Origin of the sequence: Halobiforma lacisalsi AJ5 (assembly GCF_000226975.2) — an archaeon.
GTDB lineage: Archaea > Halobacteriota > Halobacteria > Halobacteriales > Natrialbaceae > Natronobacterium > Natronobacterium lacisalsi.
In genome coordinates this window covers 2,772,029-2,879,728 of sequence record NZ_CP019285.1, presented here as the reverse complement: position 1 = coordinate 2,879,728, position 107,700 = coordinate 2,772,029, and the positions used below count along the sequence as shown (strand labels likewise).

The following is a 107,700-nucleotide window of genomic DNA, read 5'->3' as shown; positions in this document are numbered from 1 at the left end:
TGGACCTCGAGGTACTCCTCGCGCGTGATCTCCGGTGCGCCGGTGGCGTCGACGGCCTCCCGCAGGATCGTCTCGCGATCCCGGGTCGGTACCGCGAGCGTGTAATCGAGGTCGAAGACGACCGCCCGTATCATAGGGAGGACGGAGGGCTCGAGGCGGTTGAAGTTATCCCTTCGGATCGGCTCCGGCGGCGGAGCGAACCGGGACGACAACCCGAGTCCCACTCAGTCGTCGCTCGGCTGGGCCGTCGTCTCGCGGCGGGCCTCGAGGCGGGGCACGACGACGGACTCGATCCGGCCCGAGTACTGCATGAGCGTCGTCCCGAGGATGCTCATGACGAGCACGTAGCCGACGGTGAAGGCGTACAGCGCCTCGGCAGTCCCCTCGGCGAGGCCGATGCCGGCCCCGCCGATCGCGATGCTTGCGATGATCAGGGAGAACTCGCCGCGGGTCGTCATCCCGAGCCCGACCCGGAGCGAGCGGCGTTCGCTCAGCTCGTAGATCCGGCCGCCGAGGTAGCCGCTCACGAGCTTCGACGGGGCCGTCAGCACGACTGCGGCGGCGATCGCGGCCAGGACGAACGCGTCGAGAAACACTCCGGGGTCGGTGAGCAGTCCGATCCAGAAGAAAAACACCGCGGCGAAGGTGTCCCGGACCGGCTCGAGTAAGTTCTCGAGGTCGTGGACGTGGCCGGTCGAGGAAAACGCCATCCCGACGAAGAAGGCCGCGACAGCTTCGCTAACGCCCAGGGCGAGTGCGGCACCCGAGATCAGCGTCGTGATCCCGAGCGCCCGCAGGACGAGGAATTCGTGGGTGTCCGTTTCCAGGCTGCGCTGGAACCACGCGGTGCCGAAAGAGACGAGAGCGAGCAATACGAGGATGAATCCGACTGCGACGCCGATCTGTCCCAGCGCCTCGCCGACGTCGCCGCCGCCCATGACGAGTGCCGTGGCGATCGCCAGATAGACCGCGATGAACAGGTCCTCGTAGACGAGCGTCCCGAGCATCGGGTCGGCCTCGTTGTTGGCGATCCAGCCCAGATCGATCAGTGACTTCGTAATGATCGCACTCGAGGAGATGTAGACGACGCCGGCGGTGAGAAAGGCGGGCAGGAACGCGCGAAACAGCAGCCACCCGAGGACCAGTCCGACGCCGAAGTTGACTGCGAGGTCGACGGTGCCGGCCTTGCCGATCCGCTCTCTGGCCGCGATCAGTCGATCGAGGTTGAACTCCAGGCCGAGGAAGAAAAGCAGGAGGACGATCCCGAGTTCGGCGCCGAGGTGAATGAAGTCAGTTTCGGTCAACGCGATGGCGCCTGCCGCCTCGAGGAGGTCGTAGCCGAAGACCGAGGGATCGAATCCCTGCCCGACGGCGTTCGCGACGACCGACGGCAGTTCTCCCAGGACGTACGGGTTCAGGGCCATTCCCGCGAAGATGTAAAACGGGATCACCGACTGATTGATCCGGTTCGCGATCACGCCTGCGAAGCCGACTGCAGCGAAGAGGACGCCAACGTCGATCAGTGCGGTCGATTCAGCAGCCACTATCGATCCCCTCCAACGAGAGCCATCATCGGTCGCTTAGACCTCGGATTCGCGGAGCAGTCGTTCGAACTCCTGACAGTCCTCCCGGTCGCCGATGACGACGACGGTGTCGTCGGGTTCGATGACGGTCTCCGGCGTGGGCGGGGTGATCAGTTCGTCATCGCGCTGGATCGCGATGACCGAGACGCCGGTCCGCTCCCGGACCTCCGCGTCCCCGATCGAGACGCCCGCCAGCTGGGCGTCGTCGTCGACCCCGTACCACTCGATGAACGTCTCGTCCGACAGCATCGTCTCGACTCGGTCGGTCCGGACCGGCTGGAAGTACGCCCCCTCGAGGATCGTCCCGATCTTGCGCGCGAGCCGATCCGACGCCTCGAACACCTTCTCGCTGTCGGCGTCCTCGTCGGCTTTCGTGAAGACCTCCCGTTTCCCCGTATTGTGGGTCACGATGACCAGTCGTTCCCCGTTTTCGAGTTCGACCTCGTATTTCTTCCCGACGCCGGGGAGGTCGCTCTCGTAGATGGTCATGGTGATACGAGGTGGTGCCACGATCATAAAAGACGCGACGGAACCGACTGCGGGCTTGGGCGGGATCCCTGGCCGGCCACTGCCCGGGGCCGCTCACTCGGCGAGCCCCTCGACGAGGTACTCGGCAGACGCGAGGTTGGTCGCGAGCGGGGTCTCGTGGACGTCACAGATCCGCAACAGCGCGGAGATATCCGGCTCGTGGGGCTGGGCCTGGAGCGGGTCCCGGAGGAAGACGATACCATCGAGGATACCCTCGGCGACCTCCGCGCCGATCATCAGGTCGCCGCCGAGCGGTCCGGACGCCTTGCGCTCGATGTCGAGGTCCGTCTCCTCGAGCAGCCGCTTTCCGGTGGTACCGGTCGCGATCAGTTCGCACTCGTCGAGCAGGTCCTCGTTGTCCTGGACGAACTCGATCAGATCCGGTTTCTTCTCGTCGTGGGCGATGAGAGCCACGCGGGGCATACCGGACGGTCGTACGCCAGGGAGATAACGGTACGGACCGGAGCGAACGCCCCGGCTGACTCGGACCCGCGGACTCGAGGGGGAGGTATCGGGGACGAACGCGGGCCCGGAGTCGAACGTTTTTCGTAGCTACTCGCCCCACGATCGGGCATGGCACGCCAGGCCCCTGCCGCCCACCACGTCGGTATCACCGTCAGTGACCTCGAGACCGTCCTCCCGTTCTACCGCGATACGCTCGGTCTCGAGGTCGTCGACCGGTTCGAGGTCGCGGGCGAGGAGTTCTCCGTGGCCGTCGACGTCGAGGACGCGAGCGCCCGGTTCGCCCACCTCGCGGCCGACGGCTCCCGGATCGAACTCGTCGAGTACGACCCCGAGGCCCGCGGTTCGCCGGCCGCCGGTCTCAACCAGCCCGGCGCGGTCCACGTCGGCCTCTCGGTCGACGACCTCGAGTCGTTCTACCGCGAGTTGCCCGACGACGTCCGAACGATCAGCGAACCCCGGACGACCGAGAGCGGGACGACGATCTGTTTCCTCCGTGATCCGGAGGACAACCTGATCGAACTGCTCGAGGCCTGATACTGTCGGACAGAAGTCAATACGAAGTCGATCGTGAATTCGGCGTCGTCGCCACCGGTGACGACTTCAGGGGAACGATCGGCTTCACGTAGTTCTGTCCAACAGTATGAGTCTGCACCGATCGGTAGCTCGCGCGGCCGCCGGCGTTGGACCTCCGGCAGGATAGCAACCTTTTCGACGGTTGGGGCTCCACTCGAGTCCAACATCGCATGAACTTCTTCGATCGCCTCCACGACCGGATCCGGACGGTCGACAGCGTCGTCAGCGTCGGCCTCGACCCCGACCTCGACCGGATTCCGGACCACCTCCACGAGTACGACCTGCCCCGCTGGGCGTTCAACCGACGGATCATCGACGCCACCCACGAACACGCCGCCGTCTTCAAGCCAAACGCCGCGTTCTACGAGGATCCGGACGGCTGGGCCGCCCTGGAGGAGACCGTCGCGTACGCACACGGGAAAGGTGTCCCAGTCCTGCTCGACGCCAAACGCGCCGACATCGGGAACACGACCCGCCAGTACGCACGGATCCTCGAGACGGTCGACGCGATCACGGTCAATCCCTACATGGGCCGGGACTCGCTGCAGCCGTTCCTGGCCGACGAGGAGGCCGGCGTCTTCGTCCTCTGTCGGACCTCGAACCCCGGCGGCGAGGACCTCCAGGACCTGGAACTCGAGACCGGCGAACCGGTCTACGAACGGGTCGCCGCGCTCGCCGACCTGTGGAACGAAAACGACAACGTCGGGCTCGTGGTGGGCGCGACCAAACCCGAGGAACTCGAGGAACTGCGCGAGCAGGTGCCCGACCTCCCGTTCCTCGTGCCGGGCATCGGCGCACAGGGCGGCGACGCCGAGGCGGCCGTCGAGTACGGCCTCGCGGGCGGCGTCGGGTTGGTCAACTCCTCGCGGGGGATCATTTTCGCCGGGGAGGATCGGGGCGAGGAGTTCGCGAAGGCGAGCGAACGGGCTGCAAAACGGCTCAAGAAGCGGTTGAACCGGCACCGGTAGCAGCGATCAGGACCCGTCGGCCGTATCGACGATCCGCCCCACGACGCGGCCGTCGACGATCCGTTCCTGGATTTCGACGTCGACTTCGCCACCGGTCTCGAGCGGTTCATCTGCGGACTGTGCTGCCAGTCGCTCCCCGTCTTCGACGACGATGTCGAGCGGGCTCTCCTCCCGCGGGTGGTCGGCCACCAGCCGACCGTCCCGCTCCTCGAGGACGACCCGGAGGGTCTCGCCGACGCCGAGCGACTCCGCGAGATGGTCACGTATCGACGTCACGTTAGAACCGATGGACGTCGACGTCGTCCCGGTCCTGGCCGGGTCCGGGATCCGCCCGGGCCGCACAGTCGGCACACAGCCCTTTCTCCGGTTCGAAGTGGGGATCGCAGGCGAGCGTCCCGCAGTTATCGCACCGGTGTTCGGCGGGTCGCGACTCGCAGATCTGGCAGAGGCCGCTGACGCTCATGGCCGTGATAGGTTCTCGAGCGTCTTGAAACCGGGCCCGGAACGATCCGTGCCAGGCCGCCGAGTGGACTCGTCTCCCCCTGTGTCCCCATCTCTCGAGATCGAAACTGGCTGATACACGGCGTTAGTGTGACATTAGGTACCAATGGACGGGAAGGCTTTTGCCGTGTGGGCCGTTACCGGCCCCTATGAGCCGTGACCGGGCCCTCCTCGAGCGGGCCCTGGAACGTGGCGAACAGGACGGTGGCAGCGTCGAATTCAAGGAACGACTCTCACGGGACGTCCACCTCGAGGGTGGACGACGGGAAAGTCTGGCGGCGCAGTTGCGACACCGACTGCTCTCCGGCGACGGCGAGGCGACCTACGTCGTCGGCGTCACCGACGACGGCGGCCTGGCCGGGGTCGATCCGGATACCTTCTCGGAGACGATGGACGTCCTCTCCTTGCTCGCCGAGGAGGCCGACGCCCACATCGACGACGTCCAGACGTGGGGAATCGAGGACGGACTGGTCGGGGTCGCACTGATCCAGGAAGGCGGCGTCCTCGAGACCGACGACGAACACGTCGTGATCGGCACCGCAGGCCACGTCGACCACGGGAAGAGCACGCTCGTCGGCTCGCTCGTAACGGGGAAGCCGGACGACGGCGACGGCGCGACGCGAGCGTACCTCGACGTCCAGCCCCACGAGGTCGAACGCGGACTGTCGGCCGACCTCTCGTACGCGGTCTACGGCTTCGACGACGACGGGCCAGTCCGGGTCCGCAACCCCAACCGCAAGTCCGATCGTGCGGCAGTCGTCGAGGAGGCCGACCGCCTGGTCTCGTTCGTCGACACCGTCGGCCACGAGCCCTGGCTCCGGACGACGATCCGCGGGCTCGTCGGGCAGAAACTCGACTACGGGCTGTTGGTCGTCGCCGCCGACGACGGTCCTACGCGGACCACGCGGGAACACCTCGGCGTCCTGCTCGCGACCGACCTCCCGACCATCGTCGCGATCACCAAGACCGACGCCGTCTCCGACGAGCGCGTCGAGGAGGTCGAACGCGAGGTCGAGAGCCTGCTTCGGGACGTCGAGAAGTCGCCCCTGCGGGTCTCGCGCCACGGCGTCGACGCCGCCGTCGAGGAAATCAGCGAGCGCGTCGTCCCCATCGTCGAGACCAGCGCGATCACGATGGACGGCCTCGAGACGCTCGACGAACTGTTCGATCGGCTGCCCAAGACCGCCCACGACGACGGCGAGTTCCGGATGTACGTCGACCGCAGCTACTCCGTCACGGGGGTCGGTGCGGTCGCCTCGGGGACGGTGATGTCCGGCGAGGTCGAGGCCGGCGACGAACTACTGATCGGGCCGATGTCCGACGGCCGGTTCCATGAAGTCGAGGTGCGCTCCATCGAGATGCACTACCACCGCGTCGATGAGGCCCAGGCGGGCCGCATCGTCGGCATCGCGCTGAAAGGGATCAAGGAGAGCGCCATCGAGCGGGGGATGGTCCTGCTCCCGCGCGAGGCCGACCCCGACCCCGTCCGCGAGTTCGAGGCCGAGGTGATGGTGCTCAACCACCCGACCCGGATCGGGGACGGCTACGAACCGGTCGTCCACCTCGAGACGATCGGCGAAGCGGCGGCCTTCTACCCGGAGAACGGCCGCCTGCTCCCCGGCGACACCGGCGAGACCACCGTCCGGTTCAAGTTCCGTCCGTATCTCGTCGAGGAGGGACAGAAGTTCGTCTTCCGGGAGGGTCGGAGCAAGGGCGTCGGAACGGTGACCGACGTCCACCCGATGGAGTGAGGCCGACCCCTTATAGCCGACACTCGCGCCCGATCTCCCCTTCGTAGGCCGACCTGATCCGCTCGAACAGCCGCTCGCCGAACGTCGTCTGCAATCGCGGCGCCGCCGTCGCGAAGAACTCGTCCAGGTCGTCGTACTCGTCGAAGTGCTCGTTGTCCTCGTCGGCGTCGTAACGCCCCTCGCGTTCGTACGTGAGCGCCTGCAGACAGTTCTCGATGAGGTCCATTTCCTTGACGAACCGGGCGGTCGGCGTCTCCCGCCGCTCGTACTCCTCCCAGAGGTGAAAGAGGTCCGTCCCCGCGTTTTCGCTCGCGGGGTTGGCCCCATCGTCCTCGAGTTCGAGTCCGAACGGGGCGAGCATTGCGGTCATCGCCTCCCGTTCCGCCCGTTCCTTCTCGGTGTCGGAGATCCGTTCCCGCCCCTGCTCGGCGCGAGTCGGAACATCGCCGGTGCGCGCCTCCGCGAGGTCGTGAACCAGTGCCATCTCTACCGCTCGGCTGCGGTCTACGTCGTCGTCGACCGCCTCGTGGTCGGCGTACAGCAGACAGAGCGTCGCCGTCCCCCAGGTGTGGGCCGCCACCGACTCCGGCTCCTCGACGCCCCGGAGCACCCAGCCGGTGCGGCGCTCGTCTTTGAGCTCCAGGAACTCGAGCAGGGACGACAACTCGCCGTCGACCGCGTCGCCTCGATCGAACTCGACCATCGCGACTACAGACCGAACGACTCCACCAGCACGTCCTCGCTCGTCTCGCCGTAGACGTAGGTCGGGCCGCCGATCACGTCGACCGTCACCTTCGCGGGGGCGAACAGGTCGGAGGGAACCTCGTCGAACTCCCACTCGAGGTCGTCGAAGACCTCCTCGAACGGGCGGCCGTGGTCCTCGGCTGCCGTCGACGGGATCGAGTCGAAGACGTCGGCGTCCTCCCGGACGGTGAGGTGGGCGACCCCGCCGTAGGCGATCGCGTCGTTCGTGCGCGCGATGGCCGTCGCCTCGTCGTCGGCCACGGGCGCGACGGGCGCGCGGCCGGTCGCGGAGACGATATCTAGCGGGTCGTATCCGAGTTCGGACAGCCGGAAGGTCGCGAGTTCGGCCGCCCGAGCGGCGTTGGTGATGCTCCCGACGGTGCTGGCGGTCGGATAGGCGAGCAGGAAGACGCTGCTTTCCTCGACCTCCGCGAGGTCCGCGACCTGCGCGGCGGCCGATTCGGTCGGCAACTCGTCGGTTTCGACGGCCAGCGCCGTCAGGTCGAACGCGTCGGTGTAGCCGATCCGGCGGAACTCGTCCTCCTCGGCGACCAGCGCTCGCGCGGGGCCGCTGCCCAGCCCCTCGAAGTCCTCGGTGGTCAGCTCCCAGCCGGCCTTCTGGGAACACAGCAGCGAGAGGGCTGGCTGGTCGGTCGTCAGTTCCACGTACGGGATCGGCGCGCCACCGAGTTCGTCGAGTTCGTGGCTCGGCGTCGCCATCCCGGCCGTCTGGATCTCGGTCAACAGCAGTCCGGCCTCGACGCCGCCGTCGAACTCGATCCCGAAGTCCAGTACGGTCGCTTCGTTCTCGAGGTCGTAGCCGCCGACGTTCAGCTCCTCGGCGTACTCGAGGGCCTCGTCGACGAGTTCGATCGCCATCCGGTTCAGACTCTCCATGGCCGTCCTTCAGCCTCCGGCGTAAAACAGTTTGTCAGTTCTCGCGAGGGCCCTATCGCTCGACACTCGTCCCCGTTCTCGTTCCCGTTCTCTCGTCGGCAGCGCGCCCTCGTCTCAAACTGCGGGCTCGTACCCCGCGTCCTCGATCGTGTTGCCGATCGTCGCCTCGTCGACCGCGTCGCCGTCGTGTTCGACCCGTACCTCGCCGGCTTCGTGGTCGGCCGTCGCGGAGGAGACCCCCGACAGCGCCTCGAGCGCGTCGACGACGTTCTCCTCGCAGCCGCTACAGGACATTCCGCTGACGTCGATGGTGGTACGTTCCATACGCGAGAGCAGGGCCGGCCGGGAGTTGAGTGTTTTCCCTCCGGCGGGTTCGTCCGCTGAAACCACCCTAGCTGCCCTCCCCGTCCCTGTTCGTCGGCGGCCGGCCGAGCGCCTCCTCGACCGCGTCGACCTTCTCGGACGCGGTAGTCCCGCGGTCGCGCTTGTCGTCGATCTTCAACACGGTACTGACCCGGTCGGCGTCGACCGCCTCGTGGGCCGCCTGGGCCGCCGCGAACAGTTCCCCGACGTCGTCGGCCTCGATCACCGTCCCCATCGGGTTCGTCTCGTACTCGACGTCGTATCCCTCGAGGGCCGCGACGGCGTCCGCGACGTCGTCGGCCATGCTCTCCTCGATCACCGGGGCGACGCTCAACAGTGCGATGACGGTCATACGTCCACGAAGGACCGCCACGGTTCTAAATGGGCGGGGAGGGGCAATGCGACTCACGCGGACACGTGGAACGATGAAGATGGAAGAAAGGACCGCCCTCAGTTCGATGGCGGATAGATAATCACGTCGCCGTTCGCGTAGACGTAGACCTCGTGATCGAGCGCCGTGAACGCGACGTGGCCGCTCGTACGCTCGGTGCCGTCGGCCTTGGGTCGGAACAGGCGGTCGAGCGCGTCGGGATCGATGCTGTCGTAGAGGGAAAACTCACCCTGGGAGACGTCGGTCTCGGTGATCGACGTCAGGGCGTGGACGATCGTCGTCGTGATCGTCGCGGGGCCGTCGGTGTCGTGGTGGAAGACGTACCTGTCGTTGCGCTGGTCGTACTGCAGGTCGTCCGCGTCATCGGGGAGTGGGGTTTCAGTCTGCATTGCTATCTGGTGGTCAATCGTCTATTGATCCATAGTTAGCTCTGGCATAAAAGCCAACCGCCTGCTACATTAGTACTCATTCGTGAACTACTCGGCCGGCTAGGAGTCGGTGGCGCCGGCCGGACGAACGGTGGGAACAGCAGGCACAGTCGGGTGCTCGAACCCTGTCCCACCCTCGAGTCGGCCGAGCGGTCTTCTGATAGGACTCGAGACACGGTCTTCGCTCGCGACTACGGAGGATCATCTCACTCCGTTCGGCGCTGCGACCGCTCCCGTTCAACTCCAAGAGTGATTTCCGGTGTTCGGGTTCGGGCGTACTCGCGACACGCTATCGCGATCGCTCGTGAGTTTGAATGCAGAGAAATGCGCTGGCTGGGATTTGAACCACAGTCAGACGCTTGCCTCGCTTCGCTCGTCACTGCGACTGACCTGATTCAAATCCAGGACGATTTTTGGGTGAACGGACTCCTCGCTTCGCTCGTCGTCGTTGTTCTCCCAAAAATGCGCTGGCTGGGATTTGAACCCAGGTTGTGACCATGGCAAGGTCACGTGATACCACTACACTACCAGCGCCCTGCTGCACTTACACCTACTGTCGGAGGGATGTATAAGGGTTGCGAATCGATCGGAGTTAGACACAGTGGAACACGATACCGTGGGGCGGTTAGGGGACGAGAGCGATGGCCGGAGCGCGGGCATACTGCGGTCTTTTCACTTGCGACACTTCCCCCGCAGTCAGAGTCAATACTGGATAGAGACAGCGGATGTCGGTCGACCGTGATCGAGACCGTCGACCGTTGCTGAGCCGGGTGGACTCCTCGATCCGTGATCTTGCTCTCGCAAGCACAAGCGAAACACGTGTTTAGGAAATTGACAACAGAGTGTTACTTCGGGGCCCCGGATCGAAATTCGGTGTTTCCGTGACAACGAAAATGGTAGTTTATTCCGGTTGCCGGGCGACCCCAAGCAAGCCATGGTAAAACATACCAATGGCGATAACGGGAGCGTACGAGAGGTATATCGGCGGCGGTTCATGCAGACGGCAGCCAGTGCGGGAGCCGCGATGGGTGTAAGCGGGACAGCGTTCGGGCAGGACGGCGAGATTCGCCTCGGCGGGGAAACGAGCGGCTGGGTCGGGCGAGCGCCGGCCGAGATCGAGGGCGAAACGAACCCGACGCTCGTGCTCGAGCCGGGTGCGGAGTACACCCTCACGTGGACGAACGTCGACGGCGTCGCGCACAATTTCGCCATCGAGGACGAGGCCGGCAACGACCTCGTCGGTCCGACCGACCTCGTCTCGACTGAAGAGGAGAGTCAGACGGTCGAGTTCGTCGCGAGCGAGGAGATGAGCGAGTACTACTGCGAGCCACACAGCCAATCGATGCGGGGACGGATCGATGTGGCCGGCGACGAGACCGAGGCGGAAAGCGGCGGAACGGAGTCGCTCGACGCTCGGCGGCTGTCGGTACGGGACCTCGACAACTCGAACTACGAGATGCTGTACACCTACCGTAAGCGACGGGCGCTCGAGGTCCTGCTGTCCGACCCGGACGTAAACGAGGTCGTCGGGAACTTCCTGTCGGGGTTCGAAGCCTACGACGCGCTCACGGAACGGCTCGACGCGATCAGCGTGCAGGGGAGCCCGGCCGTCGAGATCGAGGGCGGAATCGATGAAGGGGCGTTCGACGTCACCGTCCGCGATCGGCAGGTCGCCTACGGGCTCGTCGATCGGGAACGGGACGAACTCGTCGGGGCGACGGTGACCGAACCGCACGACGTCTCCTGGACGGCCTGGGAGGCCGACGAGCTCGGCGAAGCGCGCCTGCGGACGGCGCTCGAGGATTCGCGGGTCCGCGACCAGATCGAGGGCAACGACTGGTATCCGCTGTTCAAGGTCGCCGAAGAGATCACGTCCGCACGCGGGATCGAACACGCGGGGGTCAGCCCCATCGTCCTGTTCGTCGTCGGGGACGACGGACTCACAGCAGTTGCGGCCTACCTCGACGTTCGCGACGACGAGGCCGGCGAAGTGGTCGACGTCGTCCGGATGGATCGGTTCGTCGAGTACCCGCCGAACGAACTGGCCGACCGCGTCGCCACGGCGGATCGATCGGTCGTCGGGGAGCTCCCCGACGTTCCGTTCGAGCAGCGGCCGTGGTACACTGCAAACGACGGTTTCCACCGGATCGAGGAACCCGAAGACTCGTTCGACCGAGCGGGGTGGAACATCGACTGGGAACCGCCCGGGGTTCACGGGATCGAAGTGACGGCCTCCTACCGCGGTCGGCCGGTGTTCGAGACCCTGGATACCCCGGTGACCTACACCGGGTACATGCTTCCGCCGCGGGGGGACGAAAACACGCGCGAGTGGTTCTTCCCGGACGACGAACCCGTCTTCAACGGCGATCTGCTGTTCTGGGACATCCACAGCGTCGACTTCGGCGGCCCAGGCCCGATCGGCGTCATCGAGTACCCCGAGGAGCCGGGTCGCCCCGCCGGCTTCCGGTTCCGGTCGCACTATCACACGGGCGCGCACGGGCGCTCGAGTCAGGACTTCCACTCCGGTCACCGCTTCGGCCCCTACAACTACGACATCTCCTACGACTTCTACGACGACGGCGTCTTCATGCCGGTCTGGCGTCGACAGGGACCCGGCTTCGTCACCGAATACGTCGGGGAGGACGACGACAGCGTCGTCCAGCACTACATCTCCTGTATCGCGATGGACGTAACGCCGGGGACGACGGAGGGAGTCGACGTCCAGGTCTTCGACGGCGACGAGTGGGTCAGACCGGACGGGGAGTTCTACGTCGAGGGCGAACCCGGCATGATCGCGCGATTCACGAACCCGAACGGCTCGGAGACGATCGACGTTCCCCTCGATCACGACAAGGAACTCGTCGTGGTCAGGCGCAAGGAAGGCGAAATCGGCGTCGAACAGCGTATCGACGACATGGACGTCGAATCGTCGTTCTACCACCCGGCACAGTACGTCGACGGCGACCCGATCCAGGGCGAACGCGTGATCGCGTGGCTGCTGATGGAAGCCGCGACCGACCAGTTGCCCCATCCGGCGGGCACCACGTCGTTCGTCACCTTCGGCGAGGTGACCCTGTCCGGGTACGAGACGTGAACTGACCTCGAGCGAGCGAAACGCGGCTGTCCGGCCGCGAGACGCGGCCGCTCCTCGAGCCGCCTCGGGGAGTTCCGGCGGCCCCGAAACGGTTCGCCGGAACCCGGCTTTCTTTCCGTGACTGGTATGTGTCCGTTCCCCACGAATTCAGGCCTGTGAGGAGTTCACAGCCGTATTCGAATCCGCTATCCTTTTAAGACCCTATCCGCAATACATCGCTACAGTCTAGTGACGCGGCGCCGAAGCGTCACGGCATGACCGTCAGCGTACTCGTGCCGTCGTCGCTCACCCGGGAAGCCGAGGACAAACGCGAGGCAACTCGCAAGCTCGGATACGTCGCCCGCGCGGCGACGATCTACCGGGTCGATCGCCTGATCGTCTATCCCGATCGGGATGGCGAAACAGGGCGGTTCGGCGACGGGTTCGTCAGTACCGTCCTGCGGTACGCCGCAACGCCCCCCTACCTCCGAAACGAGGCCTGGGGGATGCGAGACGAACTGGAGTACGTCGGCGTCTTGCCGCCGCTCCGCGCCGTGTCACGGACCGGCTCCGAATCGAACGATTCGGGGTCGTTAAGACAAGGGATCGTGACCGAGGTCGGACCTGAAGGGCGCGTCCGGGTCAATTGCGGAATGCAACACCCGATCTCCCTCAACACCCCTCCTGACATGGAGGTCGAAGAGGGGGAGCGCGTGACCGTCAGGATCTCTTCGCGACGACCGGTCCGGGCGAAGCTCGTCGATCGCCCCCTTCCGGGGCTTTCAGTCGAGCGGACGGACCTATCGGCAGCACTCGGCCGTGAGGACGCCGGCGTCCGCATCGCCGCCTCCCGACACGGTGAGGAACTCACCGTGGGGCGGCTCGAGACGCTGGCCGGACGCATCGAGGACGACGGTCTGACCGTCGCCTTCGGCGCGCCCGAGAGAGGGCTGCCGGATATCCTCGGAATCGAGGCGTCCGCCGTCGCCGTCGATCCGGATCCATCGGATCGAGGGGATTCCGACGCGGACGACGGAGTCGAACCCACACCGGCCGATCCGGGGTTCGACCTCTGGCTAAACACGGTTCCGGATCAGGGAAGCGACGTGGTGCGCACCGAAGAAGCGGTGTTCGCCACGCTCGCTCCCCTCTCACTGAGAGAGTGATAGAATGCCACAATCAAACGCACCACGGAAAGGCTCACTCGGGTTCGGCCCACGGAAGCGCGCCTCCTCGGAGGTTCCGCGCTTTAACTCGTGGCCGGACACTGACGGACAGCCGACGCTCCAGGGCTTCGCGGGCTACAAGGCCGGCATGACCCACGTCGTCATGGTCGACGATAAAGCGAACTCGCCGACCGAGGGGATGGAACAGACCGTCCCCGTGACGATCGTGGAGACGCCGCCGATGCGCGCCGTCGCCCTGCGTGCGTACGAAGACACGCCGTACGGAATGAACCCCGTAACCGAGGTCTGGACCGACGAGTTCGCACCCGAACTCGATCGCGTCCTGGACCTCCCCGGCGACGACTACGACAGCGACGCCGCCGCAGACGAGCTTCGCGGACTGCTCGAGAACGGGCGCGTCGACGACGTTCGTGCCATCACGCACACGGTACCGAGCGAGGTACCGTCCGTGCCCAAGAAGAAGCCGGACGTCATGGAGACCCGCATCGGCGGGGGCTCCGTCGACGAACGCGTCGACTTCGGCCTCGAGCTGCTCGGGGACGGTGGCGAACACGTCATGAACGACGTGTTCCGCGCCGGCGAGTACGTCGACGCAAGCGGCGTCACGAAAGGGAAAGGGACCCAGGGTCCCGTCAAGCGCTGGGGCGTCCAGAAGCGCAAGGGCAAACACGCCCGGCAGGGATGGCGCCGCCGCATCGGGAACCTCGGTCCCTGGAATCCGTCCCGCGTCCGGTCGACGGTCCCACAGCAGGGCCAGACCGGCTACCACCAGCGGACGGAACTCAACAAGCGCCTCGTCGACATGGGCGAGGGCGCAGACGCGACGGTCGACGGCGGCTTCGTCAACTACGGCGAAGTCGACGGGCCGCACGCGTTGATCAAGGGCTCGCTCCCCGGGCCGGAGAAGCGTCTCGTACGCTTCCGCCCGGCGATCCGACCCGGAGACCAGCCGCGCCTCGATCCCGAGGTCCGGTACGTCTCCACCGCATCCAACCAGGGATAACATATGGAAGCAACAGTATACGACCTGGACGGCTCGGACGCGGATTCGGTCGATCTTCCGGCGGTCTTCGAGACGCAGTACCGCCCGGACCTGATCGCCCGCGCCGTACAGGCCGCCCAGGCCAACCGGAAACAGGACTACGGTGCCGACGAGTTCGCCGGCCTCCGAACGCCGGCCGAATCGTTCGGCAGCGGCCGAGGGATGGCCCACGTCCCACGACAGGACGGACGCGCCCGACGCGTTCCCCAGTCCGTCAAGGGACGCAAGGCCCACCCGCCGAAGGCCGAGAAGGACTGGACCGAATCGATGAACACCAAAGAGCGGAAGTTGGCCGTCCGCAGCGCGATCGCTGCGACGACCGACGCCGAACTCGTCGCCGAGCGCGGCCACGAGTTCGACGAGGACCTCGAGTTGCCCGTCGTCGTCGACGACGAGTTCGAGGACCTCGTGAAAACCCGCGAAGTCGTCGAGTTCCTCGAGGCCGCCGGTCTCGAGGCCGACATCGAACGCGCCGACGAGGGTCGGGGCGTCCGTTCCGGACGTGGGAAGACCCGCGGACGGAAGTACCAGGAGCCCACGTCGATCCTCTTCGTCACCTCGAGCGAGACGGGTCCGTCCCGTGCCGCTCGAAACCTGGCCGGCGCCGACGTCGCGACGGCTGCGGAGGTCAACGCCGAGGACCTCGCGCCCGGCGCACAGCCGGGTCGACTGACGGTCTGGACCGAAAGCGCTCTCGAGGAGGTGGCAGAACGATGAGTACGGTCATCGAGCACCCGCTCGTCACGGAGAAGGCGATGAACGACATGGACTTCGAGAACAAGCTCCAGTTCGTCGTCTCTCCCGACGCCGCCAAGCCCGAAATTCGGGACGAAGTCGAGGAGCGCTTCGAGGTCTCCGTCGACGACATCAACACCCAGGTAACGATGAACGGCAAGAAGAAAGCGACAGTTCGACTCTCCGAGGACGACGACGCACAGGAAGTCGCCTCGCGAATCGGGGTGTTCTGACGATGGGACGACGCATTCTCGGACAACGACGCGGTCGCGGTACCTCCACGTTCCGTGCCCCGTCGCACCGATACAAGGCAAAGCTCGATCACAAGAAAGAGGAAGACGACGACCTCGTCCGCGGGACGGTCGTCGACATCGAACACGACCCCGCCCGCTCGGCGCCGGTTGCGGCCGTCGAGTTCGAGGACGGCGATCAGCGTCTGATCCTCGTCCCGGAAGGCATCAGCGTCGGCGAGGAGATCCAGGTCGGCGTCTCCGCGGAGATCAAGCCGGGCAACACGCTCCCGCTCGCGGAGATTCCGGAAGGGGTCCCCGTCTGTAACGTCGAGGCGAACCAGGGCGACGGCGGCAAGTTCGCCCGCGCCTCGGGTGTCAACGCGGACCTGATCACCCACGACCGCAACGCCGCGGTCGTCCAGCTGCCAAGCGGCGAGGTCAAGCGCCTCGATCCGCAGTGCCGAGCCACCATCGGCGTCGTCGCCGGTGGGGGTCGCACGGAGAAGCCGATGGTCAAGGCAGGGAACAAGTACCACAAGATGAAAGCGCGAGGCACGAAGTGGCCCCGCGTCCGCGGTGTCGCGATGAACGCCGTCGACCACCCGTTCGGTGGCGGCGGTCGCCAGCACCCCGGGAAACCGAAGTCCGTCTCGCGGGACGCCCCGCCGGGACGGAAGGTCGGTGACATCTCCTCGCGCCGTACCGGTCGAGGTGGAAACAAATGAGCCAGGAGTACCGAACCGGCCGTGAAGGTGAGTTCACCTACCGCGGTCACACGCTCGACGAGCTGCAGGACATGGAGCTCGAGGAAGTCGCGGAACTGCTACCCGCACGAAAGCGGCGAAGTATCGAACGCGGTCTCTCCGTCGAGAAGCAGAAGCTTCTCGAGGAGGCCCGCGAGAAAGGCGAGGAGGAGACCGCCAACGCGCCGATCCGAACTCATCTGCGGGACATGCCGATCCTGCCGGAGTTCGTCGGACTGACCTTCGAAGTCCACAACGGCCAGTCCTTCGAGCGCGTTTACGTCGAACCCGAGATGATCGGACACTATCTCGGCGAGTTCCAGCTGACCCGCACGTCCGTCGAACACGGACAGGCCGGGATCGGCGCGACTCGCTCCTCGAAGTTCGTCCCACTGAAGTGATCATCGTATGGGAATCAACTACTCAGTCGACGCGGATCCGGACGCGACCGCGAAAGCGATGCTCCGGGAGCGTCACATGAGCCACAAGCACAGCAAGGAGGTCGCCCGCGAAATCAAGGGCCGAACCGTCGGCGAGGCCCGGGCCTACCTCCAGGACGTGATCGACGAGGAACAGTCGGTCCCGTTCAAGTCCCACAACGCCGGTGCCGGACACCGTTCCGACATCGACGGGTGGGACGCAGGCAAGTACCCCGAGAAGGTCTCGAACGAGTTCCTCGACCTGCTCGAGAACGTCGAGGCCAACGCCGACCACCAGGGCTTCGACGGCGAGTCGATGGAAATCGTCCACGTCGCCGCCCACAAGGTCGGCGAGTCGGTCGGCCGCAAGCCCCGCGCGATGGGGCGTGCCTCCGCGTGGAACACGCCGGAGGTCGACGTCGAGATCGTCGTCGAAGAGGCCGACACCGACACCGAATCCGAGGACGAGGAGGGTGACAACTAATGGCTGACGAACAACAGTTCATCGAAAACGGCCTGCAGCGGTCCCAGATCGACGAGTTCTTCCAGGAAGAACTCGGCCGCGCGGGCTACGGTGGCATGGACGTCGCCAAGACGCCGATGGGAACCCAGATCGTCCTCAAGGCCGAGAAGCCGGGGATGGTCATCGGCAAAGGCGGCGAGAACATCCGAAAGGTCACGACCGCCCTCGAGGAGAAGTTCGACCTCGAGGATCCCCAGGTCGACGTACAGGAGGTCGACGAACCCGACCTGAACGCACGGATCGTCGCCGACCGCCTGGCCAACGCCCTAGAGCGTGGCTGGTACTTCCGGAAGGCCGGTCACACGACGATCGACCGGATCATGGAAGCCGGTGCCCTGGGTGCCGAGATCGTCCTCTCCGGGAAGGTCACGGGTGCCCGCTCGCGCGTCGAGAAGTTCAACCGCGGCTACATCAAGCACAACGGCCAGCCCGCCGAGGAGATCGTCGACGAAGGGCAGGCGACGGCCGTCATGAAGCTGGGCACGATCGGCGTCACGGTGAAGATCATCCCGCCGGACGCGCAGTTGCCCGACGACTTCGAGATCCACGAGGACCTCGATCCCGAGGAAGTCGTTCCCGAAGCCGTCGAGGCCAACGAGGCCGAAGGCGTCGAGGAACTCCTCGAGGGTGAGCCCGAAGGGGCCGAGGCCGCGGAGGCCGACTCCGGGGCCGAAGCCGAACCCGAGGCGCCGGCCGACGAGGCCGACCTCGACGAAGAGGTCGTCGAGGAAGTCATCGAAGAGGAAGTCGACGCCGACGACGCCGACGAGGAGTTCGAAGAGGTCGAAGTCCCCGGCGGCGACGAGGACGTCGAGGAAGAACTCGAGGAACTCGAGGAAGACGTCGAAGCCGAAGCCGAGGAACTCGTCGCCGAGATGGAGGACGAGGAAGACGAGTCCGAGGGAGGTGACGACTAATGGCGATCCTGCACGTCGAAGAGATCCGCGACATGACGCCTGCCGAACGGCAGGAAGAACTCGAGGAGCTCGAGACCGAACTGCTCAACCAGAAATCCGTTCTCGCGGCCGGTGGGGCCCCGGAAAACCCGGGCCGCATCGGCGAGCTTCGCCGGACCATCGCGCGGATCAAGACGATCCAGACCGAGGAAGGCGACCTCGAGGACGAAGACGAAGACGAACAGTAATACACAAATGGCACTGACACCCGAGACCCTGCCACAACACGAACTCAACGGGCTCCCCGTCCGCGTCGTCGAGAGCGACGACGAGTCGCGGGTCGGCCTCGAGGGGCGGGTCGTCATCGAGACGACCAACACCCTCTCGATCGAGGTTTGCGTTCCGCCGGAGGCGGAACGGTGGAAAGGCGGCATCGCCGCCGATCGTGACGATGGCGAGTCTCGGGTAGTGATGGTGCCGAAATCGGGCTCGACGTTCGAGTTCGCGATCACAGATGACGCCGCCGACCTCGAGAAGGGGTTGGGGACCGCGTCCAAACTGGCCGACACTCAACCTGCGGCGACCGTGCGATCGGACACCGCAGACCGAGCTGACGGCGATGCCGCCAGCTGCCGCGGCGACGGTTCGACGAACCGCCGCCGCGGTGCCGGCGAGGGCGTGGCCTACGTTACGGTCGATGGATCGCGCTTGCTCTCACGACCCGCCCGACGCACGGAAACGAATGGTGATTCACCATGGCAATAGGACTAGACGTTGAAACCCCTCCGGAACCCGAAAACCCGGAGGAATACGACTACGAGAAGTGTCCGTTCTACGGCGAGCTGTCCGTTCGAGGTCAGATCCTCGAGGGGCAGGTCGTCTCGACGGACATGGACAAGACCGTGGTCGTCGAGCGAGAGTACGACGTAGCGGTTCCGAAATACGACCGCTACATGAAGCGACGCTCGCGCATCCCGGCCCATGTGCCGGGCGTGCTCGAGCCGCTCTCGGTCGGTGACACGGTCAAGATCGCAGAGACCCGACCACTGTCGAAGACCAAATCGCACGTGGTCGTCGAAGTAACTGAAGAAGCGACCGCCGAGGACGTCGCGGAGCTGACCGGCGAGACCGAACCCGAGCCGGGCCTCTCCGACGAGGACCTCGCTGCGGGCGAAACGGGTGATCAGTGATGGAGGCGATGAAAGCCGACGTCACGCAGGGCCTGAAGAAGGGCTCGCTGGTCACCTGTGCCGACAACACCGGCGCACGCGAACTGAAAGTCGTCAGCGTCTCGGGCTACCACGGCACCAAGAACCGCCAGCCGAAGGCGGGGATCGGTGACAAGGTCACGGTCTCCGTGACCAAGGGTACCCCCGAGATGCGCCGCCAGGTCCTCGAGGCCGTCATCGTCCGCCAGCGGAAGTCGATCCGCCGGCCCGATGGCACCCGACTCAAGTTCGAGGACAACGCGGCGGTCATCATCGACGAGAACGAGGAGCCCCGCGGGACGGAGATCAAGGGGCCGATCGCTCGAGAAGTCGCCGAACGCTTCGGCGCGATCGCCTCCACCGCGACGATGATCGTATAGAACCATGACGGAGCAACCCCACAAACAGCGAACGCAGACCGAGCGTGCACCGCTGCACAAGCGACAGAAGCAGCTGCACGCGACGCTCTCCGACGAGCTCCGCGAGGAGTACGACACTCGACGCACCCGCGTCAACGCGGGCGATATGGTCGAGGTCATGCGCGGCGACCACGCCGGCGATGAAGGCGAAGTCGTCCGTGCGATCCTCGAGGACGGCGTCATCCACGTCGAAGACGTCACCGTCGAGACGGCGGACGGCGAGGAAGTGCCGCGACCGCTGGACCCGTCGAACGTCCGTATCACGGAGCTCGACCTCGAAGACGAGCGTCGCGAAGCACGCCTCGAAGGCGAAACCGAAGGTGATAGCGAATGACGAAACACCAGAAACGACTGTCGGTCCCGAAGACCTGGCCGGTCGAGCGGAAGACCGACGTGTTCACGGTCAAGGCCGGTGCCGGTCCCCATGGCGAGGAGGGCGTGCCGCTCGTCGTCCTCCTGCGGGACGTGCTCGGCTACGTGGACTCGACGAAGGAAGCACGGTACGCCCTCTCCGAGGACTCGATCCTCGTCAACGGGGAGCCGATCAACGACGAGCAGCGTCCGATCGGCATCTTCGACATCATCGCGTTCCCCGGTCGAGAGGAGTATTACCGCGTCTTCCCCGACGAGGGCGGTCGGCTCGCGCTGACCGAAATCGACGCGGACGCCGCCGAGAGCCGTCTCGGCAAGATCGAGGGCAAACAGCAGGTGTCGGGCGGCGACACCCAGCTGACGCTGCACGACGGGACGAACGTCCTCGTCGAGGGCGACGGCGGCGAGTACAGCACCAAGGACTCGATCGTCGTCGACAACGAGGACAAGTCGATCGTCGCGCACTTCCCGTACGAGGAGGGCGCCCTCGTGACGGCCGTTCGTGGCAACCACGGCGGCAAGATCGGCGAGATCGAGGACATCGACGTGACCCTCGGTAGCGGCTCGAACACCGTCACCGTCTCGACGGACGAGGGCGGGTTCGAGACCGTCGAGGAGTACGTCGTCGTCATCGACGAGAACTTCACGGGCGAGGACTCGTCCTCTGAAAACGCGAACGGTGAAACCGTGAGCACGGGTGATGACGAATGAGCGAAGCCGACACCGGATTCCACGAGATGCGCGAGCCACGCGTCGAGAAGGTCGTCGTCCACATGGGCGTCGGTCAGGGTGGCCGTGAACTCGGCAAAGCCGAGGACATCATCGAGGAGATCACGGGTCAGGAGAGCGTCCGCACCCAGGCGAAAGAGACCGAACCCGACTTCGGCATTCGCCAGGGCGACCCGATCGGTACGAAGGTCACCCTTCGTGGCGAGGACGCTCACGAGTTCCTCGAGAAGGCTCTGCCGCTCGCGGAGATCTCCGAGTCGCAGTTCGACGACACGGGCAACTTCAGCTTCGGGATCGAGGAACATACCGAGTTCCCGAGCCAGGAGTACGACCCGAACGTCGGGATCTACGGGCTGGACGTGACCGTCAACCTGGTCCGTCCGGGTTACCGCATCGCCAAGCGCGACAAGGCGACCCGCTCGATCCCGTCGAGTCACCGACTCACGACCGAGGACGCGGTCGCGTTCCTCGAGTCGACTTTCGACGCAACCGTGGAGGAGTCCGCAGATGAGTGAAAGCGAATCAGAACCAGAGACGGAATCCGAACCGGAAGCCGACGCGGCCGACCGGACCGGCGAGCACGCCGCAAAGCGTACCGGCCAGATCGAGGAGTGCCAGCGCTGTGGCCGCAAGCAGGGTCTGGTCGGCAAGTACGACATCAACCTGTGCCGCCAGTGCTTCCGAGAAATCGCCCGCGACATGGGATTCAGGAAGTACCGATAATATGACAGGCAACGACCCACTCAGCAACGCGCTCTCGGGGCTCGACAACGCCGAGAGCGTGGGGCATCTCACGCACGAGGTAACGCCCGCCTCGAACGAGATCGGCAGCGTGCTCGAGGTCTTCTACGACCGCGGGTACATCGACGGCTTCGAGTACGTCGACGACGGCAAAGCCGGTCAGTTCGAGGTCGAACTGAAAGGAGCGATCAACGAGTGTGGCCCCGTCAAGCCCCGCTATAGTGTCGGCGCCGACGAGTTCGAGAAGTGGGAGAAGCGATACCTCCCCGCTCGGGACTTCGGCGCGCTCGTCGTTACGACGAGCAACGGCATCATGAGCCACTACGAGGCTCGCCAGCAGGGCATTGGGGGCCAGGTGATCGCATACGTCTACTAATCATGCGAGTCGAACTGGAAATCCCCGACAACGTAACCGTCGAGAAAGACCACCTCGACGTGACCGTCGACGGACCGGAGGGCAGCGTTACGCGACGCCTCTGGTACCCCGACGTGAGCGTCGACGTGGAAGACGACAGCGTGGTAATCGAAAGCGACGCCGAGGACGCGAAGACGAACGCGACCGTCGGCACCTTCGAGAGCCACATCGAGAACGCGTTCCACGGCGTGACCGAGGGCTGGGAGTACGAGATGGAAGTCTTCTACTCCCACTTCCCGATGCAGGTCCGCGTGGAGGGCGACGACGTCGTCATCGAGAACTTCCTCGGCGAAAAGGCACCGCGACGCACGACTATTCACGGTGACACCGAGGTCACCGTCGACGACGAGCAGCTCGTCCTCTCGGGCCCCGACAAGGAAGACGTCGGCCAGACCGCGGCCGACATCGAGCAGCTGACGCGTGTCAGCGGCAAGGACACGCGTGTCTTCCAGGATGGGGTCTACATCACCCAGAAACCCGCGAAGGGGGGTGTCTAATAGATGGCAGACGAACAATCGGAACCGGACGCTGAAGCCGAAGACGAACCGCAGGAACTCGAGGACATCAGCGGCGTCGGCGAGAGCAAGGCCGAGGCCCTGCGCGAGGCCGGCTACGAGTCCATCGAGGACGTCAAGGAGGCCGACCAGGACGACCTGGCCGAGGCCGACGGGATCGGCAACGCGCTGGCGGCCCGTATCAAGGCCGACGTCGGCGACCTCGAGGTCTCCGAAGAGACCGAAGCCGAGATCGAAGACGAGGCTCCCGAGGAAGAGGAAGCGGAGGCCGCCGAAGACGTCGAGACCGAACTGCAGCCCCGCGGGCTCGTCGACAAGACGCCCGACCTCTCCGAAGAGGAGGAACGGCTCCTCGAGCGGCGCAAAAGCGAGGGCAAGCCGCAGTTCAACCGTCAGGACTACCACATGAAAAAGCGGACGCCCGAATCCTGGCGTCGACCCCGCGGTCAGCTCTCGAAGCAGCGCCGCGGCGTCAAGGGCAAGGGCCCGACGGTCGAAGCCGGCTTCCGTACGCCCGAAGCCGTTCGTGGCAAACACCCAAGCGGCTTCGAAGAAGTGTACGTCGAAAACCTCGACGACCTCGAGGGAGTCGACGGCTCCCGCGAGGCAGTCCGGATCGCCTCCTCGGTCGGTGCTCGCAAACGCGAGCGCATCGAAGAACAGGCCGAGGAACAGGGCGTCCGCGTTCTGAACCCGACCTACGAAGAAGTGGAAGTGGAGGTGGAAACGGATGACTGATCTCTCCGCACAGAAGCGACTCGCAGCCGACGTCTTGGACGTCGGCGAGAACCGCGTCTGGTTCGACCCCGACGCCCAGGCCGACATCGCCGAAGCGATCACCCGCGACGAGATCCGCGAACTCGTCGAGGACGGTCGCATCCAGGCCGAAGACGCCACGGGCAACTCCCGCGGTCGCGCCCGAGAGCGCAACGAGAAGCGTGCCTACGGCCACCAGAAGGGCCCGGGCAAGCGCAAGGGCAAGAAGGGCGCACGCCAGAACGAGAAAGAGGAGTGGCAGAACAAGATCCGCGCACAGCGCCGGAAACTGCGTGAACTCCGCGACAAGGGCGAGATCACGCCCACGCAGTACCGCGAGCTCTACAAGAAGGCTGGCGGTGGGGAGTTCCGTAGCGTCCGGTACCTGTTGAACTACATCGACGAAAACTACGGTGACCAATAATGGCGACAGGACCACGATACAACGTTCCGATGCGGCGTCGCCGTGAGGTCCGGACGGACTACCATCAGAGGTTGCGCCTGCTGAAGTCGGGTAAGCCCCGCCTCGTCGCTCGAAAGAGCAACAAGCACACCACGGCGCAGCTGATCGTCCCCGGACCACAGGGCGACGAGACGCTCGCGAGCGCACACTCGAGCGATCTCGAGGAGTACGGCTGGGACGCACCCACGAGTAACATTTCTGCGGCGTACCTGACCGGTCTGCTGGCCGGTACGCGCGCCGTCGAAGCGGGCCTCGAGGAAGCAGTCCTCGACATCGGCCTCAACACGGCGACGCCCGGCAACAAGGTGTTCGCCGTCCAGGAAGGTGCGATCGACGCTGGCCTCGAGATCCCGCACAACGACGAGGTGCTCGCGGACTGGTCGCGTACCCGCGGCGAACATATCGCCGAGTACGCCGAACAGCTCGACGAGCCGCTGTACAGCGGCGAGTTCGACGCAACCGAACTCCCTGAACACTTCGACGAGGTACGAGAGGCGATCCTAGAATGAGCGCAAACGACTACAACGACGACGGTTGGCAGCCCGTCACCCGTCTCGGCCGGAAGGTCCAGGAGGGCGACATCGACACGATGGAGGCCGCCCTCAACTCGGGCCTGCCGCTGAAAGAGCCCGAACTCGTCGACCAGCTCCTCCCGGGGCTGGAAGACGAGGTGCTGGACATCAACATGGTCCAGCGCATGACCGACTCCGGGCGCCGCGTCAAGTTCCGCTGCGTCGTCGTCGTGGGTAACCGCGACGGCTACGTCGGCTACGCGGAGGGCCGGGACGATCAGGTCGGCTCTGCCATCCAGAAGGCGATCGGTATCGCGAAGCTGAACATGATCAAGGTTCCGCGCGGCTCCGGTTCCTGGGAGGACCGCTCGGACCGGCCCCACTCGCTGACCCGACGCACGAAGGGGAAAGCCGGCTCCGTCGAGGTCGAGGTCATCCCCGCCCCCGAAGGGCTGGGGCTTGCCGCCAGCGACACCGTCCGACACGTCCTCGAGCTGGCCGGCATCGAGAACGCCTGGACCAAGAGCCACGGCAACACCCGCACCACGGTGAACCTCGCGAAAGCGACGTTCAACGCCCTGGAGAACGCGTCCCAGTCGCGTCACCCGGGCGGTCTCCGTGAGGGGAGCGAGCGAGCCGAATCCGACATGGAAGCCGAGGTGAGCGAACAATGAAGGCAGTCGTGCAGGTTCGTGGCGAAGTGAACCGTCAGCAGAAGGTCCAGGACACCCTGGAGATGCTGAACATTCACGGCGTCAACCACTGCGCGCTCGTCCCCGAGACGGACACGTACGAGGGGATGGTGACGAAGGTCAACGACTACGTCGCCCACGGCGAACCGAGCGCCGACGTGCTCGCGACGCTGCTCGAGCGCCGCTCCGAGCCTCTCGAGGGTCGGCAGGCCGACGTCGACGAGGAGTGGCTCGCCGAGAACACGGAGTACGACGACTTCGATGCGCTCGCCGAGGCACTGCTCGCCGAGGAGACGACGCTTCGTGACGAGGGGCTGTCGCCGACGCTGCGACTGCACCCGCCGCGTGGCGGCCACGACGGGATCAAGAAGCCGACCGTCGAGGGCGGCCAACTCGGAAAGCATACAACCGAGGAAATCAACGACCTCTTAGAATCGATGCGATAACCATGACGAGCAAAAAACGACGCCAGCGCGGATCGCGCACGCACAGTGGTGGCTCCCACAAGAACCGACGCGGAGCGGGCCACCGCGGTGGCCGCGGTCGCGCCGGCCGTAGCAAACACGAGTTCCACAACTACGAACCGAAGGGCAAACACGGCTTCAAGCGCCCCCAGGGCATCCGCGAAGACGTCGCGGAGATCGACGTCCAGAAGCTCGACGAGGACGCGATCCTCTACGCTGCCGAGGGGCAGGCCGAAGAGCTCGACGACGGTGGCTACCGTCTCGACGCTCGTGACATCGTCGAGGACGGCCACGAGGTCGACGTCGTGAAGGTCCTCGGTTCCGGACAGGTCCGCAACCAGCTCGAGGTCACGGCAGACGCGTTCTCCGCGGCCGCACAGGAGAAACTCGAGGAGGCCGGCGGTGACGCCGTCCTCTCCGAGCGCGGAAAGCAACGCGCCGAGGAGCAAGCGGCCGACGCCGAAGACGACGAAGACGAACAGAACGAGGACTAACGTATGGGATGGAAGGAAGCCGCTGAACCGGTCCTGACGCGGATGCCCGCAGTGAAGCGTCCCGAAGGGCACGTTCCCTTCAAGCGCAAGCTGGCGTGGACGGCGGGGATCCTCGTGTTGTACTTCTTCCTGACGAACATCGACATCCTCGGCGCGGCCGGGGGTCAAGACCTCTTCGGCGAGTTCCGTGCGATCCTTGCAGGTGAGCAGGGCTCGCTGTTGCAGGTCGGTATCGGACCGATCGTCACGGCAAGCATCGTCATGCAGTTGCTCGGGGGCGCAAACCTGCTCGGGCTCGACACCGACGACCCCCGGGACCAGGTCCTCTACCAGGGCCTCCAGAAGCTGCTGGTCGTCGTCATGACGGCGCTGACCGCCCTTCCGATGGTGTTCGCCGGCGGCTTCCTGCCAGCCCAGGATCAGTTAGTCCTCGGTGGGCTCGAGTTCGTCGGCTCGCAGGTCCAGGTGCTGATGTTCCTCCAGATCTTCGCTGGCGGTATCCTCCTCCTGTACATGGACGAGGTCGTCAGCAAGTGGGGGGTCGGCAGCGGTATCGGCCTGTTCATCGTCGCCGGCGTGAGCCAGCGGCTCGTCTCAGGCCTGATCTCTCCGACGGCGGAGGGGTTCTTCTACAGCTGGTACCAGATCCTCTTCACCGACGAAGTCGCCGTCGGGTCGGTGCTCACCGGTGATGGACTGTTCGTGCTGCTCTCGCAGGACGGCGGACAGCTCCTCGCGCTGTTCACGACGGTCCTGATCTTCGGGATCGTCGTCTACGCGGAGTCGGTCCGCGTCGAGATCCCGCTCAGCCACGCCAGGGTCAAGGGTGCCCGCGGTCGCTTCCCCGTGAAGCTCATCTACGCGAGCGTCCTGCCGATGATCCTCGTTCGCGCGCTGCAGGCGAACGTCCAGTTCATCGGACAGATCCTGTTCACCCTCGGTCCGGACCGCCAGGCGGGCCCGATCATCCTGTTCGGCCAGGAACTGTCGTGGCTCGGGGTCTACGACCAGAGCCAGCCCGTCAGTGGGCTGTTCTACTACGTCTCCCCGATCTACAGCCCCGACGACTGGATGTGGTGGACCGGCGAGATCACGGCCGAGGTCTGGATGGTGCTGATCCGCGTCGCCGTCGACCTGACGTTCATGATCGTCGGTGGCGCGGTCTTCGCCATCTTCTGGGTCGAGACGACGGACATGGGTCCGGAAGCGACAGCAAAGCAGATCCAGAACTCCGGGATGCAGATCCCCGGCTTCCGACAGAACGTCGGCGTCATCGAGAAGGTCATGGAGCGGTACATCCCGCAGGTGACCGTTATCGGCGGCGCACTGGTCGGCCTGCTGGCCGTCATGGCGAACATGCTCGGCACCATCGGCTCGGTCACCGGGACCGGGCTCCTGCTGGCAGTCTCCATCACCTACAAGCTCTACGAGGAGATCGCGGAAGAGCAGATGATGGAGATGCATCCGATGATGCGCCAGATGTTCGGCAAGGAGTAACCGCGCCGACCGTCTCGGTTCGGTTCCCGTCGTTTTCTTCTCGTTCTCTTCGTCTTTCACGCCCGGAACGGAATCACAGCCGTGACCGGTGGATCGTTCAACGTTCTGTATCGTTTCCGTCCGGCAACCATGCCATATCGTGGTCGAGAACGTCGGATTAGCTGCTGAAACGGTTTCCGTCCGGCGGTCGAACTCGTGATTGTTTCGCGTCGTTCGATCGACTGTTTCGGTGTACAGCGTTCTTGAGTCGGTTTCGCTCGAGATAGTGTCCGATTTTCGCACGTTAATACCCGAGTTGCGTTTGCAACGATAATTCGATTATACTTCCCTCGTTGGTGGTAGTCGTTCTCGAGGGGTATCCGTTCCCCGGGGAGAGGACCCCTCTCAGAGCCGATTGCGACAGGAGTGATAACTATGACAAAGGATTCATCCACGGTATCACGGCGTAGCGTATTGAAAGCAAGCGCGGCGACAGTCGTTGGAGGGGGTGCGTTTGCGACGACCGCTGCCGCCCAACAGCAAGGAAATTTAATAGCCATAAAACAGGAGAATATTTGTTCTGATGGCACATTTCAGGTCTGCCGTGTGGATGATGAAGAACCAGCAGTTTTTATAGACGTCTCAGTCTCTCCATCTGTTGGAGTTTCTAAGTCTAGACCTAATCTTCCGACTCCTCCCAATCTTCCCGGTCCAAGTTGTCTCACTGTTTCTCTTACCGGGATTGAGAGTGATCAGAAGTATACCGTTGAGGTCAACGCAGAGCGGGTAGGAAATAATAGCACAGAGGAAACCCTCGAATTTGACATCCAGTGTGAAGCACCGCCCAATGGTGGCGGACAAAAACCGCCAGAAGACCCGGTAGCTAGGGATCAACTCGACATCAACGTCGAGGTCGGCGACCAGGACCTCGAGTCCGGTGACGCCACCACGTCGACAGATATCAACCAGTCGAACACGAACGTCCAGCAGGGGACGACGATAAGCAGTGCGGACAGCGGCGACAGTGGAGCCGATAGCTCGGGAGGCCTGTTCTCGTTTGACTTCTAACGGGAACCGCTGATTTTTCTCTCCCGTTCGTCGCTTCGGCCCGCGCCGGTCGCGCTTAGGCGATGTCCCGACTCGTGTCGATGGCCACTTCCTCGGTCAACTCGAGTTTGATCGACTCGACGGGTTGCCCGCCGTGGCGGAACTTCGGGATTGTGAGGTGGTTCTCGATCTCGGTTCCCGAGAGGTCGGTCTGCAAATCGAACACGGCGTCGGCGGCGTGGTACGTGTGCGACCGGTTGTCGGGGGTGTCCCGTTCCTGCAGGCAGTGTAACATCGCGATGCTGCCCGTCTCGGTCATCTTCTCTTTGAGTTCGTTGAGGAAGGTGACGTACTCCTCGCGGTCGCTTCGCTCGAGGACGTTCATCGTGTCGACGACGAGATTCGCCCCGTCCGGGAGCGCGTCGACGAGGCGCGTCGCCTCCTCGAGCGGGGCGTCGCTCGAGACGTGTCTGACCGTCGGGCTTCCGACGGCAGACGGCGAGCACTCGAGCGTGTGGCGGACGACGCCGTCGGAACGCTCGGTGGTCAGGTAGAGGGTCCCGCGGGCGGCCGTCAGTTCGTACAGGAGCAGTTCCGACTGGCTCGCCGGGTCGGCAGTGTACGCGACGATATACCCCGGGGGCAACCCGCCGTCGAGTTTCCGATCCAACACGTCGATCCCGGTTTCCAGCCGATCCACCATACGATTGTGACTGTTTGCTGGACTGTCTGCATAATTCTTTGCCTTCGGTTCGGCGCCCAATTATCGCAGTCACCGCGGTGGGGAGGTCACCGCGTCCGACCGGTCGCTGCGGTCTCTCGAGTGTGGATCGGATCGGGGATTCGGAAACGGAGAACGAGGGGATTCAAGAATCGAGGTGCTCGAGGACGGCGTGCGCTGTGTGTACTGCGGAACCATCGTTCGTGACGAGATTGCATCGCTGATCGACGCGACCTGACGCGGGGGAGGGCCCCTGGCGACACCGTGGACGTTCTCGTCCTGAGAACTATCCAGAATAGCTAAGTACGTCTCGACCGTTCGTTCACACGTACATGTCACGTACTATCAAAATCCTGCTCGCCCTGGTCGCCGTCGTCGTCCTCTGGAAAGTCGTCTTCAGCGGCTCGGACGCCGACGTCGAGGAGATCGAGTACGAACCGACCGAATAGTTCACGAACCGTCGTTCCGCTCTGATCGGTCCCCCGTCCGGCCCCGACCCGCTTCGCTTGGACCACCGGGGCCGGACTCGGGATTCCGAACCCGAACGGCTTACGGCGACCGCGCCGTACTCTGAGCTATGTACGGCGTCGTCACCCGCAACGCTGAGGAGGTCCGGTGGCCGGAGTTCGACCGCGGCTTCTACGAAGTCAAAGACGTGACCGGTAGGTCCGCCGAACCGATCGAGGACGGGGTCAACATGGTCTCCTGTTTCGGGGACAACGCGGCGTCCGACGCGGACCCTTCGCTGGTACCCGTCGACGATCTGGGCCGGCCCGCGACACGGGATCGGACGTACTTCGACTGGGACTACATTTGCCCCTCGAGGGAGGACTACCGGGACGGGCTGTTCGACGTCATCGACGATTGCGTCGACGCGAACGAGGACGTCCGCCTCGACGACGTCGGCTTCCCGCGGGCGGAGTACTGCCGGTGTGGCGTCTGCGAGCAGCGGTTCGAGGAGAGCGACCACGACGACCGCTTCGACTGGCGGGCCGAGGTCATCACGGAGTTCGTCGAAGCGGCCGCCGACAGGATTCCCGGCCGGGTCTACCTGACGCTGTACCCCGACCCGTATCCGGGCCACCTCTACGAACGGGCCGGTCTCGACCTCGAGGCCCTGGAGGAGTACGTCGACGAGTTCGTCGTCCCGCTGTACGATACTGCCTACGAGACGACCTACTGGCTCGAGACGATCGCGCGCGGCTTCGACAGCGCCCTCGAGACGCCGTTCAGCATCGAACTGTACGCAGTCAACGTCGACGTCGATAACCTGATCCACGCCCTCGAGGTCGCCGAGGAGTACGGGGAGAGCGTCCTGTTCGGGTACGAGGCTTCGAACGCGCGGGCGGCGCTGCGTCGACGCCGGGCCGACCAGCGGGAGGGTGAGTCGTTCGGCGAACCGGGATCGACGGAGTGAACGGTGGGTGACGGCTCGCCTCGGACACTGGCCGCCGCGATAGCCGTAATCGCGTCTTTCCGGACGGGTGGCTCCGACGCCGACGGGTAGTATCGCGTATTACTCCGGCTGGCGGGGTCGAAACGGCCCGCTCCTGTCACCGTGTTTTTCCGTTGATCCGCTCGAGTCGTCGTATACCTCGTTCTAAAGCGGTCGCTCGAGGGAGAAGTCGGGCTCCCGTACTGGGTCCGTGGTCGCGACCGGCGACTATCGGGACGAGGAGTAGAGGGTCGGGAGCGAACGGAGCGACTCGAGGGTGACGTGGAGCGACACGTGACCCACTGACGATTCAGATAGTGTCGTCGTCGCGGGTCCGGTCGTCGTCGTCGCTCATTAGCCCGTCGTCGTCATCATCGTCGCCGATGAGGTCGTCGTCATCGTCATCGCTCATTAGCCCGTCATCGTCGTCGTCGCCGATGAGTTCGTCGTCGTCATCATCGCGAATCATGCCTTCGTTATCGTCGTCGCCGATGAGGTCGTCGTCATCGTCCCGGATCATGCCTTCGTTATCGTCATCGCCGATGAGGTCGTCGTCATCGTCGTCCATCAGGCCCTGGTCGTCGCCGACGTCGGTCCCTCGATCGGTACCCATGTCTCGCCCCGAGCCGGTTCCCGGGGTCCCGGATCCGGTTCCGGTGTCGGTCCCCGTCCCGGCTCCCGTCGTTTCCCGGCCGCTCGTTCCTGTTCCAGTCCCCGAGAGATCGCTCTCGAGGTGGACCGCGTCCGACGTCACCTGTGACACCGCCTGCTCCTGGAGCGGGTAGGCGTGCTCGTCGGTCCCGCCCCAGCCGAGTTTCGCCTTGATCGTGTCCGTGATCCCCGGATCAGGTTCCACGTGTGCTGTCCCGTGCTCGACGTCCGCGACGATACCGACCTCGTCTCCGTTCGCGTTGACGACGGTCTTGCCGATGTCGTCGTCAGTGAACTGTGGTGACATTGCGCTCCCACTAACGGCAACCGCGCCAAAGACGGTGGTGCTTGCTGTGGCTGGCGGTTCCGCCGCGTGTTTCGGGCTCAGCCGACTTTCGGGTAAAGCGAACTATCGCCGGCCCCTCCGTTCGAGCGTCTCCACTCGCGGTTCGAGTCCCGGGCGGCCGACACTCGCGCCCGCTCCCATACGGATTGCTGTCCCGATGCACCGGCGCACCCACCTCCCGGGTCGCGGGTACGCCGGAACCGACGAACAGTAACCCGTATCAGTCGTCGTACTCGTTGAACGCCGGCTCCCTCCCCTCGAGGAACGCGGCCACACCCTCCTCGTGGGACTCCGTCGCCCGCGCCTGGACCTGCAGCATGTTCTCGTAGTCGAGCGCCTCGTCCCAGCGTCGCCCCAGGTTCTCGTGCATCGCCTGTTTCATCATGCCGATCACGTCAGTGGGGCGGCGGCCGAGTCGATCGACAGTCTCGGTTACCCGCTTCTCGAGTTCGTCGGCCGGGACTGCCTCGTTGACGAGGTCGAGGTCTGCCGCACGCTCGGCGTCGAAGAACTCCCCGGTGAACGCGAGTTTCTTTGCCGTCCGCAGGCCGACGATCTCGGGGAGCATGAAGGTCCCGCCGGTGTCGGGAATCAACCCGACCTTGACGAAGGCACAGGAGAAGGTCGCGTCCTCGGCGGCGTAGGCGATGTCCGACAGCGCGACGATCGCCAGTCCCGCTCCAACGGCGTCGCCGTTTACCTTCGCGACGATCGGCACGGGACACTCGAGCATCGCCTCGACGACGCGACCGAAGGTTTCCTCGACCTCCTCGTATTCCGCCCGGGGCGCGACGGGTTCTTCGGCCATCGCTTCGACGTCGCCGCCAGCGCTGAATGCGTCGCCCTCTCCCGAGAGGACGATCGCGTGATACTCCTCGGGCGAGGCATCTTCGATCGTCTCCGCGAGGGTAACGGCGGTCTCGCGCGTGATCGCGTTGAGGACCCCCGGTCGATCGAACGTGATCTCGAGTACGCCGTCGTCCGTGTCGACGTGCATGCCTCGAGGGTCGCATGGACGGCTCTTAATTGTAGGTGTCGCACGGGTGACGATCGGCGAAAACGGTGCGCGTCGGCGGACAAACGGTCGAGGCCGGGGGTGGGGAAGGGCGGGTAGCCCCGTCGACGCCGGACTGCGGCTGGATCGGCATTAGAACCCGGATTCGGCTGCCGGGTCGATCAGTCCGAGTTCATCGAGGCCATCGGCGGCGGATTTGCCTCCTCTTCGGTGACGTTGAGTTCCGAGGTGACGAGCGCCCGGTAGGCACGGCGGAGTCGCTCGGACAGCGCCTGATGCGAGATGTCGAGCTCGTCCGAGAGTTCCTGCATCGAGACCTCGCGCGGGATCTCGAAGTAGCCGTGGTCGATCGCCGCGACGAGCGTCTCGTACTGGCGGGCGGTGAGTCCACACTGGGAGTGGGTCTCTTCCTCCAGGTCGTACAGACGGACGATCGTCGGAGAAACGTCGTGATCGACGAAGCGGTCGTACAGTGAACTCACGTGTTCGCGCTCGACGACGCGGATGCTCAGCAGCCAGGTCCCGTTGGACGCGGACGCACTGAGGACCGTCCCGTTCTCCTCGAGGACGGCCTCGAACGGGTCGACGGTATCCGGATCGAACTCGATGTCGTACAGCCAGCGGTCGTCCTCGCCGTTGATGAGCGAGTAACCGCTGATCGCCGACACCTCGGAGAGTGCGCCCTCGACCTCCTCGCGGGAGGGGCCGGAGAGCCAGAGTCCGTGGCCGCTCGAGGCGATCACGCGCTCCATTTCACAGGTTAGCGACGGTACCGCCTCGAACAGCTCCGCCAGTCCGGTCCCCTCGGCCGGAAGCTCGATGTCTGCGATGGATGTCATATGTCTCACTCACCGATACGACGGGGACCGCATTAACCTCACTTCCAAAGAAATTAGCACCGATAGACCTGATAGTCCACGTTTTGGGATATTTGGCCGCCGCAAAATGACGGGAAATATGATCGGAACGATCGGATACGTTTCGGGATTCGAATAGGTATCTGTACGGCGCGACCCGATGGGAACGACCGTCTCGAATCACGGGTCGACGTCGTCGAAGCCGACCGTCGCGGTGACGAGAACCAGCGCAGCGACGACCGTCAGGGTGAGGACGACACCGAGGCGGCTATCCGTCAATGGCCCGCCTGCGGCGGGCGCAGCCGACCCGAGAGGGATGAATCGCCCGAGGACAAGCAGCAACACCGCGCCGGCGGCCGAGACGAACTCCCGACGCGGTCGCCCACAGCAGCAGGGATGGTAGCGCTTGGGGCTGGGTCCTGTGATTTCTCTCGGTTACGGTGTCGGAGTGGAAGCACGGTTTCCCCTTCCAAACCCGCACGTCACTGCGTTTTCGGAATGCAGGGATTACTCCCGGCGGTCGGTGTTCGCCGACGGGCCTGCGTCGTCGCTATCGTGGTCGGACCCCTCTCCCTCGGTGCGAAACGAAATCGGCTCGAGCGATCCGATCGTCTCGACGAGCGCCGCCGGGTCGTCGTCCCCGTGACCGATGATCTCGCCGGTCACGGCGTCTGGCTCCCGGTTGCCGACGAGGACCGTCGGGAGCGGCGCGGCCGAAAACCCCTCGACCAGGACGACGTCGTACCCACGCCGCTCGAGGCGGGCGAGGGTGCTGGCGAGGGCCAGACGCTCGCGACGGTCGCGGTCGGCTCTATCGTCGCTGTCGCCCGCCTCGAGCGGGCCGGGGCTCGACCCCGCGGGTAGCTCCGGCGGCTCCCGCTTTCCTCGAGCGGTGATATCGAAGGTGAGTTCGGGCGTAATGCCGACGACGGTCTCGGCGCCGGCGGTTCGATGCCGGTGGGTGTCCGCGCCCGGGGTGTCGATCTCGATATCGTGGTGGATCGATTTGATCGTCGCGACGCGGTCACCGCGATCGGCAAGTCGCGGGACCAGCTGCTCGACGAGGGTGGTCTTCCCCGAGTCGCTCGGTCCGGCGAGACAGACGACGCGGATCCCGCTCGGTGTCGGATTCGACGAGGCTCCCATAGCCGTCGTCTTTCGTCCGGAACACCAAGATCGGTTCGACCGGCACCTCTCGAACCGTCGACCGATAGCCGGATCGGCGTCGGTTACAACCGCGCCGAAAAGAACCCCCAGTGCTCCTCGTGGTCCGCGAACTGCATGTCGATGCCGCGCTCGTCGGTGATCGTAAAGCCCGCGTTTCGCAACTGCTTCCGGGTCCGTTCCGCGCCCGCGATGTGCCACTGCATCTCGACGTCTGTCTCGAGCCAGTCCGGGTTCGTCCCGCTCCACTCCTCTGCCCCCTCGGAGACGAGCAGTCGGCCGCCCGGGCGCAGCACGCGCGCGAACTCGTCGATAACGGTCTGGTGGTCCTCGAGCGGGACGTGGATTAGCGAGTGAAACGCCGCGACGCCGTCGCAGGTCCCGTCGGCTATCGGTAACCGCGTCATGTCCCCCTGTACGCGGTCTGCCCCCGGTGCGTTCTCCCCGGCGAGGCCGAGCTGTTCGCGGGAGAAGTCGACGCCGAGTCCGTTCAGACCGGCTTCGTCGGCCCGTCGGAGAACCGGCGTTCCCTGGCCACATCCGGCGTCCAGGATCCGCGCCGAGTCACCCAGCTCCGCCAGGAACCTCTCGAGCATCTCCACCCCGTGGTCCGAGACGACACGCTCCGACGCGTAGACGTCGGCGATCTCGTCGTACCCTCGACGGACGACGTCTTTCTCGACCATTGGGTCGAATGAACGGCGGCGGTCACATAAAACGTCAGGAGAGCTGTCACGATCGTCGGCGGGGCTCTCGAGGGTAACGACTCGAGGGAGCCGTCGCTTACCGAATCGTCGTCGCAAAAGCGGGCCGGGCGCGATTGTGAACTACGCCGAGACGTTCCAGTTCGCTCGCTGCGCTCGTTCACGGGCTGGGACTCGTCTCGTTCAAATCCCGCCGGATCCGTTACCTGTCGCTCACGAATTTGCTCGCGGCAAGAAGCGGGCCGGGCGCGATTTGAACACGCGACCGTCTGATTAAGAGTCAGACGCTCTGCCGGACTGAGCTACCGGCCCTACACCTCCGAGTTTTCGTCGGGCATTAAAATACGTTTCCCTTGGAAGGCGTCGTGACAGTCAAGGACACGCGACCGGTCCCGCCGTCGGCCCCTGACGGCGGCTCGAGACGGTCCCCGGGAGACCCGCACTTCCGCGCTCGGCCGGCACGAGTCGCAAAACGTACCAATCTTCGGGAGGGTTAAGTGCGGTCGGTCCGACCACACGCTCAATGAGTACGGGGGTTACGATCTCGTCGATCTCTGACTACGCTATCTTGGGCTGTGGGAGCGTCGGCTACGCCGTCGCCGAGGAACTGGTCGAACAGGGGAAAGACGTCCTCATCATCGACCGCGACGAGAGTCGCGTCGAGTCGCTGCGCGACCAGGACCTCGACGCGCGAACCGCCGACATCCGCGAACCCGAGGCCGCGGACCTCGTCGCCGAGCGCGACGTCGTCCTCATCCTGGCATCGGACGTCGAGTCCAACAAACGGGCCGTCGAACATATCCGCGAGCAAAACGACGGCCAGTTCGTCGTCGCGCGAGCAAGCGACCCGGTCTCGGGCGACGAACTCGAGGAACTCGGCGCGGACGTCGTCATCAACCCGTCCTCGGTGATCGCCGAGTCGGCCCTGCGGGCGCTCGAATCGGGCGAACTCGAGTACAACGCCAGCAAACTCGCCGACCTGATCGAGGAGACCGACGAACGGCTCGCGATCATCACCCAGGACAGCCCGGATCCGGACTCGATCGCGTCCGCGGCGGCAATGCAGGCGGTCGCCGACCACCTCGGCGTCGACTCCGACATCATCTACCTCGGAGACGTCGGCCACCAGGAGAACCGCGCGTTCGTCAACCTGCTCGGGATCGACCTCGTTCAGTGGGACGAGATCGAGGACTACTCGGTCTACGACACGGTGACGCTGGTCGATTCCGCGACCTCGGAGGAGTTGGACCTCGAGGTCGACATCCTCATCGACCACCACGAACCCGAGCAGGAGTACGAACCCGAGTTCGTCGACATCCGCCCGAACATGTCCTCGTCTTCGACGATCATGACGAAGTACATCCAGGAATTCGACATGAACGTCTCCGAGGAGGTCGCCACCGCCTTGCTCTACGGCATCCGCGCGGAGACCCTTGATTTCAAACGCGACACTACCCCCGCCGACCTCACCGCGGCAGCCTACCTCTACCCGTTCGCGAACCACGACACCCTGGAGCAGGTCGAGTCGCCGTCGATGTCCCCCGAAACGCTCGACGTCCTCGCGGAGGCGATCGCCAACCGCGACGTCCAGGGAAGCCACCTGGTCTCGAACGCGGGGTTCGTCCGCGACCGCGAGGCCCTCGCTCAAGCGGCAAGCCACCTGCTGAACCTCGAGGGGGTCACGACGACGGCCGTCTTCGGCATCGCCGACGAGACGATCTTCCTCGCCGGCCGCTCGAAGGACATCCGCATCAACATCGGCAAGGTGTTAGACGACGCCTACGGCGAGATCGGCGAGACCGCAGGCCACTCGACGCAGGCCAGCGCGGAGATCCCGCTGGGCATTTTCACCGGGATCGAGATCTCGGAGGACACGCGCGAGACGCTGCTCGAGTTGACCGAGGAGGCGGTCAAGCGAACGCTGTTCGATGCGATGGGCGTGGAAGGAACGGAAGGTTCGAACGGGAACTAGGTATCGGTTCGCGCCTGAACTGTCGTGTCGAATCCGGCGGTGCGGTTCGTTTCGGCTCCGCAGTCGACGCTTGAAACGGTACTGAGAACTCAGGCGACCAGCTCGCTTTCCTGCTCGTCCGGATCCCGGACGCGCTCGACGACGTCGTTGACGAGAATAACGTCACCGACGGCCCGAACCCACCGGTAGGGCACGATGACGCCCTGCCCAGTTTCGGCTTCCGCCTGGAACAGTTCGGCGTTCAGGCTGCCGAGCGCGAGCCCGGTGACGGCTTCGCCGTCGACGTTTAGCTGCAGATCCTCGACTTCCCCGACGAAGACGCCGCTGTTCGAGTACACTTCGCGGCCGACGAGGGAGGTGATCTCCTGTGGAGTGTCGTCCAGCTCTACCATGTCTGGCTCCATGTGTGGCTGGCTCTTAACTCTTGGTCACGGGACAGTCAGGAACCGCGACACGTGGTGTCCGAAGCGAACGAAGAACAGTGGGAACGATGACAGCTGGTACCGGGAACCGAGAACCATGAACCGAGAACCAGGAACCGAGAACCAAAAGCCAGGAACCGGGGATGACTCAGTCGCCGCCCTGGCTCTCGCCCTCGAGGATCGCGTCGACGGCCGCGTGGTCGGTCAGCAACTCGCCCATCCGTTCGACCGTCTCGAGGTCACGGGTCCGCCCGGTGCGGACGACGTCCTCGGCGCGTTCGACGGTCGTTAGCGTATCCGTCTGTACCGAGAGGATCGGGACGCCCTTCTCGGCGGCCTGACCCAGGATCGCACCCGAAGGCCGATGGCCGCCGGTCAGGATGAGACACCGGACGCCCGGCGCCTCGAGGGCCGCGGTGTGGATTTCCGCGCGGTCGCCGCCGGTGATGACGGCGGCGTCCTTGGTTCGCCGGAAGTGTCGCAGGGCGCTGTCGGCACCCATCGCGCCGACCATGAACCGTTCGACGTATGCGTCGGTACCCTCGTCGACGAGGACGGACGCACCGACCTCCTCCGCGAGGTCGGCGACGGTCACGCCTGACAGGTCCCGCTCGTTGGGGACGACGCCGTGGACGGGCAGGCCCCGGCCCTCGAGGAACGGGACGACGTCGGTCTCGAGCTGGTCGTAGGCGGCGTCGGGGACGTCGTTGAAGACGACGCCGGCGAACCGGTCGCCGAAGGCCCGCGCTGCGGTCAGCAGGTCGTCGACGTCGGCCGGCCGTTCGTAGGGGGCGACGACGATGACGCGGGCGTCGAGCAGTTCGGCGAGGTCGGCGTCGGTGAGTTCGACGATGCCGCCGATGTCGTACTGGCCGCCGCCCTCGATGAACATCCGGTCGTGCTCCGCAGCGAGGGTCTCGTACGCTTCACGGACCCGCTCGCGGAGGTCGTCGGGGTCCTCGCGGCCGCGGATGGCCTGCTCGATGAACGTCGGCGAGTAGACGACCGGCTCGAGGTCGTGCATCTCCGCGTCGAGGTCGAGCAGATCCCGGGCGAGCATCGGGTCCTCGTCCAGGGTCTTGCCGACGTTGCTCTGGAGCCGGGTCCCCTTGGGTTTCATGTAGCCGACGCTGTCGCCCTCCTCGGCGGCGAGCCGACCCAGTGCGAGCGTGATGGCGGTCTTGCCGGTGCTCTCCTCGAGTGAAGCGACGAGGATGGCGTCCGTGTCGGCCCCGCCGTCCGGTTTGGCCCGGCGGTCGGTGTCGCTCTCGGGGGAGTCGAGTTCTGGTTCGGGTTCGGTTTCGGGTTCCAGTTCGGTCTCGGGTTCCGGTTCGGTGTCAGTGGCAGTGTCTGTCTCGGTATCGGTGTCGGTGTCGCTCATAGTTCCTCCGTGTCCACGGTGAGTCGCAGGTCGATCGCCTGTACGCCGTCCGGCCCCGCGACGAGCGGGTTCACGTCGAGTTCGAGGATCGACGGGAAGTCAGTCACCAGCTGTGAGAGCCGCTGGATCGTCTCGACGATCCCGTCGATGTCGGCCGGCTCGCGGCCGCGAGCCCCGCGCAACAGCGGTGCCGACTGGATCTCGTCGATCATCTCCCGGGCCTCGCCCTCGCCGATCGGGGCGACCCGGACGGAGGTGTCCTCGAGGATCTCGACGAAGATGCCACCCAGCCCGAACAAAAGTAGCGGGCCGAACTGGGGATCGCGGTTCATCCCGACGATCGTCTCCGTTCCGGCGTCGAGGTCGAGCATCTCCTGGACCTGGACGCCGACGATCGTCGCGTCGGGCTGGTAGTTGCGCGCCCGGGTGATGATCTCCTCGTAGGCGTCGTAGACCTCGTCGTCCGAGACGCCGACCTTGACCCCGCCGATGTCGGACTTGTGGGAGATCTCGGGGCTGACGATCTTCATGACGACGTCGCCCTCGATCGACTCGGCGACCTCCCGCGCCCGGTCGGGGTCGTCGACGATCTCCCCCGTTGGCGTCGGGATGCCGTAGGCCTCGAGCAGGTCCATCGACTCGACGCCGAGACGGTTGTCGTCGCGTTCTTTCGTCCGTTCCAGGATCTCGCGGGCCCGTTCCCGGTCGACGTCGAACTCGGTGGGGTCGTCGACCACTCGCTGGCGGACGTCGCGGTACCGCGCGAGCGCGTCGAGCCCCTGGACGGCCCGCGAGGGGTCGAAGTAGTTCGGGATGCCGGACTCCCGCAGGACCGCCTCGGCGTCGCGGGCCCGGTCACCGCCCATCAGGCAGGTGACGACCGGCTTGTCGTGGGTCTCGCTTTTCTCGATGACGACCTCCGAGAGTTCGTCGTAGGGCAACACCGCCGTCGGCGCGCTGACGACCACCGCGCTCCCGACGTTCGGATCGGCGAGTGCGATCTCCAGGGCCTCCGCGAACCGATCGACGTCCGCGTCGCCGATCGCGTCGATCGGGTTGTAGACGTTGGCCTCGTCGGGCATCGCCTCGTTCAGTCGCTCGATCGTCTCGTCGGTGAAGCCGGCCATCTGCAGCGTCGAATCGCCGACGGCGTCGGTCGTCAGCACGCCGGGGCCGCCGGCGTTCGTGACGATGGCGACGCCGTCGGACTCGGGTTCCGGCAGTCCCGAGAGGGCCCGCGCGGAGTCGAACAGCTCCTGGACCGACTCGGCGCGGATCACGCCGGCCTGGTCGAGGCCGGCCTCGTAGGCGCGTTCGCTGCCGGCGATCGCCCCCGTATGCGAGGAGGCGGCCTGCGCGCCCGCGTCCGTTCGCCCGGACTTGACGAGGACGATCGGCGTGTCCTCGGTCACCTCGCGGGCCGTCTCGACGAACTCGCGGCCGTCGTCGATGTCCTCGAGGTAGCCGATGACGACGTCGGTGTCGGGGTCGTCCCCCCACTCCTGGACGAAGTCGGTCTCGTCGAGGACGGACTTGTTGCCCAGCGAGACGACGTCACGGAAGCCGATCCCCTGTTCGTTCGCCCAGTCGAGGACGGCGGTAATGAACGCGCCCGACTGGCTCATAAAGGAGATCGAGCCCTCCTCGGCGTTCTCCGGGCCGAACGTGGCGTTCATGCCGACGGGCGTCGACATGATCCCGAGGCTGTTGGGGCCGACGACGTTGAGGTCGTACTCCTCGGCGAGTTCCCGGAGCTTCCGCTCGCGTTCGGCCCCCTCGCCGCCGGTCTCGGAGAAGCCGGCGGTGATAACGACCACGTTCTTCGTCCCCGCTTTGCCCAACTCTCGCACCGAGTCGAGAACGATCGGCGGCGGTACGACGACCACCGCCAGATCGATCGACGGCGCGCTCTCCACGTCTTCGTAACACTCGAGCCCGAGTACCTCGTCGCGTTTCGGATTGACCGGGACGATCTCGCCCGCGAAGTCGTCTCGCAGGTTCTCGACGATCGCCCGACCGACTGCGCCTTCGCGATCGGTCGCACCGATCACGCCGACGGTCTCGGGTCTGAATAGTTCGGCTAGCCGTCCCATCGTTCGGGAGGTCGTTCCGGAACGGGTTAAAACCGCTACTCTGCTCCCAGCGGCTGGGTCTCAGTGAACCGAAATCGCGGTCCCGGAGCGGCCCGAGAGTGCGACCGCGGTCAGGTAGATCGCGATCGCGACGACGATGATCGAGCCGCCGGAGGGGAGGCTCTGGCTGATCGCGAAGGTGAACCCGCCGAGGATCGATGCCTGGCCGAACAGGACCGAGAGGTACAGCGTTTCCCGGAAGCTGCGAGCGATCTGTGAGGCGGCCGCAACGGGGATCACGAGCATCCCGGCGACGAGGATCACGCCGAGTACCTGCATCGCACCGACGACCACTACGGCAGTCATCACGATCAACAGGGTGTTGTACGCCGTGACGTTGAGGCGAGCGACGCGGGCCGCCTGCTCGTCGAAGGTGATGAACAGCAACTGCTTGTAGGTGAGCGCGACGATAGCGACGACCGCGACGCTGAGAAGCGCCATCAGTCGCGCGCCGCCGGCGGTGACGACCGAGAGGCTCCCAAAGAGAAAGCCCTCGATGTCCACTGCGATCGACATCGAACCCCGGCCCCAGCTGATCAGCAGCGTCGCGACCGCGAAGCTCCCACTCAGCATGATCGCGATCGGCACGTCGCCGAAGGTTCGCGTCCGCTCCGTGAGCCACTGGACGGCGAGCGCGCCGACGATGCTGACGAGCAACGCGACGATCAGCAGCGAACCCTCCCACCCGGTCGCGGCATTGAACAGCAGTCCGATCGCGACGCCCGCGAAGGCCGTGTGCGCGAGCGTCTCGCCGATCAGCGCCATCTGCCTGTGGACGAGGTAGGTGCCGACCAGCGGCGCGACGACACCGATGAGCACGCCGGTCGCGATCGAGCGCCACATGAACGCGTACCGGAACACTTCGGTTCCCAGGAAGTAATCGAGCCACGCGCCGGCGATCAGGAACTGGTCGAACGCCACGCCGGCCGCCGGATCGATCCCCGTCACCGTATAGAGCGTCTCGAGCAGCGGCGAGGCGTCGGCGTAGGGGTACCGGCGGAGCCAGTCGAGCGCGATGAACGCGACCATCCCGGCCGCCAGTAGTCCGACCACTGCGACGCCGACGCGCTCGAGTTGTCGGCGTCGGTCGACCGGCCTCGCGTCGGCTTGCGTCCCGTCGACGTTTCCGCCGACCTCGACGTCCGCGTCGCCGTCGACGGTGCCGCCGTCGGCCGCCGTCTGCTCCTCGTCCGCCGTCGTCCCCGTCGCGTCCGTATCAGTTCCCGTCATCGTCAGTGGTGGTGGTGAACGACCTCGCCCGTCTTACCGTAGGCCTCGCTCAGGGCGTCGCTCTCGACGAACGACTCGGTGTCTCCGTGGTGGTACAGTTCCGTGTTGATACACGCGATGCGGTTCGCCCGGTCCGTGACGACGCCGATGTCGTGTTCGATCAGGATGATCGTGATCCCCGACTGGTTCAGCGACTCGAGCAGCCGATAGAACTCGTCGCGCGACTCGGCGTCGACGCCGACGGTCGGCTCGTCGAGCGCGAGCAGGTCGGCCTCCGACGCAAGCGCCCGCGCGATGTAGGCACGCTGGCGCTGGCCACCCGACAACTGGTTCATCTGCTGGTCCGCGATGTCGCCGATGCCGACCGTCTCGAGGGCCTCGTCGGCGATCCGGCGGTCGTCGTCGGTCAGTCGGCTATGGCCGACGTGGGCGAACCGACCCATTCGCACGCACTCCCGGACGGTGACGGGCATCGTTCCGCCCCGGTCGGTCGCCTTCTGGGAAACGTAGCCGATCCGTTCGCCCGCCTCGAACTCCGAGACCGGCTGGCCGAAGAGTTCGACCGAGCCGCTGTCCGGGGACAACAGCCCGAGCATGACGTGCAATAGCGTCGTCTTGCCGGAGCCGTTCGGGCCGACTAGCCCGAGGAAGTCGCCCTGCTCGACGGTCAGGCTCACGTCGTCGAGCGCGAGCGAGTCCCCGTAGGCGAACGATACGTTTCGAACGTCGACGACCGGCGTCACTATAGACACACGTCCGTTACTGAGCCGTTTAGTTCTTCCATTTCGTCGGTCCCGGTTAGTCGGCTCCGAGCGCCTGCCGGAGTCCGGCGATGGTCACTTCTTCCATCTGCTCGACCCAGCCCCAGCCGCGGTCGTTCCACTCGGCGGTGGTCCCCTCTGTGGAAGTGAGCGGCGCGTAGTCGTCGGCCTCGGTGTTCTCGAGCAGCAACTCGACCATCTGCGGGAGTTCGTCCTCGCTCGGCGCTTCGAAGGGGTCGTAGAGGATCGTGTCGATGTCGTGTTCCTCGACGATCGCGATCGACTCGGAGATGTCCGACTGCGTCTCCGCGGCGTTCGGCGAGACGCCGACCGGCGTGTGGAGTTCGAACCCGTACCGCTCCTCGAGGTAGCGGAACGAGTCGTGGCCGGCGAAGACCGCCACGTCGCGGTCGGCGTCCGCGACGAGGTTCTCGAACTGCTCGTGGACGCCCTCGAGTCGCTCGACGTACGCCGCGGCGTTGTCCTCGTAGACCTCGGCGTTGTCGGGATCGATTTCGCCGAGTTCGGCGGCGATGGTTTCGACCATCTCCTCGGCCAGGAGGGGGTCGGTCCAGACGTGGGGGTCGTAGAACTCGGGTGCGGTGTCGTCGTCCTCGTGGTCGTGATCGTGATCGTGATCGTCGTCTTCCTCCTCGTGGTCGTCCTCTTCGTCTTCTTCGTGGTCGTGCTCGTCTTCTCCTTCGTGGTCGTGATCGTGATTACCGCCCGGCGGAAGCAACTGCCCCTCGACCCCCTCGAGCGCGTCGATCAGCGCGACGTCCGTGTTGTCCGCCGCGAGGTCGTCGGCGATGTTCTGCGCCCAGGAGAACTCCGGCGTGTCCAGGTAGACGAAGGCATCCGTGCCGGCGACGTTTCGCTGGAGGTCCGCGGGCGGCTCCCACCCGTGTCCCATTTCGCCGGCATCGACCGGGTTCGTAAACGCCATCGCGTCGCCGGAGACCTCCGCTGCCCAGTCCCAGAGCGCGAAGAACGCGGCGTATCCTTCCCGCTCACCGGCGGTTCCGTCGTCACCTGGCTCGATCAGACACCCAGCGGCGGCTCCGAGGGCCAGCGCACCGGCCCCGGAACGGAGCAGCGAACGGCGTGGTAGTTCCATGTGTGAGCATACGCGCTCCCGGTTAAAAGTGTTATTATATTATTGGAGCTAGTTAATAACTCGTGGCACTCGAGATCGAATTGTTAGCAACATGGGTCCGGACGAGGGCAGCGACGACCAGACGGCACAGCGGAGAAGTGACGTTGGGAGTACTCGCCGGTGTCGCGCTCGAGGGTACTCCCGACTCCCGGTCGACCGCTCACTCCGCGATCGACGCGGGTTCCGCGTCGGCGTACTCGAGGATCGTCTCCGGTGAGACGGGAAAAACTGCGTTCGGCGTCCCGGCGGCCGCCCAGACCGTCTCGAACGACTGCAGCGTTTCGTCGAGGACGACCGGAACCGCCCGATCGTGACAGAACGGGGGGACGCCGCCGATCGACCAGCCGAGGTCGTCCCTGACGCGCTCCGCGTCGGCCATCGACACCGCGCGTTCCGGCACGCCGACCGTATCGCCCAGTGCGGCCTCGTCAACCCGGTTCGCCCCGCTGGTCACCGCGACGACGAGCGATCCGTCGGCGTCGAACGCGAGCGAACTGGCGATCTGGGCCACCTCACAACCGATCGCGTCGGCCGCCGCTTCCGCAGTCTTCGTTCCTTCGGGAAACTCACGGACCTCCGGGTCGAAGTCGTACCGCTCGCGTGCTCGCCGTGCGAAGGCGGCTGCTCGAGGGTGCATATCGAGCGGTTCCACGGCCGCCGACAAAACGTTCACTCGAGACCGATCGCCAGTTCGACGCCGTCCCGCCGCCGGTACGTGACCCGCCGCCCCGGCTCGGCGTTGCGGATCACGTCAAAGACGTCGAACCGGATCACCAGTCGCCCGGGGTCGATCGTCGCACGGAGTAGCGGGCCGCGGCTCGTCACGACGACGTAGGGCGGCCCGGCGACCGGTCGCGCCTGCAGGTCGTGGCCGGTCGCGTCGACGGTGTCGGCGAGTACGGTCGGCAGCCGCTCGAGAACGCCCTCGCTCTCGAGGGCCGTACGGAGGCCGTCGACGAGCGCCGCCCGGTCCGCGGTTCGAGCGGTGTCCCAGGGATCGGCCACGGCGTCGGCACAGCGGTCGATCTCGGCGACGATCGGCCCGTGGTCCGCGAGCAGCCGGCGGCGCACGTCCCGTATCGGGTGCGACACGACCGGCGATGTGCGCGCGAGCTACTACAACCCCGCGCTTCCGGGTGCATGCGTCCGGCCGTGATTCGTCGCTCGGCGCTCGGCGCTCGGCGCTCGTCACTCGTGAGCCCCCTCATCCTCGCTCCCGTGACTCGTGACACCCCTCATCTCCGCTCGAGGACGCCGATCCGAACGTCGCCGACGCGTTCCAGAGCCTGCTGCAGGGCTTGCTTCCAGGTTGGGTCACGTTGTGCCTCGAGTTCCCGGCGCAACCGTCCGTTCTCGGCCTCGAGTTCGCGGGTCCGTTCCGCCAGGTCGTCGACCCGGTCCTCGAGCCGGTAACGGCGTCGTCGCTGGGCCGCGAGATCGTTGCGCAACTGATCGCGTTCGCGCTCGAGTTTCGCCGCGCGGTCGGCGAGTCGTTCGCGTTCGCGTGCGCGGTCGTCGACGAACGGGTCGCGATCGGAGTCGGCGATCGACTCCCCAACGGCCGGTGTATTGGTCTCGTCCTCGTCGGTCTCCGTTTCGGCTTCTTCGTCGACCCCCGGCTCGAGGTACCCCGTACCGATCGCGTTGACGACCGCGCCGGAGAGCAACACCAGGCCGCCGAAGTAGAGCCAGGTCAACAAGAGGAGGATCGCCCCGAGCGGCCCTGCGCCTTCGGAGTCGGCGGCAACGGAGACGTACACCCGGAACAGCGACTGCAGGGCCATCCACCCGACGGCGGCGAGGACGACCCCGGGGATCACTTCCCGCCGCGAAACGTCGACGTCCGGAAAGTAGTAGTACATCGGGTAGAACGCGAGGACGAGCACGATGACCAGCAACAGCGACTGCAACAGGCCGAAACCCGGTACGTTCGGCAGGAACGCGAACACGATCCCCATCGCGGCGGCCGCGAACAGTGCCCCGCCGAGCGCACCGAAGACCAGCACCGCGTCCCGCAACTGGCTGACGAACGAGTTCGACTCCGAGGTGCCGTAGATCTCCGAAAACGCCGTATCGAGTCCGCGGAAGATCTTCAACGACCCCCACAGGAGCACGACGAGGCCAATCAACGTCGACCCCGCCGTCGCGGGCGAGTCCTCGAGCGCGTCCTCGACGAGCAACTGGCCGCTCTCGGGGAGGAAGCCCTCAGTCGTCTCGGTGACCTGCGTCGCGAACGTCTCGTCCCCGACCAGCGTGACGAGGAAAAACAGGAGCACGAGCAGTGGCAACAGTGAGATAAACGCCTGGTACGCGATGCTCGCGGCCATGAACGGGACGTTCCGGTCCTGGATCCCGTTGACGACGGTCCTGGCGAACGAGAGCCCGTCGCGGACGTCGGTCGACATACGCAGAACCGAGGACCGGACGACGTTATGTGGTTTGCTTGCGATTACCGCTCGCGTGTGAACGCCCGGATCGACATCGCGGGAGGCGATCCTCGGGGTGGAGCAGGGACTTGCGGAAGGTGGTCCTCGAGGTGGAGTACAGGGAGAAACGACTCTGACGACGCTTACAGAGCAATGCTCTTCTGGGCTATCTCGTGGGTCTCGGGGTCTCGCCCGCGGACTCGAACGCTACGCCGTCGCCCGCGGCGAGCGCAGGGACAATCCGTAATGGCGTCGTGGCCGACGGAGTCGTACGAACGGAAGCGTATCGGCCCTTCCGGAGATATGCTCCACCTGGCCATTTCCCATTCCGGAACAGAAATAGCCCGAACCACCATTCGATATTTTCTAAATGGGAAAAATTGTTTTGTGACGGGAAACACTTAAGTTGGATGCGGGTGTATCGTTTGAATACGATGAGCACTCAGAAGACCGTCCGTCAATCGGCCGACACCGTCGAGGAGAACGAACTCCGCCTCGACCAGGAAAAAGCCGAGCAGATCGTCGACGCACTGAACACGGAACTGGCCAACGCGTACGTACTGTACCACCAGCTCAAGAAACACCACTGGGTCGTCGAGGGTGCGGAGTTCCTCCCGCTCCACGAGTTCCTCGAGGAAGCATACGAGCACGTCGAGGAAGGCGCAGACGAGGTCGCCGAGCGCGCCCAGGCGCTGGGCGGCGTTCCCGTTTCGGGCCCGACGAACCTCGAGGAGCGTGCCACCGTCGAGTTCGAGGGTGAGGACGTCTACGACGTCCGCACGATGTTCCGCAACGACCTCGAGATGTACGGCGACATCATCGAATCGATGCGCGACAGCATCGAACTCGCGGAGAACCTCGGCGACCACGCCACCGCCGAACTCCTGCGTCAGATCCTCGTCACGCTCGAGGAGGACGGTCACCACTTCGAGCACTACCTCGAGGACGACACGCTGGTGCTCGAAGAAGCGACGAAGGAACGGTAACGTCGACGACGTTCGGCGCTCCCGCGTCGGTCGGTGTCGTCCCGGTCGGTCGGGACGGGATCGGACTAGTTTTTTGCCGCTGTTACACCGAGAGAGCGCCCCGTCGATTCGATACTCGATCGGTTCGGGTCCAGAGCCCATCGTATCCCCCTGCAGGACCGACTGGTCTCGACTATCACGACTGGTCGGAGACGGAAAACGGAGCATTGGTGACGGCGGTACGCAGACGGGATGAGGGGAAAGTGGGGGATGGAGGTACGGAGACGGATGAGGCGAAGGCTGGCGAAGGGAGTCAGCGGGGAACGGGAGGACCGCCGCTACCGCTCGAGGTCGACGGTGAGATCGGTCGCGATCCAGCCGTCGGCGTTGTCGCGCTCGGTGAACACGATCTTGCCGGGGCGCGTCTCGTGGCTGGTCACGATCGTTGCCGGCTCCTCGAGTTCTTCGTCGGCATCGGTGTCCTGCCTGCGGGCGGGTACGTCCATCACGTGGAGTTAGGCGGGCCTAAATCTAAAAGGGTTTTGGTCGACCTAACTCTCTGGGAACCGAACCGGTCCCGCGGTAGTGATCGGAGAGCACCCGCCAGCGTCCCGGTGCGTTCGAACGTGGGGAGAGGCTACTTTCAAACTGGTCGCGGTCGTACATACGCGTATGAAGTACGACGTCGTCCAGGGCGACATCGCCGCACAGTCTGCCGACGCGCTCGTCAATGCCGCCGGCACCAGCCTCCGGATGGGGTCGGGCGTCGCCGGCGCGCTCCGACGCGGCGCGGGTGAAGGGATCAACGAGGAGGCCATGGAGCAGGGGCCGGTCGAACTGGGTGAGGTCGCCGTCACCGACGCCTACGACCTGGACGCCGATCACGTGATCCACGCGGCCGCGATGCCCCACTACGGGGACGGAGAAGCCACCGAAGCGAGCATTCGGGATGCCACCTGGAACGCGCTCGAGACGGCGGACGAACTCGGCTGCGAGTCGCTCGTGCTCCCGGCGCTTGGCTGTGGCGTCGCCGGGTTCGACCTGCGCGAGGGGGCGGAGATCATCGGCGAAGAGATCGATGAATACGACCCTGAGACGCTCGAGGACGTGCGCTTTATCGCCTACAGCGACGAGGAGTTCGACGCGATACGGTCGGCGACGGGGAAAGCGGCGGCGTCCGACGCCGAAGCCGATCGGTAGAACGGAGTTAGGCGAACATCCGGGGCGTCTTCGTCCAGTCGTAGTCACGAAACCGCAGCGACGGCCTCGCACCCTCCGGAAGCCGGTCGAACTCCCGGAGGAACTCGTACAGCCCCGAGCGACCGCCGAAGTCGCCGAGGAACCACAGGCAGTATCGCGGCACCCGCACGCGGTCGCGCTCGGGATCGTAATCGACCGTCGTCTCGAGGTGGGTCCGCGTCGCCCGGTCGAGCGCAGCGTCGACCGTCTCGGGATCGTAGGGTCGAATTAGGGGACAGCTCGCGGCCCCGCAGTTGAGCGCGAAGTGGATTCGGGGGTCGGGCTCGAGCCGGTACGCCTTCGGGAGGCCCGACCGGGACAGTCGCGGCAGATAGCCCAGCCCGTACTTCGATCGCGCGCCCCGGAGGATGCCGTGTTCGACGTCGTCCAGGCTCAACCCGACGCCGGCGACCGCAAGCGCCTCCGCGCGGAAGAACCGCCAGCGGGAGTCGAACAGCTCCGGGTTCCGCTCGAGCAGCAACTGCGCGGCCGCGTTGTACGCGTTCAGCCAGAACGCGAGCGCCGCCCGCGGGTCGTTCCGGAGCGGTTCGAGGTCCGCCCTCGAGAGGTCGGCCAGCGCCCGCAGGTGGCCGTCCGCCGACTCCCCTCGCCTGACGCGCTCGAGGAGGTCTCGAGCCAGCGTCGTCGGATCGGTCGACGGCGGTCGGCCCCCTGTCGAGGCCTCTCCAACCTCGTCGTCGCGGCCGTCGAACGGATCTGCCATCGGTCGGTCCTTCGGCCGCTCGAAGTAAAAACCGTCCGCGGTCGGATGCGATCCGTACGGAACCGGGTCTCGCTTTCGCCTTCCATCACGAAAAGACGCCGACCCACCACCACGCGGCGGTCGACCCTGCGGCGACGCCGACCATCGCGAGCACCGAGGGAAACGGGCTTCGCTGACGTGTCAGTACCCACCAGCCTCGACCGAGCAGGGCCAGAGGCCCAAGTGTGGCAAGCGCCACGGTCGTCGGCAGGACGTCGACTCCCCACAGTCCGACGGTAACCGCCGTGGCCGCCCCGGCCAGTACGGCGTAGACGCGCCGGACCCGGTCGGGCGACCACCGCACGACGAGGGTCCGTTTGCCGACCGCGGCGTCGGCCTCCCGGTCCGGCCAGTGGGTCGCGAGCAGGTTACAGCCGACCGCGAGCGCGAAGGGGACGACCGCGAGGGCGGCGATTTCGGTCGGTCGTGAGACGGCCGCAACGCTGTACAGCGGGAGCAACAGTCCGCCGAGCGCCACGTTGACGAACTCGCCGACACCCCGGCGAATCAACGTCAGCGGCCGTAGGGAGTAAGCCAGCCCCGGAATCAAAATGGCGACCAACAGCCCAACGGTCTCGAGCGGCAACGCCCCCGCGACGAGACCGGCGACGATCGCGGCCGCCGAGAGGCCGACTGCGACGATCGTCGCCCGCCGGAGGAAAGCGGGCGGGAGGCCGGTCGCCTCGAGCGCGCCGCTCCCGCCCGAAAACGGCGTCCGGTCCGTCAGGGCGTCCGTCTCGACGTCGGCGTACTCGTTGGCGTAGTGGATCGCGACCGTGACGGGGAGCAACGCGAGTGCGCCGTCAACTACCGGTCCGAGGAACGGCTCGGCGGTCACCTCGCTCGGCCCCGTCGCGGTCTCCGCAGCGGCTACCGGCGGCCCCGCAGTCGAGAGGCCGACGCCGAGGAGATAGACGAGCAACACGAGCGCGACCTGGCTCGGTCGACTCGCGGCCCACAGACACCAGAGTCGCGGCGTGCGATCGACGGCCGCCGAGCGAAGTCTCGCGACGGACACGAGTCGGTGCGAGGTTGGAGCGGCAAAAGGTATGTCTGTCGGTCGACATTCCACGAAGCTTCAATACGGTCCCGTCCTGAGAACCGCCCACATGACTCGAACGGCCGCAAGGAACGGGTTCGAGCGGTTCCTCGACGACACGATCGAGGCGACCAGACGGGAGTTCAGCGTCGCCCGCGCGCTCCGGGGGTCGGGACTCGGCCCCGGCGGAGCCGTCGTCGACAAACTCCGGACAAACGCGGACGCGCTCGAGCGGGCCGTCGTCGAACCGGAACTGAACGCCTACCGACGGGGCTCGCTCGAGCAGTTCCGCCTCGTCCTGGAGTACGTCGAGGGGGACGAGCCGATCGATGCCTTCGCGGAGGAGTTGCTCGAACGCGACGGCTACGTCCAGGCGCTCGATCCGCGGGTCTCGGCGGCGAAACGGCGAGCCGTCGAGGAGGCCGTCCTCGAGCGGCTACGGCGTCTCGGCGACGGGATCGCGCCGATCGTCGACCGGCCGGAGGACCGCTTCTGGCCGGCGGCGCGCGCGGCGTTCGACCTCCCGGAAGCGACCGAACTCGCCGAGGAGGTCTTCCCGTTTACCGGCCCGATCGAGCGACACGGGGAGGCGTTCGTCTTCGCGGTCGAGATCGATCCGGGCGAGGTCCTCGGCGGGCCGTTCGCGGCCGCCCTGCCGAGCCCGTCGATCGACTACACCGAGGAGGCCATCCGGGCGATGCGACGCGCCGAGCGGCAGGTCATCGCGGACACGAAAGCCGAGATCGAACGGCGGTTCGACGGGGGCTGATCCCCGAGGAGGGATGGAGCTTTTCCGGCCGAGGGCGAACACGACGGTATGACCACCGAACCGACGGCGCCGACCGACTTCTCGCTGCCGAACGTCGGCCCGGGACCCGACCCGTTCTCGCTCGCGGACCTGCCGGAGGACCTCGAGTTCGCGGTCCTGTTCTTCCAGCGGGACTATTACTGTACGAACTGTCGAAGCCAGGTTCGGGAACTGGCCGACAGGATCGACGACTTCCGGGAACGGAACGCAGCGGTCGTCTCGATCCTTCCGGAACCGCGCGAGAGCGCGGCGGAGTGGCAGGAGAAGTACGACCTTCCGTTTCCGTTGCTCGCCGATCCGGACGCCGCCGTCGGCGACGCCTACGATCAGCCCGTTCGGTTCGGGGTTCTCGGGAACGTCAGCGACTTCTTCGGCCGCATGCCCGAGGTCGTCATCGTCGACCTTCGGAGCGAAGATCCGAAACTGGCCTTCGTCCACCGGGGACGATCGACGTTCGATCGGCCGGACGTCGACGACCTGCTCGCGGAACTCGACGACCTCCGGGTGAGCGACGACGCGACGCCGATGGGTGATCGGTAACCAGGAGCCGGAACTCGATATCGGGCGACTATGACAGCGAGAGGCCCCGTATCTCGACGGAGTCACCCTCCTCGACGTGGCCGATTACCCGACCGTCCGTCTCGGCGACGAGGTCCGCGGCGCGGTCCTCGGGGAGCGCGACGACGAACCCGGTGCCCATGTTGAACGTCCGGTGCATCTCCTCGTCGGTCACGTTGCCTTCCTCCTGGACGAACTCGAAGACCGGCTGAGCGGGCAACGGATCGTCGATGACGTATTTGTGCTCGCCCATCCGCAGGAGGTTCGTCCAGCCGCCGCCTGTCACGTGGGCCGCTGCCCGAACGCCGTGCTCGCCCATCGGCTCGAGCAGGTCCGTGTAGATCCGGGTCGGGCGCAGGAGTTCCTCGCCGATCGTCCCCTCACCGTACGGGAACGGATCCGTATACTCGTGATCGCGCGTGACGGCTTCGCGAGCCAGCGTGAGCCCGTTCGAGTGGATCCCGTTCGAGGGGAACCCGACGAGGGCGTCGCCGACCGCGGCCTCCCCCTCGAGCACGTCGTCTTTCGCCGCCAGGCCCGCACAGGTCCCGGCGAGGTCGAACCCGGAAACGACGTCGGGCATGACCGCGGTCTCGCCGCCGAGCATCGTCAGGTCGGCCTCCTCGAGGCCGACGGCCAGTCCCTCGCCGATCCCGTTCGCCACGTCCTCGTCGGGTTCGTCGATCGCGAGGTAGTCGACGAATGCGACGGGTTCGACGCCCGCGGCGACGAGGTCGTTGACGTTCATCGCGATGCAGTCGATGCCGACCGTCGAGTAGTCCTCGATCGCCTCGGCGACGAGCAGTTTGGTGCCGACGCCGTCGGTCGCAAGCGCCAGGTAGCGGTCGCCGATGTCGAGCAGACCGGCGTACTCCGTGGTGAGATCGCTCCCGAAGGCCTCGAGCAGCGCCGCCGTCGCGTCCTCGCTGGCCTCGATGTCGACGCCGGTGTCGGCGTAGGTGAGTCGCTCCTGGTCCTGGTCCTGGTCCTGGTCCTGGTCCTGGTCCTGCTCCTGCTCCTGCTCCTGCTTTTGGCCCTCGCCGTCGTCCGCGGACTCGGTCATGTTCGAACGACTGACCGGTGTGAGCAAAAGATCACCGGTCGCCCGCGGGTTACGACCGGAGCCGTCTCGGGCTCGCGCCCTATCGTCACGTTCCCGGTCGGTCCAGCCGGGACTCGAGAACGGAGACGAGTCGACAGCCGTCGCCGGACGCAAACCGCGCCCATGCCCGTTCCGACGAGAACGTCACGACGAGCTGGAGGTACTCGGCGTCCGCGAACGTGTCACGGTCGACATCGATCGACTCCACGCCGGGGAGCCGAACCAGCCGCGGGAGCGTGTCGGTGAGCCACCCGACGTCGTGGCGCTCGTCGATTTCGCAGACGATGACTCCCTCGTGCTCGCTGCTCGACGCCCGTGCTCCGTCACCGTCGCCGGTGTGCATACTGGAATCGTCGGGCGGAACGGCCATCAACGGTCTGGTGCGAGCGTCGAAATACTATTGCGGCCCGACGGCTCCGTCACCAGAACCCGAACAGCACGACGAACCCGGCGAGCAACGCTACGCTGAGAGCGAAGACTGCCCCAAAGACGCCCGTGTTCCACTCGAGGACGGTCTTCCCGTCGAGCGGGCCGAACGGCAGCATGTTGAACGCTGCCAGGAAGAGGTTGATGAGCACGCCCATGTGGCCGATCACGCCGAGGTACCCCCCGAACACCATGAGCGGGAGAAAGAGCACGGCGAGCAGGTGGTTGGTCACGGGTCCGGCGACCGCCACCATGGCGTTTTCCCGTTTCGTGATGCGGCCGCGGTGGTAGACGGCTCCCGGCGCGGCAAACAGGAAGCCGATCAGCGCGCTCATGATCGCCAGGAACAACATCTGATAGTCGGCACGGAACTCGGCGATCTGGCCGTACTCGATCGCGACGACCTTGTGTGCGAGTTCGTGCAACAGGAAGGCGACCCCGACGGTCACGAAGCTCAGCCCGACCATCGTCACGAACGAACCGAGGGAGATTCCATCGACCCGATGGATCGGCCTGAGCAACAGCGCGAACGCGACGCTCAGGACGAGCCAGGAGACCGCGAGGTCGAACAGTTCCTTGTCGCTGAACGTCAACTCGGGCCCGGGCTGGGACCGGCGGTCGGCGCGCACGCTCATCGGAGCGCCTCCCGGAGCAACTCGAGGCTGTTCTCGGCTCCGCGTAGCAGTTCGTTCATCAGGGCGTCGACGCCGCCGATGTCGGGTGCCAGGTACGGCAACACGACGAGCGGGAACAGCACGGTCGCGATCAGGCTCCCGATGTTCGTCAGCGCGACGATCATGATCAGCCGGAACAGCGGGACGTCGAACATGTCCTCGACGGCCTCGCCGATCGGCCGCTCGGTGTCGCCGACGATCTCGTTGAGCGTCTGGATGTCGCGGACGTTGACCGGGCGGTGTTTGAGTTCGACGTAGCCGGCGAACCAGCCCGGCGCGAGCATCGGGTTGATGCTGGTCAGCCAGGCGACCAGGCCGCCGACGCCGGCGCTCGACCATCGTGCGCCGGCCAGGCGGGCCAGCGTGAACGCGAAGATGCCGTTGAACAGGAACCACGCCGCGAACAGCTGGAGCAGGAACGTGTTCCTGACGCCGGCCATGATCAGCAGGAAGAAGAAGCCGAAGAAAGCCAGCATCACCAGATAGCCGAACAGCTTCACGGGCGAGAACCGCCGTCCCGACGCGGTGCCCGTCAGCGACTCCATCGGCGGCAGTTCCTCGGGGTTTGCGAGATAGCGTTCGATGCCGGCCCGGTGGCCCGCGCCCACGACGGCGAGCACCTCGTACCCCTGCTGTCGCAGTTGGTGGAGGTTGTGGGCGATGTAGGCGTCCCGTTCGTCGATGAGGGCGTTGGCCCCTCGCGGGCTGAACTGGCGGAATTCCTCCATCATCGCGCCGACGACGTCGCCGTCGGTCATCTCCTCGATGTCGATCTCGTCGACCTCCTCGACGTCCCCGCCGAGGGCGTCGAGGAGGAGTCCGAGGACCCCGCCCGCGACGACGCCGAACCCGAGGCCGGCGACGGCCCCGAGCGCGCCCCGGATCGAGTAGACGCCGGCCCCCTCGAGGTTCGCCGCCGAGAACGGGCCGACGAACGTGCCGGTAGCGACGAGTCCCAGACAGGCGGCGATGCCGATCGCTGCACCGCCCAGCAGGCGTACCGTGAACCCGTCGAGTCGGCCGTCGTCGTCCGCGACGGTCTCCAGCGAGGGGAGAAAGAGGAGCCCGAGCAAAACGCCGCCGACGGCACCGGCGCCGACCGCGCCGACGTACTGCAGCGTCGTCGGGTTCTCGACACCGAGTAACAGGGCGTCGCCGTACCCCAGGAAGGGCCCGACGAAGACGGTGAGGACGATCCCGGCGAGGACGCCGGCAGCCGCGCCGAGGGCCAGCCCGATCGTTCGCGGATCGGTGATCCCGAGCGCGAGCCCGCCGATCATTTTCAGTTTCTCGGTAAACGAGAGCCGCCGCCAGAACCGCTGGATCGTCACCTGGATGTCACGATCGACCAGGGCGACGCCGCTGCCGTTTCGCTCCGCGGCCTCGATCGCGGCCTGCATGTCGGCGCCGGGTTCGACGTCGAACTGGTCGCCGAGCCGTGACTGGACGTACGACAGCATCCAGTAGGCCAGAAACTGGAAGACGGTGTTGCCCGACAGCAGGTCCTCGGCCTCGAGGTCGTCGGGCGTGCCGCCCTGCATCTGGCGGTAGCGACCCTCGTCGAGTTCGACGGCGACGACGTCGGGCTGGTCGCGATCGACGGTTTCGTGAACTTCGTCGACGCTCGCTTGCGAGACGTGTGCAGTCCCGAGGACGTCGACGGAGCCGGTACCGCGGTTCCCGTCCCCGCCCGGTTCGGATTCCGGCCGGTCGGGCGGCTCCGGCACGTCGACGCCACCTCCATCGCTCATTAGCGGTTCAACTCGGCCGCGACTTTTACCAGTGTCGAACCGACCGGTGCGCGGGCGCGGAGTGAAAGAATCAAAACCGTCCTGGCGGAACGTAGACCGATGACCGATCTGATCGAGACGGTAGTGGAGAACCGGGAGATGGTCCAGCCCAACCACGCCAACATGCTCGAGGTCGCCCACGGGGGGAACGTGATGAAGTGGATGGACGAGGTCGGGGCGATGTCCGCGATGCGGTTCTCCGGCGAAACCTGCGTCACCGCACGGGTCAACAGCATGAACTTCGAGCGGCCGATTCCAGTCGGTGACACCGCCTACATCACCGCCTACGTCTACGAGGCGGGCACCTCGAGCGTGAAGGTGCGGCTGGTCGCCGAGCGCGAGGACCTGCGAACGCGCGAGCGGGAGAAGACGACCGAATCGTACTTCGTCTACGTCGCGATCGACGAAAACAACAAGCCGACGACGGTCCCCGAATTGACGGTCTCCACGGAGGAGGAAGAACGGTTGCGACGGGAAGCGATCGACGGAGAGAACGGGAACTGATCGTCGCTTCTACTCGAAGCGGATCCGTTCTGCCCCGGGATCGATCTCGACGCGCCCGCCGATCGGGATCGGTGCGGTCGGGTACGTGTGGCCGAAGTCGACGTCGAAGACGATCGGCGCCGACGGGTTGTACGTCGCGAACACCTCCTCGATCGCCGTTCGCTGGTTCTCCCGGTAGGTCTCGCGGCGCTCGGGCGGCCGATCCTCGAGGTGCGAGCGGGCCGGCGGCCGACCGACGAGGACGCCGTCGAACCGCTCGAGCAGCCCCCGTTCGCCGAGCGCCCGGAGTGCCCCTGCCACCCAGGTCGGTTCCGGGAGTTCCTCCGAGGTCTCGAGCGCGAGGATCGTTCCCTCGAGGTCGTCCTCGTCGGGGAGGTAGCGGCCGGCGAGGAACTGCTGGTCGAGTATCTCGAGGCAGCCGCCCCAGACGCGCCCCGAGACGGGGTCGTCGCCGCCGGCCCACTGCCAGCCGGGGTTGGATTCGGTGTTCCGCGGCTCCTCGATATCGTTCGGATCGGTCCAGTCGCCGGGTTCGTCCGTGAAGCGGTCGGCGGGCCGGAGTTCGCCGAGCGACTCCTCGAAGAAGGCGCGTTCGGCGTACTCGATACCGTACTCGAACATGGAGCCGTCCATCCCCAGTTCGGTGAAGACCATCGGTCCCTGGTAGGAGACGATCCCGAGGTTCCAGAGGTATAGCGCGAGGTTCGTGTTGTCACTGTAGCCGTAGAACCGGGTTGGGTTCTTCCGGAAGACGTCCGGCTCGAGGTGCTCGAGGACGCCGATCTGGTCGTTACCGCCGATGACGGCCACGACGCCGTCGACGTCGGGATCCTCGAAGGCGTCCATCAGGTCTTTCGCACGCGCTTCGGGACCCTCCGCGCCCGATAGCTCCTCGTCGGTCATCGAGACCGTCGGGTACTCGACGGGCTCGAGGTCGAACACCTCGCGGAGCCGCTCGAGGCCGAGGTCGTAGACGTGCGGAAACTCCGACCGGGGGTTCGACGCCGGTGCCACGACCGCGATCCGGTCGCCACGCTCGAGCGGCGGTGGCGTAACGAAGTCGCTCATCCATCCCTCGGTCGGACGGCTGTACATTGAATGTTACCCCGCGCACGGTGGCGCGGGGAATCCTGTTCTCACGAGGGCAGGCTTCCTGTTTCGATGACGTGACTTGCAGACACGCGCTGAAAATCAGCGGTGCCCGTAGCGGTCACAGTCTCCACAGGCGTTGATTCGGGCCATCCCAGCCCTAATTCAGAAAACCCTCTCTGCAAGACGTTCATCGCCGCATTTGCGTCCCGATCTGTCTTGAACCCACACGACGGGCAGGAGTGTTCCCTGACCCAGATGGGCTTCGCCGTCTCCACACCACACGACGCGCACTCCTTCGTCGTCCCTCGTGCTTCGACCTGAACAACGTGAGCGCCGTAGAGGTCGGCCTTGTATTCGAGGAGCGTGATGAACTGTCGCCACGCCACATCCTGCTTGTTCCGAGCGTTCCCCTCTCCCTGAAGCATCCCTGATACGTTGAGGTCTTCCACGAACACGGCGTCGTACTCTTTGACGAGCCACGTCGTAATCTTGTGCTGATAGTCCAGCACCTTCCGCTTGAGATGGCGCTTACCCTTCGCCACTTCTCGCCGTTGTTTCTCGTAGTTGTTCGACCCCTTCTCTTTCCGTGAGAGTTTGCGTTGCTCGCGTCGGAGTCGCTCGTAGTCGTCTTCGAGGTCGAGCCAATCCACGGTCTTACCGTCCGATGTGTGGATGTAGTTGAGGATGCCGAGGTCAATCCCGACACTGTTGCTCGTGTCGAGCGACTCCACGTCGGGTTTCTCGGGCAAGTCGGTGTCGTCGGTTTCCAGACCGAAGGACACGAACCACTCGCCAGTCGTCTCTTTCTTGAATGTGACTTCTTTGATGGTGGTGTGGTCGGGAATCGGGCGAGAATACCGGATTTTGACCCAGCCAATCTTGCTGAAGCGAACGTATGCGTATTTGTCGTAGCCCCTCTTTTCATCGAGGTCAAAACCAGACTGACTGTACGTCACGCTCTGGTACTCAGTGGGTGCTTGCCGTTTGAGCCGACCAACCTTGTACCCTTTCTCCTTTTTCTTACGAAGGTTCGAGAGGTTACGGTGAAAACGAGCGACGGTAGCTTGTGCGGCCTTCGAGTGCAGTTCACCGAAAACCGGCCACTTGCGTTTCCACTCGGGAAGTTTGTTGTTCTGGTCGTACTCGCTCGGCTTGTCGTCTTCCGGGGCTTGTTCGTAGTCACATCGGACGTGGTTGTAGAGTTGGCGATGAACGTCAAGATGATGTTCCAGTTCAGCCGCTACCTCTTGTGTTGGGTAGGCGTGGTAGCGGTGACTGTATTCCATCGCTGTCTCTTGATTCGTCGTATTGTTTCTTAATGGTTTGTATCACGAGTTGTCGGCTTCATACCCGACCACGGTGGGTCGGGGTATTCGCCTCGCAATTCAGTATAAAAGGAACGGCGGCGGTCGGCCCGTCAGTCCGTCTTCCCGGTTCGTTCTTTGGCTTCCTCGAGCAGTTCGTCGGCCGTTTCCCTCGTCTCCGCGACGATGGCGCCGACGAGGCCCCCGATCGCGCCCCCGGTACTCGCGGCGTTTCGACTGAACAGTGCCCCGATTGCGGCTCCGATGGCTGCCCCGATCGCTGCGTAGCGGGCCCTTCGAAGCACGTTGGTGAGTCGGTCCCTCATATGTGAGTATAGCAACCCGTTCGGCAAATACGTTTTCCCGAAGAGGACGGAATTCGGCCCGACTCATACGGGTTCCTGTCCGTCAGTGCCGGCACACCCGCGACCCGGGCGGCGGTTGCGCCGGGAAATCGATACAGCAAGCCGTATCAGAGCAACCGCTCGACCTCCCCGAGCGACTCGAGGACGTAATCCGGCTGGATCGGCGATTCCTCGAGGGTCGCACGGTCGGTCACCCCCGAGAGGACCACCGCGGTCGTCATCCCGGCCCGGTTGCCGAGCGCAATGTCCGTGTCCAGCCGGTCGCCGACGACGAGGACCGATTCGGGAGCGACGCCGAGCCGATCCAGCGCAGCGTCGGCGGCGACGTCGGACGGCTTGCCGAGGACGGCATCGGGTTCGCGGCCGGCGACGGCCTCCATCGCGGCGAGGATCGCGCCCGATCCCGGGATCGTCCCGTTCTCGACGGGTATCGTCGCGTCGGGATCGGTGCCGTAGAAGGGGACGGGGCCGTCAATGGTAACAGCGCCAGCGCCAGCGTTGGCGTCGGCGTCGCCGTCCATCTCGCCGTCATCATCGCCGTCGGCACCCCCGTTCGCCCGAGCCCCAGAACTCGCCGTTTGGCCCTCGGTTTCGCCGACGCGCTCGTTCTCGAAGGCCCGCAGCGCGTCCCCGAGCGTGCCGTAGGAGAACCCCCGGTCGAACGAGCCCAACACGACGTCCGCGGCCTCGGGATCGTCGGTTACGCTTATCGCCGCGTCCTCGAGGATCGACGCGAGACGGTTCCCGCCGACGAGGTAGACGTGTGCGTCGGGGTGGTTCCGGGCGAGATACGACGCGCTCACCGTCGCGGAGGTCAACACGCGGTCGGGTCCGATGTCGACGCCGTGGGGCGCGAGTTTCTCCCGGTAGTGGTCGCTCCCCCGGGTCGGATTGTTCGAAAACAGCAGCCGGGAGACGCCCGCGTCCTCGAGCGCCCGGAGGCCGTCGCTCGCCCCCGGGATCAACTGGTCGCCCCGGACGATCGTCCCGTCCACGTCCAGGATCGCGCCCTCGTAGTCGGTCATCACACAGTAGTAGGGCCGGACGGCGATTGAGTGTTTGGTTCGCGGTGACGGCTCCGCATCCCGACTCACTCGGGACCGGAGCGCTCGAACTCGAGTTCCAGTTCCAGTTCTTCGGTGTCGATCCCTGCGCTCTCGGCCCGCTCGTTGCCCTCGATCAGGCGCTCGAGTTTTGCCTCGAACTCGGCGTCGGAGAGTTCGCCCGCGGCGTACCGCTGCTGGAGTTTCGTGACGGGGTCGACGCCGGCGTCCTCGCTCGCCACTTCCCGCTCTCCCATCGGCTCATCGTCGGCGAACGGCTCTGCCTGAATCAGATACCACAGGAGCAGGAAACTGAGGACGAACAGGCCGGTGATGGCGACCGCGACCCACGGACCGGCCAGTACCAACGCCGCGATGATGATGACGTCGGCCAGCACGAACTTGATCGCGAAGATCTCGGTGGGACTGTAGTCCCTGCCGCCGTCGCTGCCCATAGCGGGTATAGGGTCGTCGTCGGAATAACTGTAGGGTTCACTCGTCTCGCTTCATCTCGAGTTCGGTTGCCGCATCGATATCGGCTTCACGAACGGTGGTTCCCCGCTCGCAGTAGAGCAGATACAGCAAGAGCCACGCGACGAGGAGGTCGGCCCCGTGCCCGACGAGGTGGTGGACCACCATCGGGACGAGCCCGAATGTGGTGCCCGCGCCGACGATCGAACGGACGACCAGCGCGCCGAGGGCGACCGTCAGCACGCGATAGCGGAACGTCGAGCGTCGCGCGTACCCGATCAGGCCGACGATGAAAAGCGTCAGGGTCCCGACCGCGGCGAACGCGACGATCGCGAACAACAGCGGCGCGATCGACGGTGGCAGCCAGTCACCGACCGGAAGCGCGGATGCGTCGGCTATCGCCTCCGATTGCCGAGGATCGAGCGGGGGGTTGCGTGTACCGACGTAGCGAAACACTGTCACGCCTCCGGGTTATAGCCGCCGCAGATCGCTCTGTGCGGTCAGTGATCGTGTCCGTTATCGCCGCCGTCGTTCCCCTCGAGGAGGTTCCCACGGTAGTACTCCGCGAGGTCCCGGTCGAACGCCGAGAGTTCGAGGATGTCGTCCTCGTCGTACGCGTCGAACTCGCCGACGAACGATTCGGCCTCGTCCCGATCGGCGAACGGGGTTGGATTGCGCGTCATGACGTCGTCGACGTGATCGGGATCGGATACCCGGACGAACGACGCGTCGGACGCGTCGACGAGGTCGCCGCTCTCGTAGTCGGTCACCCAGACGCCTTCGATCTCCGTTTCCGGACCGTCGAACGTTTCCGGAACCGCGTAGTAGGCGGCCAGACAGCCTGTCGAGCAGAAAAACTCGCGATGCCCGTCCTCGTGTACTAGCTGGGCATTCCAGTCGGGATGGTCGGCGACGATCATGTTACAGACGGTACACTCCCGCCCCTCCGGGAACGCCACGGCCTCTTCGACCGAGGGGGTATCGTCGGTATTCTCGTCGGTATTGTCGTTGGCATCGGCGTCACTCGAGTCAGACTCCCCGTCAGACGTCTCGTCGGTTCCGTCTGCCCCGTCGTTCGGGTCGTTGTCGTCGGTCGAGTCGTCGTCGAGACAGCCTGCCAGTCCGAGCGCGGTGCCGGCACCGATCGCGCCGAGCACGCGACGCCGTCCGTACCGATGGAAGCGCTGTTCCATACGAGGATGGACACACGGGTGTTGTAAACGCTATTTGGTACTTTTGTCGAACGCGTTCGACGTTCGAACCAGAGAGTTGCTCTTTGCTCCGTCATCTGGGGTCTCTCTAATGGAAAGAATATAGATATTTCTCGCCGACTACGAAAGCAGATCGGCCACCTCGCGCTGTCGCTGCGGGTCACGATGACCCGGAGCCGGACCGTAGCCGTCCGGCCTTGCGCGCACCCGAGGTGGGAATTCTTATCCCCGAACCGGCCGTAGCCACGCGCATGGCACTCGAGGTCGAACCCCCTGCGCCGCCGGAACTGGAGTTCGTCGATCCGAACGAGTACGAGGACGCGACGATCAGCGCCGACGGGACCGACGTCGACTACCGCCGAGAGGAGCTCCAGACGTTCCTCGAGGAGGGGGCCTGGGAGGAATCGTTCGAGGCCTGGCGGGAGGAGACCGACCTCGAGGAACGGGAGTACGAGATCGCCCGGGACCTCGAACTCTTCTCGGAGTTCGACTTCTTCTGGGACGACTTCGCCGACCGCGTCGGCTATCACGCACCCGGCATTCCGGAAGACTGGCAGGCACGGGAGTACCACCCCGAACTCGACACCTGGGGGACGGTCTCGTCGATCAACGCCGAGTTAACGGAGTTCGGCCAGGTCGTCTCGGAGGTGCTCAAGGAGGAGTACATCGACTGGGAAGCCGAGTACGAACCGCCGGAGGACCTCCCGGATTTCGACTGACCACGTTTCGCTCCCGTTTCTGGGGCTTCCCGTCCGATATCGGGACGCGAACCGTTGCGTTCGCTGTTTTCTCCGATCCTGACGGACGGGCCCAACTCCGAGCGACCGCCTCTCCGTACTCGTTCCGAGGACGGCCACCGTCGACTACCTCGCCGTGCGCTTCGATACGAGCGTTAACCGCCCCACTCGCCGGCGAGGTCGCCCGCGATGTTGTTCCGCCAGTGGTCGAACTCGCGTTTGCAGGGGTCGTTGTCGTCGACGTGGTCGACGAAGCCCGCTCCGGCTGACTCGAGGTCGTCGCCGCAGTACGGGCACGTTGCCGGATCGCTCCAGTCGGCGGTCGTGTTCACTGCCATGCCGTCTACTGCGACGAACCCGAATATAAATTCTCTCGATTAAGTGGCTATACACTTATGTGACATTAAATGGCATACTAGGATTACGACGATGTAATCGGAGGGTTCTCGGTGCGCCGACTCAGTCCCCCGAACGAGAATGTCCCCGTCCGGAACGAGACGACGCGTCGCCGAACTCGACGTGTTGCTCCTGACCGCCGGTATCTGGTTTCTCGCCAAGTTCCTCCGGTATGCCTTTCCACCGCTTTTCGGGCCGTTCCAGGAGAGCTACGGCGTCTCGAACGCCGTTCTCGGATCGGCGTTCACCGGCTTCATGCTGATCTACGCCGCCGTGCAGTTCCCGTCCGGCGTCCTCGCCGATCGGATCGGATCGATCACTGTCATCGCCGTCGGTGCCGTCGTTGCCGCGGCTGCCGCCCTCTCGCTGGTCGTCGCCTCGCCGTTCCCGGTCCTGATCGTGGCGATGCTCGTCATGGGTGCTGGCACCGGCGCACACAAGACCGTCGCCGTCAGGTTGCTCTCTCGAGCGTACCCGGCACGGACGGGCCGGGCGCTGGGCGTGCTCGATACTTTCGGCGCGTTCGGTGGGGTCGTCGCCCCGGCTGCCATCGTCGCCGCGGGCGGGGTCGCCTACGCGTTCGGCGAGAGCTGGCGCGTGATCTTCCTCCTTGCGGGAGTCGCGGGGCTCGCCCTCGCGGGCGCGTTCCTGGCTCGAGTCCCCGATCGAGTGCCCGGGGAAGCGGCCGCCGACGGCACCGGAGCGACCGGGATCGACGTCGACGAGGTCCGCCGGTACGCTGGACTGTTTCGTGATCGCCGGCTCACGACGTTCGTGGCCGTGACTCTGCTGTTTTCGTTCACCTACAACGGGCTGGTCGCGTTCGCCCCACTGTATCTGACCGAGACCGCGGGGGTCTCGGAGGCGACGGCCGGCCTGCTCTACAGCGCGCTCTTTCTGGCGAGCCTGGTCCAGCTCGTCACCGGGGAACTCAGCGACCGGATCGGTCGGCTCCCGATCGTCGTCGGCTCGCTCGGGCTCGCGGCGGCCGCGCTCGTCGCCTTTGTTTCACTGACCGGCTCCGCAGGTCCGATCGCGCTCGGTGGCGCGCTCGTCGCTTCGGGCCTCGGTCTGCACGGGTTCAGGCCCGTCAGGAGTGCGTACCTGATGTCGGCGATCCCGGATGACGTGGCCGGCGGCGGGCTCGGCGTCGTCCGCACGCTGTTGATGGGCGGCGGGGCCGTCGCGCCGGCGATCGTCGGCGCGCTCTCGGACGTCGCCGGATTTCGGACCTCGTTCCGGCTGCTCGCCGCTTCGATCGCGCTCGGTGCCCTGCTCGCCCTCCTCTTGCTGGTTACGGACGACGGCTGACTGGGGACGGAGCGATTGCGGCCGAGGAGTAACGGGGACGTACGTCACTCCCGAACGGCTCGAGTACGCGTGGATCCACTACGGCCGGCCGAAACCGGTCGACGACGCACTCGACAGCACCCGTCGGCGGCGTGGTGACGGAACGGAAACCGCGATTTGAGCCGGGAGTAGGGCCTCCTTTCGGCGTGTCACGTTCGGTCCCAGCTACTGTATCCCGTGTCTCCGCAGTACACCACCCGTTGCGGGAGCCGATGGCTCGCCCACAGTGGCGACGGGAAGACCACGAACACGAGCGCCGCGGCTTTTTGCTGCCGATCGTGGAACCCCCTGCTATGTACTCGATGGTCGACCTCGAGAACGTCGAGCCCCACGAACTCGACGACATCGAACCGACGCTGCTGCCGATCGGACCCGAACTCCGGCCCGATCGGATGCGGCCGAGCGTCTGGGAGTACGACGCCGGCGAGGAGAACACCTCCCACCGACAGGACGAACAGGAGGAACTGTACGTCGTCCTCGAGGGGACCGTCGACGTGACGATCGAACACGGTGACGACCGCGACGTGGTCGAACTCACCTCCGGGGACGTCCTCGTCGTGTCGCCCGAATCCTGGCGACAGATCCGGGCGATCGAGGAGAGTCGCGTGCTCGTCGTCGGCGCGCCGAACGTTGCCGACGACGCGATCGTCGAGGACAGATAGGGTCCGTCGGTCGGTTAGCGACCCGCGACGGCCGCGACGCCCAAGAGAATCAGGCCCAGCGCCGCCGCACCCGCTCCGACCGTGCCGTCGCCGGCGAGCGCGACGACGGCTCCGGCGACGAGCCCGGCACCCCCGCCGCCCGCGAGCGTCGCGGTTGCGAGTTCGGATTCGACGATGGAGCCGTCGGCCTCGCTTTCGTCGTCCGGTTCGAGCGCCCGGAGGCGCGTCTCGACGGTCTCGAGGGAGGACTCGAGGCCGTCGAGGCGGTCGGCCAGCCCGTCCACGTCCTCGGAGCGCGCCGGGTCGAACTCGAGGCCGGGGTCGAGGTCGCGATCGAGAGCGTCCAGGCGCTCGGCGACCTCCTCGGTGCGGCCCGAAACGCCGTCGAGGCGGGCGTTCTGGGTCTCGAGCCGATCAGCCAGGTCGTCGACGGTCGGGTCGCGATCCTCGAGCGCGAGGAGCCGATCCTCGAGTCCGTCGACGGTTCCGGAGTCGACCGTCCGATCCTCGAGATCGGCGAGGGTATCGACGCGCTGTTCGAGAGCCTCGAGGTCGTCGATCCGCTGCTCGACTGCGCGGATAGCGTCGATCTCGTCCTCGAGTTCCTCGACGGCCTCGCGGTCCGCCGCGGTCGACGCCAGATCGGCTACGTCGGCCAACCGCTCCTCGACGTCCGCGAGGTCGTCGGTACGCGCAGTTTGCCCTTCGAGTTCGTCCAGACGATCCCGTACTTCCGCGATCTCCTCGAGGCGCTCTTCGACGCGTTCGAGATCCACGAGGCGGCTCTCGAGTGCGTCGACGTCATCACCCTGCTCGTCGAGGCGGTCCTCGAGCGCCGTGAGTTCCGTTTTCACGGCCTCGAGTTCGTCGATCCGGTCCGCCAGCGGTTCCAGTTCGTCGACCCGCCGTTCGAAGTCGTCGACGCGTTCGATTCGATCGCCGAGTCCATCGACCCGCTCCGTGAGATCGTCTACCCTGTCGACCCGCTCCGTGAGATCGTCCAGTCGATCCTCGAGCGCATCTATTCCGTCCGTTCGCTCGGCCAGCCGGTCGACCTCCGTTGCGAGCGATTCGTGGTCGTTCGCAGCCGAATCGAGTCGGTCCTCGAGCGCGTCGAGATCGCTCGCGAGGGCGTGGTCGTCCTGCTCCGCCCGGACGTCGTCGAGGTCGGCGGCCACCGTCTCGAGGCGATCCTCGAGCGCGTCGAGTTCGGCCGTCGCCGACTCGCAGTCGTCGCGGACCGAATCGAGGTCGTCACGGATACGGTCCCGTTCGTCGGCCGTTTCCTCGGCGAGGTCAGCCAGATCGTCCGCTAGCTCGTCGGCGTCGTCCTCGAGCGATTCGACAGCCGACGGAAGCCCGTCGACCGCCGCTATCCGTGCGGAGAGTTCATCGACGTCTTTCTCGAGGGTTTCGACCGCCGCCGACGCCGCCGCGAGGTCGTCCGCCAGGTCGTCCGCGAGCGCGTCGTCCTCGTCCGACTCCCGCCGCTCCTCGAGATCGGCGACCTCGTCGGCGAGGGCGTCGACCCGATCCTCGAGGGCGACGACGCGTTCCCGCGTCGCGGTCCGTTCCTCGATCCCCTCGAGTTCGTCGCGAACGTCGTCCAGTTCGGCTTCGACCGCGCGGAGTTCGTCGTCGTCCGGGAACCGTTCGGAGAGGGTCTCGAGGAGGTCCGTCGCGGGATCGGCGCGGGTCGATCCCGCGGCCTCGTTTCCGCCGTCGTCGGCCATCGCGTCGAACGAGAGGCGGGTCTCCCCGTCGTCCTCATCGGCTGTGGGGACGCGTCGTTCGTCGGATTCGACGTCGATGTCGGCATCCCGGATCCCGGCCTCGTCCCCGTCAGCGAAATCGTCGTCGCACGCGGCCGCGAGCGCGCCTCTGACGACACTTTCCGTCGGCTCGTCGGCCAGTCGAACGCCGCGAATCGAGGCGCCCAGTCCGCCGGCGTCGAATCGCCCTCCCACGAGGAACTCGAGGCCATCGACCGCACCGGGGCCCGCGATCGCGATCGGGACCGCGACGCCATCCTGGACGGCTCCGTCGTCAACCCTGTCGACGACCGCGTCGATCAGGTCGCCGATCAGGTCGTCGTACGCGCCGGCGATCGCGCTCTCGATCTCCCCCGTCGTCTCGGGATCCAGTTCGAACGTCTCGAGGACGTCCCCAACGGCCGACGGCGAACGGTCGGTTTCCGACGCCGCGCGCTCGCAGACCCAGTCTCTGCCTCGCGGGATCGACACCGACAGCGACTGGACGCCGTAGTACGCGAGCGAGAAGCTGGTGTGCCCGTGGCCGAGGCAGATCCCGATCCCGGTGTAGTTGTCCGATCGAAGCTGGTCGTAGACGACGGCGAACCCCTTGCCGATCGGTGCGGCCTCGATTCCCCACTGGGCGAGAACGGACTCGACGGTCTCCCGGTGGTCCGCGACCGCGGCAGGATCCGACGGCCGCGGTTCCGGAGTCGCGTATCGGACTCGGTCGACCGTTTCGTTTCCGAACATCGACTCGAGCGTCGCCGTCAGCGCCGCTTCCGCGTCGGTCGACGTCTCGAGAACTCCATTCGAGAGGATCGATCGCCGCTCGAGGTCCTCGCCGAGGGCGTCGGCGACGGTTGCCGCGCTCGAGCCCACCGCGTACACCTCGTCGTTCCCGTCTTCTCGGCCGATCGTCCGAACGTCGTGGTCGATCGACTCGAGGGCTGCGTCGTCGACCGGGACGACGACGGCCGGTTCCGAGTCGATCGTCGGGGCGTCCGTCTCACCGGTCGCCGACCTGATCGCGTCCGGTCCGATGTCGAGACCGCGTACCATGCGCTCGAAGAGGGAGACCCCGGTATTGGAGCTTTGGTTCCGAATACCAGAACTGAAAATTGCTCCCCGTCGGATCGACGTACACGCCCTCCATACTCGAGAATAAAATTATTTCTTATACGAGTACATTCCTACAATGATATGGATTATGATCATTCTTCGCTCGAGAAGGAATCGACTATTCGGGCCCTCGAAGTGCTTCGGAACCCGACATACTCGTTAGTGTCTGGGTAGGTAGTGACACACTCCGATCAAAATCCTCCACGTTTATACATCAGGATGATGGTGGATTAGGTATATGTCCGAAACCGGGACGGAGCCCCGCCCGCTCACACGGGAGCTTCCCGACCCACTCGCCGCGTCGAACGTTCGGTACAACCCCTCGCTCGAGGAACTGCGTGAACTCGCCGCCCACGAGGAGACGACCACCGAGTTCGGCTCCCCGTCCTACGTCAGCGAGTTCCGTTCTCGCAGCGCCGATCGGACGAAAAACGCCGTCGACCACGAGTTCGACGGTCGCGACCGCGAGCTAGTCGACGACGCCATTACCCGCGCGGACGAACGGGAGATGCTCTGTGTCGACCGTCGGATGGGCCGCCACCCGGAGGCGACGTTCCGTTGTCGCCTGTTCGTGCCGGTCGACCACGCGCGAATCGCCCTCGCCTGGGCAAACCTGTTCGAACCCGTCGAGGACCCCGACGCCGAGCCCGACTTCTACACCGTTCAGGATCCGGACTACGACGAGACCGCGATCCGCGTGCTTCCGGACGAGGGCGTTACCGCCGTACTGGGCAGCGACTACACCGGGGAAGCCAAGAAATCGTTCCTCCGGCTGTTCATGTACCGGATCAAGCAACGCGGCGGACTCGGGCTCCACGCCGGGAGCAAGCGCGTCCGGGTCCGCGACGCCGACGGCGACCTGCGGACGGTCGGCCAGGTGTTCATGGGCCTGTCCGCGACCGGCAAGTCGACGCTGACGTCCCACGGCTGCTGGCTCGAGGATCCCGAGGACGCCGCGATGTTACAGGACGACGTCTGCGGGCTCCTCCCGGACGGCTCCGTCGCCGGCAGCGAGGGGAAGGGGCTGTTCATCAAGACGATCGGGCTGGACGAGGACGAACAGCCTGAACTCTACGCCGCGGCGACCGACGAGTCTGCGATCCTGGAGAACGTCGCCGTCGACGAGGACGGGACAGTCGACTTCGACGATGATCGCCACACTGCCAACTCGCGGGCGATCGTCCAGCGCGACGAACTCGAGAGCGCCGACGACGAGATCGACCTGGAGCGGATAGATCAGGTCTTCTTCATCACGCGAAACCCCCTGATGCCGCCGGTCGCGAAACTCACCGAGGAGCAGTCGGCGGTCGCGTTCATGCTCGGCGAGTCGATCGAGACCAGCGCGGGCGACCCCTCTCGAGCGGGCGAATCGATCCGTGTCGTCGGGACCAACCCGTTCATTATCGGCTCCGAGGGAGAGGAAGGGAACGTCTTCCGTGACCTCGTCGCCTCACTGGACGTCGACTGTTACGTCATCAACACGGGCTACCTGGGCGAGCAATCGAAAGACGTCGGCGTCCAGGAGTCGGTCACGATCCTCACGGAAGCCGCCCGCGGTCGGATCGAATGGACCGAGGACGACCGAACCGGGCTGACGATTCCCCAGTCGATTCCCGGCCTCGAGATCGAGGACTACTACGTCCCCGACCACGTCGAGGACTACGACGAAGCCCTCGCTGACCTGCGTACGGAACGCCGCGAGTACCTCGAGACGTTCGAGAATCTCCGGGACGAGATCAAAGACGCCGTGTACTGATCGCGTCCCTCGCGCGGGACGCTCGAGGCGCGCTCGATTCGTACCTAGACTTTTGTGAACAACTCGCATTGTTTGCCGCGGGTACGCATCGTTATATGCGTCCAGTTCCCAGGTCCGTCAATGAGTGCACGCGTACGAACGCCGACCGCGCGGGTCTGCGAACGGTGCGGTCGCGCGGAACGATGGGACGACGACCTCGAGGCCTGGCAACTCGACCGGGACGATGGCGAGAAACTGATCGGCAACCCCCACTGCCTCCACGAGTGGGACATCAACGGCACGTTCAATCCGGTCGCTGAGAACGACTCCTGACCTCCGGGGCCCCTGACCGGCGTTCACGTCCAGTCGCGCGAGCGACTTTCGCTGCTCGAGCGCCGCCCGAAAGCGGACTCGCGGCTCTTTTTGTCCTCTCGACCGTAGCTCCCGACGATGCCGACCGCGTACATCACGGCTCCCCCCGAGGAGGCAGATGCGATCGCCGGACGACTGGTCGAGGAGCAACTTGCCGCCTGTGTCAATCGGTTCCCGATCACGTCGACCTACCGCTGGGACGGCGAGGTCCAGCGCGACGAGGAGGTCGCGCTGCTCGCGAAGACCACCGTCGACGCGTACGACGACCTCGTCGACCGGGTCGAAGAACTGCATCCCTACGACGTCCCGTGTATCGAGCGGTTCGACGAAGCGCACGTCCTCGAGTCGTTCGCCGAGTGGCGCGACGAGAGCGTGGAGTAATCCGACGGGAGGAACCGGCCGGGGATCCGCGTCAGTGTATCACAGACGCCGACTGCCCGAAAAAGCAACCCTTAAAACTCGCGCACGGGTTGTCACGGGTATGGCTGGAACCATCGAAGTGCTCGTTCCGGGTGGCCAGGCCGACCCCGGCCCGCCGCTCGGTCCCGAGCTCGGACCGACGCCCGTCGACGTGCAGGCTGTCGTACAGGAGATCAACGATCAGACCGAGGCCTTCGACGGGACCGAGGTCCCCGTCACGGTCGACTACGAGGACGACGGCTCCTTCGAGATCGAGGTCGGCGTCCCGCCGACGGCCGAACTGATCAAAGACGAGGCCGACTTCGAGACGGGCAGCGGCGAACCCCAGGAGGACTTCGTCGCCGACCTCTCGATCGACCAGGTCAAGCAGATCGCCGAGCAGAAACACCCCGACCTGCTCGCGTACGACACGAAAAACGCCGCGAAAGAGATCGTCGGCACCTGCGCCTCGATGGGCGTCACCATCGAGGGCGACGACGCTCGAGAGTTCAAGGAGAAGGTCGACGCCGGCGAGTACGACGACGTACTCGCGGACGAAGCGGAAGCGTAATCGACGACCGCCGACTCCTCGAGTCGAATCTCGATCGACTCCATTCCTGCTTCGTCGTTTCGAATGGTCCTCGAGCGACGCGTCGGTTCCAGGTTGGCGATCCACTCCCGGTTCGATTTTCGCGTTGGACCGTTGTTCTTCACACCGGCTTTCGTTCGGCCCACGTTCGTCCCCGAACCGATCGCGCATCGGCCGACGGCCACGGCGGGGTCAGTTTCTCGAGTCGCGGGGTTCGACTGCCCCGCCGACACGGATACTGCCTAGAAGACGGCCGACGCGACACTCCGTGTCACGGCCACCCACGTCGCGGATGTAAGTGGCGGAAAACCCGTTTTATAGGGGCTCTAACAGGACGTCAGTATCGGCGAGGAAGTCACGAACCGGGGCCGTCACGACGGTCCGACGTGGCCAGACGGACCGCCGGTCGGCCGTGAGATCGGGTGCTCAGATCTTGTTCGCGGGCGGGACCGTTCTGTCGTCGGGCTGGCTCGAGCCGCCGGCGCCGACCAGCACGCGGATGCCCGCACCGACGCCGAGCGACGCGGCCAGTCCCGTCAGGACGATCGCCGACGGGAGCGAAAGGGTGCCGAGGCCGGCCAACAGGCTCCCGACGAGGACACCGGTACCCAATCGGTCGCGGCCGAGACGGGCGGCGACGGTAGCACCGATCGCGACGAAGCCGAACGTCGTCAGCACCGGGAGCACGACCGCGCCCAGGATCACGAGCGGAACGCCGAAGAACGTCCCGAGGCTCGAACCGACGATGAACGCGCCGGTCGATCCCAGGGCTGCGATCACGAGCGTCGCCGGGAGGCCGACGCAGATCGAAATAACGGGGCTACGACGTGCCTTCGCGACGGATTTCAACCCGTGCTCGTGCACGAGGCCGAGGACGACCATCGCGACCAGAAGTGTGCCGAGAAACCCGGCGGCGGCACGAACCGACGGACCGACCGTCTTGAACAGGTCGACGGCCCCTGCGTTCGCCATCGCCGTGGGGGTGGCGATGGTCGGTGCAGCGCTCATCGCGTATAAATCTACTGGCCACATAGGAGAAAGCTACTATGTCTTTTCAAATAGTACTTTTGGTTGGAAACTTTTCAGAATAAAACTTTCTCGAGCGCTGATACGGCGTCGCACCCGGGGAACGGGGACGAGGCGAACGGCAGGTCCATGGTGTTCGTTCACGAAAGACGAAAGGACACCTCGAAACGCCCGCTCGAGGAGTCCAGTTCGACGGGTTTAAGTTTTCCATGCTACTCCCTTCAACAGAGACAGGCATCGCCTGTTTCACTGACCCGTAGGAGCACTCCTGCGTACTACGGAGGTGAACGATGGCAGATTCGGATATCGAAACCGCAGTGGCTCGCGCACTCGAGGAGTCACCGGATCGGAACTTTACCGAGACGGTGGACCTCGCGATCAATCTGCGCGACCTTGACCTGAACGAACCGTCGAATCGAGTTGACGAGTCCGTCGTGCTCCCGTCCGGAACCGGACAGGACACGCGAATCGTCGTCATTGCCGAGGGCGAAACTGCAGTCCGCGCCGAAGAGGCCGCGGACGAGGTTCTCTCGGAGGACGAGGTCGCAGACCTCGACGACGACGAGGCCAAAGACATGGCCGACGAGACGGACTTCTTCATCGCCGAAGAGGCGATGATGCAAGACATCGCCCGGCACCTGGGTACCATCCTCGGTCCCCGGGGGAAGATGCCGGACCCGCTCAGTCCCGACGACGACGTCGTCGAGACCGTCAACCGGCTCAAAAACACCGTGCAGCTTCGCTCCGGCGACCGACGAACCTTCCACACGCTCGTCGGCGCCGAAGACATGGATGCCGAGAACATCGCCGACAACATCGACGTCATCCTGCGTCGCCTGCACGCGGACCTCGAGAAGGGGCCCCAGAACATCGACGCCGTCTACGTGAAGACGACGATGGGCCCGTCCGTGGAGGTGGCCTAACATGAGCGCCCAGGCTGAACGCAAAACCGAGAACCTTCCCCAGTGGAAGCAAGAGGAAGTCGAGGAGCTCTCCGAGCTACTCGGCGAGTACGAGAGCGTCGGCATCGTCGGCCTCACCGGCATCCCCTCGAAGCAGCTCCAGGACATGCGCCGCGATCTGTACGGCACCGCGGAGCTGCGTGTCAGCCGCAACACCCTGCAGATCCGCGCACTCGAGGAGGCCGGCTACGACGACCTGGTCGACCACGTCGAAGGCCACGTCGGTCTGATCGCGACGAACGACAACCCCTTCGCGCTCTACAAGGAGCTCGAGGCGTCGAAGACGCCGGCGCCGATCAACGAGGGCGAGGTCGCCCCGAACGACATCGTGATCCCGGAAGGGGACACGGGCGTCGATCCGGGGCCGTTCGTCGGCGAACTTCAGGGTATCGGCGCGAACGCACGCATCGAGGACGGTTCGATTCAGGTCATGGAGGACTCGACGGTCCTCGAGGCCGGCGAGGAGGTCTCTGCGGACCTGGCGAACGTCCTCAACGAACTCGGCATCGAGCCCAAGGAAGTCGGGCTCGACCTTCGTGCCGTCGTCGCCGAGGGCGTCCTCTTCGACCCCGAAGACCTCGACATCGACGTCGAGGCCTACGAGAGCGACGTGCAGACGGCCGCCGCTCGGGCGCGGAACCTCGCGGTCAACGCGGAGTACCCGACCGAGACGACGGTCCCGACGCTGGTCGCCAAGGCCACGGGCGAGGCAAAGAGCCTCGGCCTGCAGGCCGCCATCGAGGACGAAGAGCTCATGCCCGACCTCGTCACCAAGGCCGACGCGCAACTTCGCGCGCTCGCCGCCCAGATCGACGACGAGGAAGCGCTGCCGGAGGAGCTGCAGGACGTCGACGCGCCTGCACAGCCGGCGGCTGACGAGGGCGAGAGCGAGGACGAAGACGAATCGGTAGACGACCAGACCGAAGAGGAGGCCGACGCCGACGAGGAAGACGACGATGACGACGAAGACGGCGCGGCCGGCCTCGGCGAAATGTTCGGATAACGACTAACGGAGGATTCAACAATGGAATACGTTTACGCTGCACTCATCCTGAACGAATCGGGCGAAGAGATCAACGAAGACAACCTCACCGACGTACTCGACGCTGCCGGCGTCGACGTCGAAGAGTCCCGCGTCAAGGCGCTCGTCGCCGCGCTCGAGGACGTCGACATCGACGAGGCCGTCTCCGAGGCTGCTGCCGCGCCCGCCGCGGCCGCCGGCGCCGCTGGCGGTGCCGCCGCCGAGGAAGCCGACGAGGAAGCCGAAGAGGAAGAAGAGACCAGCGACGTCCCGGACACGACGGACGAGGACGAGGACGAAGACGACGAGGCCGACGGCGAAGGTCTCGGCGAGCTCTTCGGCTAAGTCGGACGCGACGAGTTCACAGTCTCAACGATCGATATTTTTTGCGTGTGTCACGTCGGCCAGTGGCGACGCCGCTCGCGTAGCGAGCAGCAAAGCGACCGGAGCGGAGTCGAGAACGCAGTTAGAGGCTGGACTGGACCCGATACAGCCCCTGCCGGAGGAGCCGGCGAAGCCCGTTTCCGCTCCGACCCCGGTCCACGGGGCCGTCCCGGGCGTCCGCCAGAACCGCCTCCGTGACGTGTTCGCCGCTCAGCAGACACATCGGGACGCCGATCCCCGGATTCGTGTCGCCGCCGACGTAGTACAACCCCTCGAGGCCAGGCACGCGGTGACGGGGTCGGAGCGGCCCCGTCTGGCGGAGCGTGTGGGCCAGTCCGAGCGCCGTGCCCTGGGGTTTGTTGAACCCCCCGGCGAACTCGGAGACGCAGGCCCGTTCCTCGAAGCGGATCCGCTCGCGGAGGTCGACCCCCGTCGTCTCCGCGAGGTCAGCGAGCACGGCGTCGCGGAACCGCTCGCGCGTCGCGTCGTCGTCCTCGAGTCCGGGCGCGATCGGGACGAGGATCACGACCGTCTCGCAGCCGTCGGGGGCGACCGACGGATCCGTCCGGGAGGGGACGTTGACGTAGTAGGCCGGATCGTCGGGCCACGCGGGGTCGTCGAAGATGGATTCGAAATGTGGGGTCCAGTCGGTCGGGAGGACGAGCGTGTGGTGTTCGAACTCGGGGGGTTCGCCGTCGACCCCGAGGTACAGCATGAACGCCGACGGGGCGTAGGTTCGGTCGTCCCAGTAGTCGTCGGGCCGGTCCGGAACGCCCGCGGGGAGGAGGTCTCGCTCGACGTGGGCCGGCGGCGCGTTGCAGACGACGCGGTCGTGTCGCACGCGCCCAGCGTCAGTCGTGACGGCGAACCCGTTGGGGGTCGGCTCGAGGGCGTCGATCGGCGTCCCGGTTTCGATCGTCGCACCCTGTTCGCGGGCGACCGCAGCGACGGCGTCGACCACCTCGCGCATGCCGCCCTGGGGGTAGTAGACGCCCAGCCCGTAGTCGACGTGACTCATGAGGGTATAGAGCGCGGGCGTGTTGTGGGGGGCGCCGCCCAGGAAGACCAGCGTGTACTGGACGAGTTGGCGCAGTTTCGGATGATCAAAGTAGTCGGCGACGTGGTCGTCCATCGTGCCGAGCAGGGCGAGTCCGCGGGCCGACCGGAGTACGTCGGTCGAGAGGTAGTCCCGGAACCGCGTCCGGTTCGGCAGGACGAACCGGTTCATCCCGATCTCGTAGGCCTCGCGGGCGTCCGTGAGGTACCGCTCGAGGGCCTCCCCCGCGCCGGGGCTGTAGGACTCGAACAGGGCCCCTGCCTCGGCGGGATCGGCGGGGACGTCCGCCCGATCGCCGTCCTCCCAGAAGACCCGGTAGTTCGGGTCCAGCCGCTCGAGGTCGTAGTAGTCGGACGGCTCGCGGCCGAAATCGGCGAAAAACCGGTCGAACAGTTCGGGCATGAGGTACCAGGAGGGGCCGGTGTCGAACCGGAACCCCTCGCCGGTCAACCGGCCCGCGACGCCGCCGACCTCGGTTCGTCGTTCGTACACCGTGACGTCCGCCCCCGCGGCCGCGAGGTAGGCGGCCGCGGCGAGACCGCCGAAGCCTGCGCCGGCGACCGCGATCGAGTCGTCGGTCAGGTCGCTCATAGTCACGTTTCGTATCGGTCACGGAAGTCTGTCAGCCGCTATTCTCGGGGTATTTAGGTTCGCCGCGGTCGGGTGTCGTCCGCGACTCGAGCGAGGGGGTCAGGGCACGTACCAGATCCCGCGGCCCGCGTCGAGCCACTCGCCGATCACGACGTGTGGCAGGGCGATGACGCAGACGAAGATCGTGTAAAACGCTACGAGCCCGGGCAAGAGAGTGAGCCCGCCGAGCGGGTTGGGAACGACGAGCCAGAACGCGCCGGCGACCGCGGCCGTCGCCGCGCCGCCGGCGAGCATCGCGACGCAGGTGTCCCTGACGGAGAGGCCGGTCGGTGGTTCGATCCGACGGGCGTACCGCTCCCGGCCCGCCTGTCGCAGCGAGTACCACAGCGGGAAGTACAGCCCGACGGCGACGACGACGGGGACGGCCGCGAAGTAACCCACGAGCAGCCCCGTCTCGGCGGCGTCGCGGAGCCAGGACGCGCCACCCCCGACCGCGTACCCGAGCGTAAGGTGGCCGACGACTGCGACCGCGTAGCCGACGCCGAGAACCACCCGCGCCGACTCGAGGGCGGGTCCGAGCGCACCGATCGCCCCCGGATCGAACAGGAGGAGCATGTACGTCGCGAACCCGTTGAACGTATCGGGCCAGGCGAGAAGCGGGACGATCATGACCGCGCCGCCACGGGCGACCGCCGCGAGCGCCCGCTGGAGTCGGGTTTCGAGGTGGTCGCTCCCGACCAGTGCGTCCATGACGTGGAGGTCGCCGTGGCCGGCCTTCGCGACCGCGACGGCGAACGCGAGGCCGAGCGCCGGGATCGGCGCGACGAAAAACAGCGCGACGAACGCGGCGATACAGAGGGCGTACGCCCCGACGTACCGGGCTCCGAACGGCAGGCCGCGCCGCCGGAGGTTCGAGAAGTGTTCGTAGCCGCCGTGCGGGAGATTCAGCGCGATCATCCCGACCAGGTAGACGACCAGTTGCGCCTCGAGCGACGGCATCCGTCCGAGCGCCTTCGCCGCGACGAACGCGACGGCGAGGCCCAGCAGCGCGACGCGAGAGCCCTGCACTGCGATCGTCTCGAGTGCCGGCAGGGAACGCGAGCCCCGAACTCGGGAGTGAGTCGCCATATCGGAGGTTAGGACGGCTCACACTTGTGCGCTGACCGACATCGGGCGGGGTTTTAAGGGGGCTGTCGGCAGCGGGGCGTCAGCGTCCGGACGGATCGGGCCGCCGTTCCCCGCCAGTCGAACAGTGTTGCCCTGTTCTTTACGTGTGTGCGGCCGTGAGTTTTCGAATGACGAATGAACCTCCGCCAGTTCACGTGGGATACTTCCCTCGCTGCCGTCCTCCCCGGGGGCCGACCGCGGTCGTCGCTCGCTCGAGGGACGGGTCGATGACGCCGCCGCTTACTTACCTGGGATTTCACGCGGCGTTCGTTCTGCCACCGATCCTCATCCTCGGGTGGCTCGCGGTCCGACGCCCGACGGCCTGGCGGGACCGACGTGCCGCCACCGGTCTCGTGATCGTTCTCTTCCTCGCAGTGGCGTACACCACCCCGTGGACCAACCACATGATCCCGGAGGGAGTCTGGTGGTACGGCGACGGTGCAGTGCTGGGTCGAATCTGGTACACGCCGCTCGAGGAGTACCTCTTTTTCGTCCTACAGCCGATCCTGACCGCGCTCGTCCTGTTCCAGTTCCCCGCGAGGGCCGACCTGCCGCTCCGGATCCCCCGCAGCCACAGACTCGCCGGTTCCCTCGGGGGGCTCGCGATCACTGTCGTCGGCTGGACGCTGTTCGCGGGTCCGACCTCGACGTACTACCTCGGCTCGTTGCTGCTGTGGGCGGGCCCGGTACTGGCGATCCAGTGGGCGTTCGGCCTCACGTACCTGTGGCGGGTCCGTCGGCCGGTCGCGCTCGCGGTCGCCGTGCCGACGCTGTACCTCTGTGTCGTCGATCGGATCGCCATCGAGTGGGGGATCTGGATCATCTCCGGGAGCCACACCACCGGCTACACGATCGGGGGGCTCCCGATCGAGGAGGGACTGTTCTTCCTGCTGACGAACGTCTTCGTCGTCCAGGGAATCGTCCTCTACGTCTGGCTGGTCGACCGCGTCCACGAACTCCCCGCGCTCGAGCGGCTTCGAACCCCGAGTGATCTCCCGTGACCGCCACACCGTCCCGGTCCGAAGGGTCGCTCGGCCGTTCGGACGCGAGCGGCGCGCGACGGCGTGCGGGACGGCTCAGCCTCGGGTTCGGTGCTGCCACGATCCTTGCCGGGCTGGCACTCGTCGCCGCCGTCGACTCGCTCCCGCTCGTCTATCAGTACCTCCCGCTCGTGGCGACCGTCGTCGTCTTCGGCCTCCCGCACGGCGCGGTCGATCATCTCGTGCTCCCGCGCGCGCGGAACGACCCAGTCACGTCCCGATCGATGGTCGCCGTGGGGGTGCTCTACCTCGTCGTGGGGACGAGTTACGCGGCCGTCTGGTTTCTCGCACCGGCGTTCGCGTTCGCCCTGTTCATTCTCGTGACGCTTTTCCACTGGGGTCAGGGCGACGTCTACGCGCTGTTCGCGTTCACCCGCGACGGCACCTACCTCGAGAGCCGAACCGCTCGCGCGCTCGCGCTGGTCGTTCGCGGCGGGCTGCCGATGCTCGTCCCGCTCGTCGCTTTCCCCGAGCAGTACGCATTCGTCGCCGGAACGCTGATCGGCCTGTTCGATCCCGCGGCGGCGGCCGCCCTCGAGCCGATCTTCGAGCCTGCGGTCCGGGCGACGGTCGGCCTCGGGTTCGGCGCGCTCGTCGTCGCCTCGCTCGCCCTGGGGTACCGCCGCACAGGTAACGCGCTCGAGCCCTGGCTGATCGACGTCGCCGAGACCCTCGGACTCGTCGCCTTCTTCGCCCTCGTGCCGCCGATCCTGGCGATCGGGCTCTACTTCGCGCTGTGGCACTCCGTCCGACACGTCCTCCGAACGCTGCTCGTCGACGACCCCGCGGTCGAGGCCCTCGCCGACGGGAACGACCTCGCGGCCCTGGGGCGGTTTGCCCGCGACGCCGCGCCGCTGACGGTCGCCGCCCTCGCGGTGCTCGGCGGGCTTGGACTGCTGGTACCCCGAACGCCGGCGACCGTCCCCGACGTCGCCGCCCTCTATCTCGTCTGTATCGCCGTGCTGACCCTCCCTCACGTGGTCGTGGTCTCGCTGCTGGACCTCGAGCAACGGGTGTGGGGGCCCCCGTGACCGTGACCGTGACCGTGAGCGGGCCGGCGCGGGTTTAAGTACGAACGGGCGGCCAGAGGAGGCGATGGCTGTCGGTCCAGTCGAGGTCGTCACCGATCCCGCGCTGTCGTTCCGGCTGCTCGCCTGGTCGCTCGCCGGCGCGGCGCTGGGGTGTTGTAGCGGCCTCGTTCCGGGCCTGCACGCGAACAACTTCGCGTTCCTGCTCGCCGGGATCGCGCCGTCGGTCCCGGGGCCGCCGCTTTTCGTCGGCTCCGCGATGCTCGCGGCCGGCGTCGTCCACACCTTCCTCAACGCCGTCCCCGCGATGGCGCTGGGCGTTCCCGACGCCGAGATGGCCGTCACTGCCTTGCCGGGCCACCGGATGGTACTCGAGGGCAGGGGATACGAGGCGATCCGGCTCTCCGCGCTCGGGAGCGTGCTCGCGGTGCTCGCCGCCGTGCCGCTCGCCGTCCCCGTCACGCGAGCCGTCACGGCGGTCTACCCGACCCTCCGGACGAACCTCTCGCTCGTGCTTGCGGCGGTCGTCGTCGCGCTGATCGCCTCCGAACGGACGTGGCGGAGCCGTGCCGTCGCCCTGTTCTCGTTCGCGCTGGCAGCGGGCCTGGGTCTGCTGACTCTGGATCTCTCCCCCGAGGCGCCCCTCGAAGCGGGCGGCACCCTCGCGCCGCTGTTCGCGGGCCTGTTCGGCGCGCCCGTGTTGATCGACGCCGCGTTCGGGAGCGGTATCCCGCCCCAGCGGGACGACGCGATCGCGATGTCCCGTCCCCTCCTCGGGGCGACGGCCGTCGCCGGGGCGCTCGCGGGAGCCGTCGTCGGCTACGTCCCGGGCGTGTCCGCCGCGATCGCCGCCGTCGCGGTCCTCGCGCTCGTGCCGGGCGGAGCCGGCGACCGGGGCTACATCGTCGCGACCAGCGGCGTCGACACGGCCAACGCGATCTTCGCGCTGTTCGCGCTCGCCGCGATCGGCCGGCCGCGGACCGGCGTGATGGTGGCCTTCGAGAGCGCGAACGCGCCGCTCGAGTTGCCCCTCCTCGTCGGTGTCGTGGTCGTCGCGGGCCTGATCGGCTTCGTCCTCGTGATCGCCGTCGGGGACGCCTACCTCGAGTTGGTAGGGCGGCTACCCTACTGGAGGGTCTCGGTGGCCGTCCTCGGTCTCCTGGTCGTCCTCTCGTTCCTGTTTACCGGCCCGATGGGGGTTGCCGTCTTCGCTGCCGCGGCTGCTGTCGGCATGGTCCCCGTACGGTTGCGAGCGCGGCGAGTCCACCTGATGGGGGTGTTGATCGGCCCGCTACTGTTCGGGGTTTGAATGGCGCGGTACGTCTCCAAGGGCCGTCACCGATAGAGGCCGGCCCGCCGGAAGACTGCGCCCAGCAACACCGCGACCGGGATGATCTCGAGCCGGCCCACCCACATGTTGGCGATCAGCATCGCCCTGCCCGCGGCGGGCAGGTCCGGCCCCGTGATGCCCGAGTCGAGCCCGACGTTGCTCTGTGCGCTCATCACGTCGAAGATCACGTACTCGAGGGGGTAGGCCGGGGAGAGCGTCCGCAACAGGACGGCGACCCCGACCATCAGGGCGGCCACCCACAGCACGAACACGACCGTCGCCTCGGTGTACTCGCGCTGAATCTGCTCCTCGGAGAGGTCTCGCTGGCCGATCCGGAAGCTTCGGACCGCGCTATCGGGCTGGAGGACGTTCCCGATCTGCCAGGCCGTCCCCTTGACGAGCGTGATGACCCGAACGAGTTTGAGGCCGCTGACCGTCGATCCGGCTGCCGCGCCGGTGAGCATCCCGAGACAGGCGAGTAGCGTCGCACCGGCCGACCAGACCCGTTCCGTCCCGTTTCCGATCGCTACCGTCCCGAAGCCGGTGTTCGAGGTCGCGGACACGAACTGGAACAGGGCCGTACGGAAGGTCTTCTCGAACGACTCGTACTGGCCGTTGAGCGCGAGGATCCCGGTCAGAACGACCGATCCGATGCCGAACCAGAGGAACACCCAGCGCGTCTGGACGTCCTTGTAGAAGTTCGAGAGCTCACCCTTGAGGATGAGATAGTGAACGGGGAAGGCGATGCTGCCTGCGATCATGACCGGGACGACCGCGTACTCGATGAGGGGGCTGCCGTAGTGGCCGATCGAGTCGGCGTGAACGGAGAACCCGCCGGTGGCGATCCCCGTCATTCCATGGTTGATCGCGCCCCACAGGGGCATCCCGACCGCGAGGAACAGGCCGATCGACCCGAGGGTCAGTCCGAGGTAGATCTTCCAGATCTCTTTGACCGTGTTGACGACGCTGGGGTGGATCTTCTCGGAGCGAGCCTCGCTCTCGAAGAGCGTGAGCGAACCGCTGCCGGGCCGAGCGAGGATCGCGACGGTCAACACGATCACGCCGACGCCGCCGATCCACTCCGTGAGCGAGCGCCACCAGTGAAGCGATCGGGGCAACTCCTCTTCGACCGCGGCGACCGTAAGCCCCGTCCCCGTGAACCCGCTCATGCTCTCGAAGACTGCATCGAGTGGGTTGATGAAGATCTCGGTCGTATCGTCCATCGGGGGTGTGTTCGCCCAGGCGGGAAACGGGTCGAGCTCGATCGTCCACGCGACCAGCAGGAAGGGAAGCCCGCCCAACACGCCGACCAGCGCCCAGGCGCTCGCCGCCGTCACCATCGCCTCGGCCTTTTCCGGCGTCGCCGCGTCGCGGTACCGCCGGGCCAGGCCGATCCCGATGCCGGCCATCACGAGCGCGGCGAGGGCGAACGCCGGCACGGCGAAGAACTCGCCGTTGACGACGGCGACCGGGATTGATGCGGCCGAAACCAGCGAGACGACCTGGAGAATGCGGCCGACGTCCCGTCCGACGACGCGATGATCGGGTCGCATGGTTAGGCGTCGGTAAACGCCGCGACGGCGTCGTCCAGGGCGGCGTCGTCGGTGAAGACGGTCACCCGATCGCCCGCCAGTATCGTCGTCTCCCCCCGCGGGGCGCGGATCTCGCCGTCCCGCTCGAGGGCGACGACGAGACACCCTTCGGGGAGCCGCCCCGACTCGAGCGCGGTCTCGAGCTGCTGGCCGCTCATCGGCGCGTCCCCGTCGACGGTCAGGTCCACGAGTTCGGTGTCGCCGTCGAGTTCGATGAAGTCGCTGACGCCCGGATACCGCACCGAGTGATAGAGGTAGTCCGCGATCAGCTGTTGGGGGTTCTCGATGAGGGTGACGCCGATCTTCTCGAAGACCGGGAGGTTGTCGGGATCGTGGACGACGCTGACGAGATTCGGGACGCCGTGTTCCTGCGCGAGTAACATCACCATGATGTTGGTCGCGTCGACGTCCGTCGTCGAGATGACCGCGTCCGCCCGATCGATCTCCGCCTCAACGAGGGTATCGTGGTTCGTCGCGTCGGCGTGCAACACGAGACAGTCGTACTCGGCGGACGCGGCGTTGGCCCTCGCTTCGTCCTTCTCGATGACGACGACGTCGTTACCGTCCTGGACGGCCCGTTCGATCAGGTTCGAGCCGATGTTGCCCGCGCCGACGACAATCAGATACATCGGGGCACCTCCGTCGACATCGGTGCCGCGGGGGTCGTTTTCGGGGGTCGACCGATACGGGAAGGCGACCGAACGATCGCCGGTCCGGTCATCGTTCCCCCTCCCGGTTCGAATCGGGGAGTTCGCTGCCGCAGTGTGGGCAGGTCTCGGCGTGCTCGTCCACCGAACCGCCGCAGTGGTCACAGTCGGTGAGCGTCGGGTTTCGCACGTCGCCCAGGAACGACCAGTGCAACGTCTCCTCCCCGCCGATGTGACGCTCTCGAGTCACGCGGTAGAGCGAGACGATCCCAGGGTCCGCGTCGGATTCCTCCTGGTTCGGCGGGCGTTTACGAACCAGAGCGGAGCCGCCGTGGTCGTCGATCTCGAGCAGTTCGCCCGACGCCTCGGCCCGGATCCGGTCGGTCAGCGGCGGACGGGCGTAATCGAGCAGTCGCTCGACGTACGTCCGAACCGCGCGCAGTTCCGGAACGTCGAGCGCGACGAGGCGCTCGACGAGCGGATCGGGTACCGCCTCCGGTGCTACCGGCTCATCTCCACTCATTGATAAACGGCAGCTCCCGTTACCTAAAATATCTTGCGTTGAGTTATTCGATCGTTTGTCTGAATCCCATATATTTTCTAAACGTTCGCCAGTATCCTCGGGCGCTCTGCCGTACGAAATCCCCATCTCTCTCGCGAACGACGACGGACGCTCGCGGCGAACTGGCCGATTTTCCACCGTAGCCCAAAGGTAACTTAAATACAGATATGGTACTAATTCCCGGGTATAAATATGGGCGACCGCATCGATGACGTGGACGAACAGATCCTCTACTACCTCTCCCGGGAGGCACGGCACACGTCCGCACCGGACATCGCCGAGAAGGTAGACGTCTCCGCCCCGACCGTCCGGAACCGGATCCGGCGTCTCGAGGAGGAGGGCATCATCGAGGGGTACCACGCCCACGTGAACTACGAACGGGCCGACAGGCTCCTGACCGACCTGTTCGTGTGCAGTACGACGGCGACCGACCGACAGAAACTGGCCCAGCAGGTGCTCGACGTCCCCGGTGTCATCAACGTTCGGGAGGCCATGTCGGGCAAGGGCGACCTCCGGATCAAGGCAGTCGGCACGGACACGGACGACCTCACGCGTATCGCCCAGGACATCACGTCCCTCGGGGTCGAGATCGACGACGAGGATCTGCTCCGGCGGGAGCACTTTCGGCCCTACGCCCGGTTCGGCCCGAGGGAGACGGAACCGATCTCGCCGGTGACCGGCGTCGCCGGGCTCGCGGGAGGCGCGGACGTGATCGAGGTCGTCGTCAAGGAGGGGGCGCCCATCGCCGGCAAAACCCTCGAGCGGGCCAACGAGGACGGGTTCATCCCCTCGGACGTGCTGGTGGTCCGGATCGACCGGGACGAGCGGGCGATCACGCCCGCCGGGGAGACGACCATCGAGGAGGGCGACTTCGTGACGGTCCACTCCCGGTCGGGCATCTCGGAGGAGACCCTGGACGCGTTTACCGGGGAACGGGAACGAGTGCCGGAAACCGGAGACTGAGTCGACGCATTCTCAGTCGTTCGTGCTCGCCTCCCGGGCCGCCGTCACGACCCTCCCCACTCGCTCCGGGTCCACCGCGTTCGTCGTCTCGCCGCCGTCTTTCAGCGCCGTCCCCACGACGACCCCGTCCGCGCCCGCCTCGAGACAGTCGCCGACGGTCTCTGCGGTGACGCCGCTGCCGACCAGTACCGGCGTCTCCGGCACGGCCGCAGCGACCCGGCGCACGTCCTCGAGCGCCGCTTCCCGTCCGGTCCCCGACCCGGAGACGAGGACGCCGTCGGCCCGGCCCCGTCCGACCGTCTCGCGTGCGGCGCGTTCGACGCCAGCGTCGCCGACTGGGGTGGCGTGCTTGACGTGGACGTCCGCGAGGACCGCGACGTCGGCCTCGAGTCGCTCCCGCAGTCGCATCGTTTCGTGTGCCTGCCCCTCGAGGACGCCTTGATCGGTCGCGGCCGTCCCGACGTGGACGTTGATCCGGACGAACGCGGCGTCGACCGCCGCCGCGATCGACAGCGCTGCCTCGGCGTCGTTCCGGAGGACGTTGACGCCGAGTGGGACGTCGACCTCGCGTCGAACCGCGGCGGCGACGGCGGTCATCTCCGCGACGACGTGTTTCGGCACGGAATCGGGGTGAAACGGCGCGTCGCCGAAGTTCTCGAGAACGATCCCGTCGACGCCGCCGGCGACGAGCCGACGTGCGTCGGCAAGCGCCCGCTCCCGGATGAACCCGCGGTCGCCGTCGAACCCCGGTGCGCCGGGCAGCGGCGGCAGGTGTATCATGCCGATCACCGGACGAGCGACGTCGAACCGCTCGAGGAATCGCGGCTGCGATGGAGTGGTCATGTGGGACCGTGACTCCTCGAGGGAGAAATACCGTTCGCTGGGGCTGGGCCACGCCGGACCGCACGACGGCCTCCGAACGGGTTCGGGAGCGAACCGCAAGGCGGCAAAGCCGTCCCCGTCCGGGGGCGTTTTTCCCGCGGGGTGGCTACGCCCGCGTACCGTACATGAGTGACCTTTTCTCTCCGCTGTCGCTGCGGGACTGCGAGATACCCAACCGGATCGCGGTCTCGCCGATGTGTCAGTACTCCTGTGACCCCGACGGGCTGCCGACCGAGTGGCACCGCGTCCACCTCGGCAGTCGGGCCGTCGGCGGCGCGGGCATCGTGATGACCGAAGCGACCGCCGTCTCGCCCGAGGGACGGATCACGCCCCACGACCTCGGGATCTGGAGCGACGAGCACGCCGAAGCCCTGCGGCCGATCACCGAGTTCGTCCGTGAGCAGGGGAGCGTACCGGCGATCCAGCTCGCCCACGCGGGTCACAAGGCCAGCAAGACCCGTCCGTGGGACGGCAACGTTCCCATCGCCCCGGACGAGATCGACCCCGACGGCGCGGACGGCTGGGAAGTTCTCTCCCCTTCGCCCGACGCGTACCCGCCGTTCTCGGGTGATCGACCCGCCATGCGGAAGGCGACCCAGGACGACATCGAGGGCGTGATCGAGGCCTACCGCGACGCCGCCGAGCGCTCGCTCGAGGCCGGCTTCGAGATCGCGGAGGTTCACGCCGCCCACGGCTACCTGCTCCACGAGTTCCTCTCGCCGGTCACGAACCGCCGCGAGGACGACTACGGGGGGAGCTTCGAGGACCGAACGCGGCTCCTCCGGGAGGTCGTCCGGGCCGTCCGCGACGTCTGGCCCGAGGGGAAGCCGGTCTTCGTCCGCATCTCCGGGACGGACTGGCTCGAGGACCGCGACTCCTGGGACGTCGACCAGTCGGTTCGGCTGGCGGACGACCTCGCCGAGCTGGGTGTCGACCTGATCGACGTCAGTTCCGGCGGGCTCCACCCCGAGCAGGACGCGCCGGGCGGGCCGAACTTTCAGGTGCCGCTGGCCGAAGCGGTTCGCCAGGGGTCGGATGCGGCCGTCGGTGCCGTCGGCGGGATCACCGAACCCGAACAGGCCGACGCGCTCGTGCGAAACGACCGCACGGACCTCGTGCTGGTCGGTCGCGAGTTCCTCCGGGATCCGTACTTCGGGCTCCGGGCAGCCGAGGACCTCGAGACGGACGCTCCCGAGGAGTGGCCGATCCAGTACCGGCGAGCGGTCCGGTAGTAGTAAAGGATTCGGCGAACATCTTCTCCCCTCGTCCCAGCCGATGGGAGCAGTCGGACGCTTCAATGAGACGGTAAGCTATCGTTCGAACGACGCATGACCGTTGACGAAGGGAGCCGTCGAACGTTCCTGAAAGCAGCCGGCGCGGCGGGGGCGACCGCGCTCGTGGCCGGCTGTTCGGGTAACGACGGGGACGGCGACGGCGAGGACGAGACGGAGAACGGTACCGAAGACGAAGACGACGGCGGTTCCGACGGGTTCGAGATCGATCCCGGCACGCAGATCGAACTCGACGGCCAGACCGCCGGTTGGGAAGGACTCGCCCCCGGCGATATCGAAGGCGAGCAGAACCCGACGCTGATCCTGCAGGAGGGCGAAGACTACGAGATCGGCTGGACCCAGGGCGACGGGTCCCAGCACAACATCGAGATCCGTACCGACGGCGGCGATGTCGTCGACGACCTCTCGACGGAGCAGGTCGCCGAACCCGAGGATCAGTGGCTCGAGTTCACGGCCAGCAGCGAGATGGCCAGTTACGTCTGCGATCCCCACGAGACCACGATGATCGGGGACATCGTCGTCGAGTAGCCGGCCCGATCAGAAGCGCCCGACGGAATCGAACGTCGCGAATCGCGTTGTCTCCGCCGGCGGTCGACCACCCGACCGTCGGTGTCATCCATCATCACCCTTCATCCTTCAGTAGTCACTCCCCCAGCGTCGACGCGGGACGGTCGTTCTCGGTACCGGAAGTCGCAACCCGGAGGGAGTCGTTCCGAGCCGCGTGGATCCGCTGGGGGAACGGAATGTCGATCCCCTCGCGGTCGAACGCCGCGTGGATCGACTCGAGCGCCGCGGTCCGGGCGTCGTGTTCCCGGCGTTTCGTCGGGTCGCCGATCCAGAGGTGGACCTCGAGGAGGATCGCGGAGTCGCCGAACCGCCTGGCGACCGCCTGCGGTGCCGGCGTATCCTTGATCTGTTCGACCCCGCCGACGGCCTCGACGGCCACCGAGCGCGCGTGCTCGAGGTCCGCGTCGTAATCGACGCCGACCTCGAGGTCGATCCGGAGCTGGTCGTTGCGCGAGTAGTTGACGAGTTGGCTGTCGGTCACCTCGTCGTTCGGGACGAGAACGTGGGTGTCGTCGAACGTCTGGATCTTGGTCGTGAAGATAGTGACGTCGGTGACGATCCCGTCGGTCTCGTTGACCTCGATCCAGTCGCCGACGCGGAACGGCCGCGAAAAAAGCAGGATGAACCCGGCCAGCATCGCGGCGAGGGTCTCACGGGCGGTAAGCGCGACGAGGGCCGTAAGCGCGCCGGCGCCGATGAAGACGTTCGTCAGGTCGATCCCCCACAGCGTGAGGATCACCACGCTGACGAACGAGACGATGGCCACATCGGCGACGTGGTGGGCGACCTCGCTCTGGTGTTTCGTGATCGCTTTCGTCTCGGCTGCCTTGTCGATCGACCTGTTGACGGCCCTGATGGCGAGATACGCCGTTGCGATAAGCGCGAAGGTGACGAGTTGCTGGGCCGCGACCCACCGACCGAACGTCATCGTCCGGAACGTGATCCAGAGCACGAACGTCACGCGCCAGACGACGCTGAGCGCGTACACGGTCGCGCCGATGACCGTCGCGAGCGCGAGGATCGACACGATTTCCCCCTTCTGTGAGCCAAACCGCCGCTCGACGGTGGGCCGTAGTCGCGAGATTCCGAGGACCATACCGGCCGCGAGGGCAACGATGGCTACCGTCGCGAGCAGTTGGCTCTGGAGGGAACCGAGATACGCGTCCTGGATGCGCGGAACCGGCTCGGGACGGAGCGAAGACTGCAAGACGTGAAGACGAAAGTGACGACCGGCCATTTCGGACGAAGGGATAGCGGTCCTCCCCGTTTGTATGCAGACCCGGCAGTTTCAACCTCCGCCCGGAGTCGCTGGCGGGTTCGTCCCCGTCGAACGCCAGCGGTCGACGGCCGACGACGCGGGCCCTACTCGTCGCGCCACTTGATCGAACAGCCCCTGGAGGGTCGCCACTCGAGGTCGACCCCCTCGCCGGCGAGGACCGCGTCGATGGCCTCGCGGATGTGATACCGCGTCGCCTCGTCGTCGGGATTCAGGGCGTCGTCGAGTCGACCCTGGTAGACGAGTCGGAACTCGCCGTCGGCCCGTTCGAAGAGGAACGGATCGGGTGTGCATTCCGCGCCGTAGGCTTCGGCGACCTCCTGGCTCTCGTCCCGGAGGTACGCGTCGTACTGGATCCGGCCGTCCGCGACGTACTCGCGCATCGTCTCGAGGGAATCCTCCGGGTACTCCTCGGCGTCGTTGGGGTTGATCCCGACGACCGAGACGTCGTCGTACTCGGCCGCGAGTTCGTTCAGGAGGTCGAACTTCGCCTGTGCGTACGGACAGTGGTTGCAGGTAAACACCACCAGCAGCGCCTCGTCGTCCGCGAACGACTTGAGCGTGTACGTCTCGCCGTCGACCCCCTCGAGTTCGAACGCCGGGGCGGGGTCGCCGGCCTCGAGGTCGGTGTTTGACTCCCGTTGGACCATACGTGAGTGTCGTTCCGCGCGGATCTTAAGACCGCCGGTGGGGACGACCCACATATTTGTACCCCCCGCAACATCGATGGAGTATGCAAACGCTCGAGGTCACCGACGAACAGTACGCGTTCATCCAGCGACTCCGCGCGGAGATCTCCGAGGACGTCGTCGGCAGGTACGGGTTCGTCCGCGAACAGGACGCGATCCAGTTCCTGATCGACAACCTCGGCGACGAGGTAGACGTCGAACTGGACGCCAAGTTCGACGCCTCGGCGACCGACGACGTCGCGGACTCCGTCGACGCGGCGATCGACGGCCAGCCGGATCCGAACGAACTCACCTACGACGGGGACCCGGTCGAGGACGGTGCGGACGACTCTTCCGGGGACGGAGACGACGGGGCCATAGAGGAGGAACTCGAGGACGGGAGTGAGGAGACGGACGATGCCGACGCCGAGGACGCGACCGACGACGATGCCGGTGCCGGCACGAACGGTGACGGAGACGGAGACGGCGAAGCCGACGACGACGACATGCTCGACGAGATGATGAGCCTCCTCGAGACCCACGACGACAAGTGGGAGGAATCCTCGTCCTCGGACTACCGCTACAGCGTCGAACTCCCCGACGGATCGACCGAAGAGGTCCAGACGAAAGACGACGTGCGGGCGCTGCTGTTCAAGAACTACCGATAACCGCAGTGCTCGAGTCCCGGAATCCCTCGAGGACGCCGACCGCAGCCGTCGTCTCTCTCCCCTCGGCCGATATATCAGCTACTTGGACCGTCAAACCCGCCGAAATCCGGCTTTTTGTGCCGTCGGTTCGAACGGAGCCACATGGTCGTCCCCTCGAGGGAGCGATTCGCCGCGCTGTACGAGGCCCTCGAGCGGGACGAACGGCGGGCGTTCGTCGCGGCCCTCTGGGACGCCTGCGGCTGGGAAACGACGGTAGAGGGTGACGTCGTCGTCGCCGTCCGGGACGGCCGAACTCGCCGGCTGAGGGTCGAGGTCCCCCCGGCGGACGACGCCGTCGATCCCGGGAGCCTACGGGACCGATTGCTCTACGCGATCGATCGCGAGGAGGGGGAGCGGCTGTTCCGCGAGTACTTCGATACGAGTCTCGAGGGCGTGACTCGGGGTACCGACGACGACGGGTCGGCGACGACCGACTCGCGGGGCCGGGACCGCGGCGGATCGGCCGCGGATATCGAAGCGAAGAACGGCGATCCCGGACTCGACGGGGCCGATCCGACCCGGCGACGATCGCTCGCCGACCGGAAACACCCGATCGCGGCGCTGGCGGTCGTCTGCGTGGTGCTGGGAATCGCCGTCGCAGGGGTCTGGTTGGGTCCTGGCGCGCTCGGCGACCCGACCGTCGACCGCGCCTCGGACGCCGAACCGACGGGAACGAACCCGGACCGATCCGACGCGGAGCGGGGTTCCGATCCGCGATCGGACGCCGCGGAGTCGACGGCCGACGGCGACGGTCCGGCGGCACTGACGGCCGAGGAGGAAGCGGGACTCGAGGGGACCCCCGGAAGCACCCAGGGGCCGCCGCCGGGGATCTTCCTCACCGGCGTGGACGATCCCGACCGCGTCGCCGCCGAGCACCTCGAGGCGCTCGAGGGGATCGACGCTCTGACGCTGCAGGTCACGGTCGACGGGCCTCGAGAAGCGACCCCGGCGGGGACGCCGCCCGGGGAGTTCCGCGTCCGGATCGAGGACGACGCTTACCGGTTCGAGGCAGGGCCGGACTTCGGGGGCGACGACCGGGAGACCGCCGCGGAACGGTACGGCGACGGCGAGTACGAGTACGTCGTCGTCGAAGACGACGGTGGTCGCTCGTACGAACGCCGTCCGCTCGCAGCGGACGCGAACCCGACGAGACACAGCGCACGGATCGGGGCCGACCTCGTCGAAACGCACTTGATCGACCCGGACGCCGACGTGACGACCGCGCTGGCCGACGGGATCGTCGGGTACCGCGTGAACGCGACGGAACCGCCGGCCCCGCTCGCGAACACGACCGACGGCTACCGGGCCACCGCGTTCGTCGCCCAGACCGGGGTCGTCCTCGAACTCGAGGTCACCTACCACCACTACCCGACAGGGGCGGACGTCCGGATCGCGTTCCGGTACGAGGACGTCGGCGAGACCGTCGTCGAGCCACCCGCGTGGTACGATGCGGCCAAGTCCAGGTCCAGGTCCAGGTCCAGATCCGCAACCGGCTGATTCCGGCCCGGGACACGGATGCGACTCCCAGCCCGCTCGATCGCGTCCGTGCGGAAGCGACAATTCTTTGACCGAGAACAATACTTTTGGTCGCGCTCACGCTTCGAGGTGGTATGAGCGAACGCGAGGTGCTCGAGTTGCTTCGAGAGAACGCGCGGTACTCCGCGGAGGACATCGCGCGAATGACCGACCTCGAGGAGAGCGAGGTCGAAGCAGCGATCGAAGAACTCGAGGCCGCAGGCGTAATCCGCGGCTATCGGGCGGTCGTCGACTGGGACGCCCTCGAGGAAGAGACCGTCCGCGCCGAGGTCGAACTCAACGTCGAACTCGACCGCGAGACGGGATACGACGACATCGCCCAGCGCCTCGTCCGGTTCCCCGAAGTGACGGCGCTTCGGCTTGTCAGCGGCGACTACGACTTCGACATGGAGATCGAGGGCGACTCCATCCGGGAGGTGTCGCAGTTCATCAGCGAGAAGGTCGCGCCGGTCCCAGAGATCACCCAGACGGTCACCCACTACGTGATGACTTCCTACAAGGAGCAAGGGATCGAACTCGGCGACGGCGAGGAGGACGATCGACTCTCGTTCTCGCCATGACCCGCGAGTCCGACGCCGGTTTCGAGTCCGAGTCCGGGCCCGAGTCCGACCCCGAATTCGACTTCGAACCCTCGGAACGCGTGCAGGCGGTGCCGCCCTCGGGCATCCGGCGGTTCTTCGAAATCGCCGAGGAGCGCGACGAGGTCATCTCGCTCGGGGTCGGCGAGCCCGACTTCGCGGCCCCCTGGGCGGCCCGGGACGCGGCGATCACCTCCCTCGAGCAGGGCAAGACCTCCTACACGGCCAATCGGGGGATGCGCGAACTCCGGGAGGCGATCGCCGACTACGCCGACGACCGGTTCGACCTGGAGTACGATCCGGGCGAGGAGATCATCGTCACCGCCGGCGCGAGCGAGGCCGTCGACCTCGCTTTCCGGGCGTTCGTCGATCCCAGCGACACCGTCGCCGTCGCCCAGCCGTCGTACATCTCCTACGAACCCGGCGTGATCTTCGCCGGCGGCGAGGTGCTGCCCGTCCCGACCTACCGCGAGGACGACTTCCGGCTCACCGTCGACGCCCTCGAGGCGGCCGGTGCGGACGAGGCCGACCTGCTCGTGCTCTGTTACCCGAACAATCCGACGGGGGCGATCATGCGCGAGACGGACCTCGAGCCGATCGCCGAGTTCGCCCGCGAGCACGACCTGCTGGTCCTCTCCGACGAGATCTACGCCGAGTTGACCTACGACGGCGACGGGGAGCACACCTCTATCGCAACACTCGAGGGGATGCGCGAGCGGACGGTCGTCTTCAACGGCTTCTCGAAGGCCCACGCGATGACCGGACTCCGGCTGGGATACGCGCTTGCCCCCGCGGACGCGGTGGGCGCGATGAACAAGATCCACCAGTATGCGATGTTGTCGGCGCCGACGACGGCCCAGCACGCCGCCCTCGAGGCGCTCGACTCCTGCGGGGACGAGGTCCGGAACATGGTCGATCAGTACGACCGACGGCGGCAGTTCGTCCTCTCGCGGTTCCGCGAGATCGGCATGGACGTCTTCGAGGCCAAGGGGGCGTTCTACTGTTTCCCCGAGGTCCCCGAGGGCTGGACGAGCGAGGAGTTCGCCGAGGAACTGCTCCGCGAGCAGGGCGTCGCCGTCGTCCCGGGTGACGTCTTCGGGACCGGCGGGGAGGGCCACCTCCGCGTCTCGTACGCGACGGGGCTGGCCGATTTACGCGAGGCGCTGAGTCGGATCGAGGCGTTCGTCGACGAGCACGCCGAGGGCTCCGAAGGCTGACGCCGGGCTCGAGGACGAGCGCGGCCGAATCGTCCGATCAGGACAGCCGCGCGGCGATGTCGGCCTCGGTAATGATCCCGACCGTCTCGCCGGCTTCGGTGATCATCACGGCCTTGTAGTGCTCGAGCAGGTTGCTGATCTCGTCGAGCGTGGCGTCCTTCGAGACCGTCGGGAAGCTCTCGCTCATGTGTTCCTCGACGGGCTCGTCGCGTGCCTCCGAGTCGAGGTGAACGAGGTCGCTCTGGCTGATCGAGCCGACGGGGATCCCGTCCTGGATCACCGCGAGCTGGGAGTAGGCCTCCTCCTCCATCTTGCGGGCGGCCTCGCCCACGGAGTCGTCCGGCGAGACGCTGACGACCGCCTCGTTCATCAGGTCTTCCGCGCGGATGACGTCGCTTTCGGCCTTCTCGAGGGCGTTGACGATCCGCCGGAGCGTCGAGAGCCGCGGGTCGACGTCGCCGCCCTCGATACGGGCGATCAGCGGCTGGGAGACCTCGGCTTTTTCGGCGAGTTCGCTCTGGGTCAGCCCGAGTTCGGTACGCCGTTGGCGGAGGTCCGCCGGGGTCGGGAGTTCCATACGGTACAATAACCACGGGTTATCAAAAACACTTGGGGTCGGTCCCAGTATCGGGAAGCGACCGCGGGACCACCTGAGCGTACAAGCCAGCAGGTTATCCACGCGGTCGTGGACGATACGATGATTCCGATGACTGGCAAGCACACGTGGGCGATCCCGGAGGGCTACATCCCACGGGAAAGTACCGGCCCCGAACCGGAGCTAATTAGCCACGAGTCTCTCTGTGTTCTCAACACCACGGACGAGGACGCGACGCTCGAGATAACGGTCTACTTCACCGGCAGCGACCCGATCGGGCCTTACGAGACGGAGGTCCCCGCGAACCGGACCAGACACTTTCGGTTCAACGAGTTCGAGGACCCTGAGCCCGTCCCGAAAGGCGAGCCGTTCGCGAGCGTGATCGAGTCGGACATCCCCGTGGTCTGCCAACATACGCGGTTGGACTCGCGACAGGCCGAGAACGCGTTGCTCTCGACGGTCGCGTACGGAGAGTGAGTCTCGTCCCTGTCAGTCACAGGGTCGTCCTCGTCCGCCGTCGCCCTGTACGAACCGTCGCAGAACGGCCGACCGTTTGAGCGTCTACATGGGTATATCTAGCAACCTCTCGTCCCGAGAGAGGCCGTGAGTACCGTTTCCCACCTGTGGATCGGTGAACTTCCCACCGCTCGAGCCGGAAGATTTTTTCATCGATCCGATAATAACAGCGGATGTGAAAACGTGGTGATCGGGCCAGATCGTCCGACGGTATCGATGACGTCCGCCCTGGTCTTGATCGGTGGCGTGAGCGCACTCTACGTGGTCCAATTCCGGAACTACCTGCTCTTTCACGGTCTCGTGGAAGTTTTCAGCATCCTCGTCGCCTTCTCCGTGTTCATCCTCTCCTGGCATGCGATCGAGGACATCGAGAGCCCATTCATCGCCGTCATGGGCGTCAGTTACCTGTTTATCGGTGGAGTCGATCTTCTTCATACGCTCGCGTACAAAGGCATGGGAGTGTTTCCGGAGGCGGGCGCGGATCTTCCGACGCAGCTCTGGATCTTCGGACGGTACGTCGAAGCCTGGTCGTTGCTGGGCGCGGCGCTCCTCGGGTTTGTGGCTGCCCGGCGAACCTCCGTGGACGTCCAGTGGGACGAGCGGACGCTATCGTTCCTCGCCGCGGCCTACGCGCTCGTCGTCGGGATCGGTCTGAGCACCGTCTTCGTGTTCGATGTCTTTCCGACGACGTACGTGGAGGGGAGCGGCCTCACCTCGTTCAAGATCAGCAGCGAGTACGGCATCGTCGGACTTCTCGCGATCACTCTTGCCCTGCTGTACGGCTTCCGGGAACGGTTCGCGACGCGGGTGTACCAACTGCTTGCCGCGTCGATCGTGCTGACGATGGGGGCGGAACTCGCCTTCACGTTCTACGTCGACGTGTACGGGATCTCGAACGCCGTCGGCCACTTCTTCAAGATGGGCTCGTTTTACCTGGTCTACCTCGCCGTAGTGAAGACAGGAATTCGGGACCCCCAGAAGACGCTCTACCGGGAGATTGCCCGGCGAGAAGCGGAAACTCGCAAGTTCAAGAGGGCGGCCGACTACTCCGGCCACGCGATTATGATCACCGACGCCGAGGGGACGATCCAGTACGTGAACCAGTCGTGGGAAGAGATGACGGGCTACTCGGCGGCGGAGGCGACCGGGCGCAACCCCCACATTCTCAGCTCTGGCGAACACGACGATCGATTCTACGAGGAGTTCTGGGGGACCATCCAGAACGGCGAGGTCTGGGAAGGCGAAATCATCAACGAACGCAAGAACGGCGAGCGGTTCGTCATCTCCCAGACGGCCGCGCCGATCGTGGATGACGACGAGGAGATCCAGCACTTCGTTGCAGTTAACGACGATATCACTGAGCAGAAAGCCTACGAAGCGGAACTGGAGAACGACCTGCAACGGAGCGTCACGCAGTTGCAGGTCCTGGGTCGCGTACTCCGGCACAACATCCGCAACGAGATGAGCGTGATCATAGGGAACGCGGAGACGATCGCGGAGGACGCCTCCGACGACGTCGCCCAGCGAGCATCAGTGATCGTCGACGAGGGCAACCGAGTCCTCGAGCACGCCGAGAAGCAACGGGAAATCGTCGAACTCCTCCTCGAGCCCTCGAACAGGCGGCCGCTTTCCCTGGCGGAGGTGATCGAATCGGTCTCCGAGGAGTTGCAGCGTCGACACCCCGAGGCAGCGATCGCCGTCGAGGAGTTCGAGGACGTGCAAGTGCGTACACTCCCCGAAATCGAGCAGGCCCTCACGGAGGTCGTCGAGAACGCGATCGTCCACTCCGATCGAGAGCACCCGGCGGTCACGATCGCTGTGTGGTCCGTCGACGGGCGGGTCGAGGTCCGTGTCGAAGACGACGGACCGGGAATCCCCGCCGCGGAACAGCGGGTAATCTCGGAAGACGCGGACATCAGCGCGCTCCTCCACAGCAGCGGCATGGGGCTGTGGCTAGTCGACCAGATCGTCGCGAAATCCGGCGGGGTGCTCCATTTCGACGACGCCGATCCCCGCGGTAGCGTTGTCACTCTCGCTCTCCCACGGGCGTCGGCCGAGAAGAAGCACGTAGTGAGCCCGCCCAGATGACCAGCCTAATCGGGTCGAACAGCGGACCGTCCACGCCCACGCCGGGAAGTCCATCGCGACGGTTCGCCCATCGGTTTGGATACGACGGGGCGATCCTCGAGTGCGGTCTCTACGACGAACCGCTCCGTCGGCGGCGTGAGACGCGCTCTTCGGACGTGTTTTCGGTGACGACCTCGTACAGCAGCGCCCGCCGTCCGTCCGCTTTCGGGCGCAGGATCCGGCCGAGCCGCTGGGTGAACTCCCGTTCGCTGCCGCTACCCGAGAGCACGACCGCGACCGAGGCGTCGGGGACGTCGACCCCCTCGTCGAGGACGTTCGAGGTCGCGATCCGGCTGTAGGTCCCCTCGCGGAACCGCTCTAAGATCTCCCGCCGTTCCGGGGTGGCGGTCCGGTGGGTGATCGTCGGGATCAGGAACCGCTCGCTGACGTCGTACGCGAGGTCGTTGTGCGCCGTGAAGACGATCGTCCGGGCGTCGCGGTGGCGATCGAGGATCGACTCGAGCGCGTCGATCTTCGCCCGACTGCCGCGGGCGATCTCGCGGGCGCGCTGGCGGGCGAGCAGCGCCTCCCGCGCGGCGGGATCGGAGCCGGAGCGTTTGACGAGTTCCTGGTAGTCGGAGCCGCTTCGCATTTGAATGTTCGAACGCGCGAGGTAGTCGGTGAACGTCTCCTGGTTGCGCTCGTACTCCTCGCGCTCCTCGGGTGTCAGCGACACCTCGAGGCGCTTGACGTCGTAGGAAGCGAGGTGGTCGCCGGCCAGTTCGTCCGCGTCGATCCGGTGGACCAGCGGGCCGACGATCCGCTCGACGACCTCGTGGGCTCCGTCGGGTCGTTCGAAGGTCGCGGTCAGGCCGAGTCGCGCAGGGGCGGCCAGCAGGCGGGCGATCTCGCGGTAGCCCTCGCCGCCGAGGTGGTGGACCTCGTCGAAGACGACGAGGCCGAACCGGTCGCCGACGGCGTCGGCCTTGCGGTAGGCGGAGTCGTAGGTGGAGACGGTAATCGGCTCGCGGCGTTGCTCGCCGCCGCCGAACCGGCCGATCGCCACGCCGTCCGATCCCCCGAGGCCCGCGCTCGAGGCCGAGGCCCCGAACTCCGCCTCGAGTTCGTCGAGCCACTGCTCCTGGAGGTCGATCGTCGGGACGACGACGAGCGTCGGGACGTCGAGCCGTTCGATCGCGGCCAGCGCGATGACGGTCTTTCCGCTGCCGGTGGGGAGTTCGAGCACGCCGGCGGGTGCGCGCTGCGGAGCGTCGGAGACGAAGTCGCCTCCGGCCCCCGTCCAGCGGTCCGTCTCGAGCCAGTCGGCGAGCGCCTCGTGCTGGTACTCGCGGAGTTCGTACGTCGAGTCCAGGTCGGGAACGGACGGCAGTGAGAGGGTCCGATCGTCGATCGCGGCCGAATCGAACGCCGCCGCCAGCGCGCGACGGAGCGTGGCGTACCGCAGGGCGGGCACGCGATGGCCGCCCGTTCGGGGATCGTCCTCGAGTTCGAGTTCCGGTTGCCGTTCCCGCAATCGGCGGGCCGTGGCCTCCTCGAGGCCGTCGATCCGGACCGTCCCGTCCTCGTACCGGAGTTCGATCGGCGACTCGGGCGTGGCGGACCGCGTCACGGCTCCAACTGGGGGATCGATGGTCAAATACTGTCTGGATCGATCGGGGCCGGGACCGAGAGCCGGCCCGGAATCCGTGGCTGGCGGCGCGAGCCGTGGCGCCCCCAGAGAACTTTATACTCGTCCGTGCCCTGGAGGACGTCGATGGCGAGCGATTCCGCGGTCGACACCCCCGCCGTCGACCATCGAGTAGACGCAACCGACGGCGCCGTTCACGGCGCCTGGAACAACGGTCTCGAGCCCGTGCTGACAGTCGCGTCCGGCGACGTCCTCGAGATCGAGTGCCGGGACGCGACGAACGGCCAACTCGGTCCGGACGCGACGGTCGGGGACCTGGCCGCGCTGGACGTCGACCAGGTACACGCGCTGACGGGGCCGGTCGCCGTCGAAGGGGCCGAACCCGGGGACGTTCTCCAGGTGGAGGTGCTCGGCCTCGAGCACCGCGGCTGGGGATACACCCTCGTCCTCCCGGGCGAGTCGGGGATGGGGTTGCTCCCCGAGGAGTTCCCGGAGCCGGCGATCCACGTCTGGGACCTCGCGGACGGCGTCGCCCGCTTCGTCGACGGGATCGAGGTGCCGCTGGCTCCGTTCCCCGGTATCGTCGGCGTTGCCCCCGCCGCGGACGGCGAACACGATACGAACCCGCCACGGGCCGTCGGCGGCAACCTCGACGTCAAACACCTCGGGGCCGGGTCGACGCTGTCCCTTCCGATCGAGGTCGAGGGTGCGCTGTTCAGTATCGGCGACTGCCACGCCGCACAGGGCGACGGGGAGGTCTGCGTCTCGGGGATCGAAGCGCCGATGTCGGTTACGTGCCGGCTCACCGTCCGGTCTGACCTCGAGATCGATCGCCCACGATTCGAGACCGACGGGCCGTTCACGCCGACCGGCCGCGACGAGCGGATGGTGGGGACGACCGGACTCGGCGACGACGTCCGCGAGGCGGCGAGAGACGCCGTCCGTGGGATGATCGACCACCTCCGGGCGGAGCGGGGACTCTCCCGTGAGCAGGCCTACCTGCTGTGTTCGACCGTCGTCGATCTGAAGATCAACCAGCTCGTCAACGAGCCGACCGCGACCGTCTCCGCGTACCTCCCCGAGAGCGTCTTCCCCGACTGATGCCGACTCGAGGAGGGGCCGCTCGGGTGATCGTCGTTGGTAGAACACACTTATTCGTCGGCCGCGTACGGGCGGCATGAGTCGACATCCAGCGCTCGTTTTTCGGGTGAATCGCTGTCACGGACCCGGAGCCGGAGGGGAAGAGAAATGGGAACCGGAACCGGGCCATGACTGACGAGACCGACCCCGACGCAGCAGCGACCGATTTCGGATCGGAGACCGTGAGCGGCGAGGCCGGGTCCGACTGCGACGACGCGCGGACCCTCCCCGACGACCTCGCGCGCCGTGCGTTCGACGTCGGGCCCATCAGCACGGTGATCGTCGACTCGGACGGCTGTATCGTCTTCGCGAACGCTCGAGCCGTCGAGACGCTCGGCCTCTCCCGCGCGGAGATCACCAGCCGACGGTACGGAGAAACGGACTGGGATATCTACGACGACGACGGCGCGCCCATCTCCAGGGCGGAGCATCCGGTGACTCACGTCATCGAGACCGGCGAACCCGTCTTCGGGTTCGAGCACTGGCTCGAGCGGCCGGACGGGTCGGAACGGTGGCTGACGTCGAACTCCGCGCCGGTGACGAACGAGGGCGTCGTCGAGTACGTCGTCGTCTCGTTCGAGGACGTGACCGCGCTGAAACGCCGCGAGGAGCGATTGACGAGCGACCACGTGCGCCGGGTCGAGTTCCGGACGGACCGCTCGGCGGTGCCGCCCTCCCTGCGGGTCGACCGTGGCGAGTGGCGGATCGAGGTCGAATCGGTCGTCTCGATGCCCGACGGGGCGACCGTCCAGTACATGGGGACGGCGGACCTCTCCGCGGGCGCGTTCGTCACCGCCGTCGAGGAGGTGCCACACTACGTCGACGTTCGCCTGCTCAGCACGGCCGACGGCTACAGCCGGGTCGAGGCCCGCGCCGAGTCCGCGACGGTATCGGAGGTGTTTCAGGAACTCGGCGGCCACCCCCTCGCCATCGCCATCGCTCACGACGAGGTCCGCTTTCTGGGGAACCTGCCGGGTGACGTCGATCACCGGCTGGCCGCCGAGGGAATCCGAACGTTCCACCCCGAGGTCGAACTGGTCTCCGAGGACCTCGTCTACTCGCCGCATCTGCTGTACGACGTCGTCGTCGACGAACTCACCGACCGGCAGTTCGCCGCCCTCGAGGCCGCGTACTTCAGCGGCTACTTCGATACCCCCCGGACCAGTACCGGCGACGAACTCTCGGAGCGGTTCGGCGTGACCAGACAGACGTTCAACCAGCACCTCCGCAAGGCCCAGCGGAGCGTCTTCCGACAACTGTACGAAAAGTCGGGCGAGACGGCACGCTGACTAGTCAGCGTCCAGCCTTACGGCGACGTCAGGCGTAGGGACCGCTAATGAGTGATAACCTGACTCGATCCGATTCCAACCCAACCCAGTCGTCCGACCACAGCCCCGCAGGGAACGACGTCACCGAGGTCGTCCACGACCGATTCGACGCGAGCGACGATTCGGTCGTCGTTGCCGTCGTCGAAACCGTCGCGACCGTCGTCGACCGCGATCCCCTCGAGATGCCGCCGCTGTTCGAGAGCGTCGACACCGAAGCCCTGGAAACGCTCGTACGTTCGCCACCCCGGGACCGGGATTCCCGGCTCGAGGTGACGTTTTCCTACCTGGACTGTCCCGTCACGGTCTCGGCTCGCGGCGACGTCGTGGTCGAAGTTCCCGGTCGGTAGCCGCCGTTTTCGAACCGGCGGGAGTACTCGCGGACCCACGGCTTCGATCGGGGGTTTGGGCTTTCGAGCCGGTTCGGCGGCCGGCAAACGTGTTACGGGAACTGATACTGCTCGGATACTGCTCGCAGTGAGTCGCCCCGCACGAGCGGTGACCTCAACCCTTTTATTACCGCTGTTCGTTGACCCGAACATGAGCGAAGACGAGGGCACGAACCATTCGGCCCAGGGTGTCCCGTCAGAGGAGGAATCCGACGACGGCGAGACGACTGTCGACGAACGGTCGACTGCCGGAACCGAAACGGAGCCCGAAACCGAACCCGACACCGCAGACGGGGAATCGACGACCGACGACGGCGCGGGCGACGAAACGGAAGACGCGAGCGACGAGTCGGCCCCGGCGTCGGAGTCAGCCGAGGCGGAGGTGGAGTCCGACTTCGACTCCGATTCGGACTCCGAATCCGAATCCGAACCCGGACCCGAGGACGACCACGTCCCGGAAACCAGCGCCGACGTCCAGCGGATCCTCGACCGCGTCACCGAGTACGACGACGAACTCGCCCACAAGGTCAACTCGATCGTCGACCAGGCGCGGGACCTCTCTGGCACCGTTTCCCACCAGCGCGAGGAACTCGAGGACCTCTCCGAGCGCGTCGAGTCCCAGGCCGAGACGATCGGGACCCTCCAGGAGGAACTCGAGGCCCGCGAGCGGGCGATCGAGGAGCGCGACGAGCAACTCGAGGAGTACGAGGAGGAGATCGAGGACCTGAAGAGTCGCCTCAAGCGCAAGCAGGCCGACTTCCAGAATTACAAGAAGCGGGCCAAGAAGCGCCAACAGCAGATCAAAGACCGCGCGACCGAGGACCTGGTCGAACGGCTCGTCGACGTCCGGGACAACCTCAAGCGCGCCCTCGAGGAGGAGAGCGGCGACGCCGAGAGCCTGCGCGACGGCGTCGAGATGACCCTCCGGGAGTTCGACCGCATCCTCGAGGACGAGAACGTCACGGAGGTCGACCCCGAACCGGGCGACGAGGTCGACCCGCAGCGTCACGAAGTGATGATGAAAGTCGACAGCGACCGGCCCGAGGGGACGGTCGCCGACGTCTACACGCCGGGCTACGAGATGGGCGACAAGGTCATCCAGCACGCGCAGGTGACCGTTTCGAACGGAGAACAAGCGGAGGACGAAGACGGTGCGGAGGCCGAAGCCGACGAGGACGCGGATGAGAACGCGGACGCGAACGCGGAGGCCCAGTCTGCCGCCGACGAAGCCGACAGCGGCGAGGACGCGGACGGGACCCCCGATGGCTCCGACGACAGTGAGGGAGAGGCGGAGTCGGACGACGCTGGCGACGAAAACGACGGCGAGGACGAGGACGACGAAGCGATCGAACTCGGCGGCGAGGTCGCTGGGGACGCCGAGGCTGACGAGTAAGGCTGTTTCTTCTTATCCGGTCGGAGCGCGTTTGGGTTCGATCGAGCAACCCATCTCGAAGCGACTCGATTCGTTCCGACCTCACGTTCGACCCCGATCGTACCGCCCGCTGCGCTTTTATTCGCGACCTGACTCGAGCTAGTAACGTTTAAACCAAAGTGCGCACAATCCACTCCATAATGGCGAGCAACAAGATTCTCGGTATCGACCTCGGGACGACGAACAGCGCGTTCGCGGTGATGGAAGGCGGCGATCCGGAGATCATCGCCAACGCGGAAGGCGAACGAACGACCCCTTCCGTCGTCGCCTTCACCGAGGACGACGAACGACTCGTCGGGAAGCCGGCGAAGAACCAGGCCGTCCAGAACCCCGAGCGCACGATCCAGTCGATCAAGCGCCACATGGGGGAGGACGACTACACCGTCGAGATCGAGGGTGAGGAGTACACGCCCGAAGAGATCTCGGCGATGATCCTCCAGAAGATCAAACGCGACGCCGAGGAGTACCTCGGCGACGAGGTCGAGAAGGCCGTCATCACGGTCCCCGCCTACTTCTCGGACCGCCAGCGCCAGGCGACCAAGGACGCCGGCGAGATCGCCGGCTTCGAGGTCGAGCGCATCGTCAACGAGCCCACCGCCGCGTCGATGGCCTACGGGCTCGACGACGAGTCCGACCAGACCGTGCTCGTCTACGACCTCGGGGGTGGCACCTTCGACGTCTCCATCCTCGATCTCGGCGGCGGCGTCTACGAGGTCGTCGCCACGAACGGTGACAACGACCTCGGCGGCGACGACTGGGACCAGGCGATCATCGACTGGCTCGCCGAGGAGTTCGAGGACGAACACGGGATCGACCTCCGCGAGGACCGCCAGGCCCTCCAGCGGCTGAAAGACGCCGCCGAGGAGGCCAAGATCGAACTCTCCTCGCGCAAGGAGACCGAGATCAACCTGCCGTTCATCACCGCGACGGACGACGGCCCCATCCACCTCGAGAAGTCGCTCACCCGCGCGAAGTTCGAGTCACTGACCGAGGACCTCATCGAGCGGACCGTCGAACCGACCGAACAGGCCCTCGAGGACGCAGGCTACGAGAAGAGCGACATCGACGAGGTGCTGCTCGTCGGCGGTTCGACCCGGATGCCTCAGGTCGAGGAGAAGGTCGAGGAACTCACCGGGCAGCAGCCCCAGAAGAACGTCAACCCCGACGAGGCCGTCGCGCTGGGCGCGGCGATCCAGGGCGGCGTCCTCGGCGGCGAGGTCGACGACATCGTCCTGCTCGACGTCACCCCGCTCTCGCTCGGTATCGAGGTCAAGGGCGGACTCTTCGAGCGTCTGATCGAGAAGAACACGACGATCCCGACCGAGGAATCCAAGATCTTCACCACTGCGGCGGACAACCAGACCACCGTCCAGGTCCGGGTCTTCCAGGGTGAACGCGAGATCGCCGAGGAGAACGAACTGCTCGGCGAGTTCCACCTGACCGGCATCCCGCCGGCGCCCGCCGGGACGCCCCAGATCGAGGTCACGTTCTCGATCGACGAGAACGGGATCGTCAACGTCTCCGCCGAGGACAAAGGCTCCGGCGAGAGCGAGGAGATCACCATCGAGGGCGGTGCCGGCCTCTCGGACGACGAGATCGAGCGCCTGCAGCAGGAGGCCGAAGAGCACGCCGAGGAGGACCAGAAGCGCCGCGAGCGCATCGAGGCCCGCAACACGGCCGAGGCGACGATCCAGCGCGCCGAGAAACTCTTGGAGGAGAACGACGAGCAGGTCGACGACGACCTTCGCGAGACGATCGAGGCGGCCATCGAAGACCTCGAGGAGACGATCGACGACGACGAGGCCGACGCCGAGGAGATCGAGACGGCGACCGAGGAACTGAGCCAGGAACTCCAGGAGATCGGCAAGCAGGTCTACCAGCAGGCCGAGGGCGCAGCGGGCGCCGGCGGCGCTGCTGGCGGTGCCGCGGGCGGCGCTGCGGGTGCCGGCCCCGGCGGCATGGGCGGTATGGGCGGCGGCCCGAACCCCGGTCCGGGTGCCGGTGCCGGTGCCGGTGCAGGCGCCGGCGCCGCCGGTGCCGAGGACGACGAGGAGTACGTCGACGCCGACTTCGAGGACGTCGACTTCGACGAGGACGACGAGGAGTAACCGACGCCCGCGACGGCGATCCCGTTCGCCGTTCGGATCGCCGTCGTCGCTAACTGCACGAACGCGAAACGCGTCACCGTAGTCCGGTCGGACTCGAGCGGTCCCCGATCCCCCTCTCGAGTGTGCCGTCGCTCGCCACTCGCGTCCCGTTCACAGCCTTCGTTCGTTTGAAGTGGCTCAACCGACTATCGGTGGACAACGAATGAGCGAGGATTTCTACGACGTGCTCGGTGTGAGCCCCGACGCCTCCACCGAGGAGATCAAGAAGGCCTACCGGGAGAAGGCCACGGAATACCACCCGGACGTCAGCGACGATCCCGACGCCGAGGAGAAGTTCAAGAAGATACAGAAGGCCAAGAAGGTCCTGACCGACGAGGAGAAGCGCAAGGCCTACGACCGGATGGGCCACGATCGCTACGAACAGGCCGAGAAACACGGCTTCGACGCCGGCGAAGGCGGCGCAGGTGGCATGGGCGGCGACCCCTTCGGCGGCATGGGCGGTGGCGGCATGGGCGGCGGCCTCGGCGATATCTTCGAGCAGGTCTTCGGCGGCGGCGCGGGCCGCGGCCGACGCCGCCAGCGCAAGGGCCAGGACCTCCGAACGGAACTCGAGATCGACCTGGAGGAAGCCTTCGAGGGCGTCGAGAAGCAGTTCACGATCGAGCGTCCCGAGGCCTGTGACGCGTGTAACGGCGAGGGCCATCCCCCGGACGCCGACTCCCGAACCTGTCCGGAGTGTCAGGGTCGCGGCCAGAAGCGCCAGGTCCAGCAGACGCCGCTCGGCCGGGTCCAGCAGACGACCACCTGTCGCCGCTGTGAAGGTGAGGGGACGATCTACTCCGAGACCTGCAGCGAGTGTCGCGGCGAAGGGTACGTCCGCAACGAGACGACCCTGACGGTGGAGGTGCCGGCCGGCATTCAGGACGGCCAGACCCTGCGGATGGAACGCGAGGGCGCGCCCAGCCCCGACGGCGGTCCGAAAGGCGACCTGCTGATCGACGTCTCGATCCGCGAACACGAGGAGTTCGAACGCGAGGGCGACGACCTGCGCTACCGCCTTCCCATCTCGTTCCCGCAGGCGACGTTCGGCGACACGGTCGAGGTCCCGACGCTCGACGGCGCGGCCGAGTTCGAGATCCCCGCGGGCACCCAGAGCGGCGAGACGTTCCGCCTCGAGGGCAAGGGGATGCCCCGCCTGCGCGGGCGTGGCCAGGGCGACCTCTACGTGCAGGTCCAGGTCGTCACCCCCGAGAGCCTGAACGAGGAACAGCGCGAGGCACTCGAGGCCTTCGCCGAGGCTGGCGGCGACGAGATCGAGGTCAACGAGGGATTCTTCGAGAAGATCAAGCGAGCGTTCTGAGGCGTTTAGCGACCGCGAGACGGTCGCTTGCTGCCGCTGGCCGCCCATTCATACCGGATCCGGTGGTCGCTTCTCGCTCCCTTCCGCCCCCACGTCTACCCTCGGTGATATGATCCGCACGGTGGTATTTCGGGTCGAATCGGTGATCTCTGGGCTGACTCCCCTCGAGCGTGGGCTACCGGCCGACCGGCAACGGGCCGACCCAATTCGGTGTTACCCGCGCTCGGTCACCGGGTCAGTCGTCGAGTAGATACTGCCGGTTCGCAACCTGAAATCCGGCATCCGTTTACGTCCTCCAGAGTGTGCTGGCCTGAACATTCGTCGTAACAGGCGATTTCCAGATTATGTCGTCGATCGTGCTCGACGTTTTCTTTCACCACATTATCTCTCATGCAAAATAGTGAACCGTGGGCTGGAGATAGTACCGGTCGTATGGTACGAATTCAACCCGCACAACAGGTACAGGTCCCCGAATGGTTGCAGGAGCCGGTTGCGGAACTGCTCACGTTCCTGCCCCGGATCGTCGGAGCGCTGGTCATCCTCTTCGTCGGCTGGATCGTCGGCCGACTCGTCGCGCGACTCGTCCGCGGGATCGCCGACGGCATCGAACTCGACCGGATGGTCCTCGAGACGCCGCTCGGGCGGATACTTGGCGGCACGGAACGGGCCATCTCGAAAGCGTTCGGAAAACTCGGAAAGTGGCTGGTCTACGGCCTCGCCGTCCTCGCGGCCGCGAATGCTCTCGCGATCCCGACGCTCTCCGAGTGGATCTCGACCGCCGTCGCTTACCTGCCTGCCCTCATCGCGGGCCTGCTCGTCATCGTCCTCGGGTTCATACTGGCCGACTTCATCGGCGACGTGATCGAGCGGACCCGGGCGGCGACGGAGACGGCCTACACCAGTTGGTTCGCGGACGGCGCACGGATGTTCCTCTACTTCACGGCGATCGTCATCGGCCTCGACACGATGGGGATCGACGTGGGCATCCTGTACGTCTTCGCGCGGGCGCTGGCCTGGGGCCTGGCGGCCGCCGTCGCGATCGGTGCCGGCGTCGCCTTCGGGTGGGGCGGCAAGGACTACGTCGCCGAGAACATCGACCGCTGGATGGGTCGCGCGAGTATTGCTGGGTCCGGCGAGAGCGGAACCGGAACCGGCGGACGGCAGAGTACGAGCGAGTCCCCCGGACCCGACCGCGAACCCGGTCCCGGTCCCGGTTCGGGCGCCGAGGACGACTGAGTCGGTCCGACCTGACGCGACCGCTGGCCGGTGACGAACCCGCTCGTCCCGTCACTCCGCCGGCGACGCGTCGGATTCGGACTTCTCCCCGCCCGTCCGAAACAGCGGACGGACCGGTACGACCACGGAGGATCGAACGACCCGTCCGTCGATCGATCGCCACTTCTCGAGTCGCGCGAGGCGGTGGGAGTCGGCGTACGCGTCCTCGATCCGGTCGAGGATCGCGTCGAAGGCGTCCGCGTCGAAGTGGGCGGCCGGGACGCGGTCGGTGTCGACGGCGATCCCGCGCAGTTGGGGCACGACGTCGAGTCGGCCCTCGAAGAGGTACTCCAGGTCCTCGATCCGGTCGTGGACCGCGCCGACGGACGGCCCGTCCGTCCCCCCGGGGAACGAGACGTAGGCCTGGTACTGATCCGGTCGACCCGTCACGCGACGCCTCCAGATCGTTCGTAGCCAGTTCATCTGTTCCCCTCGGCTGCGGGCCGGTACGACCGGTCGCCGAGGCGATCGGTGGCGCTCCCGTCGGCGGCGTCGGTCTGTCGCTGCGCCATTCGTGCTCAGGATCGACTTCGCGGCGCGGGTAATACGTCCTTTGTTGTACGCCG

Annotated in this window: 120 protein-coding genes, 2 tRNA genes and 1 pseudogene (1 of these 123 running past the window's edge); 67 read left to right on the top strand and 56 right to left on the bottom strand. The window is 66.2% G+C overall.

Annotated elements, in window-relative coordinates:
- From CHINAEXTREME_RS14010 to CHINAEXTREME_RS13995, 4 genes are all read right to left on the bottom strand, one after another.
- Positions 1-134 carry the 5' end (the start) of an HAD family hydrolase gene (locus CHINAEXTREME_RS14010; RefSeq protein WP_007141986.1) on the bottom strand. It extends 598 nt beyond the left edge of the window, so 134 of the gene's 732 nt are visible here — the first part of the coding sequence; its start codon is at positions 132-134; the stop codon falls past the left edge of the window.
- A 90-nt stretch (positions 135-224) separates the two neighbouring features.
- Positions 225-1,544 (bottom strand): cation:proton antiporter, encoded by a 1,320-nt coding sequence (locus CHINAEXTREME_RS14005; RefSeq protein ID WP_007141985.1) that lies wholly within the window; start codon positions 1,542-1,544, stop codon positions 225-227.
- 36 nt (positions 1,545-1,580) lie between these two features.
- Positions 1,581-2,072, bottom strand: a complete 492-nt coding sequence (locus CHINAEXTREME_RS14000) for a cation:proton antiporter regulatory subunit (protein ID WP_007141984.1) — start codon at positions 2,070-2,072, stop codon at positions 1,581-1,583.
- A 93-nt stretch (positions 2,073-2,165) separates the two neighbouring features.
- Complete coding sequence (locus tag CHINAEXTREME_RS13995) at positions 2,166-2,534, bottom strand: methylglyoxal synthase (protein WP_007141983.1); 369 nt, start codon at positions 2,532-2,534, stop codon at positions 2,166-2,168.
- Positions 2,535-2,684: 150 nt separating this feature from the next.
- Between CHINAEXTREME_RS13995 and CHINAEXTREME_RS13990 the strand changes: the two genes are divergently transcribed.
- Positions 2,685-3,110, top strand: a complete 426-nt coding sequence (locus CHINAEXTREME_RS13990; protein WP_007141982.1) for a VOC family protein — start codon at positions 2,685-2,687, stop codon at positions 3,108-3,110.
- 209 nt (positions 3,111-3,319) lie between these two features.
- On the top strand, positions 3,320-4,117 hold the full coding sequence (gene pyrF, locus CHINAEXTREME_RS13985; protein WP_007141981.1) for an orotidine-5'-phosphate decarboxylase: 798 nt from the start codon (positions 3,320-3,322) through the stop codon (positions 4,115-4,117).
- 6 nt (positions 4,118-4,123) lie between these two features.
- Here the strand turns inward: pyrF and CHINAEXTREME_RS13980 are convergent, their stop codons facing one another.
- Positions 4,124-4,393, bottom strand: coding sequence for a hypothetical protein (locus CHINAEXTREME_RS13980; protein WP_007141980.1), 270 nt, complete (start codon positions 4,391-4,393; stop codon positions 4,124-4,126).
- 1 nt (position 4,394) lies between these two features.
- The gene (locus tag CHINAEXTREME_RS13975; protein ID WP_007141979.1) at positions 4,395-4,580 is read right to left on the bottom strand and encodes a hypothetical protein; all 186 of its coding nucleotides are present in this window, start codon (positions 4,578-4,580) and stop codon (positions 4,395-4,397) included.
- A 187-nt stretch (positions 4,581-4,767) separates the two neighbouring features.
- On the opposite strand from CHINAEXTREME_RS13975, the gene CHINAEXTREME_RS13970 reads away from it, so the two are divergent.
- A complete protein-coding gene (locus CHINAEXTREME_RS13970) occupies positions 4,768-6,369 on the top strand; it encodes a GTPBP1 family GTP-binding protein (protein ID WP_007141978.1) in 1,602 nt (533 codons plus the stop codon).
- 10 nt (positions 6,370-6,379) lie between these two features.
- Here CHINAEXTREME_RS13970 and CHINAEXTREME_RS13965 read toward each other — a convergent pair whose 3' ends face one another.
- The 6 genes from CHINAEXTREME_RS13965 to CHINAEXTREME_RS13940 form a co-directional block, all read right to left on the bottom strand.
- The gene (locus CHINAEXTREME_RS13965) at positions 6,380-7,072 is read right to left on the bottom strand and encodes an HD domain-containing protein (protein WP_007141977.1); all 693 of its coding nucleotides are present in this window, start codon (positions 7,070-7,072) and stop codon (positions 6,380-6,382) included.
- Positions 7,073-7,077: 5 nt separating this feature from the next.
- Positions 7,078-8,010 (bottom strand): methenyltetrahydromethanopterin cyclohydrolase, encoded by a 933-nt coding sequence (gene mch, locus CHINAEXTREME_RS13960; protein WP_007141976.1) that lies wholly within the window; start codon positions 8,008-8,010, stop codon positions 7,078-7,080.
- 114 nt (positions 8,011-8,124) lie between these two features.
- The gene (locus CHINAEXTREME_RS13955; RefSeq protein WP_007141975.1) at positions 8,125-8,334 is read right to left on the bottom strand and encodes a heavy-metal-associated domain-containing protein; all 210 of its coding nucleotides are present in this window, start codon (positions 8,332-8,334) and stop codon (positions 8,125-8,127) included.
- Positions 8,335-8,401: 67 nt separating this feature from the next.
- The gene (locus CHINAEXTREME_RS13950; RefSeq protein ID WP_007141974.1) at positions 8,402-8,725 is read right to left on the bottom strand and encodes an MTH1187 family thiamine-binding protein; all 324 of its coding nucleotides are present in this window, start codon (positions 8,723-8,725) and stop codon (positions 8,402-8,404) included.
- A 98-nt stretch (positions 8,726-8,823) separates the two neighbouring features.
- On the bottom strand, positions 8,824-9,153 hold the full coding sequence (locus CHINAEXTREME_RS13945) for a HalOD1 output domain-containing protein (RefSeq protein WP_007141973.1): 330 nt from the start codon (positions 9,151-9,153) through the stop codon (positions 8,824-8,826).
- 502 nt (positions 9,154-9,655) lie between these two features.
- Positions 9,656-9,726 (bottom strand) — tRNA-Gly (locus tag CHINAEXTREME_RS13940).
- A 460-nt stretch (positions 9,727-10,186) separates the two neighbouring features.
- Between CHINAEXTREME_RS13940 and CHINAEXTREME_RS13935 the strand changes: the two genes are divergently transcribed.
- The 27 genes from CHINAEXTREME_RS13935 to CHINAEXTREME_RS21505 all read left to right on the top strand — a co-directional run bounded on the left by CHINAEXTREME_RS13935 (position 10,187) and on the right by CHINAEXTREME_RS21505 (position 28,367).
- Positions 10,187-12,286 (top strand): cupredoxin domain-containing protein, encoded by a 2,100-nt coding sequence (locus CHINAEXTREME_RS13935; protein ID WP_007141972.1) that lies wholly within the window; start codon positions 10,187-10,189, stop codon positions 12,284-12,286.
- A gap of 254 nt (positions 12,287-12,540) precedes the next feature.
- Positions 12,541-13,431, top strand: coding sequence for a putative RNA uridine N3 methyltransferase (locus CHINAEXTREME_RS13930; protein ID WP_007141971.1), 891 nt, complete (start codon positions 12,541-12,543; stop codon positions 13,429-13,431).
- A 4-nt stretch (positions 13,432-13,435) separates the two neighbouring features.
- Entirely contained in the window at positions 13,436-14,455 is a 1,020-nt protein-coding gene (locus CHINAEXTREME_RS13925) for a 50S ribosomal protein L3 (RefSeq protein ID WP_007141970.1), read from the top strand.
- A gap of 3 nt (positions 14,456-14,458) precedes the next feature.
- The gene (rpl4p, locus tag CHINAEXTREME_RS13920) at positions 14,459-15,211 is read left to right on the top strand and encodes a 50S ribosomal protein L4 (RefSeq protein ID WP_007141969.1); all 753 of its coding nucleotides are present in this window, start codon (positions 14,459-14,461) and stop codon (positions 15,209-15,211) included.
- A complete protein-coding gene (locus CHINAEXTREME_RS13915) occupies positions 15,208-15,462 on the top strand; it encodes a 50S ribosomal protein L23 (RefSeq protein ID WP_007141968.1) in 255 nt (84 codons plus the stop codon). Before rpl4p ends, CHINAEXTREME_RS13915 begins: the two co-directional genes overlap by 4 nt.
- A gap of 2 nt (positions 15,463-15,464) precedes the next feature.
- Positions 15,465-16,187: a 50S ribosomal protein L2 gene (locus CHINAEXTREME_RS13910; RefSeq protein ID WP_007141967.1), complete on the top strand. Its 723-nt coding sequence runs from the start codon at positions 15,465-15,467 to the stop codon at positions 16,185-16,187.
- Positions 16,184-16,606, top strand: a complete 423-nt coding sequence (locus CHINAEXTREME_RS13905; protein ID WP_007141966.1) for a 30S ribosomal protein S19 — start codon at positions 16,184-16,186, stop codon at positions 16,604-16,606. Before CHINAEXTREME_RS13910 ends, CHINAEXTREME_RS13905 begins: the two co-directional genes overlap by 4 nt.
- 7 nt (positions 16,607-16,613) lie before the next feature.
- The gene (locus CHINAEXTREME_RS13900; RefSeq protein ID WP_007141965.1) at positions 16,614-17,108 is read left to right on the top strand and encodes a 50S ribosomal protein L22; all 495 of its coding nucleotides are present in this window, start codon (positions 16,614-16,616) and stop codon (positions 17,106-17,108) included.
- Positions 17,108-18,064 carry a 30S ribosomal protein S3 gene (locus CHINAEXTREME_RS13895; protein WP_007141964.1) on the top strand — a complete coding sequence of 319 codons (957 nt, stop codon included), beginning with the start codon at positions 17,108-17,110 and terminating at the stop codon, positions 18,062-18,064. Before CHINAEXTREME_RS13900 ends, CHINAEXTREME_RS13895 begins: the two co-directional genes overlap by 1 nt.
- Positions 18,064-18,291, top strand: a complete 228-nt coding sequence (gene rpmC / locus CHINAEXTREME_RS13890; RefSeq protein WP_007141963.1) for a 50S ribosomal protein L29 — start codon at positions 18,064-18,066, stop codon at positions 18,289-18,291. The genes CHINAEXTREME_RS13895 and rpmC overlap by 1 nt, the downstream gene beginning before the upstream one ends.
- A 7-nt stretch (positions 18,292-18,298) precedes the next feature.
- Positions 18,299-18,808: a ribonuclease P protein component 1 gene (locus CHINAEXTREME_RS13885; RefSeq protein WP_007141962.1), complete on the top strand. Its 510-nt coding sequence runs from the start codon at positions 18,299-18,301 to the stop codon at positions 18,806-18,808.
- A complete protein-coding gene (locus CHINAEXTREME_RS13880) occupies positions 18,799-19,233 on the top strand; it encodes a 30S ribosomal protein S17 (RefSeq protein ID WP_007141961.1) in 435 nt (144 codons plus the stop codon). Before CHINAEXTREME_RS13885 ends, CHINAEXTREME_RS13880 begins: the two co-directional genes overlap by 10 nt.
- A complete protein-coding gene (locus CHINAEXTREME_RS13875) occupies positions 19,233-19,631 on the top strand; it encodes a 50S ribosomal protein L14 (RefSeq protein ID WP_006671111.1) in 399 nt (132 codons plus the stop codon). Before CHINAEXTREME_RS13880 ends, CHINAEXTREME_RS13875 begins: the two co-directional genes overlap by 1 nt.
- A 4-nt stretch (positions 19,632-19,635) precedes the next feature.
- Positions 19,636-20,004, top strand: coding sequence for a 50S ribosomal protein L24 (gene rplX / locus CHINAEXTREME_RS13870; RefSeq protein ID WP_007141960.1), 369 nt, complete (start codon positions 19,636-19,638; stop codon positions 20,002-20,004).
- On the top strand, positions 20,001-20,753 hold the full coding sequence (locus CHINAEXTREME_RS13865; protein ID WP_007141959.1) for a 30S ribosomal protein S4e: 753 nt from the start codon (positions 20,001-20,003) through the stop codon (positions 20,751-20,753). Before rplX ends, CHINAEXTREME_RS13865 begins: the two co-directional genes overlap by 4 nt.
- Positions 20,750-21,286 carry a 50S ribosomal protein L5 gene (locus tag CHINAEXTREME_RS13860; protein WP_007141958.1) on the top strand — a complete coding sequence of 179 codons (537 nt, stop codon included), beginning with the start codon at positions 20,750-20,752 and terminating at the stop codon, positions 21,284-21,286. The genes CHINAEXTREME_RS13865 and CHINAEXTREME_RS13860 overlap by 4 nt, the downstream gene beginning before the upstream one ends.
- Complete coding sequence (locus CHINAEXTREME_RS13855) at positions 21,279-21,494, top strand: 30S ribosomal protein S14 (RefSeq protein ID WP_007141957.1); 216 nt, start codon at positions 21,279-21,281, stop codon at positions 21,492-21,494. Before CHINAEXTREME_RS13860 ends, CHINAEXTREME_RS13855 begins: the two co-directional genes overlap by 8 nt.
- Position 21,495: 1 nt before the next feature.
- A complete protein-coding gene (locus CHINAEXTREME_RS13850; protein WP_007141956.1) occupies positions 21,496-21,888 on the top strand; it encodes a 30S ribosomal protein S8 in 393 nt (130 codons plus the stop codon).
- Between the two features lie 2 nt (positions 21,889-21,890).
- Positions 21,891-22,424 (top strand): 50S ribosomal protein L6, encoded by a 534-nt coding sequence (locus tag CHINAEXTREME_RS13845; protein ID WP_007141955.1) that lies wholly within the window; start codon positions 21,891-21,893, stop codon positions 22,422-22,424.
- Between the two features lie 3 nt (positions 22,425-22,427).
- Positions 22,428-23,180, top strand: a complete 753-nt coding sequence (locus CHINAEXTREME_RS13840; RefSeq protein ID WP_007141954.1) for a 50S ribosomal protein L32e — start codon at positions 22,428-22,430, stop codon at positions 23,178-23,180.
- Positions 23,173-23,622 (top strand): 50S ribosomal protein L19e, encoded by a 450-nt coding sequence (locus tag CHINAEXTREME_RS13835; protein ID WP_007141953.1) that lies wholly within the window; start codon positions 23,173-23,175, stop codon positions 23,620-23,622. The genes CHINAEXTREME_RS13840 and CHINAEXTREME_RS13835 overlap by 8 nt, the downstream gene beginning before the upstream one ends.
- Positions 23,622-24,170: a 50S ribosomal protein L18 gene (locus tag CHINAEXTREME_RS13830; protein ID WP_007141952.1), complete on the top strand. Its 549-nt coding sequence runs from the start codon at positions 23,622-23,624 to the stop codon at positions 24,168-24,170. Before CHINAEXTREME_RS13835 ends, CHINAEXTREME_RS13830 begins: the two co-directional genes overlap by 1 nt.
- A complete protein-coding gene (locus CHINAEXTREME_RS13825) occupies positions 24,167-24,847 on the top strand; it encodes a 30S ribosomal protein S5 (protein ID WP_007141951.1) in 681 nt (226 codons plus the stop codon). The genes CHINAEXTREME_RS13830 and CHINAEXTREME_RS13825 overlap by 4 nt, the downstream gene beginning before the upstream one ends.
- Positions 24,844-25,311, top strand: a complete 468-nt coding sequence (locus CHINAEXTREME_RS13820; protein WP_007141950.1) for a 50S ribosomal protein L30 — start codon at positions 24,844-24,846, stop codon at positions 25,309-25,311. Before CHINAEXTREME_RS13825 ends, CHINAEXTREME_RS13820 begins: the two co-directional genes overlap by 4 nt.
- 2 nt (positions 25,312-25,313) lie before the next feature.
- A complete protein-coding gene (locus CHINAEXTREME_RS13815) occupies positions 25,314-25,823 on the top strand; it encodes an uL15m family ribosomal protein (RefSeq protein WP_007141949.1) in 510 nt (169 codons plus the stop codon).
- A 3-nt stretch (positions 25,824-25,826) separates the two neighbouring features.
- The gene (gene secY / locus CHINAEXTREME_RS13810; protein WP_007141948.1) at positions 25,827-27,320 is read left to right on the top strand and encodes a preprotein translocase subunit SecY; all 1,494 of its coding nucleotides are present in this window, start codon (positions 25,827-25,829) and stop codon (positions 27,318-27,320) included.
- 414 nt (positions 27,321-27,734) lie between these two features.
- On the top strand, positions 27,735-28,367 hold the full coding sequence (locus tag CHINAEXTREME_RS21505) for a twin-arginine translocation signal domain-containing protein (RefSeq protein ID WP_152423894.1): 633 nt from the start codon (positions 27,735-27,737) through the stop codon (positions 28,365-28,367).
- A gap of 55 nt (positions 28,368-28,422) precedes the next feature.
- Here CHINAEXTREME_RS21505 and CHINAEXTREME_RS13805 read toward each other — a convergent pair whose 3' ends face one another.
- Positions 28,423-29,049, bottom strand: coding sequence for an RAD55 family ATPase (locus tag CHINAEXTREME_RS13805; RefSeq protein WP_007141947.1), 627 nt, complete (start codon positions 29,047-29,049; stop codon positions 28,423-28,425).
- Positions 29,050-29,212: 163 nt separating this feature from the next.
- On the opposite strand from CHINAEXTREME_RS13805, the pseudogene CHINAEXTREME_RS22265 reads away from it, so the two are divergent.
- Positions 29,213-29,305, top strand: a pseudogene (locus CHINAEXTREME_RS22265) (aspartate carbamoyltransferase regulatory subunit); the annotation flags it as partial.
- 339 nt (positions 29,306-29,644) lie between these two features.
- Complete coding sequence (locus CHINAEXTREME_RS13795; RefSeq protein WP_007141945.1) at positions 29,645-30,484, top strand: hypothetical protein; 840 nt, start codon at positions 29,645-29,647, stop codon at positions 30,482-30,484.
- Between the two features lie 328 nt (positions 30,485-30,812).
- Here CHINAEXTREME_RS13795 and CHINAEXTREME_RS13790 read toward each other — a convergent pair whose 3' ends face one another.
- The 6 genes from CHINAEXTREME_RS13790 to CHINAEXTREME_RS13765 all read right to left on the bottom strand — a co-directional run bounded on the left by CHINAEXTREME_RS13790 (position 30,813) and on the right by CHINAEXTREME_RS13765 (position 35,551).
- The gene (locus CHINAEXTREME_RS13790; protein WP_007141944.1) at positions 30,813-31,460 is read right to left on the bottom strand and encodes a hypothetical protein; all 648 of its coding nucleotides are present in this window, start codon (positions 31,458-31,460) and stop codon (positions 30,813-30,815) included.
- Between the two features lie 259 nt (positions 31,461-31,719).
- A complete protein-coding gene (locus CHINAEXTREME_RS13785) occupies positions 31,720-32,496 on the bottom strand; it encodes an enoyl-CoA hydratase/isomerase family protein (RefSeq protein WP_007141943.1) in 777 nt (258 codons plus the stop codon).
- A gap of 179 nt (positions 32,497-32,675) precedes the next feature.
- Positions 32,676-33,353 (bottom strand): helix-turn-helix domain-containing protein, encoded by a 678-nt coding sequence (locus CHINAEXTREME_RS13780; RefSeq protein WP_007141942.1) that lies wholly within the window; start codon positions 33,351-33,353, stop codon positions 32,676-32,678.
- 525 nt (positions 33,354-33,878) lie between these two features.
- Positions 33,879-34,517, bottom strand: coding sequence for a molybdopterin-guanine dinucleotide biosynthesis protein B (mobB, locus tag CHINAEXTREME_RS13775; RefSeq protein ID WP_007141941.1), 639 nt, complete (start codon positions 34,515-34,517; stop codon positions 33,879-33,881).
- 83 nt (positions 34,518-34,600) lie between these two features.
- Entirely contained in the window at positions 34,601-35,221 is a 621-nt protein-coding gene (locus tag CHINAEXTREME_RS13770; protein WP_007141940.1) for a class I SAM-dependent methyltransferase, read from the bottom strand.
- 256 nt (positions 35,222-35,477) lie between these two features.
- Positions 35,478-35,551, bottom strand: a tRNA-Lys gene (locus CHINAEXTREME_RS13765).
- A gap of 211 nt (positions 35,552-35,762) precedes the next feature.
- On the opposite strand from CHINAEXTREME_RS13765, the gene CHINAEXTREME_RS13760 reads away from it, so the two are divergent.
- On the top strand, positions 35,763-37,211 hold the full coding sequence (locus CHINAEXTREME_RS13760; RefSeq protein WP_007141939.1) for a DHH family phosphoesterase: 1,449 nt from the start codon (positions 35,763-35,765) through the stop codon (positions 37,209-37,211).
- Between the two features lie 89 nt (positions 37,212-37,300).
- Here CHINAEXTREME_RS13760 and CHINAEXTREME_RS13755 read toward each other — a convergent pair whose 3' ends face one another.
- From CHINAEXTREME_RS13755 to CHINAEXTREME_RS13715, 9 genes are all read right to left on the bottom strand, one after another.
- Complete coding sequence (locus CHINAEXTREME_RS13755) at positions 37,301-37,615, bottom strand: PRC-barrel domain-containing protein (RefSeq protein WP_177209173.1); 315 nt, start codon at positions 37,613-37,615, stop codon at positions 37,301-37,303.
- Between the two features lie 166 nt (positions 37,616-37,781).
- A complete protein-coding gene (locus CHINAEXTREME_RS13750; protein WP_007141937.1) occupies positions 37,782-39,014 on the bottom strand; it encodes a phosphotransacetylase family protein in 1,233 nt (410 codons plus the stop codon).
- A complete protein-coding gene (gene acs, locus CHINAEXTREME_RS13745) occupies positions 39,011-41,107 on the bottom strand; it encodes an acetate--CoA ligase alpha subunit (protein WP_007141936.1) in 2,097 nt (698 codons plus the stop codon). The genes CHINAEXTREME_RS13750 and acs overlap by 4 nt, the downstream gene beginning before the upstream one ends.
- A 60-nt stretch (positions 41,108-41,167) precedes the next feature.
- Positions 41,168-42,376, bottom strand: coding sequence for a metal ABC transporter permease (locus CHINAEXTREME_RS13740; protein ID WP_007141935.1), 1,209 nt, complete (start codon positions 42,374-42,376; stop codon positions 41,168-41,170).
- A gap of 2 nt (positions 42,377-42,378) precedes the next feature.
- Complete coding sequence (locus tag CHINAEXTREME_RS13735) at positions 42,379-43,119, bottom strand: metal ABC transporter ATP-binding protein (RefSeq protein ID WP_007141934.1); 741 nt, start codon at positions 43,117-43,119, stop codon at positions 42,379-42,381.
- A gap of 55 nt (positions 43,120-43,174) precedes the next feature.
- Positions 43,175-44,254: a metal ABC transporter substrate-binding protein gene (locus tag CHINAEXTREME_RS13730; protein ID WP_010546777.1), complete on the bottom strand. Its 1,080-nt coding sequence runs from the start codon at positions 44,252-44,254 to the stop codon at positions 43,175-43,177.
- 199 nt (positions 44,255-44,453) lie between these two features.
- The gene (locus CHINAEXTREME_RS13725; RefSeq protein ID WP_029601666.1) at positions 44,454-44,930 is read right to left on the bottom strand and encodes a YbaK/EbsC family protein; all 477 of its coding nucleotides are present in this window, start codon (positions 44,928-44,930) and stop codon (positions 44,454-44,456) included.
- 32 nt (positions 44,931-44,962) lie between these two features.
- Positions 44,963-45,385, bottom strand: coding sequence for a hypothetical protein (locus CHINAEXTREME_RS13720; protein WP_029601665.1), 423 nt, complete (start codon positions 45,383-45,385; stop codon positions 44,963-44,965).
- Between the two features lie 143 nt (positions 45,386-45,528).
- Positions 45,529-46,698: a YhjD/YihY/BrkB family envelope integrity protein gene (locus tag CHINAEXTREME_RS13715; protein ID WP_007141930.1), complete on the bottom strand. Its 1,170-nt coding sequence runs from the start codon at positions 46,696-46,698 to the stop codon at positions 45,529-45,531.
- 455 nt (positions 46,699-47,153) lie between these two features.
- Between CHINAEXTREME_RS13715 and dpsA the strand changes: the two genes are divergently transcribed.
- Positions 47,154-47,705 carry a DNA starvation/stationary phase protection protein DpsA gene (dpsA, locus tag CHINAEXTREME_RS13710; RefSeq protein ID WP_007141929.1) on the top strand — a complete coding sequence of 184 codons (552 nt, stop codon included), beginning with the start codon at positions 47,154-47,156 and terminating at the stop codon, positions 47,703-47,705.
- A gap of 317 nt (positions 47,706-48,022) precedes the next feature.
- Here the strand turns inward: dpsA and CHINAEXTREME_RS21900 are convergent, their stop codons facing one another.
- Positions 48,023-48,190 carry a hypothetical protein gene (locus CHINAEXTREME_RS21900; RefSeq protein ID WP_007141928.1) on the bottom strand — a complete coding sequence of 56 codons (168 nt, stop codon included), beginning with the start codon at positions 48,188-48,190 and terminating at the stop codon, positions 48,023-48,025.
- Positions 48,191-48,356: 166 nt separating this feature from the next.
- Here CHINAEXTREME_RS21900 and CHINAEXTREME_RS13705 point away from each other — a divergent pair, with 166 nt between their 5' ends.
- Entirely contained in the window at positions 48,357-48,884 is a 528-nt protein-coding gene (locus CHINAEXTREME_RS13705) for a macro domain-containing protein (protein WP_007141927.1), read from the top strand.
- 7 nt (positions 48,885-48,891) lie between these two features.
- Here the strand turns inward: CHINAEXTREME_RS13705 and CHINAEXTREME_RS13700 are convergent, their stop codons facing one another.
- Together CHINAEXTREME_RS13700 and CHINAEXTREME_RS13695 are read right to left on the bottom strand one after the other, a co-directional pair.
- On the bottom strand, positions 48,892-49,647 hold the full coding sequence (locus CHINAEXTREME_RS13700; RefSeq protein ID WP_007141926.1) for a DUF547 domain-containing protein: 756 nt from the start codon (positions 49,645-49,647) through the stop codon (positions 48,892-48,894).
- 85 nt (positions 49,648-49,732) lie between these two features.
- Complete coding sequence (locus tag CHINAEXTREME_RS13695) at positions 49,733-50,704, bottom strand: prenyltransferase (protein WP_007141925.1); 972 nt, start codon at positions 50,702-50,704, stop codon at positions 49,733-49,735.
- Between the two features lie 91 nt (positions 50,705-50,795).
- On the opposite strand from CHINAEXTREME_RS13695, the gene CHINAEXTREME_RS13690 reads away from it, so the two are divergent.
- Entirely contained in the window at positions 50,796-51,494 is a 699-nt protein-coding gene (locus CHINAEXTREME_RS13690; RefSeq protein WP_007141924.1) for a hypothetical protein, read from the top strand.
- A 48-nt stretch (positions 51,495-51,542) separates the two neighbouring features.
- Complete coding sequence (locus tag CHINAEXTREME_RS13685; protein ID WP_007141923.1) at positions 51,543-52,073, top strand: peroxiredoxin family protein; 531 nt, start codon at positions 51,543-51,545, stop codon at positions 52,071-52,073.
- A gap of 28 nt (positions 52,074-52,101) precedes the next feature.
- Here the strand turns inward: CHINAEXTREME_RS13685 and purM are convergent, their stop codons facing one another.
- The 4 genes from purM to CHINAEXTREME_RS13665 all read right to left on the bottom strand — a co-directional run bounded on the left by purM (position 52,102) and on the right by CHINAEXTREME_RS13665 (position 56,044).
- Positions 52,102-53,154: a phosphoribosylformylglycinamidine cyclo-ligase gene (gene purM / locus CHINAEXTREME_RS13680; RefSeq protein ID WP_076738740.1), complete on the bottom strand. Its 1,053-nt coding sequence runs from the start codon at positions 53,152-53,154 to the stop codon at positions 52,102-52,104.
- A gap of 85 nt (positions 53,155-53,239) precedes the next feature.
- The gene (locus CHINAEXTREME_RS13675) at positions 53,240-53,536 is read right to left on the bottom strand and encodes a hypothetical protein (protein WP_238593285.1); all 297 of its coding nucleotides are present in this window, start codon (positions 53,534-53,536) and stop codon (positions 53,240-53,242) included.
- A gap of 76 nt (positions 53,537-53,612) precedes the next feature.
- Positions 53,613-54,254, bottom strand: a complete 642-nt coding sequence (locus CHINAEXTREME_RS13670; protein ID WP_007141920.1) for a zinc metalloprotease — start codon at positions 54,252-54,254, stop codon at positions 53,613-53,615.
- Positions 54,251-56,044, bottom strand: a complete 1,794-nt coding sequence (locus CHINAEXTREME_RS13665) for a TraB/GumN family protein (RefSeq protein ID WP_007141919.1) — start codon at positions 56,042-56,044, stop codon at positions 54,251-54,253. The genes CHINAEXTREME_RS13670 and CHINAEXTREME_RS13665 overlap by 4 nt, the downstream gene beginning before the upstream one ends.
- A gap of 99 nt (positions 56,045-56,143) precedes the next feature.
- Here CHINAEXTREME_RS13665 and CHINAEXTREME_RS13660 point away from each other — a divergent pair, with 99 nt between their 5' ends.
- A complete protein-coding gene (locus tag CHINAEXTREME_RS13660; RefSeq protein ID WP_007141918.1) occupies positions 56,144-56,587 on the top strand; it encodes an acyl-CoA thioesterase in 444 nt (147 codons plus the stop codon).
- 9 nt (positions 56,588-56,596) lie between these two features.
- Here the strand turns inward: CHINAEXTREME_RS13660 and CHINAEXTREME_RS13655 are convergent, their stop codons facing one another.
- The 7 genes from CHINAEXTREME_RS13655 to CHINAEXTREME_RS13625 form a co-directional block, all read right to left on the bottom strand.
- Positions 56,597-57,655, bottom strand: coding sequence for a S66 family peptidase (locus CHINAEXTREME_RS13655; protein WP_007141917.1), 1,059 nt, complete (start codon positions 57,653-57,655; stop codon positions 56,597-56,599).
- Positions 57,656-57,723: 68 nt separating this feature from the next.
- The gene (locus CHINAEXTREME_RS13650) at positions 57,724-58,965 is read right to left on the bottom strand and encodes an RNA-guided endonuclease InsQ/TnpB family protein (protein ID WP_007141916.1); all 1,242 of its coding nucleotides are present in this window, start codon (positions 58,963-58,965) and stop codon (positions 57,724-57,726) included.
- Between the two features lie 131 nt (positions 58,966-59,096).
- Positions 59,097-59,309, bottom strand: coding sequence for a YMGG-like glycine zipper-containing protein (locus tag CHINAEXTREME_RS13645; RefSeq protein ID WP_007141915.1), 213 nt, complete (start codon positions 59,307-59,309; stop codon positions 59,097-59,099).
- A 146-nt stretch (positions 59,310-59,455) separates the two neighbouring features.
- Positions 59,456-60,373 (bottom strand): HAD-IIA family hydrolase, encoded by a 918-nt coding sequence (locus tag CHINAEXTREME_RS13640; protein WP_007141914.1) that lies wholly within the window; start codon positions 60,371-60,373, stop codon positions 59,456-59,458.
- A 65-nt stretch (positions 60,374-60,438) separates the two neighbouring features.
- A complete protein-coding gene (locus CHINAEXTREME_RS13635; protein ID WP_007141913.1) occupies positions 60,439-60,846 on the bottom strand; it encodes an SHOCT domain-containing protein in 408 nt (135 codons plus the stop codon).
- Between the two features lie 37 nt (positions 60,847-60,883).
- Positions 60,884-61,324, bottom strand: a complete 441-nt coding sequence (locus tag CHINAEXTREME_RS13630; RefSeq protein WP_238593284.1) for a DUF7471 family protein — start codon at positions 61,322-61,324, stop codon at positions 60,884-60,886.
- 38 nt (positions 61,325-61,362) lie between these two features.
- The gene (locus CHINAEXTREME_RS13625; RefSeq protein WP_007141911.1) at positions 61,363-62,055 is read right to left on the bottom strand and encodes a nitrous oxide reductase accessory protein NosL; all 693 of its coding nucleotides are present in this window, start codon (positions 62,053-62,055) and stop codon (positions 61,363-61,365) included.
- A gap of 269 nt (positions 62,056-62,324) precedes the next feature.
- Between CHINAEXTREME_RS13625 and CHINAEXTREME_RS13620 the strand changes: the two genes are divergently transcribed.
- Positions 62,325-62,792, top strand: coding sequence for a hypothetical protein (locus CHINAEXTREME_RS13620; protein ID WP_007141910.1), 468 nt, complete (start codon positions 62,325-62,327; stop codon positions 62,790-62,792).
- Positions 62,793-62,965: 173 nt separating this feature from the next.
- Here CHINAEXTREME_RS13620 and CHINAEXTREME_RS13615 read toward each other — a convergent pair whose 3' ends face one another.
- A complete protein-coding gene (locus CHINAEXTREME_RS13615) occupies positions 62,966-63,148 on the bottom strand; it encodes a DUF7501 family protein (protein ID WP_007141909.1) in 183 nt (60 codons plus the stop codon).
- 139 nt (positions 63,149-63,287) lie between these two features.
- Between CHINAEXTREME_RS13615 and CHINAEXTREME_RS13610 the strand changes: the two genes are divergently transcribed.
- Together CHINAEXTREME_RS13610 and CHINAEXTREME_RS13605 are read left to right on the top strand one after the other, a co-directional pair.
- Positions 63,288-64,517 (top strand): MFS transporter, encoded by a 1,230-nt coding sequence (locus CHINAEXTREME_RS13610; protein ID WP_007141908.1) that lies wholly within the window; start codon positions 63,288-63,290, stop codon positions 64,515-64,517.
- Positions 64,518-64,849: 332 nt separating this feature from the next.
- Positions 64,850-65,218, top strand: coding sequence for a cupin domain-containing protein (locus tag CHINAEXTREME_RS13605; protein WP_007141907.1), 369 nt, complete (start codon positions 64,850-64,852; stop codon positions 65,216-65,218).
- A 14-nt stretch (positions 65,219-65,232) separates the two neighbouring features.
- Here CHINAEXTREME_RS13605 and CHINAEXTREME_RS13600 read toward each other — a convergent pair whose 3' ends face one another.
- Positions 65,233-68,031 (bottom strand): disk-shape morphogenesis protein volactin, encoded by a 2,799-nt coding sequence (locus CHINAEXTREME_RS13600; RefSeq protein ID WP_007141906.1) that lies wholly within the window; start codon positions 68,029-68,031, stop codon positions 65,233-65,235.
- 298 nt (positions 68,032-68,329) lie between these two features.
- Here CHINAEXTREME_RS13600 and CHINAEXTREME_RS13595 point away from each other — a divergent pair, with 298 nt between their 5' ends.
- From CHINAEXTREME_RS13595 to CHINAEXTREME_RS13580, 4 genes are all read left to right on the top strand, one after another.
- On the top strand, positions 68,330-69,847 hold the full coding sequence (locus tag CHINAEXTREME_RS13595; RefSeq protein WP_007141905.1) for a phosphoenolpyruvate carboxykinase (ATP): 1,518 nt from the start codon (positions 68,330-68,332) through the stop codon (positions 69,845-69,847).
- A gap of 120 nt (positions 69,848-69,967) precedes the next feature.
- Complete coding sequence (locus tag CHINAEXTREME_RS13590) at positions 69,968-70,159, top strand: HEWD family protein (RefSeq protein ID WP_007141904.1); 192 nt, start codon at positions 69,968-69,970, stop codon at positions 70,157-70,159.
- A 117-nt stretch (positions 70,160-70,276) separates the two neighbouring features.
- Complete coding sequence (gene cutA, locus CHINAEXTREME_RS13585; RefSeq protein WP_007141903.1) at positions 70,277-70,579, top strand: divalent-cation tolerance protein CutA; 303 nt, start codon at positions 70,277-70,279, stop codon at positions 70,577-70,579.
- 100 nt (positions 70,580-70,679) lie between these two features.
- Positions 70,680-71,168, top strand: a complete 489-nt coding sequence (locus tag CHINAEXTREME_RS13580) for a 50S ribosomal protein L11 (protein WP_007141902.1) — start codon at positions 70,680-70,682, stop codon at positions 71,166-71,168.
- 444 nt (positions 71,169-71,612) lie between these two features.
- Here CHINAEXTREME_RS13580 and CHINAEXTREME_RS13575 read toward each other — a convergent pair whose 3' ends face one another.
- Positions 71,613-72,158, bottom strand: a complete 546-nt coding sequence (locus tag CHINAEXTREME_RS13575; protein WP_007141901.1) for a hypothetical protein — start codon at positions 72,156-72,158, stop codon at positions 71,613-71,615.
- A gap of 344 nt (positions 72,159-72,502) precedes the next feature.
- Between CHINAEXTREME_RS13575 and CHINAEXTREME_RS13570 the strand changes: the two genes are divergently transcribed.
- The 3 genes from CHINAEXTREME_RS13570 to rpl12p are packed head-to-tail and all read left to right on the top strand — an operon-like array spanning position 72,503 to position 74,540.
- Positions 72,503-73,135, top strand: coding sequence for a 50S ribosomal protein L1 (locus CHINAEXTREME_RS13570; RefSeq protein WP_007141900.1), 633 nt, complete (start codon positions 72,503-72,505; stop codon positions 73,133-73,135).
- Between the two features lies 1 nt (position 73,136).
- Positions 73,137-74,177: a 50S ribosomal protein L10 gene (locus CHINAEXTREME_RS13565; RefSeq protein ID WP_007141899.1), complete on the top strand. Its 1,041-nt coding sequence runs from the start codon at positions 73,137-73,139 to the stop codon at positions 74,175-74,177.
- Positions 74,178-74,198: 21 nt separating this feature from the next.
- Positions 74,199-74,540, top strand: coding sequence for a 50S ribosomal protein P1 (gene rpl12p / locus CHINAEXTREME_RS13560; RefSeq protein ID WP_007141898.1), 342 nt, complete (start codon positions 74,199-74,201; stop codon positions 74,538-74,540).
- Positions 74,541-74,661: 121 nt separating this feature from the next.
- Here the strand turns inward: rpl12p and CHINAEXTREME_RS13555 are convergent, their stop codons facing one another.
- Positions 74,662-76,227 (bottom strand): phytoene desaturase family protein, encoded by a 1,566-nt coding sequence (locus CHINAEXTREME_RS13555; protein WP_010546772.1) that lies wholly within the window; start codon positions 76,225-76,227, stop codon positions 74,662-74,664.
- 99 nt (positions 76,228-76,326) lie between these two features.
- Positions 76,327-77,355 carry a Brp/Blh family beta-carotene 15,15'-dioxygenase gene (locus CHINAEXTREME_RS13550; protein WP_010546771.1) on the bottom strand — a complete coding sequence of 343 codons (1,029 nt, stop codon included), beginning with the start codon at positions 77,353-77,355 and terminating at the stop codon, positions 76,327-76,329.
- 266 nt (positions 77,356-77,621) lie between these two features.
- On the opposite strand from CHINAEXTREME_RS13550, the gene CHINAEXTREME_RS13545 reads away from it, so the two are divergent.
- From CHINAEXTREME_RS13545 to CHINAEXTREME_RS13535, 3 genes are all read left to right on the top strand, one after another.
- Complete coding sequence (locus CHINAEXTREME_RS13545) at positions 77,622-78,395, top strand: lycopene cyclase domain-containing protein (RefSeq protein WP_007141894.1); 774 nt, start codon at positions 77,622-77,624, stop codon at positions 78,393-78,395.
- Positions 78,392-79,465, top strand: coding sequence for a Brp/Blh family beta-carotene 15,15'-dioxygenase (locus tag CHINAEXTREME_RS13540; RefSeq protein ID WP_007141893.1), 1,074 nt, complete (start codon positions 78,392-78,394; stop codon positions 79,463-79,465). The genes CHINAEXTREME_RS13545 and CHINAEXTREME_RS13540 overlap by 4 nt, the downstream gene beginning before the upstream one ends.
- A 64-nt stretch (positions 79,466-79,529) precedes the next feature.
- Positions 79,530-80,771, top strand: a complete 1,242-nt coding sequence (locus tag CHINAEXTREME_RS13535) for a tripartite tricarboxylate transporter permease (RefSeq protein WP_007141892.1) — start codon at positions 79,530-79,532, stop codon at positions 80,769-80,771.
- 26 nt (positions 80,772-80,797) lie between these two features.
- On the opposite strand, the gene CHINAEXTREME_RS13530 is transcribed toward CHINAEXTREME_RS13535, so the two are convergent.
- The 3 genes from CHINAEXTREME_RS13530 to CHINAEXTREME_RS13520 form a co-directional block, all read right to left on the bottom strand.
- Complete coding sequence (locus tag CHINAEXTREME_RS13530) at positions 80,798-82,345, bottom strand: TrkH family potassium uptake protein (RefSeq protein WP_007141891.1); 1,548 nt, start codon at positions 82,343-82,345, stop codon at positions 80,798-80,800.
- A gap of 2 nt (positions 82,346-82,347) precedes the next feature.
- Positions 82,348-83,013 carry a potassium channel family protein gene (locus tag CHINAEXTREME_RS13525; protein WP_007141890.1) on the bottom strand — a complete coding sequence of 222 codons (666 nt, stop codon included), beginning with the start codon at positions 83,011-83,013 and terminating at the stop codon, positions 82,348-82,350.
- Between the two features lie 88 nt (positions 83,014-83,101).
- Positions 83,102-83,554 carry a zinc ribbon domain-containing protein gene (locus CHINAEXTREME_RS13520; RefSeq protein ID WP_007141889.1) on the bottom strand — a complete coding sequence of 151 codons (453 nt, stop codon included), beginning with the start codon at positions 83,552-83,554 and terminating at the stop codon, positions 83,102-83,104.
- A 231-nt stretch (positions 83,555-83,785) separates the two neighbouring features.
- Between CHINAEXTREME_RS13520 and CHINAEXTREME_RS13515 the strand changes: the two genes are divergently transcribed.
- The gene (locus CHINAEXTREME_RS13515) at positions 83,786-84,556 is read left to right on the top strand and encodes an Lrp/AsnC family transcriptional regulator (protein WP_007141888.1); all 771 of its coding nucleotides are present in this window, start codon (positions 83,786-83,788) and stop codon (positions 84,554-84,556) included.
- Positions 84,557-84,568: 12 nt separating this feature from the next.
- Here CHINAEXTREME_RS13515 and CHINAEXTREME_RS13510 read toward each other — a convergent pair whose 3' ends face one another.
- Complete coding sequence (locus CHINAEXTREME_RS13510; protein ID WP_007141887.1) at positions 84,569-85,399, bottom strand: BtpA/SgcQ family protein; 831 nt, start codon at positions 85,397-85,399, stop codon at positions 84,569-84,571.
- Positions 85,400-85,563: 164 nt separating this feature from the next.
- Between CHINAEXTREME_RS13510 and CHINAEXTREME_RS13505 the strand changes: the two genes are divergently transcribed.
- Together CHINAEXTREME_RS13505 and CHINAEXTREME_RS13500 are read left to right on the top strand one after the other, a co-directional pair.
- Positions 85,564-86,670 carry an NADH:flavin oxidoreductase/NADH oxidase gene (locus tag CHINAEXTREME_RS13505; RefSeq protein WP_007141886.1) on the top strand — a complete coding sequence of 369 codons (1,107 nt, stop codon included), beginning with the start codon at positions 85,564-85,566 and terminating at the stop codon, positions 86,668-86,670.
- 96 nt (positions 86,671-86,766) lie between these two features.
- Entirely contained in the window at positions 86,767-87,258 is a 492-nt protein-coding gene (locus CHINAEXTREME_RS13500; RefSeq protein ID WP_007141885.1) for a plastocyanin/azurin family copper-binding protein, read from the top strand.
- Positions 87,259-87,373: 115 nt separating this feature from the next.
- On the opposite strand, the gene CHINAEXTREME_RS13495 is transcribed toward CHINAEXTREME_RS13500, so the two are convergent.
- Positions 87,374-88,534 carry a mechanosensitive ion channel family protein gene (locus tag CHINAEXTREME_RS13495; protein ID WP_007141884.1) on the bottom strand — a complete coding sequence of 387 codons (1,161 nt, stop codon included), beginning with the start codon at positions 88,532-88,534 and terminating at the stop codon, positions 87,374-87,376.
- Between the two features lie 125 nt (positions 88,535-88,659).
- Positions 88,660-89,223: a thioredoxin family protein gene (locus CHINAEXTREME_RS13490; RefSeq protein ID WP_007141883.1), complete on the bottom strand. Its 564-nt coding sequence runs from the start codon at positions 89,221-89,223 to the stop codon at positions 88,660-88,662.
- Between the two features lie 83 nt (positions 89,224-89,306).
- Between CHINAEXTREME_RS13490 and CHINAEXTREME_RS13485 the strand changes: the two genes are divergently transcribed.
- The 4 genes from CHINAEXTREME_RS13485 to CHINAEXTREME_RS13470 all read left to right on the top strand — a co-directional run bounded on the left by CHINAEXTREME_RS13485 (position 89,307) and on the right by CHINAEXTREME_RS13470 (position 93,279).
- The gene (locus tag CHINAEXTREME_RS13485) at positions 89,307-89,909 is read left to right on the top strand and encodes a hypothetical protein (protein ID WP_007141882.1); all 603 of its coding nucleotides are present in this window, start codon (positions 89,307-89,309) and stop codon (positions 89,907-89,909) included.
- Between the two features lie 141 nt (positions 89,910-90,050).
- The gene (locus CHINAEXTREME_RS13480; protein ID WP_007141881.1) at positions 90,051-91,445 is read left to right on the top strand and encodes a hypothetical protein; all 1,395 of its coding nucleotides are present in this window, start codon (positions 90,051-90,053) and stop codon (positions 91,443-91,445) included.
- A 113-nt stretch (positions 91,446-91,558) separates the two neighbouring features.
- Positions 91,559-92,044: an Lrp/AsnC family transcriptional regulator gene (locus CHINAEXTREME_RS13475; RefSeq protein ID WP_007141880.1), complete on the top strand. Its 486-nt coding sequence runs from the start codon at positions 91,559-91,561 to the stop codon at positions 92,042-92,044.
- On the top strand, positions 92,041-93,279 hold the full coding sequence (locus tag CHINAEXTREME_RS13470) for a pyridoxal phosphate-dependent aminotransferase (protein WP_007141879.1): 1,239 nt from the start codon (positions 92,041-92,043) through the stop codon (positions 93,277-93,279). The genes CHINAEXTREME_RS13475 and CHINAEXTREME_RS13470 overlap by 4 nt, the downstream gene beginning before the upstream one ends.
- A 37-nt stretch (positions 93,280-93,316) precedes the next feature.
- Here CHINAEXTREME_RS13470 and CHINAEXTREME_RS13465 read toward each other — a convergent pair whose 3' ends face one another.
- Positions 93,317-93,856, bottom strand: coding sequence for a CBS domain-containing protein (locus CHINAEXTREME_RS13465; protein ID WP_007141878.1), 540 nt, complete (start codon positions 93,854-93,856; stop codon positions 93,317-93,319).
- Between the two features lie 129 nt (positions 93,857-93,985).
- On the opposite strand from CHINAEXTREME_RS13465, the gene CHINAEXTREME_RS13460 reads away from it, so the two are divergent.
- Both CHINAEXTREME_RS13460 and CHINAEXTREME_RS13455 read left to right on the top strand, forming a co-directional pair.
- Positions 93,986-94,351 (top strand): sensory rhodopsin transducer, encoded by a 366-nt coding sequence (locus CHINAEXTREME_RS13460; protein ID WP_029601661.1) that lies wholly within the window; start codon positions 93,986-93,988, stop codon positions 94,349-94,351.
- 126 nt (positions 94,352-94,477) lie between these two features.
- Positions 94,478-96,478, top strand: coding sequence for an MASE3 domain-containing protein (locus CHINAEXTREME_RS13455; RefSeq protein ID WP_238593283.1), 2,001 nt, complete (start codon positions 94,478-94,480; stop codon positions 96,476-96,478).
- A gap of 109 nt (positions 96,479-96,587) precedes the next feature.
- Here CHINAEXTREME_RS13455 and CHINAEXTREME_RS13450 read toward each other — a convergent pair whose 3' ends face one another.
- Positions 96,588-98,087 (bottom strand): DEAD/DEAH box helicase family protein, encoded by a 1,500-nt coding sequence (locus CHINAEXTREME_RS13450; RefSeq protein ID WP_007141875.1) that lies wholly within the window; start codon positions 98,085-98,087, stop codon positions 96,588-96,590.
- Between the two features lie 144 nt (positions 98,088-98,231).
- Between CHINAEXTREME_RS13450 and CHINAEXTREME_RS13445 the strand changes: the two genes are divergently transcribed.
- The 7 genes from CHINAEXTREME_RS13445 to CHINAEXTREME_RS13415 all read left to right on the top strand — a co-directional run bounded on the left by CHINAEXTREME_RS13445 (position 98,232) and on the right by CHINAEXTREME_RS13415 (position 107,095).
- Complete coding sequence (locus tag CHINAEXTREME_RS13445; RefSeq protein WP_007141874.1) at positions 98,232-99,206, top strand: acetamidase/formamidase family protein; 975 nt, start codon at positions 98,232-98,234, stop codon at positions 99,204-99,206.
- 167 nt (positions 99,207-99,373) lie between these two features.
- The gene (locus tag CHINAEXTREME_RS13440; RefSeq protein WP_007141873.1) at positions 99,374-100,534 is read left to right on the top strand and encodes a helix-turn-helix domain-containing protein; all 1,161 of its coding nucleotides are present in this window, start codon (positions 99,374-99,376) and stop codon (positions 100,532-100,534) included.
- Positions 100,535-100,581: 47 nt separating this feature from the next.
- Positions 100,582-100,920, top strand: a complete 339-nt coding sequence (locus CHINAEXTREME_RS13435) for a HalOD1 output domain-containing protein (protein WP_007141872.1) — start codon at positions 100,582-100,584, stop codon at positions 100,918-100,920.
- A gap of 190 nt (positions 100,921-101,110) precedes the next feature.
- The gene (gene grpE / locus CHINAEXTREME_RS13430) at positions 101,111-102,352 is read left to right on the top strand and encodes a nucleotide exchange factor GrpE (protein WP_007141871.1); all 1,242 of its coding nucleotides are present in this window, start codon (positions 101,111-101,113) and stop codon (positions 102,350-102,352) included.
- 179 nt (positions 102,353-102,531) lie between these two features.
- Complete coding sequence (gene dnaK, locus CHINAEXTREME_RS13425) at positions 102,532-104,499, top strand: molecular chaperone DnaK (protein WP_007141870.1); 1,968 nt, start codon at positions 102,532-102,534, stop codon at positions 104,497-104,499.
- A 202-nt stretch (positions 104,500-104,701) separates the two neighbouring features.
- Positions 104,702-105,859, top strand: a complete 1,158-nt coding sequence (dnaJ, locus tag CHINAEXTREME_RS13420; RefSeq protein WP_007141869.1) for a molecular chaperone DnaJ — start codon at positions 104,702-104,704, stop codon at positions 105,857-105,859.
- 432 nt (positions 105,860-106,291) lie between these two features.
- Positions 106,292-107,095 (top strand): mechanosensitive ion channel family protein, encoded by an 804-nt coding sequence (locus CHINAEXTREME_RS13415; protein ID WP_029601660.1) that lies wholly within the window; start codon positions 106,292-106,294, stop codon positions 107,093-107,095.
- 51 nt (positions 107,096-107,146) lie between these two features.
- On the opposite strand, the gene CHINAEXTREME_RS13410 is transcribed toward CHINAEXTREME_RS13415, so the two are convergent.
- Entirely contained in the window at positions 107,147-107,557 is a 411-nt protein-coding gene (locus CHINAEXTREME_RS13410) for a hypothetical protein (protein ID WP_029601659.1), read from the bottom strand.
- Between the last annotated feature and the right edge of the window lie 143 nt (positions 107,558-107,700).

Coding starts and splice junctions, on each gene's coding strand:
- mch (WP_007141976.1), bottom strand. CDS start 8,010: ATGGAGAGTCTGAACCGGATGGCGATCGAACTCGTCGACGAGGCCCTC.
- CHINAEXTREME_RS13835 (WP_007141953.1), top strand. CDS start 23,173: ATGACTGATCTCTCCGCACAGAAGCGACTCGCAGCCGACGTCTTGGAC.
- CHINAEXTREME_RS13700 (WP_007141926.1), bottom strand. CDS start 49,647: ATGGCAGATCCGTTCGACGGCCGCGACGACGAGGTTGGAGAGGCCTCG.
- CHINAEXTREME_RS13970 (WP_007141978.1), top strand. CDS start 4,768: ATGAGCCGTGACCGGGCCCTCCTCGAGCGGGCCCTGGAACGTGGCGAA.
- CHINAEXTREME_RS13480 (WP_007141881.1), top strand. CDS start 90,051: ATGGTCGTCCCCTCGAGGGAGCGATTCGCCGCGCTGTACGAGGCCCTC.
- CHINAEXTREME_RS13500 (WP_007141885.1), top strand. CDS start 86,767: ATGACCGTTGACGAAGGGAGCCGTCGAACGTTCCTGAAAGCAGCCGGC.
- CHINAEXTREME_RS13770 (WP_007141940.1), bottom strand. CDS start 35,221: ATGGTCGAGAAAGACGTCGTCCGTCGAGGGTACGACGAGATCGCCGAC.
- CHINAEXTREME_RS13470 (WP_007141879.1), top strand. CDS start 92,041: ATGACCCGCGAGTCCGACGCCGGTTTCGAGTCCGAGTCCGGGCCCGAG.
- dpsA (WP_007141929.1), top strand. CDS start 47,154: ATGAGCACTCAGAAGACCGTCCGTCAATCGGCCGACACCGTCGAGGAG.
- CHINAEXTREME_RS13445 (WP_007141874.1), top strand. CDS start 98,232: ATGGCGAGCGATTCCGCGGTCGACACCCCCGCCGTCGACCATCGAGTA.
- CHINAEXTREME_RS13640 (WP_007141914.1), bottom strand. CDS start 60,373: ATGACCGACTACGAGGGCGCGATCCTGGACGTGGACGGGACGATCGTC.
- CHINAEXTREME_RS13730 (WP_010546777.1), bottom strand. CDS start 44,254: ATGGAACTACCACGCCGTTCGCTGCTCCGTTCCGGGGCCGGTGCGCTG.
- CHINAEXTREME_RS13795 (WP_007141945.1), top strand. CDS start 29,645: ATGTACGGCGTCGTCACCCGCAACGCTGAGGAGGTCCGGTGGCCGGAG.
- CHINAEXTREME_RS13600 (WP_007141906.1), bottom strand. CDS start 68,031: ATGGTACGCGGTCTCGACATCGGACCGGACGCGATCAGGTCGGCGACC.
- acs (WP_007141936.1), bottom strand. CDS start 41,107: ATGGGACGGCTAGCCGAACTATTCAGACCCGAGACCGTCGGCGTGATC.
- CHINAEXTREME_RS13505 (WP_007141886.1), top strand. CDS start 85,564: ATGAGTGACCTTTTCTCTCCGCTGTCGCTGCGGGACTGCGAGATACCC.
- CHINAEXTREME_RS13570 (WP_007141900.1), top strand. CDS start 72,503: ATGGCAGATTCGGATATCGAAACCGCAGTGGCTCGCGCACTCGAGGAG.
- CHINAEXTREME_RS13900 (WP_007141965.1), top strand. CDS start 16,614: ATGGGAATCAACTACTCAGTCGACGCGGATCCGGACGCGACCGCGAAA.
- CHINAEXTREME_RS13435 (WP_007141872.1), top strand. CDS start 100,582: ATGAGTGATAACCTGACTCGATCCGATTCCAACCCAACCCAGTCGTCC.
- dnaK (WP_007141870.1), top strand. CDS start 102,532: ATGGCGAGCAACAAGATTCTCGGTATCGACCTCGGGACGACGAACAGC.
- CHINAEXTREME_RS13950 (WP_007141974.1), bottom strand. CDS start 8,725: ATGACCGTCATCGCACTGTTGAGCGTCGCCCCGGTGATCGAGGAGAGC.
- dnaJ (WP_007141869.1), top strand. CDS start 104,702: ATGAGCGAGGATTTCTACGACGTGCTCGGTGTGAGCCCCGACGCCTCC.
- CHINAEXTREME_RS13565 (WP_007141899.1), top strand. CDS start 73,137: ATGAGCGCCCAGGCTGAACGCAAAACCGAGAACCTTCCCCAGTGGAAG.
- CHINAEXTREME_RS13865 (WP_007141959.1), top strand. CDS start 20,001: ATGACGAAACACCAGAAACGACTGTCGGTCCCGAAGACCTGGCCGGTC.
- CHINAEXTREME_RS13685 (WP_007141923.1), top strand. CDS start 51,543: ATGACCACCGAACCGACGGCGCCGACCGACTTCTCGCTGCCGAACGTC.
- CHINAEXTREME_RS13485 (WP_007141882.1), top strand. CDS start 89,307: ATGCAAACGCTCGAGGTCACCGACGAACAGTACGCGTTCATCCAGCGA.
- CHINAEXTREME_RS13820 (WP_007141950.1), top strand. CDS start 24,844: ATGAAGGCAGTCGTGCAGGTTCGTGGCGAAGTGAACCGTCAGCAGAAG.
- CHINAEXTREME_RS13715 (WP_007141930.1), bottom strand. CDS start 46,698: ATGTCGACCGACGTCCGCGACGGGCTCTCGTTCGCCAGGACCGTCGTC.
- CHINAEXTREME_RS13875 (WP_006671111.1), top strand. CDS start 19,233: ATGGAGGCGATGAAAGCCGACGTCACGCAGGGCCTGAAGAAGGGCTCG.
- CHINAEXTREME_RS13660 (WP_007141918.1), top strand. CDS start 56,144: ATGACCGATCTGATCGAGACGGTAGTGGAGAACCGGGAGATGGTCCAG.
- CHINAEXTREME_RS13975 (WP_007141979.1), bottom strand. CDS start 4,580: ATGAGCGTCAGCGGCCTCTGCCAGATCTGCGAGTCGCGACCCGCCGAA.
- CHINAEXTREME_RS13850 (WP_007141956.1), top strand. CDS start 21,496: ATGACAGGCAACGACCCACTCAGCAACGCGCTCTCGGGGCTCGACAAC.
- CHINAEXTREME_RS13495 (WP_007141884.1), bottom strand. CDS start 88,534: ATGGCCGGTCGTCACTTTCGTCTTCACGTCTTGCAGTCTTCGCTCCGT.
- CHINAEXTREME_RS13750 (WP_007141937.1), bottom strand. CDS start 39,014: ATGAGCGACACCGACACCGATACCGAGACAGACACTGCCACTGACACC.
- CHINAEXTREME_RS13590 (WP_007141904.1), top strand. CDS start 69,968: ATGAGTGCACGCGTACGAACGCCGACCGCGCGGGTCTGCGAACGGTGC.
- CHINAEXTREME_RS13860 (WP_007141958.1), top strand. CDS start 20,750: ATGAGCGAAGCCGACACCGGATTCCACGAGATGCGCGAGCCACGCGTC.
- CHINAEXTREME_RS13725 (WP_029601666.1), bottom strand. CDS start 44,930: ATGCACCCTCGAGCAGCCGCCTTCGCACGGCGAGCACGCGAGCGGTAC.
- CHINAEXTREME_RS13650 (WP_007141916.1), bottom strand. CDS start 58,965: ATGGAATACAGTCACCGCTACCACGCCTACCCAACACAAGAGGTAGCG.
- CHINAEXTREME_RS13465 (WP_007141878.1), bottom strand. CDS start 93,856: ATGGAACTCCCGACCCCGGCGGACCTCCGCCAACGGCGTACCGAACTC.
- CHINAEXTREME_RS13510 (WP_007141887.1), bottom strand. CDS start 85,399: ATGACCACTCCATCGCAGCCGCGATTCCTCGAGCGGTTCGACGTCGCT.
- CHINAEXTREME_RS13490 (WP_007141883.1), bottom strand. CDS start 89,223: ATGGTCCAACGGGAGTCAAACACCGACCTCGAGGCCGGCGACCCCGCC.
- secY (WP_007141948.1), top strand. CDS start 25,827: ATGGGATGGAAGGAAGCCGCTGAACCGGTCCTGACGCGGATGCCCGCA.
- CHINAEXTREME_RS13990 (WP_007141982.1), top strand. CDS start 2,685: ATGGCACGCCAGGCCCCTGCCGCCCACCACGTCGGTATCACCGTCAGT.
- CHINAEXTREME_RS13670 (WP_007141920.1), bottom strand. CDS start 54,254: ATGAGCGTGCGCGCCGACCGCCGGTCCCAGCCCGGGCCCGAGTTGACG.
- CHINAEXTREME_RS21900 (WP_007141928.1), bottom strand. CDS start 48,190: ATGGACGTACCCGCCCGCAGGCAGGACACCGATGCCGACGAAGAACTC.
- CHINAEXTREME_RS13905 (WP_007141966.1), top strand. CDS start 16,184: ATGAGCCAGGAGTACCGAACCGGCCGTGAAGGTGAGTTCACCTACCGC.
- CHINAEXTREME_RS13815 (WP_007141949.1), top strand. CDS start 25,314: ATGACGAGCAAAAAACGACGCCAGCGCGGATCGCGCACGCACAGTGGT.
- CHINAEXTREME_RS13780 (WP_007141942.1), bottom strand. CDS start 33,353: ATGACATCCATCGCAGACATCGAGCTTCCGGCCGAGGGGACCGGACTG.
- CHINAEXTREME_RS13675 (WP_238593285.1), bottom strand. CDS start 53,536: ATGCACACCGGCGACGGTGACGGAGCACGGGCGTCGAGCAGCGAGCAC.
- CHINAEXTREME_RS13740 (WP_007141935.1), bottom strand. CDS start 42,376: ATGACGGGAACTGATACGGACGCGACGGGGACGACGGCGGACGAGGAG.
- CHINAEXTREME_RS13805 (WP_007141947.1), bottom strand. CDS start 29,049: ATGGTGGATCGGCTGGAAACCGGGATCGACGTGTTGGATCGGAAACTC.
- CHINAEXTREME_RS13615 (WP_007141909.1), bottom strand. CDS start 63,148: ATGGCAGTGAACACGACCGCCGACTGGAGCGATCCGGCAACGTGCCCG.
- CHINAEXTREME_RS13635 (WP_007141913.1), bottom strand. CDS start 60,846: ATGGGCAGCGACGGCGGCAGGGACTACAGTCCCACCGAGATCTTCGCG.
- cutA (WP_007141903.1), top strand. CDS start 70,277: ATGCCGACCGCGTACATCACGGCTCCCCCCGAGGAGGCAGATGCGATC.
- CHINAEXTREME_RS13530 (WP_007141891.1), bottom strand. CDS start 82,345: ATGCGACCCGATCATCGCGTCGTCGGACGGGACGTCGGCCGCATTCTC.
- rpl4p (WP_007141969.1), top strand. CDS start 14,459: ATGGAAGCAACAGTATACGACCTGGACGGCTCGGACGCGGATTCGGTC.
- CHINAEXTREME_RS13610 (WP_007141908.1), top strand. CDS start 63,288: ATGTCCCCGTCCGGAACGAGACGACGCGTCGCCGAACTCGACGTGTTG.
- CHINAEXTREME_RS13790 (WP_007141944.1), bottom strand. CDS start 31,460: ATGTCACCACAGTTCACTGACGACGACATCGGCAAGACCGTCGTCAAC.
- CHINAEXTREME_RS13840 (WP_007141954.1), top strand. CDS start 22,428: ATGGCAGACGAACAATCGGAACCGGACGCTGAAGCCGAAGACGAACCG.
- CHINAEXTREME_RS13785 (WP_007141943.1), bottom strand. CDS start 32,496: ATGCACGTCGACACGGACGACGGCGTACTCGAGATCACGTTCGATCGA.
- CHINAEXTREME_RS13915 (WP_007141968.1), top strand. CDS start 15,208: ATGAGTACGGTCATCGAGCACCCGCTCGTCACGGAGAAGGCGATGAAC.
- CHINAEXTREME_RS13645 (WP_007141915.1), bottom strand. CDS start 59,309: ATGAGGGACCGACTCACCAACGTGCTTCGAAGGGCCCGCTACGCAGCG.
- CHINAEXTREME_RS13520 (WP_007141889.1), bottom strand. CDS start 83,554: ATGAGTGGAGATGAGCCGGTAGCACCGGAGGCGGTACCCGATCCGCTC.
- CHINAEXTREME_RS13930 (WP_007141971.1), top strand. CDS start 12,541: ATGACCGTCAGCGTACTCGTGCCGTCGTCGCTCACCCGGGAAGCCGAG.
- CHINAEXTREME_RS13525 (WP_007141890.1), bottom strand. CDS start 83,013: ATGTATCTGATTGTCGTCGGCGCGGGCAACATCGGCTCGAACCTGATC.
- CHINAEXTREME_RS13955 (WP_007141975.1), bottom strand. CDS start 8,334: ATGGAACGTACCACCATCGACGTCAGCGGAATGTCCTGTAGCGGCTGC.
- CHINAEXTREME_RS13945 (WP_007141973.1), bottom strand. CDS start 9,153: ATGCAGACTGAAACCCCACTCCCCGATGACGCGGACGACCTGCAGTAC.
- CHINAEXTREME_RS13690 (WP_007141924.1), top strand. CDS start 50,796: ATGACTCGAACGGCCGCAAGGAACGGGTTCGAGCGGTTCCTCGACGAC.
- CHINAEXTREME_RS13965 (WP_007141977.1), bottom strand. CDS start 7,072: ATGGTCGAGTTCGATCGAGGCGACGCGGTCGACGGCGAGTTGTCGTCC.
- CHINAEXTREME_RS13625 (WP_007141911.1), bottom strand. CDS start 62,055: ATGGAACAGCGCTTCCATCGGTACGGACGGCGTCGCGTGCTCGGCGCG.
- CHINAEXTREME_RS13760 (WP_007141939.1), top strand. CDS start 35,763: ATGAGTACGGGGGTTACGATCTCGTCGATCTCTGACTACGCTATCTTG.
- CHINAEXTREME_RS13885 (WP_007141962.1), top strand. CDS start 18,299: ATGGCACTGACACCCGAGACCCTGCCACAACACGAACTCAACGGGCTC.
- rplX (WP_007141960.1), top strand. CDS start 19,636: ATGACGGAGCAACCCCACAAACAGCGAACGCAGACCGAGCGTGCACCG.
- CHINAEXTREME_RS13475 (WP_007141880.1), top strand. CDS start 91,559: ATGAGCGAACGCGAGGTGCTCGAGTTGCTTCGAGAGAACGCGCGGTAC.
- CHINAEXTREME_RS13440 (WP_007141873.1), top strand. CDS start 99,374: ATGACTGACGAGACCGACCCCGACGCAGCAGCGACCGATTTCGGATCG.
- grpE (WP_007141871.1), top strand. CDS start 101,111: ATGAGCGAAGACGAGGGCACGAACCATTCGGCCCAGGGTGTCCCGTCA.
- CHINAEXTREME_RS13410 (WP_029601659.1), bottom strand. CDS start 107,557: ATGAACTGGCTACGAACGATCTGGAGGCGTCGCGTGACGGGTCGACCG.
- CHINAEXTREME_RS13910 (WP_007141967.1), top strand. CDS start 15,465: ATGGGACGACGCATTCTCGGACAACGACGCGGTCGCGGTACCTCCACG.
- purM (WP_076738740.1), bottom strand. CDS start 53,154: ATGACCGAGTCCGCGGACGACGGCGAGGGCCAAAAGCAGGAGCAGGAG.
- rpl12p (WP_007141898.1), top strand. CDS start 74,199: ATGGAATACGTTTACGCTGCACTCATCCTGAACGAATCGGGCGAAGAG.
- CHINAEXTREME_RS13580 (WP_007141902.1), top strand. CDS start 70,680: ATGGCTGGAACCATCGAAGTGCTCGTTCCGGGTGGCCAGGCCGACCCC.
- CHINAEXTREME_RS13665 (WP_007141919.1), bottom strand. CDS start 56,044: ATGAGCGATGGAGGTGGCGTCGACGTGCCGGAGCCGCCCGACCGGCCG.
- CHINAEXTREME_RS13895 (WP_007141964.1), top strand. CDS start 17,108: ATGGCTGACGAACAACAGTTCATCGAAAACGGCCTGCAGCGGTCCCAG.
- CHINAEXTREME_RS13595 (WP_007141905.1), top strand. CDS start 68,330: ATGTCCGAAACCGGGACGGAGCCCCGCCCGCTCACACGGGAGCTTCCC.
- CHINAEXTREME_RS13620 (WP_007141910.1), top strand. CDS start 62,325: ATGGCACTCGAGGTCGAACCCCCTGCGCCGCCGGAACTGGAGTTCGTC.
- CHINAEXTREME_RS13605 (WP_007141907.1), top strand. CDS start 64,850: ATGTACTCGATGGTCGACCTCGAGAACGTCGAGCCCCACGAACTCGAC.
- CHINAEXTREME_RS13825 (WP_007141951.1), top strand. CDS start 24,167: ATGAGCGCAAACGACTACAACGACGACGGTTGGCAGCCCGTCACCCGT.
- CHINAEXTREME_RS13460 (WP_029601661.1), top strand. CDS start 93,986: ATGACTGGCAAGCACACGTGGGCGATCCCGGAGGGCTACATCCCACGG.
- CHINAEXTREME_RS21505 (WP_152423894.1), top strand. CDS start 27,735: ATGACAAAGGATTCATCCACGGTATCACGGCGTAGCGTATTGAAAGCA.
- CHINAEXTREME_RS13755 (WP_177209173.1), bottom strand. CDS start 37,615: ATGGAGCCAGACATGGTAGAGCTGGACGACACTCCACAGGAGATCACC.
- CHINAEXTREME_RS13705 (WP_007141927.1), top strand. CDS start 48,357: ATGAAGTACGACGTCGTCCAGGGCGACATCGCCGCACAGTCTGCCGAC.
- CHINAEXTREME_RS13855 (WP_007141957.1), top strand. CDS start 21,279: ATGAGTGAAAGCGAATCAGAACCAGAGACGGAATCCGAACCGGAAGCC.
- rpmC (WP_007141963.1), top strand. CDS start 18,064: ATGGCGATCCTGCACGTCGAAGAGATCCGCGACATGACGCCTGCCGAA.
- CHINAEXTREME_RS13925 (WP_007141970.1), top strand. CDS start 13,436: ATGCCACAATCAAACGCACCACGGAAAGGCTCACTCGGGTTCGGCCCA.
- CHINAEXTREME_RS13535 (WP_007141892.1), top strand. CDS start 79,530: ATGGCTGTCGGTCCAGTCGAGGTCGTCACCGATCCCGCGCTGTCGTTC.
- CHINAEXTREME_RS13415 (WP_029601660.1), top strand. CDS start 106,292: ATGGTACGAATTCAACCCGCACAACAGGTACAGGTCCCCGAATGGTTG.
- CHINAEXTREME_RS13830 (WP_007141952.1), top strand. CDS start 23,622: ATGGCGACAGGACCACGATACAACGTTCCGATGCGGCGTCGCCGTGAG.
- CHINAEXTREME_RS13515 (WP_007141888.1), top strand. CDS start 83,786: ATGGGCGACCGCATCGATGACGTGGACGAACAGATCCTCTACTACCTC.
- CHINAEXTREME_RS13935 (WP_007141972.1), top strand. CDS start 10,187: ATGCAGACGGCAGCCAGTGCGGGAGCCGCGATGGGTGTAAGCGGGACA.
- pyrF (WP_007141981.1), top strand. CDS start 3,320: ATGAACTTCTTCGATCGCCTCCACGACCGGATCCGGACGGTCGACAGC.
- CHINAEXTREME_RS13555 (WP_010546772.1), bottom strand. CDS start 76,227: ATGAGCGACCTGACCGACGACTCGATCGCGGTCGCCGGCGCAGGCTTC.
- CHINAEXTREME_RS13575 (WP_007141901.1), bottom strand. CDS start 72,158: ATGGCGAACGCAGGGGCCGTCGACCTGTTCAAGACGGTCGGTCCGTCG.
- CHINAEXTREME_RS13545 (WP_007141894.1), top strand. CDS start 77,622: ATGACGCCGCCGCTTACTTACCTGGGATTTCACGCGGCGTTCGTTCTG.
- CHINAEXTREME_RS13845 (WP_007141955.1), top strand. CDS start 21,891: ATGCGAGTCGAACTGGAAATCCCCGACAACGTAACCGTCGAGAAAGAC.
- CHINAEXTREME_RS13880 (WP_007141961.1), top strand. CDS start 18,799: ATGGCAATAGGACTAGACGTTGAAACCCCTCCGGAACCCGAAAACCCG.
- CHINAEXTREME_RS13655 (WP_007141917.1), bottom strand. CDS start 57,655: ATGAGCGACTTCGTTACGCCACCGCCGCTCGAGCGTGGCGACCGGATC.
- CHINAEXTREME_RS14000 (WP_007141984.1), bottom strand. CDS start 2,072: ATGACCATCTACGAGAGCGACCTCCCCGGCGTCGGGAAGAAATACGAG.
- CHINAEXTREME_RS13550 (WP_010546771.1), bottom strand. CDS start 77,355: ATGGCGACTCACTCCCGAGTTCGGGGCTCGCGTTCCCTGCCGGCACTC.
- mobB (WP_007141941.1), bottom strand. CDS start 34,517: ATGGGAGCCTCGTCGAATCCGACACCGAGCGGGATCCGCGTCGTCTGT.
- CHINAEXTREME_RS13995 (WP_007141983.1), bottom strand. CDS start 2,534: ATGCCCCGCGTGGCTCTCATCGCCCACGACGAGAAGAAACCGGATCTG.